This window comes from Ekhidna sp. (assembly GCF_040220215.1).
Lineage (GTDB): Bacteria > Bacteroidota > Bacteroidia > Cytophagales > Cyclobacteriaceae > Ekhidna.
Window position 1 is genome coordinate 1 of the sequence record NZ_JAVJTR010000005.1, and the last position, 115,343, is coordinate 115,343.

The window sequence follows — 115,343 nt, forward strand, 5'->3', positions numbered from 1 at the left end:
CTTTAGATTCACCCCGTTGAATTATTTCAAGATTAGGATATAGTTTAATATCCTAAAATCATGTTTAACTAAAGGATACTGATAGGGGAACTTTAACTAACAGGCCAGGTCTTTAAACCTAACTAGTGATTCAATCCCCTAACAGATTATTTGGACAAACTTCAGGTAGAAATTAGGAACAGTCAGCCAGTTGGCTGATCAAATCCATTAGTAAGGTTTTGAAGCACATCCAAATGCTATCCTTCTTAACTACTCTGCCACGGTTGGTGTTGTCACCAACTGGCTTACAATCCATCTCGCCTCATCTATAACGAGGATGCCCAAACCGCAATCCTCTCAAATCCGAACCATCCTTTTCATTTTGAGAAAAAGAAACTAAGTAAAAACCTTATTCAAGAGCGCCAAATGCACTTTCTCTGTATTGGCATGTCGGTTGCTCTCATAGCATCGAATCAAAAAAAAACAAAATCAACATGAAAAAGATACTAGCAATCGCATTAATCCCGATGACACTACTTTGGTCATGCTCGGATGATGATGGGCCTGCTCAAGATCCGCAACCTAATATGCCTCCAGAGTCCAGTATGGCACCAAACTTTGAGAACTTTGAAGAAGATGGAGGCAGACTTGCAGCAGTAAACAACTGGGCCTACGCTGCAACAAGCGTTGGAGTATACTCAGCCATTTTATATTCTAACCTGGTTGTGCCTGTAACAGCATTTAAAATAGGCTTGAATCAGGATGCAACTTACAATACGGAAACAGAGCTTTGGATTTGGGAGTATGATATCAATGTGGCCGGCAAAGGCTCATACAATGTACGACTAACAGCTGACGTTGATGGTTCAGATGTAGATTGGACAGGATACATTTCTTTGGCCGGATCATTCGAAGATTTTGTATGGTTTGAAGGTAAATCAAACCTGCACGCAGATGCCGGATCATGGACACTTTATGAAAGCCCTGAAAGTCCTTCAGCATGGTTATCTGTTACATGGAGCGATGTTGAAGCGACAGGTGTGGCCACCTCAACTTTCAATGTGGAAAAAGAAGGAAACTTCTTTGAGAGCAGCATCACCTATACTGCAAATACAAATGCCGACTTCAATAGAAGCGTGACTATTGTAGACACAAATGCTTCCAATACCATTGAAGTAGATTGGAACAAACCAACAGGTGAAGGACGGGTAAAAAGCGAAGCTCACTTTGAAGACACTGCTTATCACTGCTGGGACGAAACATACAATGATACTGACTGCCCTTCATGATAGGATCAGTTAGCTATGGGCGAGAACCCTCCTATTCGGAGGGTTTTTCTATTTTTTAGTTAGCTCTATAGCTTGAACTCATTAAGTTAGACTTATGATTATCAAATAAATATCTGTTAATACCCCTGATTCTGTTCGATATTTACATTAGCATCAATCGCAGATTGCGGAATTGGAAGCAGTTGTTGGTAATCTTCTATATCAAGCATTTCTCTGGCTTTGTCAAAGCGCTTCATCACTTGAAATGCTCTTCCCTCATACCTGAAATCTTCTATCCAAACCTCAAATAAAATATCCAGAATTTCTTCACTTGTAGTTGTTGGCAAGCCTTCGTATCCATGTTTAGTGGCTAATTCATTATAAATGGCTTCAAAATCATTTATTTCATCAGCCTCATCACCAATAATCTCATCTGGATTTCTTTGCCTCAAATAGGTCTCTAAATAAATAAGTGTGGGTTCTGTTGCTCGAATAATCGGCACATAATCGCCTATGTTGAAAAAACTACTGAATTCTGCATCCCCGTCAGCTGCAAAACCCAAAATGTTTTCACGTCTCCATGCATTATCAAAAATTTCATCATAAGGACTCTCAATAAAAACATGATTTAACGCTATGTCTTCAAAATCGGCTTCTATATCAAAAGGATCTCTCAGCGTTAAACCGCTTATAGATGTCAGACCAAATCGCATTCTAAAAGCTTGAAGGAACACGTCTGTGAATGTCACATCAGAGCCATATTCGACATAGCCATCATCAAATTTCGGTAAACTGTTTGCCTGTCCCGAAATATCGTATATAAAAAGATCTGTATCCTCAATAGTTGCCAAGACAGCCACTCTCCAACTGAGTTCATCCGTTTTCCCAGGTCCGTAAAAAGGAATGTATCCGAAATAGTTCAATAAAATATGTCTAACATACGAGTCCACCACTTTCAATCTGCTTCCGTACAGTTCCATTAGGTTTTGATCTGAAATATTTGAAAGATTCAAATACATCAATGCGATATCATCCAATATTTGGAAACCATCATTCCAAAGCTTCTCCACTTTTGCGCTGGATGGAGAATATGAATGATCGTAAATATCAGACCAATCACCGCCCAACTGGTATTGATTTGTGAGCACGGCATCAAACAGATAAGTATATTGAATGAATTGCTTCAAGTCTATCAAAGCCTGATCATACTTCTCAATAATCTCACTCTCAGTTAGTTGTGGGGTAATTACTTCAATAAAGTCTTCCTTCTCACTGACACTAGTCCTACTCTCACCATCAGTGACAGCTAAAATAACAGTCTTGAAGCCGGTGGTTGAGTAAGTGACAATTGGATTTTGTTCCGTTGAGACTTCCGGATCTCCTCCGGGAAATTCCCACTCCCATGTAGCCGCTCCTTCAGTCACATCTGTGAATTGAACTGCCTCTCCAACTTCAACAACATTTTTATCCACTTCAAATTCGGCTACAAAGTCATCTATAACAATTGGGTCTGAATCCACCTCTATGTAATCCAATTTTTCCACTATATCAGTTTCAGTCCCATTAGAAACAGTAAGCGTAATTGATTTAAAACCTTCCTCTGAATATGTTACGATAGGATTCTGCTCTGTAGATGTTTCCGGGGTGCCTCCGGGAAACTCCCATTGCCATGTAGAAGGATTGCCTGTGGATTCATCGGTAAACTGAACCTGTTCCCCAATGTCTACAATCGTTTTGTCAGCTGAGAACCGAGCATCTAATTCGTTATTGGACTCATCCTCAAAAAAACAACCTGCAATAAATAGTGCAATAATGGTCAAAGTAAATAAATGATAATTTTTCATGACAGCTTGACTAGAATGTGAGAAAATGAATTACACAAAATCAATGACTGTAAAAGAAAAACATCAAAATCTGCTGGTCAATACCCAATATTGGGTATTGTTTTTTAGCGAAATAACCCTTATTGGGTATTGAGTTTAAATTAAGATTCGCTTATATAAGATTCATATCTCGCGACAATGTAAGTAACTCCGGGGTATTAGCGACATCAACCTTTCGAAGCATATTTTTTCGATGTGTATCCACTGTATGGCGGGAAATCTTAAGTGCTTCAGCAATATCACGAGAGTGAAAACCTCTAGCTAATAACCTTAAAACTTCTACTTCACGTGTCGAAAATATATCTTTAAATAACTCTACCTCCTGAAACTTAAGATCAAAATATTGAGAATTATCCCCCATTAGGCACCAACTTTTTGGGCTTGCCCTCATCCAGGTTACATCGGAATAAAATGAAACATTTCTAGTTATCTTATTATTAATAGCTCCACTGACAAACGATTTTCGACATACCGTATATTCTCGTCTATCCTTTCCTACAATCCGGAATATCAATTGACCATTGCAGCTTAGGACGTTATCCATTTGTGTATTAGCAAACTCCACTGCCTTAACCGCGTAATCGATAACAAAGGAAAGGTCTTGAGGGTGAATTAATTCGTAAATATCGTCCAGTGAACTGAATTCACTACAGCTAAAGCCTCCGATGCTTTGCTTGGAATTAATCTTAAAGAAATCTTTACCAGCTTCATAAGCTGGGCCAATATTCCTTCTATCAAAAAAGTTATGATGAATTTCGTCAGGTTGTGGAGTTTCAGAAAAAATTTGGTCGAGCTTACTACTAATCGGTTTCATAAATTAAAATCCTTAGCCATATTAATTACTATGCTGTACTTGTGGCTTCTGCTTTATTCAGCGTATTTTTTTTATGCATATCTCCAGTATGATGGAAGATTTTGAGGGCTTCCGTAATATCCCTGGAGTGAAAGTTTCGGGCAAGAAGTCTCAATATCACAATTTCCCGAGTTGTTAATATTTTGGAGAATTTTCCTGCTTTCGTGAATTTGAAATCAACAAATTCTGTACCCTCTCCATCCAGCTTCCACGAACCACTTTTCACACCGGACATCCAGGAAATATCTTTTAGGTATCCTTCATTTCGGGTTGCTTTACAACCGTTCACCCCATTTATAAAGCATTTTCTTAAAAAGGTTTTATAGTTTCCTCCTTTTGCTCTGATGCTAAAAACAATCTGTGATTTATATGTCAGTGGCTTTCCCATATTATTGTTGATAAATTCCAAACCTCGTACGGAGAAATTAACCACTTTATCTACATCATCAGGATGAATTAATGAATATATGTCATCTACTGAGCGAAAATCAGAAGCCGGGTATCCTGCCAGGATAGATTTATCCTGTGTCAAAAAAATGCCTTCTCCCACTTCATCTGATGGCCGATTGACTTCAGAGTCCCAAAAATTACGAATGGTCTCTTTTTTTGGTGCTTCAATCTGGAAGAGATATTCCGTATCGATCCGGCTTATATTTTTAGATTCATATCCCATGCTAATGATAATAACTCTGCGGTATTGGCCACTTTGGCCTTACGTATCATATTCCTTCGATGCGTATCTACAGTGTGCTTGGAAAGTTTAAGGCCTTGAGCAATATCTTTCGAATAAAATCCACGGGCCAACATTCTTAGGATTTCAATTTCACGTTTTGTAAAAATAAATTCCTGCCCAGTTTCACTTGAAGGGTGAAACCTAAAATGCTCTGCTCCTGGTCCTTTCAACTGCCAGGAGCCAACCTTCGGTTTCAGCCAGCTCACGTCACTTAGATAGGTATAATTAGATGCTACAGCATTATCTTTAATACCACTTATAACAGCATGCCTTAAGTAGTAGTACAATTTGCGATTCTTACCAATGACACGAAATACAATTTTTGTTTGAGACCGGCCCGGTTTCAGATTGCCACTATTAAAGTAATCAATAGATGCTTTGGAAAAACGGATGACCATTTCCCGATCTTCGGGATGGATCACCTCATACAGCTGCGAAATACACTTTATTTCTGAAGGTGCATATCCAAATAAATTTTGTTTGGTCAGACAAATAATGGACTTCTCCCTTATCTCATATTCAGGCTTTTTATCCAGAGACTGTGGGCTCAGGTAGCTATCGGTTGGCTCTTGCGAGAATCTTGAAATCAAATGTGAAATGTCCATTTTTTGATTTCGTGCGTTGATCTATCTCAATTTAATTAAATTTTAGCTAATACTAAACCAGTTTTCGCCTATGAAATTAGTCTGCCTACATGGAAATTCGTCATCATCAGCAGTTTTTAATGATCTGAGAGGTGCATTTGATGATGTTCACACTATTACATTTCCTGGTCATAGTGGGAATTTCTACAGTAATCCGGAGAGTGATTATAGCCTGAATGAACTTCGGGCATTTGCCATTCGACATATTCCACAAGACAAACCGTTTATCCTAATTGGAAACTCGTTGGGTGGTCATATTGCCCTTGAAGTTGCACCGTCACTTAAAAATTGTACTGGGCTTGTTTTGTTTGCTTCGCCTCCATTAAAAAGACCGTTGAATATTGAAGAAGCATTTATGCCTACGGAAGTATTAGGAACCTTCCTTGATGCACATCCCACGTTCGAATCAATAAAAAGTAGCATTGAATCACTTTGCGTAGATAATTCAATTGTTAAACTATTGGTCAATGATTTCAAAAAAACAGATCCGAAATTCAGAGAAGTGCTTGCAAAATCAATCGCTGATGGAGAACTAATGGACGAGGTGAAAATACTAGAGAAATTAACTATCCCTGTCTATGTAATACATGGAAAACAAGACCCCACCCCTAACATAGGTTACATCCGAAAGTTAAAAGGAATCAATAAAATATTCGAAATAGATAACTGCGGACATTATGCTTCACTCGATTCTCCTGAGAAATTTATTAAGATTATAAAAGAGGTTATCCAAGAAGTACATAATGATTAAATTGGCGGCTTATTTTAAATAAGCAACATGACCTATTTAATAGTAACCATTGGCTACATCCTCCTTTTAGCAGGAATCATCATCTACAAAAGCAGGGGTATAAAGAATGAAGAAGACTTTGTTGTAGCAGGCAGAAATGTTCCTGTCTATCTACTAGTTGGTACTCTGGTTACCACCTGGATAGGCTCAGGTAGTTTATTTGGTACTGCAGGCTTGACTTTTCAGGTTGGATTCTCAGAGCTTTGGTTTTCATTAGGTGCCTGGATCGGTATTTTGGCTGTTTACTTTATAGCGGCAAGAGTTCGTAGAATTTCGCAATACACACTTACCGATATTCTTGAAAAACGGTACTCTCCTCTTGCCCGCCTTTTAGGTACCATCACCATCATCGTTGCTTATCTCATTATTGCGGGGTATCAATTTAAAGGTGGAGGAAGGTTTCTATCCATTTTGACAGAAGGAGCTATTTCCGTTGAGCAAGGTACATTCATCACTTTTATCATTATAATAGCATTCACTGCCCTTGCTGGAATGGTGTCCATCGTTTCCATTGATATTTTCAACGGGATCATCATGATTACTGCCATTATCCTGGCCGTGCCATTTGCGATTAGTGGTTTTGGTGGTTGGGGTAATGTCATTGATACTATTAACGAAGTAAGTCCAAATCACCTTTCTATTACTGAAGGACATGAACCAATGTGGTATGTCGGGATTATGCTTCCTACATTAATCTTGCTTTTGAGTGAGAGCAGCGTATATCAAAAATTTTCTTCAGCGAAAGATGCAAAATCTGCAAAAAAGGCAGTGATGGGAATGTTTATTGGTGTTGTGGGAATTGAATTCCTGATGTGTCTTTTAGCTGTTGTAGGCTTTGCTATATATGCACACGACCCAAGGTTCTTTATGCCAGACGGAAGCGTGAATGCGCCCATGTCGGAAGAGATTATTTTACGGATTGGTTTCGAGAAACTTCCTGCTTTTGTAGGATCACTACTTTTTGCAGGCGGGGCTGCTATTATTTTATCTACAGGAAACACATTCCTAATGGTCACCTCAACTAATTTCTCTAGAGACATTCTTGAGAAATATTACATTAAAAACGCATCGGACAAAACAAAACTGATTATTCAGCGAAGTGCGATCGTCATACTTGGCTTCATTGCCTATTTGATCATGACACAGTTCGAAGAGATTTTGTCGATGGCATTTATTTCTTACACCATGATTGGTGCGGCATTGGCACCTCCATTGTTAGCAACCTTCTTCTGGAAGCGAGTGACAAAACAAGGAGGAATTGCATCGATTTTAGCCGGAATGCTATCCGTCATCCTCATTGAAGTCTTTACCCGATCCACGGCGGCAAATCCATTGGATCTTGGATGGTTTTCATTTATCTATGATTCAAAGATGATCGCTATTCCGGCATTAATAACTTCTATACTTGCTTTGGTGATTGTAAGCTTATTAACCAAGCCAACACCAAAAGAGGTGGTTGATCCTTTCTTTGAAAAAGAAGATTAACTGAACCCTATACCCTTGCGAAGGCTTTTGAAAAAACTGGAGACTTAGGCATTTAATAGGAACGAAGCTAGAGATTCCCTTGCCGGCTCGCACAGCGCATTCCATAATGCTTTCGTCTTAACCATTTTATTGCTTACTATGCCCTGACCTTTCTAAAACCGTATGCCCTTGTGAAGGCTATTGAAAAAGCTGGAGACTTGGACATCCCAATATTAGATCATGAGATTCCCAAGTTCGATTCGTACCTTATCGGCAAGGGAATATTGGCTAGCTAATTGAAAAGTATAAAAAAGAAATTGTCAATCCTTTTTTCGAGAAAGACTGACATCAAGTAACTTCGCGCAAACGTTTGAGTCCCGATCAGTTCGGGATTTTATTATTTATCAACACCCCATTAAAAAATGCAAGAATACGGCGTAAAATCCAGCAAAAGCGATCTTTCAAACTTAGGCATTAAGGTAAAAGAAGCACATTGGAATCTGAGCCAATCAGAACTTATTGAGGAAACACTGAAGCGCGGTGAAGGTGTACTTACCTCTACTGGTGCTTTGATGTGTGATACGGGTAAATTCACCGGACGGTCTCCAAAAGATCGATTCGTGGTAGAAGATGCAAACACCAAAGATTCCGTTTGGTGGGGCAATATCAACATTCCTTTTTCAGAAGATAACTTCGACAAGCTTTACAATAAGATGGTAAAGTTCATCGAGGATAAAAAAGTATATGTGCGAGAAGCGTATGCTGGCGCTGATAAGACTCACAGATTAAGAGTGCGTGTCATCAATACCATGGCATGGCACAACCTGTTTGCCTACAACATGTTCTTGCGCCCTGATGAATATAAGATCAAGGATTTCGATCCAAATTTCACTATTCTGTGTGTTCCTGAATTTCAGGCCGATCCTGAAACAGATGGTACACGTCAGTCAAATTTCGCCATTATCAATTTCACCAAGCGCATGATCCTAATTGGAGGAACCGCTTATTCAGGTGAGATGAAAAAAGGTATATTCTCTGTTCTAAACTACATGCTTCCCCACGAGCAAGGAGTACTGAGTATGCATTGCTCAGCTAACATGGGGATAGAGCAAAAAGATACAGCCATCTTCTTCGGACTCTCCGGAACAGGTAAAACAACCCTTTCTGCAGATCCTAATAGATTGTTAATTGGAGATGATGAGCACGGCTGGACTGAGAAAAACGTATTCAACTTTGAAGGTGGATGCTACGCTAAAGTGATTGATCTGACCGAGGAGAAAGAACCAGATATCTACAAGGCTATTCAGTATGGTGCAATCCTTGAAAACACTCGATTCAAAGAAGGATCGAGAGAGGTGGATTATGAAAACTCGTCTGTTACTGAAAACACACGAGCTTCCTACCCTATCCACCACATCAGAAATGCGATGGAGCCTTCTATTGGTGGCATTCCTAAAAATATTTTCTTCCTTACCTGTGACGCTTTTGGTGTAATCCCTCCTATTCAGCGATTGAACAAAGGCCAGGCGATGTATCACTTCATTTCCGGATATACATCTAAAGTTGCTGGGACGGAAGCTGGAGTAACTGAGCCGGAACCGGTATTCTCAGCATGTTTTGGAGCTCCATTCCTACCACTTCATCCTACCAAATATGCTGAAATGTTAGGTGCTAAAATGGACAAACATGAAGTAAACGTATGGCTGATAAACACCGGATGGACAGGCGGTCCTTATGGTGTGGGGAACAGAATCAGCCTGAAGTATACCCGAGCTATGATCACAGCAGCATTGAACGGTCAACTTGACAATGTTGGATATAGAACGCACTCTATTTTCGGTGCGGAGATTCCAACGACATGTCCGGGTGTACCAAATGCGATCCTGAGTCCGAGAGAAACATGGAAAAATGATCAGGGCTTCTATAAGAAAGCTAACGATCTGGCCTCTCGATTTGTAGAGAACTTCAAGAAGTTTGAGGAGTTTGCCAGTGATGATATCATGGCTGGTGCTCCAAAGCAAAACGAAAGCTATAAATAGTTAAAGCTTAAAATCTAAAAAACCCTGAGTCAGTAGCTCAGGGTTTTTTTATGCCTAAACTTTTATCTTCATACAACCTTTTGGACTTTATATCATCCTACCCATAGAAAACGCCAATAGCCTGTGACCGAAACACAAATAGTCTGGATTAAACAACTAAAGAAGGGAAACGAGTTGGCGGCTTTCAACCTATATAACAGTTATGCTAAAGCTATGTATAGTACACTCACAAGGATGACCAATGATAATGATGTAGCCAAAGATTTACTTCAGGAAGCATTTGTCAGGGCCTTTAGAAAAATTGGAGATTTGGAAGATCCAATGGCTTTTGCAGGGTGGCTTAAACGTATTGTGGTGAATATAGGTTTGGAGTACGTTCGAAAAAGGAAAATCTATTTTGAAGATATCCAGGATCAACAAGATCTTAAATCTGAAGAGTTAGATGAAAAGCTGGTTGATAATAAAACACTGCATAATGCGATAAAAGAGCTACCGGATGGATGCCGAACAGTATTATGCCTTCATCTACTGGAAGGTTATAAGCATAGAGAAATCGCTGAGCAGCTTGGAATTACTGAATCAACATCCAAGACTCAATTCAGGCATGCAAAGCAATTATTGAAAACTAAACTTCAACATCATTATGAATATTGAAGAGATTATAAAGAAAAAGAAAGATCAACTAGATATTGAATCACCACCCGCCGAATTGTGGGATGGTATAAAAAAACAGTGGAAGCCTGAGCAGAGATCAACCATGCAATGGTGGAAAGCTGCAGCAGTTCTGTTCATATCTACATCCATTGGATTGCTGATTCATAATATCACTTTACAAAATAAGGTAGAAGAACTTGCCACTCTTGGAGATATATCAGAAGAGTACAAGGCAATTGAAAAAAACTATCTCACAGAGATCAGCCACCTGGAGGCATCAATTCCTTTGAAGCAGGTGAAGTCACAACAAGACTTTGTTTGGATATTCGAAGAGTTAGAAACACTTGACCAAATCAATCTAATGTATCGGCAAGACATTGGTAAAATCAATAAAGCACAGCTTGTAGGAGTCTTGATGGACTATTATGAAAAGAAGATCAGACTGCTGAAAAAGCTGGAACTGGAAATAAAAAGGACTAATAAATTTAAAGAAAATGAAGAAACTAATACTAATAGCATTAGCCTGTAGTATAACATTATGGGTACAGGCCAAAAATGATGGAGAAACAAGGAGTACAAAGGTTACCTTGTCAATATCTTCATCCGACAGAATAGATATTCAGGCCAAATACACTGAACTCATAGTTGAAACATGGGATAAAAATTCAGTAGAAATAGAAGCTTCCGTGCGCTACGACGGAAAAATGACTGATAAAATCCAGGAGTTTTTGGATCAGTTCGAAGAGTTGGTTAAAAAAAATATCAACTACACTGGTAGTCAGGTTTCAATCAATTCAGATCTTGATTTTCCCAACCGAGGAATAAAAAAGTCCTTTTTTGGACTTGTAATGGAGATTAACCTGGGCGATTATGACGATGCTCAGCTTATATATAAAATCAAAGCCCCTGCTTCCAGCCCCTACACGATTAGAAATTCTTATGAAGATGTCAAACTCATTGGGAATTTCGGTGATGTTGATTTCACGCAATACTCAGGAGATTTAGTAGCTGGCAATATAAAAACAGCCAAAATGAACCTGAAATATGGATCGGCAACCATCGAAAGTATTGAAAATGCAACCATGGAAATCTACGAGCAAAAATTGAACTCACGAAACATAGGCAAATTGGAAATAAACACTAAATATTCAGATTTAGAATTAAATAATGTGAGAACAATGGAAGCTACTTCGTATGAATCTGATATTCAAATTGGAGCCATAGAAGAGCTAAATGGAAACTTTAAATATGGCGAAATTAATATTGATGAAAGGTTGGGTGATGCGAGGTTGACGCTATATGAAATGGACATAGAGGCTGAGAAAATCGGCACAATTAGACTGGAAAACAGCAAATACAGCAACTTCGATATTGATGAAGTAAAATCTATTGTTTTTGATCAATCGTATGAGGATGAAACTGAGATCGGGGTTCTTGGAACATTTAAAAGCCTCAACTCTAAGTATGGGAATCATTCGATAGGCTCTTTGACAGGAAGTGTGGATTTGAATGCTTATGAAGATGAATTGGAGATTAACAAATTAAACTCATCGGTCACACATATTTCAATTGATGGGAAGTACATTAATTCTCGAATCGAAATCAGAGATGTATCTTTTATTTTAAGAGCAGATGTAAAATACGGAAGTGTTGATTACGATGAAGCAAAAGTAAATGTGACTCGCTACATCAAGGACGATGATAAGTTAGAAGTTGAAGTTCAAGCCAAAAATGGTAAAGGAACCAAGCCAATCGAGATATCAGTCAAAGGATATGAAGTGGATATAGATTTGAATTAGTATCAAGCCACCACAATGGTGGCTTTATTTATCGAATTGAAATTAATTCTATTTCAAACACTAAAATTGCATTGGGAGGTATGGTTTGGGTACCTTCAGTTCCATAACAATACTTAGATGGTGAATAGATAATTATTTTGCCCCCCTCCTTCATTTCAGGGATCATTATTTGCCAAGCTTCAATCAAATTTGGTAAGGAAAACACCACACCTATTTCATTTGAGTCAAAAACATAATCATTTAACAACCTGCCAATGTACTTTACTTGTACATCATCCTGAGAGGTAGGGCTACTTCCACTTCCTTCTTCTTCTACGGCGTACCTAATTCCTGAAGGATGTACTTCCGCTTCAATATTCTTTTCAAGAAGATATTCATCAATAATACTTTCATCAACAACTAATTGATCTTCTTCGTTTTTAATAATTGACAGCAACTCTATTTCAAATATAAAATTTGAATTAGGTGGTACATTACCGGACTGCATGGATCCGAAACAGTAGACCGAGGGGGCATAAACAGTCATTTTACCCTTCTCCTTCATTTTTGGAATAGTGATTAGAAGAGCTTCTATTATGGGGTTTACCAGTTCCAGTGTAAACCCAATTGTATCCTGAATATGAACAGGGCCATCTAGAATAGTTCCTACGATTTTCAATGAAATAAAATCACCCACTTCAGGCATTTCTCCAACCCCATCTTCAGTATGGACAAAGTGAATTCCAGATTCATCCTTTTGAGTTGCGATATTATTATCATCCAAATAATCTTCAATGATCTTGACATCAATAGCAAGCTGCTCCTCAAATGATGGCATGGTTACATCATCTTTACCGCAACCAGATATGATTAATGAGCTTACTACAAATAGGAATAAAGTTGATTTTTTCATGTAGGAAATATTTTTATCCAAACAAAGCGCCAGCAATGGTAGCTGTCATCATAGTAGCGAGTGTGGCTGCAACAAGCGCTCTCAAGCCAAGTCTAGAAAGATCAGCTTGACGGCTAGGAGCCATCCCGCCAATACCTCCAATTTGAATTGCAATTGAGCTGAAATTTGCAAATCCACAAAGAGCATATGTAGAAATAATAATTGATTTCTCCGATAGCAATCCTGCAGACTTCATATCCGCCAAACTAAGGTATGCAACAAATTCATTTATCACCGTCTTCTGCCCTAATAAGGAACCTACTTTGATCGTTTCTGCCCAATCCACTCCCATGATGAATGCAAATACCCTGAAAACTTGTCCAAGAATATATTGAAGTGAGAAGCCTTCAAATGCCCCATTAGTCGTCCTGATTACAAATTCATTCAAGCCAAACAACTCACCTATTCCATCTACCAAAATCCAGTTCAATGCAAATATGACTGCTATAAAGGCCAAAAGCATTCCAGCAATATTCAATGCCAGTTTCACTCCATCCGAGGCTCCCCTTGCCAAAGCATCGACAAGATTTACCCCAATATTTTCTTTATTTACTTTAAGACTACCATCAATCTTTTCCGGTTGGTCTTCGGGTAGGAAAATTTTTGCCATCACAATTGCGGCTGGTGCATTCATAATAGATGCGCTCAACAGATAAGTAGCGAAAATCTCCTGCTGCGCTACGTCACCACCACCAAGAAACGAGACATAAGCTCCAAGCACACTTCCGGCTATTGTGGCCATGCCGCCAGTCATAAGACAATTCAGCTCAGAATTGGTCATCTTTCCTATAAAAGGACGCACTAAAAGTGGAGCTTCAGTTTGACCTAGAAAAATATTGCCGGCGGCAGATAAACTCTCGGCTCCAGACAACCGCATTGTTTTCGCCATGATCCAGGCAAAACCGTATACAATCTTTTGAAGTAACCCCAGGTAGTACAACCCGGCAGTTACAGCTGAGAAGAAAATTACAGTAGGCAATGCCTGAAAGACAAACAAAAAACCAAGGTTGTGATTGGCATCCTGAATCGCATCACTATTTTTAGCCAGGTCACCATATAGGAATTCTGCCCCCTTTAATCCGAAGTTGAGGAACTTTACAAATCCGGAACTCATTAAACTGAATAGCTGATTGACGAATTCTACATTGGCTATCATCAGCCCTATCACTACCTGAATCACAATGCCTATTCCAACCAGTCGAAAATCAACTCGTTTTCGGTTGCCGGAAAGCGCCCATGCTATAGCCACCAAGCCAATTAATCCGGCGATTCCTCTTATGTACTCCATGTTAGTTTCGCTTATTCAGCACATCTCTGATACGAGCTGCTTTTTCATAGTCCTCTTTGTCCAGCGCGTCATTTAATAGCTTTTCAAGCTCGCTGGATGAAAGGTCCTCAATGCTGGTTTTCTCAGCCTTTTTAACATCCTTCTGCACGATTTCTTCCTCATACTCATCTGTTAAAACAATGCCGGCTTCTGTCATGATATTTTCGTTTGTAAAAAAATCAACATCGAATCTTAAGCCTATTGCGATTGCATCTGAAGGACGAGAATCAATTTCAAAAATTTTTCCTTCATGTTCGCAAATGATTCGAGCGAAGAACACCCCCTCTTTTAGGTCTGAGATATAAACTTCTTTTACGGAGATATCAAAATTGTGGGAAAAGGCCTTAAAAAGATCATGAGTCATCGGACGGTTTGGGACAATCTTCTCAATCTCTATGGCGATTGCCTGGGCTTCAAACATGCCAATGATGATTGGCAGCCTCCTATTTCCTCCTGACTCTCCAAGAACAAGCGCAAAAGAGCCTGATTGGGACTGACTGGATGACAGTCCCAATATCTCTAATTTTATTTTATCATCGGCCATTAACCCTGTGCCTTCTTGATTGCTTCAATAAGTTTTGGAACTACATCAAAGGCATCTCCTACAACACCATAATCTGCAGCCTTGAAAAACGGAGCTTCCGAATCCTTATTAATGACAAGAATATATTTAGAAGAGTTCACCCCTGCTAAATGTTGAATTGCTCCTGAAATTCCAATAGCAATATACAATGAAGGACTAACTTTTATGCCTGTCTGACCCACGTGCTCGTGGTGAGGCCTCCAGTCCATATCAGAAACAGGTTTGCTACAACCTGTAGCAGCTCCTAATGCTTTAGCTAATTCCTCAATCATTCCCCAATTTTCGGGCCCCTTAAGCCCTCTTCCACCGGAAACAACTAAATCAGCTTCAGGTAATAGAATATCACCTTCTGCTTTCTCAACCTTAGTAGTTTTTACGGTGAAATCTGAATCATTGGTTGATGGCGAAAAATCCACTACTTCAGGTGAAGAACCATCTTCTTTAATAGCAATTGCATTCTTCTTGATAATGATGATCTTTTTGTCACCTTCAAGGTTCGTATTAGCAAAAGCTTTTCCTGTATAAATGCTCTTCTTAACTGAATAACCGTCTGAAGTATTAGGAAGATCAGTCACATTGGATGCTAAAGAAGCATCTACCTTAATAGAAACACGTGCCGAAACAGGATCACCTAATGAACTCTTAGCTAATACCAAAAGATCAGAACCTTCTTGGTTCATAGCTTCAGCAATAGCTGACGCATAAGCCATAATGTTTGGAGCAGAAAGTTTATCATCAGTCACACTCAATACCTTGCTGGCCCCAGCTTTACCGATTTCATCCATGTCATCGGTTTTACCAAAAACAATAGCGGTAACATCACCAGCTACAGCTTTAGCATAGCTAACAGCCTCTAACGATGATTTTTTTACTTTTCCTTCGTCTAATTCTACAAATGCTAATGCTGCCATGTTATATAACTTTTGCTTCGTTCTTCAATAGGTTAACTAATTCATCCATGTTGTCAGGATCTATCAACTTCACATCTCCTTTTGCAGGAGGTAATTCAAACTTGCTCACTTTGGTTTTAGGTGCATCTCCGGTTGGATCTTTAACCTCCAAAGGTTTGGTTCTCGCACTCATAATCCCTCGCATATTAGGAATTTTCCATTCAGCAATGGGTTCCTGACATCCTGCTACAAATGGAAGTGGTAGCTCCATATATTCTTTACCACCTTCAATCTCTCGTGAGATTTTCGCATTGCTTCCATTAATATCCAGTGTCATTACCGGAGATACCGATGGTATTCCCAAAAGCTCACCTACCATGCCGTGAACCTGACCCCCATTGAAATCAATGGATTCACGTCCCATAAGTATAAGATCATAGCCACCATCTTTTGCTACAGCAGCTATCTGCTTAGCTACAAAAAGGGCGTCTTCCGGAAAGGCATTAACTCGAATCGCATCATCAGCTCCAATAGCTAGTGCTTTTCGGATAGTTGGTTCCGTTTCCGCCTCTCCAACATTTAATACCGTGATACTTCCTCCGGATTGTTCTTTCAATTCAACTGCTCTTGCCAACGCATAATCATCATATGGTCCGATGATGAACTGAACCCCATTTTTATCAAACCTGGTGTCTCCATCCGTGAATGCAATGCGGGAAGTAGTATCCGGCACGTGCGTAATACAAACTAATATTTTCATTTATCCAATCGAGTGTTTTTTATTAGAAACAAGCGAGAAGCAAAACGGTTCAGCCCCTCCAATTTTCGAACCTCGAAGTTAGCAATTATGGTCAATTTGGGAAGCCTTATACAGTCCTTTTAGTAAAATATAGCTGATGGCAGTAATGACTCTTCTTACCAATTATCCCATAGAATTTTCAAGTAGCACTTTTTCCTATAATGGTTTCATGTTCCTGTAATATTTTTTTATATTTCTACTTAAGAACCAAATTTTAAATATTATGAGAAGATTAAACCAGTTGGGCATCCTCGCCCTAACTCTGGCAATGCTATGGTCCTGCCAGGAAAATGAAACACAAAGACCAGAATTGGAAGAAGTACCTAAAGAGGTATTGGAAAAAGTAGCTGCATTAGGCTTTAATGCTGATGAAGTGAAAATGTATAATGGCAACCTTTTTATTGAAGGTGATATTAAAATCTCACTTGATCAGCTTGAAAGAATGTCCCCTAGCGATGGGTTACCAGTGGAAGAACATTATCACACGGATAATCTGGTAACGGGGACTCCAAGAACGATCAATGTATTTGTAAACATGCCGCAGAAGTATAAGGATGCAACTGATATTGCGATTGACAGATACAATGATGAAAGCCTGAATCTTACTTTTAACAGGGTTTCCAGTTCAGGACAAGCCGATATTACTATCAAAGCTTCTCCGTGGTATTATTACTGGTTTGGAATTTTAGGATCAGCGGGATTCCCTGAGAATGGAGATCCATATGGAACCATCTTAATGACCAGAGGGTATTATGATAATGTATCTAACATCAATGGATTGGCAACCACAATCGCACATGAAATGGGTCACTGCATTGGTTTTAGACACACAGACTATATGGATCGAAGCTATAGTTGTGGAGGTGCACCAGACAATGAAGGTGATGGCGGTGTAGGTGCCAACCATATCCCGGGAACACCAACAGGACCAAGTGCCAATAGCTGGATGCTGGCATGCGGAAGCCCGGAAGGCGATCGACCTTTTACAAACGATGATAAAACAGCATTAGGATATGTTTATTGATCCCTGGATAATATGAAGCTGCTTCAGTAAATATGTCATAAACTTTTGTAGTAGTTTTTTTCTTTTAGTCGTCCCACCATTTGAAGTGGTGGGACGACTTTTTTTCTTCATTTAATTCCAGATTTTATTCTCAGAAAAACACTTGGATTCTCAAATTGGGAATGTTGCTCATTCTGTAAAAGTGTTTAAGACGCAATAATGAGTATTGGCATGGAGGTGGCATCTATTTATTAGTAAAAATGACAACTATGAAAAATCTACTGATAGCCACATTACTCATTGCCATTCCGTCCCTCTCTTATGCGCAATCATCGCAGGTGGTCAATGAAACCATTGCAATTATAGAAGACTTTCATTCAATCAATGTAAACTCCAGATACACTGTCTACCTAAAGCAATCCAATGAGACCAAAATAGAAGTCAGGGCATTGAAGGAAATTTTAGATATTTCTGAATTCAAGGTCGAAAATGGAGTTCTCAATATCAACATCAAAAGGGATAAAAAGAATAAAAGCGTTTGGGAACAAATCGATGATATTAAGATCGCTCCAAAACTGGATGTCTTCATTTCAATGAAAGAAGTGAATGCATTGAATGTGTACGGCAGTGGTAAAATCATTAGTGAAAACTCAATCTCCTCTAAAGACCTCACATTAACCCTTTCAGGATCAGGTAGTTTAGATGCCGATATCAAAGGTAAAAATCTATCTATTGACAATTCCGGAGGTGGATTAATCACGCTCAAAGGGTATGCGGACAATGCGAATTTCTCTCTTTCAGGATATGGAAAAATCGAAGCTTTCGAACTTGACCTTAAGTCTGCAGAAGCCAAACTCACAGGCACGGGAAACATGGAAGTAAATGTTACAAATACTCTGGATGCAAAAGTGTATGGTGCTGGTAAAATTCAATTCAAAGGAAACACGAAAGAGATCACTAAAAAGGAATATGGATTAGGTAAGGTGGAGCGTACGTATTGATTGAATCCTCTTCATATTAATACGTATCATAGTAGAGACCATCCGCCAGTTGGCGGATGGTTTTCTTGTTTTCTGACCATTCAGAATAAATGACGGGTAAATGACGGGTATATTGCAATCAGTTTTTTTGGCAAACAGTCTATGTTCGAGATAGAATTGCTGAAAAAATAAACTGAAAATGAAACAACCTGAACTTGGAAAACGACTGGCCGACCTGCGTCAACAAAAGAACTTAACGCAAGAAGAGCTGGTAGAAGCATGCAATGTAAGCGTAAGAACCATTCAGCGCATTGAATCTGGTGAAGTAACACCACGAACTTCTACAGTCAAGATATTACTCTCTGCCTTGGATGCAGATTTTGAAAGCTTTAAGAGCACCATTGAAGTAACCAGATCAGACGACTATCTGCAATCTACAGAATCATGGCTGCAAGCAGCCTGGATTTCCGGCATTGTCTATTTTGTTTTAGGATTTTTAGATGCAGTTCTTGAATATGAAAGATTTGAGAACCTCTATGAAGTTGATTCTATTGGTTTTTTTATAGCTTCTAAATTAGGATACTTTATATCTTATGCTCTTTTTGTGTGCGGACTGATCAAACTGGGGGATTATTTCTCAAACTACCTTTTGAAAATAGCCGGTTTCATTATGATTGGTCTTTTTGGCATCATTACCTTTTTCGACATTTTTAGCATTTTCTATCCTATCAGCGAGACCAATCTACTAACACTTGGGGCTGGTGAATCTATTTGTGTCGGCGCAGTAGGTATCGTCTTTGGGGTTGGTCTTATGAGGCTACAGGATGGAATGGGACAGCTAGCCAAAATGGCTGGTATCACCGAGATAATTGCAGGATTTTTCTTCGCAATAGTCATCCTTTTTTTACTAGGGTATCTGATGCTTATCCCTGCCACTATTATTGAAATTATCCTTCTCTTCAAAGGATTGGAATTCATCAAATCTGAACGGCTAAAAAACTAAGACCATGAAAAAAATCAGTTGTTTGCTCGGTCTTATTGGACTGGGCTGGATACTCTATTGCTTGTTTCAGCCTGTAGTCGATTGGAATTTTGGATGGGAGTCTATTCCCAAAAACACTTTTGAACAAAGGTTTGAAGGAATTGAAGATATCAATTATAAAGAGGCTATAACTTCTTCAAAAAGTATTATAGATAGCATTCAAAAGGTTAGTAATTCCCCATCCATATCAATTGCGGCAATAATTCACGGAAAAATGGTGTGGAGTTATGCTGTTGGTTTTCAGGATATTATCAATAATGTACCAGCCGATACCTCCACAAGCTATCGGATTGGGAGTGTCTCAAAGGCATTGACCTCTCTGGGACTAGGCAAGTTGATTCAGGAGCAGAAAATTCATCCGGATTCTTCCATCCAATTCTACACAGACCATTTTAATGAAAAGCCAAGAATCGCCATTCGCCAACTCGCTTCACATCAGTCGGGAATCAGAAACTATAGCACTTGTTTTTGTTTTCCGGTCTGGGAATATTATCGGAATAAGGAATTTGAAAGCGTGGAAGAAAGCCTGGTTGACTTTGAAAGTGATGAATTGTTATTCAGTCCCGATGAGGCATTTTCCTATAGTTCCTTCAACTATACCGCATTAAGTTATGCTATGGAGAAGGCCTCAAACATGGATTTCCTTAACCTTATGGAGGATGGCGTGTTTAAGCCCTTGGAAATGATCCACACCAGGCCAGATAAGCATGATGTACCTATACCTAATAAGGCTGTTCCGTATGATGTGGATGGGAATCTCTTTAAAAAAACGGTTGATGTAAATCTCAGCAACAAATGGGCCGGAGGTGGATTCCTCTCCACTCCTTCTGATCTGGTAAGGGCTGGGAATGCGCTACTGGATTCCGTGTACTTAAATTCTGAAACAACAGAATTGCTTACAACACCCCAACGACTGGTAAATGATTCCATTAATGAACAATACTATGCTTTGGGCTGGCGACATAATTACTCGGAAAGGTATTTTAATGGAGAGCGAAAAGTAGCGGTTATTCACCACGGAGGGATGGCTGTTGGAGGATTGGCGTTATTGGCAATTTATCCTGAGTATAATCTGGTAATTGCCATTACTGTGAATAAGACAGGAAAAGAGGGAAGGTTTGAGTTATTCGATTACCTGACACCAATTACAAATGCTTTTATCAAAAGACTGGAAGAAAAATCCTTCTAGCAGTACCTTCGCACCATGAGAGAAGCTGTTGATGTTTTAATTGTTGGAGCTGGTCCCATAGGTCTGGCATGCGGTATTGAATGCGAAAAAGCAAACCTCTCCTATGTCATTGTGGACAAAGGATGTTTGGTTAATTCGCTTTATAACTACCCCCGAAACATGACCTTCTTCTCTACCTCGGATCGATTGGAGATCGGCGATGTGCCTTTTATCTCTCATAATCCAAAACCCACGCGACAAGAAGCTCTGGAGTATTACCGAAGGGTGGCTTCTTCCTGGAAGTTAAAAACACGTCTTTATGAAAGAATAGAAGAAGTGAAAAAGGAAAATGAACTGTTTCAGGTTCACTCAAGCAGGCGTACATACTCAACTAAAAAACTGATTATAGCTACTGGATTTTATGACCTCCCTTACATGCTCAATGCTCCGGGAGAGGATTTGCCGAAAGTGAAACATTACTATGACGAACCACACCCCTATTATGATATGGATGTTGCAGTCGTTGGTGCAGCCAACTCTGCTGTGGATGTCGCATTGGAGGTATATCGGAAAGGTGCTAAAAGTGTGACCATGGTCATCCGGGAAGAAGAAATAAACCCACGAGTGAAATACTGGGTAAAACCTGATATTGACAATCGAATCACAGAAGGTTCAATTAAAGCATATTTTGAAAGTAACATTACCAGAATAGAGGAACACTCCATTGACATTCAAACGCCAAAAGAGCAGTCGACTATTCCAAATGATTTTGTGCTGGCGATGACCGGCTATCAGCCTGACTTTTCATTCCTGAAGCATGTAGGTGTTGAGATTGGTGATGATGAGTTCAAAACACCTGTTTACGATGAGCAGACCATGGAGACGAATGTTCCGGGCGTTTACCTGGCTGGTGTCATTTGCGGGGGCTTGAAAACCAATGCCTGGTTTATAGAAAACTCTAGGGAGCATGCTGAAATAATCATTAGACATATTGCGAACTAATGGATTACATAGGATTTATTGCTGCCTTCCTAACTACTGTTTCTTTTGCTCCCCAGGCGATCAAAACCATTCGAACCAAAAGAACCGAAAGTCTTTCATTAGGTATGTACCTGATTTTTACTTTAGGAGTTGCTTGTTGGCTAACCTATGGTATTCACATAGGTGATATTCCAATCATTTTAGCAAATTCGGTTACTTTGCTTCTGACCGGAACAATTCTAGTCCTGAAGCTTAAGCACGGCTAATCTCTCACTTTGCCTTGAAGTACACTGATATTCTGATTAATCGGATTTCCGTTCGTTCGTCTCAAGGTGATTATTTGCCCCACATGATTAATCGCATCGGCAATCGGTCCATTGATTAGGTTCCAGAAAGGAAACTCCACATTTGGGAAAACCATATTGTATCCGGTCAAATCTTCTCCATTTGCATTCTTCAGAATCTCACTAGCTTCCTTAATGTTCTCCAGCGTTCTTCTCCTTTTCTCTTGATAAGTAAGCCCATCGATCTCTACTCCCTCAAACGGCTTTTGATTTAAAGCATTTACCAGGATTTGCGTCAATGCTAGAATATGATCAATGGTCTCTTCCACATTTCTTGCGCCTTCGCTTGGTCGATAACTAAGATCACTTTCCGTCAACCCTGCTGTACCCCAATAATACCGGAAGCCCAGTCCATCCACTAGTCTGGATGCTACTGTACCCGCATTATATGTCTCCGGATATTCAGGGATTTGATAGTAGAAGTCTGTTGAGTCTGCTTGCTGAGAAAAGGTGGTACCAAGCATAAGGGTTGCCATAAACGTAAAGGTGATTTTTAGTTTCTGCATTGAATAAGATTTTAATTGAACGACTTCAAAAGTACTTTAGCATGATGAATTCTGATCGCATTGAATTATTAAAACAATTCATCAAAGATGAACCATCAAATCCATTCAATAAATATGCGTTGGCAATGGAGTATTACGCAGAGCAACCAACTAAATCACTTGAGCTGCTTCGATCACTAATCAACGACCACCCTGACTACCTTCCGACGTACTTCAAAGCAGCTCATCTGCTATGGGATGAGGAATTGTGGGATGAAGCGGATGTTACTTTTAAAGTTGGAATTGAATTAGCAGAAAGGCAAAACGATCAAAAGGCTGTTTCAGAATTGAAGTCAGCATATCAAAATTTTCAATTTGACAGAGATTAATTTTACACCATGAAAATGGCAAAAACACCGGAAGAGTATTTTTCGTGGAACGAAGAATACCGCCCTCTGCTTGAGAAGCTGAGAAGCCTGCTGCTTTCTACTGAACTGGAGGAGAAAATGAAATGGGGAATACCAACCTACTGCCTTCAAAACAAGAATATCGCTGGGATAGGTGCTTTTAAAAACTATGCAGGTCTTTGGTTTTTCAACGGATCTTTTCTTAAAGACGAAGCTAAAGTCCTGATCAATGCGCAGGAAGGTAAAACCAAAGGCATGAGACAGTGGCGGTTTCGATCTATCGAAGAAATTGACGAAAAGCTGGTACTTCAATACATAGCTGAAGCCATCCAGAATCAGAAAGATGGCAAAGAAATCAAACCGGAGAAAAAGGCATTGATTATTCCTGTAGAACTCAAAGAAGCACTCGCATCTGACAGCCAACTTGTTGAGGCTTTTGACTCCATGACGCTTTCATGCCGAAGAGAATATGCAGAACACATCTCCGAAGCAAAGCGGCCTGAGACGAAACAAAAAAGGCTTGAAAAAATCAAACCTATGATATTGAAGAATGTGGGGTTGAATGACAAATACAAATAATCAGGACAAATGAATCTCCATTTTATCTTTGATTCTCCCCTCCTCAACCAATACCATCGAATTAACCGGAACCTTTTCCCATCCCGGATCTTTACTTAACGGCTCTGAAGATATCACGACAGACTTTTCATGGTAGCCCGGATCCTGCATATAGCAAACTCCGTTTTCACACACATACTTCTTCCCAAGATTTAAATAAAGTGAATCGGCATAATCGGGTGAATCGGTGGTGAGCCTTACAGCTACTGCCAAATGACCATCCGTCAAAACCATGTTAATGTATGACTTTTCATCTTTTGCATATTCCTGAATGAGCGCTAGCACTTTCCGAATAGCCGCCATCATTGCGGAGGGTAGTCTGTCCCATGGTTCAAGGTGCTCTAGTCGAATCAATTCATCAATCAGGATTGCAAAGAAATGTTCCGAGTCTGTGGATCCTTTGATATGTTGAAAGGCTTCCTCCGATAGCTGATTAATTAAGGGTCGCTTGATATTCCTGAACCCACCAATATCGCCATTGTGCATGAATGCATAGTGCTTCCATTTGAATGGGTGACAATTGGATTCACTTACGTTAAAGCCCTGGGTGGCTGCCCGTACATGCGCCATTACGCATGTAGTTTCAATTACACGGCTTAATTCGTGCAGATTTTGATTGCTCCACGCCGGAGATACTGACTTGAAAAGTGCGGGTTCTTCCTCTTGATTTTTGCTGTACCACGCCAGCCCAAACCCATCACCATTTAGCGGTTCTTCCCGTTCCCTTGCCATCATGCTCTGATTGATAAGCGAATGCTTGGGCTCGGTGATCAGGGAACCTATCCTGATAGGCTTACCCTGATAAAATGTGAATCGACACATAGGTAAAATTTACACCTTATATGTGTGATTTGTATCATATGAGCAATCAAAATTTGGTGTACTTATAAAAGCAGCTAGAGTCTACCTTGACGCCAGCTGCTTTACAAATTTTAGGAAGACTTATTCTTCGTTAAATAAAAGACCTACTTCATCTTCTGAAAGTGCCTTATCATAAATTCGAATATCATCCAAATCACCAGTGAAATATTGATTGTTAAATGCTCTTCCAAAATTTAAGGGCGAATCAGCCATTATAGGATCCTCAATGTACCCTACAGTTGATTCGAGTGAACCATCAACATAAATTTTCAAAGTCTTAGCATCGTGATCTCGGATTCCAACTAAATGATGCCACACATTATCATCTACCTCAGTAGCGGATTGAACCACAGCACCACCTGTTGGTGGCTCGGGTTCATACCTGAAATCTGCCTTTTTGTTCTCATTTACATTATAATTCAAACTATAATTTTGCCGACCAACCTTTGCTGAACCAACAAATACGAGTCTCTGTGTGGCTATCGCCGAGTTTGACTTAAACCATAGACTGATGCTCACGGTGTTGGGTGATAATTCCGAGAAATTTGATACACTTATGTATTGATTGCCGTCGAAATGATAAGCGCTATTTGTTAGACCATTTCTATCAGATATTAAGGTTGCTGTTACAGTTTCGGGATCATAACCATTTTCACCAGTGTCATTGGCATTACCCGAAAACAGGTATTCAGCCAGCAAACCATCTCTTGGCGCCTCCATTACGTCTGAAATATTGATGGTGATGTTAGCTGTTTTTGATTCTTCTTCTACACTTACACTGACAATGGCTGTAATTGAAGTAGTGGATTCATAATCGAAAAGCGCAGCATTGCTCACAGTGATCTGACCACTGGAACTATTAATAGCCAGGGCTCCTACAGGGTTCATACTTAGCAACTCAAACTCCAGTGCTCCTCTAGTGGTAGTGGCTGAAACCGTGCCAATGAGATCCCCGGAGGTTGGGTTTTCTGACACGGTAGCAGTGAAATCACTAACCATGATCTCTACAGGTGCGGGTGAATCACTATCACCTCCACACGATGACAAAAAGACAAGGGATAATACAATGATTGAAAACTTTTTCATTTTGATATTGATTTTGAGTGAAACTAAGTTGAACTCCATTAAGCTTTTATAATGAATGATTAATCGTCCTAATCTTCTTATTATTTGCAGGATAAATAGAAGTCTTATCTATTCTATGGGTTAGAGCTACAAAAGTTCTGCTTTGTTCGATGCTCTGCCTGCTGTTGATCTGGTTCCTGTACCGAATTGGTAGACAATGGCACCATAAGTAAATCCTAGTGGATTACCTTCGAACGCTACCCTTCCTGAGTAAACAACAATACCACCTTCTTCTTCACTTGTTGGAACTAGTTTTACCGGATTGGTGAGTGGTGTTGGAGCCTCCTCCATAGGCTTGACAAATTCGACCTCTACTCCTTCCACCCAGCCGGATGGCTTCTTCAGTTTCACGATCATTTCCCACGTTTTGCCCTGATCGATGCTTACAATCTGGCTGCTCTCAAGGGTTTCCCGACTTTCTATTTCCACTTCTATCTGCTGGGCGGGAGCAAGTTGTGTTCCATTGCCATCCAGCATTCTGGCTGTAACAGTATAAAGCGCACCAAAAGGAAGTGCATTTCCTTCGAAAGTAAGTGGCGAGTATGAGAATTTATCATTTCCAATTTGATTCTCCTTGCGGAAGGTAGCATAAGCTACAGCAGGAACTGTGGATGGATTTCCTTCTTTTGGTTCATACATTAACTCCACTACAGCTACTTCATTGGTACTGTCACCATCTACGACTACAATTGTTCGAAAATTAGAATCATTATTGTTTTCTCTGATCCTAATCCTCCTGATCCTGCCCGTGAAATCAGCTTTTTGAATAAAGGCTTCTCCACTATAGGTTTCTCCAATTTGCCTTAGTTGTGAGTCCAGTACATTTATAGTGACTGGTACAGTTTCTCCGGGCATCAAAGCCTCAATTCCACCAATATCTACTACAAAACCACCTTTGGTCCTGCGTTTTATCAACCCTTTATAAGAATACCCACCAGCCAGCTGTATGGACACATTCTCCACTAAATTGGCCGGATCACCTTCAAGCAAAACTTCCAATTCCGAACTTGATCTTTCCCCTAACTGAATAATTGAACCTAAAATGGTTGGTTTTTGCAAAGCAGTACTTCCATCTTCGAATACAAAGACTTCAAATTTTACTGATTTAGTCTTGTTTCCCCTTCCATCAAAGTGATCAAGGGTAATATTTAGCACATTGCCTTCAAACGTATTTCCGGTATTGATTGGGACGACAGTTCTGTATTCAATTTTAATTTTCTCAAAATTGAAAGAAATGGATTCCTGACAACAGCTTATGCTTCCCTGCACATAATGGGTAGTATCGGCATTAGCATCCTTGATGACCATTCTATAGCCACCACGTGCAGTTTTGAAGCGAATTTTTGGATAATCTCCATCAGAGAGTGCTGCCGTTCCGGTAACCTCTGATTCAAAATCCGATTCTGATGCTACGTTGAGTTCATCAACGCTTTCATCCATGTTTTCGCATGAAAAGGCCAAAGCCAAAAGGGTGAAAACGACGAGTGCTTTTTTTATAAATGTATTCATGAGAGTGATATTATTATACCCTCGAACCTAGAAAACACTCGTATTTCATGCGGACATTAATAATTATTCGCTGATGCTTATTGATTATTTGTAATTCAAGAAAATTTAGAAAGCTGAGACATAAGCTCATCTTTTTTCCTGGTAGAGATGGGCACACGTTCATCGTTTTTCATATGGATAACCCCTCCTTCTGATTTATCGTACCGGTCGAAGAATCTCAAATTAATAAGGTGTGACTGATGGCACCTGAAAAAGCCTTGTTCTTGAAGAATTTCATGGTAGAGCTTCAGCGTTTTTGATACAAAAATTGTACGCTTATCGGTCAGAAAAAACCGGGTGTAATTGACGTCTGCCTCACAACGAATGATTTCATCTATTGAAATCAGGTAAGTATTCTTAGAATCTGTTAGTACTATTCTTTTCGGTAGAGACTCCTTTTGATTTTGCAGCAATGAACCAATTTTCAGCTGATATTCTTCTCCCGTCCCGTCTTTGGCTTTTTCAACCGCCCGAACAAGGTCATCGGGATCAACCGGTTTCAATATATAATCAATAGCACTGAACTTAAAAGCCTTGATGGCAAACTGATCGTGAGCTGTCACGAAAATGATCTTAAAATTCGGTTTACCAAGCATCGCCAGCAAATCAAATCCTGTTCCATCATTCATTTCAATATCCAGAAAAACCAAATCTGGTTTAGATTCTAACAACAGGCTCTTACCATCAGTAACACCTGAAGCCTCAGCTATCACCTCAACATCAGGGGCATAAATCGTAAGTAATGTTTTTAGGTTATTTCTGTTGGATGAATTGTCGTCTATCAGAATTGCTTTCATTGAATAGATTAGATAAAGTGATATGGAAGTTTTAGTCTCACCAAAGTTCCCATCACTTCATTGTTTTCCACTACTTCTTCCAGTTGGATTTGTATTTTATTTTTCAGGCTCTTATTAAAAACTGCTATTCTTTCCTGAATAATCTTTGAGGCTAATGATTTGTGTTCAGGAGTTTTTGTTGTTGCATTAATTCCTATTCCATTATCCCTTATAGTTATGTGGATTGAATCATCTTCTTTTCTGATGGAAACTCCTATTTCTCCTTTTCTTGTGGTTTTGGAAATCCCGTGTTCAATAGCGTTTTCCACAAATGGCTGTATGAACATGGGTGGTATACAAACACTTTCCTGATCAATGTTTTCATCGATGTTAATTTCATAAGTGAATGGCTTGATGGTATTCAATTGATGCACATCTAGATAATTTTCTAACATTATCACTTCCTCTGCAATTGGAATAAACTCTTGACGTGAGTTTTCAAGAATCTGCCTCATCAGCTTTGAAAACTTGGCCAGGTAAATTCCCGCATCTTTCGAGTTGTTTTTAAGCATATAATTTTGAATAGAGGCCAATGCATTGAAAATAAAATGGGGATTTAACTGAAACCGAAGAAACCGATGTTCTAATTCTGAATGTTGGTGTTTTGCCCTGATGGATCTTTGCTGAAAAAATAAATATAAGAGCGTTAGACCAAACACACTTCCTAACACCAGGATGAGCATTTGCGTATTCTTTTGCCTTATTTTCAATACTGAGATTGCTTTCTCCTGAGACAGTGATTCAATTTCACTATCCTTCAGAGCCGTTTCATATTTTGTTTCCAACTCGGCCAATTGATTTTGTTGATTTAATTCGGCTAGGCTATCTACAATGAATTTAAATCTTTCATGCGCTGTTAACGCTTCCTTATAATTCCCCGCTTTCTTACTAATCCGAAATCTCATTTCATTTGCAAACGAAGCAACGAATGGACTGTTAATCAATTGATTAGAAATAGCGGTTGCTTTTTCAAAGTCACGTAGAATTTCATAAGCCAAACCTTCGTTCAATAATGAATTATGAAACTGCTGAGTGAAGTTTGTATTCTCAAAAAACGTTCGAGCAAAAGTAGCAGCTTCCAATCCTTCCTTCACTTCTAACTCGCTTTTCAATACCTCCAAGTTTTTGGTCATCAAAGCGGCACTAAGATTGGTTGAAGACATGGCTTCTCCGAAAGGAAAATTCAACTCCCTCGATAGAGCAACAGATTTCCTTCCATACAAAATGGCACTATCAATATTAAACACTGGGGCATTTCTATCATTATAATAGCCCGTAATGTTTACCAAAATTCGAAGAACCATCTGTTGATCATTCGCCTCCTCACAGAGCTTCAAACCATTCATAAAATTGGCTAATGCATCCCTGTGATTTCCAATTCTTTTTTGAATGAAGGCAATATTTACCAGAGATTTTGCCTTACCAAGAGTATTTCCCGTTCTTTGGTCTATTTCATAGGATTTAAAATACCACGCTATCGCTTTTTCCGGCCGATTATTTTTTAGGTAATAGGTACCATAGGAGGTGTAGAAACTTGAAAGTGATTGGAGGTGCTGAGTGGACTCAATGAACTTAATATTATTTGTAAGTAACGTTAGTGCGGATTCATAGTCAGCTGATTCTATCAATGAAAGGGCATAATTGCTGATTATTATTGCGGATAAGCTATCAGGAACCGCTAACTCTCTCGACAGATCGTAAGCTCTCTCAGCATAGAATTTCATAGAATCCGCATTGGACTTTATGGCACTTCTAGAAGATTCCAAAAGTTCGAGCATTTGATGATATTTAGGCTCCTTAGGTTTTGTAGAACTAAGTTGCGTGAATCCAAAATGAACGAATATGAACAGAAAGGAAAAGAACTGGTAATACCTTCTCATAGGTTGCTTGTAAGACTGAAGAAAATTAGTTTCTTTTTAAAAACTAATCACAATCTTTCCAAAATGATCCGAAGCTTTGAATCGATCAAAGGCATTTAAATAATCATCCAGCTCAAAGATTTTATCCACTGTCGGTTTGATCCGGTACTTATTTATCCACTCCAGCATCTCAACAAATTCATCATCACTACCCATGGTGGATCCCATGATATGAGCTTGTGACCAGAAGAGCCGGAACACATCCACCTTCTCCGGGTGTCCGGTCGTGCTTCCATACATCACAATGCGTCCTGCTGGTTTTATGATTTTTAAATAGTTATTTAGCTGATTACCTCCGGCACTATCAATGATGGCATCAAATCCACCCACCTGTCCGGCTTCCTTAAACCACTTCTCATCTTTGTAGTTAAAGCCAGCCTTCACTCCCATTTTCTTCACCTTCTCAATCTTCTCTACACTTCCACTCGTCACATAAACTTCAGCACCTGAAGCAAAGGCAAAAGCAATAGCAAATTGGCTCACTCCACCGCCTGCACCCGTAACAAGTACTCTTTTTCCAGCATTTGCGCCTCCTTTTTTGATTGTAGCTCTAAAGGCAGTCAATCCGGCAAGCGGTAATGCAGCGGCTTCTTCATCTGTCAAATGGCTAGGCTTTTTCTGCAATCGGTGGGGCGGCACTTTTATATACTCTGCAAGTGTCCCATTGGTTGGCATCCCTAAAACGGAGTACTTTGAAGACTGCACTTCCGGGTTATCACCCCAATTTACATTTGGGTTGACAATAACACTTTTTCCTTTCCATTCAGCAGGGCCTTCTTCCACAACTCCACATCCATCTGATCCCAGCACTGTCCCAAACTGAATGCCCGGATACATCCCTTCCCTAATCCATTGGTCACGTCTATTAAGTGCTGCTGCCGAAATTTTAACTAAACATTCATCTCCTGAAATCTCAGGCTTATCAATATCTACCAATTGAATCGGTTCCGATTCTTGCGTAATCGTAATCGCTTTCATGAACACTTTTAATTAGAAATTTAGAATGGCGCATCATCCTCTTCCTGCTCATCACCGCCGTTTGCCTTGCTTGGCAAAGTAATGGTGAAATCAGAATTGGACGGGGATGATGGGAATGACCCAAAGCCACCGCCCTGATCTCCGTCCCAGTCGGTAAACTTGGTGAACTTGCCGATAAACTTCAGGTTGACCGTATCCAGTGATCCGTTTCTGTGCTTGGCAATGATCACCTCTCCAAGTCCTTTAAGTGGCATACCGGATTCGTCTGTATCCAGTCCATAATATTCCGGACGATACAAGAACATTACCATATCCGCATCCTGCTCGATTGATCCAGACTCCCTCAAATCAGAAAGCTGTGGTCGCTTATCTCCACCTCTGGTTTCCACTGCTCTGCTCAATTGAGATAGTGCAAGTACCGGTACGTTGAGTTCTTTGGCAATTCCTTTCAGGGCTCTAGAAATCGAAGCAATTTCCTGCTCCCTGTTTCCCATGCCCTTGCTGCTGTCACCACTCATCAACTGCAAGTAGTCAATGATAATCAGTTTTACACCATGTTGTGCGGCAAGTCTTCGACATTTAGCTCGAAGCTCCAGAATGCTCAAAGCAGGAGTATCATCAATGAAGATCGGAGCTTCGGAAAGTTTACGCGTCTTGTGAATCATCTGCTCCCACTCATAGTCAGCCAAATCTCCTTTCTTGATTTTTTCACTAGGAAGTTCGGCCTCTGCTGAGATCAATCGATTAACAAGCTGGACTGATGACATCTCAAGAGAGAAGATGGCAACTGGCGTATTAAAATCAATGGCTGCATTTCTTAGCGCAGAAACTACAAATGCCGTTTTACCCATACCCGGACGTGCAGCTATGATCACCAAATCTGAAGGTTGCCATCCGGAGGTGACCCTGTCCAGCGCAGAGAACCCACTCGGCACACCTGTAAGACCATCTTTCCTGTCTTTTCGAATCTGAATTTCATCAATGGCCTGATGCATCAATGAACTCATCTTGTCGTAGTTTTTTCTGATATGGGATTCAGACACATCAAACAATGACTGCTCTGCACGATCCAGTAATTTGAATACATCAATGGTGTCCTCATATGCGTCTTTTTGGATCTCTGATGATATCCTTATCAACTCACGCTTAATCGACTGCTCAGCAATGATCCTAGCATGGTACTCAATGTTGGCTGCTGAGTTTACCTTGGTGGTAAGCTCTGCAACGAAGTGCGCACCTCCAACCACTTCCAACTTGGCCACTTTGCGAAGCTGATGAGTTACCGTCTTTATATCGATTGGTTGGCTGTCGTTGAAGAGATCGACTATGGCTGCATAGATCTCTTGATGAGCGTCTTTATAAAAACTCTTGGAATGAAGAATGTCAATCACATTCGATAGTGCATCACGCTCAAGCATAAGTGCTCCAAGCACCGCTTCTTCAATCTCAACTGCCTGTGGTGGTAGCTTGCCTAAATGTTCTGATAATGTGGAGAGGCCAATACGACGGCTTTTGGTAGATGTAGTTAGTGATTGTTTAGCTCCTTCCATTAGGTTTCGTTTCTGTGTTAGATTGGCTCTACAAACTTAAGTTGTTAACGTTCATTGAGTCGGAAAAAGTCTCATATGTTTATCTTCAATATTCCCACAAGTTTTCCACACCAACCTATTAACTTCTAACTTCTAACTCACAGCTCCTAACTTCTTTCTACTATCTTTGATCGCTCACCTTTAAAAGCAACATTTTGTTCAAACTCAATCTAAAAAACCCGCTGGTAGTATTTGATTTAGAAACCACCGGAACAAATATTTCTCAGGATCGCATCGTGGAGATGGCGATGGTGAAAGTGATGCCAGATGGCACAGTGGAAGAAAAGTGTAGGAAGATCAACCCAACCATACCTATTCCACATGAGACCAGCCTGATACACGGCATTTATGACGAAGATGTAAAAGACGAGCCTACGTTTGCTCAAGTAGCCAAATCACTGGCGCAATACTTGGAAGGGTGCGATTTATCTGGGTTTAATGTACTTGGTTTTGATGTGCCAATGTTAGTAGAAGAGTTCTTAAGAGCTAATGTTGATTTCGATACGGAACAACGAAAGATCGTTGATGCACAGAAAATTTTTCATCTGATGGAAAAACGGAATCTCTCTGCGGCTTTAAAGTTCTATTGTGGCAAAGAACTTGAGAATGCCCATAGCGCTTTAGCAGATACCAAAGCCACTTATGAGGTATTGGTTGCTCAAATTGAGAAATACGAAGGTCAGGAAGCCTTTGACTCGCTGGGAAAAAAGTTAGCCACTATTGAGAATGACATGGGCATGCTCCACGACCTAACCACCTCTACAAGGGTTGATTTTGCAGGCAGGATGATTTATAAGGATGGGATGGAAGTTTTCAACTTTGGGAAACACCGGGGAAAACCTGTCATGGAGATTTTGCAGAAAGAGCCCAGTTTCTATGATTGGATGATGAAGGGGGATTTTCCATTGGATACGAAACGAAAACTGACGAAGATAAAACTAAGAGGTTTTAATCAATAGCCTGGATATAATAAGAAAGTGTTTGTAGGCGCATGAAGATTCACTAATTATTAGTCAATAAGTGGATTATCTCACTATATTAGAAAGTGAAATATAAATTCATCCCAAAAACTACTGAGTCAAAAAACCTCATTTATATGTTATATTTGACTTTTACCTAGCCTATGTCTACAAGCTTTAAAAAGAACGCTAGCCTACGCCTATTTCTTCTCATTGTCCTGGTCATAGCTGTTTATCTGCTATTGGTGGCTGCATTGGTATATGTAGAAAAAGACAGTGATCAATCTGCGTTAAATAATTATTCGAATGCTATTTGGTATTCATTGGTGACCCTGACAACCGTGGGCTATGGCGATATTTTCCCAGCCACCATTTGGGGTCGGTATATTTCGATGATTTTCATTCTTACTAGTATTGGTATTTTCGGTATTTTAATTGGACAACTTACTACGCTTATGACAACAATAAAAGAAAACAAGAAGCTGGGTTATTCCGGAACAAGCTTTAGTGGTCACGCTGTAATTATTGGATGGAATGAATTTGGATGGCATGTGGTAGACCAACTGGTAGGTGTGGGACGACAAGTTGCTGTTGTGACGAACAAGAAAGATGATGTTGATCTCATCAGGGAAAAATATAACTCCAAAAATGTATTTGTGCTCTTTTGTGATTACAATAATCATGAATTAATTAAACGATCGAATATTGAAGAAGCCGCGATCGTGTTTGTCAATATGATGGATGATACGGATAAGCTGGTGTATGTACTCAACCTGAAAAAGGTATTCCCTGAAACCGAATTTGTGGTGACGCTGGAAAATGGTGATCTAAAGAATACATTTCTGGCAGCAGGGGTAAGCAACACCATTTCCACACAGGAAATTTCCTCAAAATTATTGGCTTCATACATGTTTGAGCCGGATGTTGCTACCTACAGCGAATCAATACTTTCTTATGCAAAATCTGACAGTGATTATGACATTAAGCAGTTGCTTATTACACCAAATAATCCTTACAATGGCAAGGCATACCAGGATGTATTTTTTGACTTGAAGAAACGCTACAATTCAGTTCTGATTGGTATTACCAAAAGGGATAAGTTTGGTCATAAGAAGTTAATCAAAAATCCACTTGGTGATTTAAAAGTGCATACCGGTGATTATTTGATTATTATTCTAAACGGTAAAGCATTTAAGTTATTGAAGCGTGTATTCAATGTAGAAGAGGGAATGGTAAAGGACAGAAGGAAATGAAAAAACTATTACTGATAGGTTCAATTTTGGTTTTCGCTGCATGTGAAAACCGGGACATCAACGAGGGGGAAGAGTTTAGGCCCAGGGCAGTCAATGATAATTTTGATGACACTCACTTTACCAAAATAAAGGTAGATGGAGTAGAATATATCATGACTGAGCGTGATAACAATAACCCCCATGAAGGCTTTGGTTTTATGGCTTTTCGTGCCAACAAGCTAATGGAGAAGCAGGATACAATCATTTCCTACCTGAAAGCGTTGCAGTTTTTTCAAAACAAACTATATGCTAGGATGTATGGAATTTCTCAACAGGCTGGTCAGACAGAATTTGATTCTATATTTCTGGAGTTTTTGAAACTTGAAACCAGGGAATTAGAAGAGCTGGAAAGGGAGGATTTGGTAAACACCAATAATAAAAAAGAGGAATAACCCGTATTCCTCTTTTTGTTTTTTCTAAGAAAATATTTTACTAATTAACTGAAAAATTCTTTTAGCTGGCGAAGTGCATGAGCAAGCTGCTCGTCTATATCTGATCTCTCAATAATTTCCTTGCCTACTTTCTCAGCATCAATTAGCTCATCTTTGTCTTTAAAAACTTCGGATAAAATGTTGCAGTAGTCTATTAAAGAATATAAGACAGTGAAGGCTGGTGAAGGCTTGGCACTCTTAAATACAATAGCTTTCAGGTTATTTCTTATTTCCTGCTCAAATGCGTAGTTCGCATTGTCCATCCGGTCTGAAAGTGGAATCCAAAGCAATTTGGTTTCTTCCTTTTTTAGAATTCCACGTTGAGCAAGAAGCGAGTTCAAGTCTTCCTGGATATCCTTAAACTTTCCTGAAAGTGTTTTGATCTGATCCAATATAGACGGCCCTGTCAGAAGCTTTTTCAGAACATTGTCCAAAATGCCGTTTCCTGTACCGATGGTATCAACTACAGAAATATTACCACCATCCAGCTTTATTTTTTTCAAAAGGTACAGTTCAAGAATACAGGCAGAGATAACCCCTGGTACCACAGTCTTTTCAGCTGCAGCTAATATTCGTCCTTCTTCGTCATCTAAAGCGATCAGATAAAATCCCTCAGCGATACTTAGTTTCATAGTTGGTTATTTATGTAAAAATGCATTGTTTCTCAAAAAGCGAATTTCATAAATTTTACTTAAACGAGAACAGCCCAAAGATTATTTTTTCAATAATGACCCAATGGTCATCCCCTGAACCAATATTGAGAACACCACAACGCAATAGGTTGTGAAGAGAATGGTGTCTTTTACAGCATCAGGAAAAGCAATATCTGTTAGTGATAGAGCCAATGCAACTGAAATACCTCCACGTAATCCTCCCCATGTTAAAATTTGAATGGTTTTAGGTTCAAAGGTTCTAAATGGCCGCATGGCAGTTATTGGGATACTTACTCCCAGGAATCTTGCGAATAGTACTATCACAATACCGATACCTCCAATGGCTAGATTGCTCATGGTAAATGATTCAGCAATTACCAGCATTTCAAGACCAATAAGAATGAAGAGAATCGCATTCAGGGCTTCATCAAGTAAATGCCAGAATTTAAAGACGTACTCTCCGGTGGCATTGGCTAGTTTCTCATCCCTCCCTTGATTTCCAATGAATAGTCCCATTACCACCATAGCTAATGGAGCCGATACATGCAGCATATTAGACAGCCTTCCGCCCACCATCACCAAGGTGAGTGTAACAAGCACCTCCAACTCTACATGATCATTATCTATAAAGTTAAGTAGCTTAAAACCAACAAATCCAAAAACAGCGCCTAACAAAAGTCCTCCAAATACTTCTACACTAAACAGCATCGCTACACTTGCAGCTGTAATCTCTCCTGCTCCGTGACCGCCAGCTTCATGAATACCAGCTTGTGCTTTTGCAATTCCCAGAATAGTTAAGAAGATTACTACCCCTACTCCATCATTGAATAAGGATTCCCCAGCAATCTTGATTTCCAATTTTTTCGAAAGTCCATATTGTTTGGTTAGAGCCAAAACCGCAATTGGATCCGTTGGGGATATCAACGCCCCGAATAACAAGCAATAGATCAAGTCAATTTCATATCCTACCAGAGGGAAAATGTAATAAACTAAAAACCCTACAAGGAAGGTGGACATTAAAGTACCTATGGTAGCCAGGATGACAACCGGAACCCGTTCCTCTATTAGCTTATTTAAATTCGTAGATAGTGCCCCTGCAAATAACAGAAAGTTCAGCATCACATTCATAAGCACTTCTTCAAAGTCAAACTCGGCTATGATATGTTCTGCTCCTTCCGTTACCGAAGGAAAAAAGTAGCCTAAGATCAAAATGGATACGGACATAACCAGGGCTATGAACATTAATCCAATAGTAGATGGGAGCTTTAATACGGTAATGTTTATTAACGTAAAAGCGGCGGCCATAAAAATCAGGAGTGTGATTAGTTCTAATATACTCATTGGTTAAGTAGTAGAAGTTTCTTTTGGTTTAGATTAGTGATAGCAAAATAAATAAATTAGGAATACGAAAAAAATAGTGCTCCACGAGCGGAAAAATAGCTTTAAAAAAGCTCACTTCACTAATAAAAACCATGATTAAGTATTTTTCCTTATCATCACTCAAGAGAAATCCTTACACCAGCTTCCTTTTATTTATCCTGCTGAGCTCATGTGCAAGCGTAAAGCAACTGGCTGTCGAAACTGATGTAACACGGCTCCTGAATCAGTCAGAGGTGTTTTCCAATCAATTCACAGGCTTCAGTTTATACGATATCGAATCCGGTCAATTCATCGCAAGCCACAATTCAACTTTGAAATTTACACCGGCTTCCAACACAAAGCTTTTGACCATGTATGTGGCCTTAAAAAGCTTTTCAGATTCAATTCCTTCCCTTCTTTATAGTAAAAAAGATTCTAATCTTTATGTAAGACCCTTGGGTGATCCCTCTTTTCTGTATCATCCATTTGAAAATCAACGATCCTATGATTTCTTAAAAAAATCTGGCAATATATCGGTTTGCTGGCCTGAAACTGAACCCAGGCTTTTCGGTTCCGGCTGGGCATGGGACGATTACATCTACAACTTCCAGCCTCAACGTGCATGGTGGCCTGTGTATGGCAATACGGTTAGTATCAGAAAAGTAAATGATACCTTAACCATTACTCCTTCGTTTTTTGAGGATTATGTAGAGGTATTGAATCAGACTCGACCCGGTGAGCTTGTGGATCGAGAACTAAAATTCAATGTTTTTAAAGCTTATCTGGAAAGTGATACGTCTAATTTTGAACGAATCATTCCTTTCGAATACTCACAGGAATTGTTGCTTGAATTGCTTCGTGATACCTTAAAAGGTAAGGTGAATCTACATGAGGGATTGATGGTTTTTAGTGACACACTGTATTCACAACCAATTGATTCAATGCTGATACAAATGTTAAAACCAAGCGATAATTTCCTTGCTGAGCAGCTCCTGTTAATGGCAGCCGGGTGGCATGGGTTTGAGGAGGTAAAGCCATTTATAAAGCAAGTGAGAGATACCTGGTTGCTTAATCTGACCGACATGGTCTGGGTGGACGGATCGGGGTTGTCCCGGTATAACCTGATTGCCCCGGTTGACCAGGTGAGGTTGTTAAAAACATGCTATGATGAATTTGGTTGGGAAAGAATGACTATCCTCTTGCCAACAGGAGGAGAAGGGACACTGGAAGAACTTTATCTACCGAGCGAGGAAGAAACTCCATTTATCTACGCCAAAACAGGCACATTAAGCAATAACCATAACCTCAGTGGCTACTTGGTTACCAAATCAGGAAAGCGAATGATTTTCTCTTTTATGAATAATCACTACACCAGATCTACAGAAGAGGTGAAAAGGTCTATGGAACAGTTCTTAAATGAGGTTAGAAACTCTTACTGACTATATGCCACATCTAAATCTTCCAACTCCATTAATATTCCATCAAGGATCACGATCATATCATCCTTGTCTGCATAGTAATTGGATGTGACGCTGTTAATATCAGAGAAAATCTGTACTTCATACTCCTTCTTGTTCCCCTTCGCAAAATCTAGTGCATTTCGAAGGTTGGCAATGGCTAGTTCCAGCGCTTTCATAGCTTGTGGACGTTTTTCCTGCTCTATAAATGCTTTTGCATGTTCTATTTCATAATAAATCAATGCATTCAAAGCAATAACACTATTTATATTAAGACTGTCGGAATGGAAAAGACCTGAATCCATCATCGACTCCACTCGCTTTAAAGCATTTAAACCTGTAGTTAAATGCTTCTTGCTTGCTCCGGAAGCATTGTTTTTTAAATACTCGATGGAGCGAACAGCTTCTCGCATATGCAACAAACTACGGGAATGTACTTTATCAGTTAGATAAATATGGGCATTCTGTAACGCATAGCCCGGTATAGATGCATGCGAACTGATTGCTACGGGAGAACCCTCAGCTTTGATAAAGCCAACAATATGAAAGGCAATAATTGACCCTGCTAAAACGGCAAGGTAAACCGGTAATTTTCTAAATGACATATTACCTAACCTAACAATGAATTAGGTAAAAAGTGCATTTAAATCTAAAAATGCGTGTTTTTACGGATTGTACTCTCGTATTAAACCACCGGTCAGTCGCATCAAAGTCACCTTGGAATCAATCAAATTATAGATGGCCTGTAGCTCCAGAATAGCCGCTGACAGATAGTTGTTTTGAACGTCTCTGTAATCAAATGAATTGATCGAACCATTCTTGAACTTTTCCTCTGAGTTTTGAAGATTGACCTGAGCGGCCTCTCTCCTACGCTGATTTATAGCTAAAAGCTGTTTTCTCACCAGGTACTGATCATATGCTGTTGCCAGATCACGCTCCACATTTTTCTTAAGTTGATCAATCCTTATATTTCCAATGTCTTCCTGAACAATGGCGTTTCGAATCGCTCTGTTAATTCGATTGCCATCAAAAAGGGTGAAGCTTAGAGTGAAGTTAGCAAAGTAGTTTCCTGTTTTTGAAATCAAAGGTTCAGGTGGATTCTGATAGTTGGTGTTTGGGCCCTCGTACCTGGCATCTGTCAGATCGTTTACATTTCTGTTCCAGTTGTATCCACCATTCAGGGATAAAGTAGGATATCTTGCTGCCTGTTGTAAATCGGTATTTGTTTTCAAAATGGTCTGAGAAAGGTATATAGACTTTAAATCAACATTTTGATTAAATGCAGCTTGCGTCAGGTCACCATATTCATAGGTGAAATCTTCGATCATCAGCGAATCTGTTAGAACATACTTTTGATTGATGTTTTCCTGAACTAACAGTAGATTCAAATTTCGAAATGCATTATTCAAAGCCAATTGCTGATTTAGCACAGTAGCAGAATCTGTCAGGTAGTTGTTCTCTTCTAGCAACTTATCAGAAGTAACTGCACCTCCCAGGTCGTACTTCGCCTGAATGTAGTCGAACTTATCTGATGATAGATTTAATTGCTTTTGAAACTCCTCCAATCGCTGCTGCTCCATAACAGCTATATAATATCCAAGGATGATCGATTGAATGGTATTTGCCACCACTACATCCGCATTTTGTTCTGATTCAGCCTGCAGTTGCTCCAGCCTTCTTTTGCTTATTATAGCACGGTTACCTTGAAAGATATTCCATGTCACCGTTACTCCGGGCGTTACTCCGAAGTTCTGCTGATTATTCAACTCAAACCCTGGAAATAACTGACCTCCAAAGAACTGATTATCAGACTGCTGGTTTCGTACGGAGTTCTGACTCTGAACATTCAGATTTACTGTAGGAAGTCTACCAGCCTCACCCCAGCTATTGTTGTTTTCAGCCACCTGCACATTCTTCTCTTCTATTCGGATACCATAATTTCGTTCCAATCCTATTTGAATGGCATCTGAAAGTGAAAGTTGTTCTTGTGCTTGTACTTCAAGCGTTAAAAAAACTATTAGCAGTAATGATAAATATTTCATAATCCTTTAGACCCGAACATATTCAGGGTGATAATTTCAAAAAATTCAAATTCAAATAAATAGGTCATCCTTTGGTTTTTTTTGCACTTCAGCAATTAGACCAGAGGTAACAAAAGAAAAGCCGTCACTTCGAACACAGTGAGAAGTCCCCATAGAAATCCATGTAAAAATCTGGAGACCTCTCCATTTTGTCGAGGTGACGTGGTTGTATTTTTCTTTTGTTACCGGCAACTTGTTTCAGAATCTACGCTGATTCTTTATATTCTTCCATCCTACGCTCATCGATGAGCACCCGTTCCACATCCTCCCGTGTTGGTTTTTCTCCTGTCCATAGCCACTTCGCATACCTACGTAAATCATTTGCAATCAAAATAAACACAGGGAAGAAAAGCAGTATGATGATAGTACCGAATAGCACTCCATAAGCTACAGAGATGGCCATAGGTATAAGAAACTGTGCCTGAAAGCTGGTTTCCTTAATCAACGGGTAAAGACCCAACACGGTCGTTAGCGAAGTGAGCATAATAGGCCTGAACCTGGCTATACCGGCATTATATGCAGCCTGGTAAACCGATTGTCCATCATCTTTCACCAAAGAATTGAACTTGGATAGGAATACTACCGCATCATTGATAATTACACCCATGAGTGCAATCATACCCCATAAGCTAAGCATAGAAACTGGTTTTGGCGTAGCGCTTATCCAGGTTTCAATACCATGACCTAAGATTCCGGACATCCAGCCAAGTGGTACCATCAGAATGATGAGGATTGCCTGATATACGGAGCGGAAATTGATCATCAATATGAATAAGATCACAATAAAGGCTCCAAGGAAATAGGTACCCATCTCACCGGCTGACCTTGATCTTTCTTCTGCCTGTCCCCCATAATCAACCTTGACTGTTGGAAATTTCACCAACATCTTAGGTACAATATCATTTTCAACTTTTTCGAGGATCACATTAGCATCACCAAATGGATCTACCATATCAGCCTCCACAGTAACCGAACGTGAAGCTTCGTAATGCTTAATTCCTGAAACACCTCGATTGATTTCATAGTCAGCAAGCTGTGTGAGGGGATATTCACGATCTCCATCTTTTATTTTCACAGACTCCAGTTGATCAATACTCTTCCGATCTTCCTTTGGATAGCGAACCCAAACCCTGATCTCATCATTCCCTTTCATGAATCGTTGCACTTCTTCACCAAAGAATCCTTGTCGCAACTGCTGTGTAATGTCCGTGTTACTTAGGCCTAAAAAATACGCCTGTGAAAGTAGATCTAACTGCACTTCTCTATTTCCAATCGGAATGTCATCCGTTACATCTTTAAGTGCCGGTAGTTGATCTAATTCTGATATCAAATAATCTTTAGCTTCTGCCAGCTCTTCGTAATTCTTGCCCAGAATCCTTACTGAAACTGGCTTACCCCATCGGCTTCTTCCTCCGATCGCAAACTTTTCAGCTTCAGGAACAGGACCAATCTCAGCTCTCAATTTGTCGATGATGTCGTATTGATTGAGGTCAAATTCATCTAACTCTTCATGGAATATATTCACAAAACCAGTGTGGGAACCTGACTCAAAAGACGAACTACCAATACTGGTAAACGTGTTTCTTACAATATCCTTTTCAGTACCAGTCTCCTCCTTCAATTTTTCATTTACCCGCCAGACAGCTTCATCAAATCGCTTTAAATATCCTTCTACTTTATCTTCTCGTTCACCGGGCTTGAATGCTATTTCCACATTTACACTGTTAAAGGCAATTGGTGGGAACAAGGTGGATGGGATAATCCCTCCACGCATCATACCTACTATAATCATTACAAAAGCGACCACAATCGAAACAGAGACTGCACGATATTTCATGGTGAATTTCAGCGCCTGTCCATAGACTTTGATCCTTAAATAATCGATGATACCATTCAGGAATGATCTGATTTTAAAGCTTCGGGTATCTTCCTTTTTAATTGATAGTACATTTTTACTGGAAAGGTGGGCCGGAAGGACAAAAAAGGCTTCTATCAGTGAGAAACCAAGACTAAAGATGACGACAATTGCCATGTCCTTCAGCATCTCAAAACCACCTGTGAGCAGCAATAGCGGCGTGAATGCTACCATAGTTGTTAATATCGAAGTAAATACGGCAGGAACTACCTCCAATGTGCCCTGTACTGCTGCTTTGATTGGATTGCCATGTTTTTCAAAGTGTGAATAAATATTCTCAGCAATTACAATTCCATCATCCACCAGAATACCGATCACCAAAATCATCCCGAATAATGAAATCATGTTGATTGTTAGACCTACGAATGTGCCTAAAATGAACATTCCAAGGAATGATGAAGGGATACCCCATGCTACCCAGAAAGAAAGCCTTAAACTAAGAAACAGTCCTAATGAAATCAGTACAAGCGTAAGTCCCATTAGACCATTTGAAGTCAGCATGTCCAATCGTTGATTCAACATCGACATAAAGTCCCAGGTCATGGTCAGCTGAACCGCACTGTTCTTTTCATTAAACTCCTCAACATAGTTATTGACAACTAAAGAAATCTGCTCCAAATCTTCTCGCTCAAGTCTCCTTACTTCTATGAAAACTGCTCTTTTTCCACTTAAGAATGATTTATTCGGTTGATCCGCAAACTTTTCCTCGATGGTAGCAATGTCTCTTAATAGTAAATTCTGGCCATTATTATTACTTCGGATAACAATATCCCCGATCTTGTCTGCATCAGTGTCCTTGGCCCTGGCCCTGATTAGAATTTCTTCTGTACTGGTCTTAACGGAACCGGCAGAAACGTCACGGTTATTAACCCTAACCGCATTTGCCACTTCTGTAAATGTGAGATTGTATCTTCTCAAAACATCTTCTGCCACCTCAATAGAAATCTCCAGCTGAGGAAAACCTGAAATACCAACCTGAGAAATGACTCCTGTTGCTAATAATTCATCCTCTACACCTTCCGCAAACTGCTTTAGGGTATTCAGGTCAACATCACCCGTTAGGGCAAGCCACTGAGCAGTGGTTCTTGACTTCTGCTTAACTATGATTGGTTTCTCAGCTCCGGCAGGGAAGGAACTGATTCCATCTACGGAGTTTTTCACATCCGTGTAAAGCTCATCAATGTCATACCCATCAATTTTCTGAACATTGATGCTCGCAAAGTTTTCTGAAGAAGTAGACGTCACCTGATAAATACCCACAACCCCTTTCAGAGCCTCTTCAATTTTCAATGTTACCCCCTCTTCCATCTCATCAGGAGATGCGCCCGGGTAGGAAACTGATACGGTAATATTCTTATCTTCCAGAGTCGGGAAAAATGATTTCTTGGTGTTTATCATACTTACCACACCACCAATAAGCGTGAGGGCTATCAGGATATTTGCAAGTATTGGATACTTGACGAAGTACTCAATTAAACTTTTGACGAAACTCATGACTTAATTCTTTAGTTAGTTGATGCCTGTTTCCCTGCCGTCCCAAGCTGTACTTCTTTGCTTTCTCCTGTCTCCAGATCAATATCTGTTACTTCCCTTTTAAAAGCTTTCATGTTATTATAAGCTCCCAATAGTGGCTCTACAACCAATTGTTCGCCTGGCTTCAGTCCATTGAAGATGGCATCTTCTTCCGAAAGGCGAATCACATTGATACTCTTCTTCTTCAGCAAACTGTCCTGTAGTACAAATACTTCATTTCCGTTATAAATCGCATTTCTTGGCATGATCATGCCATCTTTTACCGTCCGTGCAGGAATGGATGCCTGAAAGAACTGACCATCATAAATTTTCTGACCATTTGGAAAAATGGAAACAAAGACATCTACTGACTGAGTGTTTTGATTAACATAATCGCTGATACGGGTCACCTCTCCTTTCCAGTACTGTTGTGATTCTTTTGAAAAAATCTCCACCGGCGAACCAACCTGTATCCATGCAATATCTCGCGTTTCTACAGCGGCTTTCATTTCATAAATTCCGGAGCGTAGGATTTTTCCTATGCGAGTGCCGGGGTTGACAAAAGAGCCAGATTGAATGGCTACTTCCATAATGCTACCTGAGAAAGGTGCATGATACCGATGCTTTTCCAATCTTACTTCAGCACTCTTAATTGAATAGTAGGCAGAATAGATTCCTTTAGTCGCCAAGAAAGTTTTCTCCTTTGAGGTCTTTGTTTCGGGAAGTTCAGGAAAAGGGTTGTTAATATTCAACCCATCAAAATAAGCTTGCCAGCTGTCATAGTTGGTGCTGAAATCAATCTTAAGGTCAGGTAATATTCCAGCCAGATCACGAAGGAAATTGCTCTTTTGACTCTTCAGTGTCAGCGCTGCTTCTTCATCGTCAATTTTATAAATTAACTGTCCTTTATTAAAGGATTCGCCTTCTTTTAGCCGCACATTCCCTTGTGACATTCTACCAGATACTTCGGATATCAAATCCAGCACCTGTGCATTTTCAACCCGGCCAAAGGTGATCACATCTGTTTTTAGATCACTGTATTTTACAGCAGTCGTAGTAACGTACTTTTTAGCCTGAGGAGGCTTTCTTATTTGCGGTTCTTCCTTAAGGGTCGCCAGGTATTCATTTAAGCCATATGAACCAGCAACGATTACAACAGCTATTACAATAATTATTTGTCTCTTCTTCATTAGTTGTCCTTTTCGGAAAGGTTTCGAACTTTCTAATGCAAAATTGACTTACTTAGTTGCGTTTATCTGAAAATATTTGATGAGTGGGTCAATACGATCATAAACAGTAGAATAGCTAATCCAAAAAACCATGGAAAAAATCAATAAATCGGAAGAGGAATGGAAAAGAAAACTCAGCGAAGAACAGTATCACATTCTGAGGGAAAAAGGAACCGAAAGACCATGGACTGGTGCCCTGCTTGAAAATAAGGATAAGGGCATATATGAATGTGCTGCATGCGGAAATGCACTCTACTCTTCAGAAACAAAATATGATTCAGGTTCTGGCTGGCCGAGCTTCTATGATCCTATCTCGGCAAATGCAATAGATTTCGCAAAGGATAAATCTTTCGGTATGACCAGAACGGAAGTTAAGTGTGCAAAATGTGGAAGTCATCTGGGTCATATTTTTCCGGATGGTCCGGAACCCAGTGGTCAGCGATACTGCATGAACTCAGGCGCTTTGAATTTTAAAAAGAAAGATTAGGCTACTGTATTAAGTTTGGTGATACGCACAAAATTTTCATCTATCATCCATAGAAAATGAGGGGCAATGTTTACCACAACACCATTAAGCATAGACTTTACAAAAAATCCGGTCTTATTCTGCTCATTTTCATTTTCCAGGTAAGCGTTTACCAACTCACCTTTCATATTTCGAATGATCGGTACCTCACCGGTGACCTCCACACCTAAGAATTCAGAAAGAGCAGCGATAGACATATTGGCAATCAGATTTTCAATTTCCGCCATAAAATCATTTCGCATCATTTTGTGATGTGAAGACCTGGAATAGGTGATATCATCCGGAAGGTTCACCTGATTGATCAAATCCATTTCATGACTGTTGATCACGAAATAAAAAGCTCCATTTATTTCGCCTCTAAAAGCAACTTTCATTAGGTTCACTTTGAACCTTCCCAAGTCATCAAATTCATGTAAAGGCTTCAGGTATCCTTCTCCATATTGGATCAATTTAGGATTAACCCTAATCCTTAGCATCTGCTCCATGGATTTGGCAGCCTTTTTCAAAGATTCAGAAATCATCTCTTCAATGATTTCCTTATGTATTTCAGACAAACTCCCTCTACTCACGCTGATTCAACTGATTTTTTTACCAAAATTATCAAAAGATAAAATTAAAAATGCAGGAAAAGTTCCGCACCACCACCCACACGATTAAATAACCTCTAGTGTAGGTTACTGTTAATCTAGAAGATACGAAATCATTAACTTCAAACAAACTAAAACCTAAACGTATGAAGAAGATATTACTAGCTATTGTGGTTATGGCTTTCATTGCTTTTGAAGGTGAATCACAAAAAAGGAAGGGAAACTCATCTAACACACCAACATATAGTAAAGACCTATATGAAGGAATGCAGTGGCGAAATATTGGCCCATTCAGAGGAGGTCGATCTGCAGCTGTCACAGGTGTGCCTGGAAAAACTAATTTGTTTTACATGGGCACCACAGGTGGTGGTGTGTGGAGAACGAAAGATGGTGGTCAAACCTGGGAGAACATTTCAGATGGATATTTTGGTGGATCGATTGGAGCAGTGGCAGTAAGTGAGTGGGACAATAATGTGATCTATGTTGGGGGTGGGGAAAAGACCGTCAGAGGCAATGTATCATCCGGCTGGGGCATGTGGAAATCAGTAGATGCCGGTACCACCTGGCAGGAAGTTGGATTGAAGAATTCCAGACACATAGCGCGAGTCAGAATACACCCTAAAAATCCAGATTTAGTGTATGCAGCAGTCATGGGTGACCTTTACAAATCAAGTAGTGAGCGTGGGGTTTACAGGAGTAAAGATGGTGGTCAAAACTGGGAAAGAGTTCTGTTTTCCAATGCAGATGCTGGGGCGGTTGATCTGACTTTTGACCCCAACAACCCTCGTATTCTTTATGCATCAACCTGGAGAATCAGACGTACCCCATACAGCTTAGAAAGCGGTGGTGACGGATCAGGACTATGGAAAAGTACCGACGGAGGAGACACCTGGGCCAACATCTCTAAAAACGAAGGCTTACCAGGTGGAATCTGGGGTATTTCCGGAGTGTCTGTCTCACCTATGAATTCCAATAGAGTATGGGCAATCATTGAAAACAATGATGGTGGCGTTTACCGCTCTGATGATGCCGGTAAAACCTGGAGACTTGTAAACAAAGAGAGAAAACTAAGACAAAGAGCGTGGTACTATACCCGAATTTACGCAGATACTCAGGATGAAGATGGTGTATATGTTTTGAACGTACAATACCACAAATCAACTGATGGTGGAAAAACATACCAAACCTACAACGCACCTCACGGTGATCATCATGATTTATGGATAGCACCGGAAAACAATCAACGCATGATAATCGGTGATGATGGTGGTGCACAGGTATCTTTTGATGCCGGGGAGAATTGGTCTACCTATCATAATCAGCCAACTTCTCAATTTTATAGAGTCACGACGGATGATTCGTTCCCTTACAGAATCTACGGTGCACAACAGGATAACTCCACTGTGCGGATTGACCATCGATCCGGAGGCAGGTTTATAGACGAAGATGACTGGGAGTCGACAGCTGGTGGAGAAAGTGCACATATTGCTCCTGATCCAGATAACAATGAAATTGTATATGGAGGAAGCTATGATGGATTTTTAACCAGGGTAGATCATGAAAATGAGCAGATTCGAGCAGTAAACGTGTGGCCGGACAATCCGATGGGACATGGTGCTGAAGGATTCAAGTACAGATTCCAATGGAACTTCCCTATCTTCTTCTCACCTCATAATTCTGACAAGCTGTATACGGCTTCTAACCAACTTCATGTCACAACCAATGAAGGGCAGACCTGGGAAGTAATCAGCCCTGACCTTACCAGAAATGATCCAAGTAAACTAGGTCCATCAGGTGGGCCTATTACAAAAGATAACACAAGTGTAGAGTATTACTGTACCATTTTCGCGGCGGTAGAATCCTATCACGAAGAGGGTGTGATCTGGACCGGATCAGATGATGGATTGGTGCACGTGACCAGGGATGGTGGAGAAAATTGGACAAATGTGACTCCATCGGGTATGCCGGAATGGATGATGATTAATAGCGTTGAAATAGATCCCTTTAACAAAGGTGGATTGTACATCGCAGGTACGAAATACAAATCCGGAGATTTTGCCCCTTATTTGTATAAAACAGAGGATTACGGGCAAACCTGGAAGAAGATCACCAATGGGATTGCACCTGAACATTTCACTCGGGTAGTCAGGGCAGATCCAAACCAGAAAGGATTGCTGTATGCCGGAACCGAAGCAGGAATGTATATTTCCTTCAACGATGGAGCTAGTTGGCAGCCATTCCAGCTGAACCTACCTATTGTTCCGATTACAGATTTGGCAATCAAAGGCAACAATCTGATTGCTGCCACACAGGGAAGAAGTTTCTGGATCATTGATGACCTTACTCCTCTCTATCAACTAAACGAGGCAAACGGTAAATCTCATCATTTATACAAACCAATGGATAGCTATCGACTAGGTGGTGGAAATGGTAGAACATCCAAGACTGCCGGCACGAATCATCCGGGGGGCGTTTTGGTCAATTACTTTGTAAAGGACACTTTGAGTACCGATACTATATCCATTAGCTTTCATGAAGCAGACGGTGATTTAATCAAATCATTTTCCACTCATCCTGATAAAGATGCAAATGAGGAAAAGCTTGCAATTAAACCTGGATTCAACACCATGAACTGGAATATGGAATATCCCGGTGCAAAAACTTTTGACGGAATGATTTTATGGTGGGCCAGCACCGGTGGACCAACAGCAACACCTGGTGAATACAAAGTGAGAATGACAGTGAATGGTAATGAGTCTGTCCGAGATTTTAAGCTGCTGGCTGACCCGAGAAGCGAGTCAACGCAGGCAGATTATCAGGCACAATTTGATTTCCTTATTAAAGTCAGAGATAAACTTACAGAAACACATGAGGCGATCATCAACATCAGAAAAGCAAAAGCTCAAATCAGTGATGTAATGAAGAAGGCAGAAAATGACAGTATCTCAAAACTTGGAAAAGAGATAATCAAAGAGATGTCTGAGATTGAAAAGGCGCTTTACCAGACGAAGAATGAAAGTGGGCAGGATCCACTTAACTTCCCTATTCGTCTGAACAACAAGCTTGGACATTTAGGCTCTCTTATGGGCGTGGGTAATTATCGACCGACAGATTCAGCGTTGGAGTTTTATGATGAAGTGACAACCATGATTGATGAACAACTTGACATGCTGAATTCCATTTTTGAAAACCGAATAGTGGAGTTTAATAATGAAGTGAAAGAAGCTGAGGTTGATGCTGTTAAATTGGATGAGTAGAATCTAATAGCCTATAAAAGGTTGCTTCAAAAAAGCTTACTGTATAGGTGCCATTCTGAATTTATTTCAGAATCTATCCTGATTTTTAAGGTAGATCCTGAAACAAGTTCAGGATGACATTAAAGAGGTTTTGAAGCAATCTTTTATTATTCCATCTCACTTATCCACTCACGAATTAACTCCACTCCTTCTCTGTGAGTCATCTTCCTTCCTAATTCTGGCATCATCTCGCCTGGTTCCAATGATTCAATACGATGTACAAGAATGGATTGATCCGGATTGCCTGGAACAATGCTGTACTTTAATCCACCAGACCCCTTACCTGCTGCAATAGGTGGCTTATTTACACCCAGTCGATAAGGATCGGTTTGTGATGCTAGTAGATACAGTCCGGAGTTTTTAGCCGGACCTTCCCTCCTGTGGCAATGGGCACAATTGACCTCCAGCCATGCACGTGCCCGATCATCTAATGGTGCCTGTTTATTATCATAATTGGCCAGTTGAGGATATCCAACATTCTCGGGCACATCTAACCAACCTTTTTTAATCCAGTTTGAAAGTTGATTGTCTCTGTTTAACTGTCTCGCCGAAGGACCGATAGGCACAAGATCACCTCCTAAATCATGGCAGCTTTTACATTGAGGTTGTGATGGGATATAATAGTTAATTCGTTGTAGCTGGCCACTAACATCCGTCCATTCCACCGGAACTTTTTCTCCAAGAATTACACGCTTAGCATCCGTTTGCTCATTATCCCATTTATAGACAATTGCCTTCCATTCTTTCTCTTCATGAATTATCAACCTGGTTTCAATAATTCTTCGATCAGCTTCAGCTTTCCGGAAATCGCCTGGGTAATAAAAGTTCTTGATTAGAATAGTCCCTTTAGGAAAATTCAAAACCTCTTGCTCATGATATGTTATTATTTCACCCTCCGGCAGCTTGATGAACCGAGCTTTAAATGCATAGTCAGAAAATAACGCAGAATTGATTTTATAAGGAAAAGTACGCTCACCTTTAGGTTCAAGATTCTTAAGCGGCTCTTCAAACAGTTGCCATTCGCTGAGATACTTCGGATAGTTTGATATTTCCTTTACGCCCAAACTCACCTCTTCTATTTCGATTGGCTTCTTCTGTGGTGAAGAGCAGGAAATAAAAAACAAAAAGACTATGACAGTATAGTACTTCATTGAAATATCGGCTCTATAACTCCTACCTGACAGTCGTACATATTCCATTGGGTGGTGCGACCCTCGAAATCATTAGCAGCATCAATGTTGGCAAAGTTGAACTCACCATTATTTTGTAGGCACATCACAAATTCCTCTCCTTCCGGCATGATGCCATCCATTGCAAAATCCGGCAGATTGAAGGTGAAATATCTTAGGAAGAGTAGGCCGAAATCATTCTCAAAGGTTGGAAACCAATGTTTGTTCTTGAACTCGTTATCGTGGAAGTAGACATAGTTCGGATACGGATCATATGCCTCGTTGATCTTTGCATTGGCAGAATCAAGTTGCGAACCTTCCTCCGCTCCTAAAGCCTCCACCAATACATAGCTGGCAAGAGCAGTCCCGATCGTTCTGTTGTGATGAATGCGGTTATTAAATACCTCGATATTTCGTGTGGCCATCATCATAATTCCGGTACCCGGTGGAACAACAGCTACTACATTTCCCTCCGGCGCAAAATTTTCATGGTTGTTACTAATAACATTATTATCATACACACGAGTAGTATGCCCACTTTGAGTCAATCCAGGCATATCGAAAATCAGAATTCCACCGGTATTGTCATGCGCATTGTTGCCATATATCTCCACCCATCTACTGTTCTCACTTTCAATACCAGCAACATTGTGATAGACTTCATTGTTTCTAATGATCACACTGTCCGATTGTCCTACATAGATTCCGGCATCTGATGAACCAATAGCTATGCTATTCTCAACAATCACATTTTTACATAGCACCGGATAAAAGGCATAAGCGCCATTTTCTTGGCTCGGTTCGCCGGTCCATTCAGATTTCACATTTGTAAATCGAATGCCATATGTATCAGTGATCTTAATATTATCACCCAAAGCATCTTGTATGGTAAAATCCTGAAATATAAGGTTTTTGCAGTTTGCAGCACGGATACCTTCAGCTCCACTTTCCTGCATTTTAAAAGAAAGAATGGTTTTATCCATTCCGGCACCCTGAAAAATAACATCACTTACACCATCCAAAATAAGTGGATTTTTGAACATGAAATTTCCTTCCGGTATGGTGATGGTATCTCCATCCTGTGCCTGGATCATCCATGTTTGCAAGTCAGCTTCGATGGACTTCCACTGGATAGGCTCCTCAGCGGGTGAGCCGCATGCAAAAACGATTGCTAAAAAGAGAATAGGAATGTATTTCATACGCTGGATTTTGCGGAATAAATTTAATGGTTTTTGAGAGTACTTTTTAACTGACCTGCTGGCTTAAAATACTTGTTCTATTCTGGCGTCATGCCGAACCTGCCATTGTCGGCAGACAGGCTTGTTCCAGCATCTTCCTTCAAAGCATGAGACTTCCGAAGTTTTAAAAAACTTTGGAAGTCTGATTCAGCCCTCCGTTTTTGTAGAATTACATCATTGATTTGAATGAATCCATTTCCAATCAATACTTTTACTGTCGATTATGGAAAAAATTCAAATAGACATATTGCCCGGAGTTGGTCTTGGGAAACTGAAATTTGGTATGAATAGGGATGAGGTTAAATCAATTCTTGGTGAACCCGATCACCAGGAAATCACCCACTATAGCGAAGATGAATCTGACCAAAGTGACGCCTGGGAATACCACCCACTTCGACTCGACCTAAGCTTTGAGGAGGCAGAAGACTGGCGCCTGACCATTCTGTCAGTTTCTTCAGAGGATTATTTGTTTAAGGGATCATCATTAATTGGGCTGAGTCAGGATGAACTCATGGACGAACTGGAAATGCTGGGAGTAAAAGACCTGGAAATTGAAGATATGTCATCAGAAGACCACCCTGCTCAAACGATGATAGCATCTGAAAGTTTCGGTATGAATTTCTGGCTTCACAAAGACATCCTGGAGGAAATTCAATGGGGACCACTTTTTGCAGATGAGCAAACAATAAAGTGGCCTGAATAATCAATCTACGTAAAAAACGTATTCTGCTAAATACGAATTTCTCGCTCACCAGACGATATCAGTAGGCCTAGTTTTGAGTTTTCTAAAACTTTAAACCATACAAATGAAAACGTCTAGAATGAAAGAATTCCTCAAAGGAAATATTGCTTTGCTTGCTATTGTAGTTTTAATGTTTTCCTGTTCACAGGAAGGTGAAGGTGTCTCTCAGAGCAACTTTTCCATTAACAATGATAAAGCTCAGCTAAATGAAAGAATGACCAAAATGAACCAATCGGTTGTTGTAAACACTTCCGAAAATGGTAGAGGAAAAGCAGATTTTGAGCTGATCCTAAAGGGCGAACTAGCTCCACCGTCAATTGATGAAAACAAACTTCAAGCAACATCGATAACCAGAAAAGGTAAGCTATTGGCAGTAAGCTACAACTTCAAAGGTGAGACTTATGCCGGTGGAATTGACCTGCTAACCGATGACCTAGAAATTACTTCGCAAGTACTTTTTAATGATTCTGACATCAATGACTTAACTTTTTCAGGAAGCAGTCTGTTCTTCGTTGGGTCCACTTCTTCTATGTCCATCCCGGCATTCATCCAAAAAATCGGCTTCAACCAGGGAAATGGAACCTTTAAATCTGAAGAAAGCATACGTGAATCTTTAGGTAGCTATGCTGCAAACAGCGTATTGGAAATAGGATCGGATATCTATGCAACTTCTGGCAATCTTGCCTCACAAGGAGGAGGACTTTACCAACTAAGTTCATCCTTACAGAAGAAAGGCTATCAACCGGTAGAAGATGCGAAATGGGTTACATCAGATGGAAAATCTATGGTCTGTGTGGCAGGATCACCAAATAAAATATACGCGTTTGACAATGATGATCTGAAAGAGAAAGATAATTTCAGCCATGCCGGGAAGCCACTTGAAGAGGCAAAAATGACAGTGGATGTAGACAAGGACTTGGTGTTTATTGCCGGAGGTGAAAACGGAGTGCTTATTTATGATATGGATGGAAATCTGGAAGGACACATTACCTTCTCTGACAATTCTGTCACGAACGCAGTTTCTGCTGAAAAGGATCGTCTATTTATCAGCAACGGAGAAGGAGGAGTATATGTGGCTTCCTATAAAAAAGATATTGAAATCATAGGCAAACTTGAGCTTAATACTGCAGAATCTGTCAACCATATCCTAGTTCATGATGACTACCTGTATGTTGCTTCCGGTCTCGGTGGCGTCAAAATGATTGAGATTAAAGACTAGGTGTCTAAGAAAATTTTCAATAAGAATCAGAAAAAACATCATTCAGTTGTAGGAATTTAAGCGTACCAACGATATTTGCCCCGCACACTCAAACAGGTTTATGTATAATGTTGTTGTGATTGGTGGAGGTATCGTTGGACTTGCTTCCGCACTGAAAATCAAAGAAAAGAATCCTAACTACAAGGTTGCCATTGTAGAGAAAGAGCGTACCATCGCTCAGCATCAAACTGGTCACAACAGTGGCGTCATTCATTCGGGCCTCTATTATAAACCAGGAAGCTACAAAGCAAAAAACTGTGTAGATGGCTACAACATGCTGATTGACTTTTGTAAGGAGGAAGAAATTCCTTTTGAGCTTTGCGGCAAGGTCGTTGTGGCAACCAAAGAAACTCAACTGGATGCTTTAAACACACTCCATGAAAGAGGAATGGCCAATGGTTTGCTGGGAATCAAAAAACTAAGAGCGGAAGAACTAAAAGAATATGAGCCACACGTCGCTGGTGTCAGTGGGCTTTGGGTTCCTCAAACCGGGATCATTGATTATAAACTTGTAGCTGATAAATATGCCGAAAAATTCAAGCATTTTGGCGGTGAAATATTCTCCTCAAACAAGCTCGTGTCCTTCAGGCAAGAGCGCGGATTCATCCATGTTTATACAGAAAATGAACGCCTAACTACTCGTGTGGTCGTTAACTGTTCAGGGCTTTACACAGATAAAATAGCCAAACTTTCAGGTGCAAAGATTGACTACAAAATTGTGCCGTTCAGAGGTGAATATTATAAGATCAAACCAGACAAAGAATATCTGGTCAAAAACCTGATCTATCCCGTTCCGGATCCAAACTTTCCATTCCTAGGGGTTCATTTCACCCGACATATCGATGGAGGCATAGAGGCGGGACCGAATGCGGTTTTAGCTTTTGCACGGGAAGGCTACAAAAAGAGCCAGATCAATATGAAAGAACTGATGGGCACGCTATTCTACCCTGGATTCATGCGTGTAGCGTATAAATATTGGAAAACAGGTTTTGGCGAAATGTATCGTTCCTATTCTAAAGGGGCATTCACAAAAGCACTTCAAGAACTGATCCCGGAAATCCAAAAAAAAGATCTCGTGAAAGGTGGATCTGGTGTACGTGCACAAGCCTGCGATCGTAAAGGTGGATTGATTGATGACTTTCTGGTAGTCGAGCACGATAAGTTTATCAACGTTGGAAACGCACCCTCACCTGCTGCAACTTCTTCATTAGCCATTGGCGAGCGGGTAGCCCAGATGGCAATTGAGCGATTGAAATAGAAGTATGATCGTATCTTTATCAGATGCAATTCGACCTTCAAAAATCCATCCTTATTCTTGAGCGCACTCCAATTGTACTTAAAGAATTATTAAAAGACCTCCCCAACGACTGGATCACTCCCAATGAAGGTCCTGACACTTGGAGTCCATTTGATGTGGTTGGTCACTTAATTCATGGAGAAAAAACAGACTGGGTTCCTCGCACTAAAATCATTTTAGAGGATGGAGTTGATAAACCCTTTGAGCCATTCGACCGTTTTGCTCAATTTGAAAATAGCAAAGGGAAATCACTTAACGAGCTATTGGATCAATTCGACAATCTGCGAAAAGCCAACCTCAAAGAGCTTAAATCGCTGGATGTAGAAAACAATCTTAAGAAAAAAGGCAGACATCCTGAGTTGGGCGAGGTGACCTTGAGCAATTTACTCTCCTCATGGGTTGTGCATGATCTTGGTCATATCTCGCAAATCACCAGAGTGATGGCTAAACAGTACATAGACGAAGTGGGCATCTGGAAAAAATACCTGGGGATTTTGGAGAAATAAAGTATTGACGAACTCAGTTAGGGTCCAAAACGCTAACTGAGTTGCAGAGGAAGAATGGTTAATTATTCACAAAGTAAGTTACTATCAAAAAGTCACTCCCGAAGGAGTCTATCAACTAAAACAGTGAGCGTTTTGACGTAAAAATAGATTCCCTTCGTGGAATGGCTCAGCTTGTCGTTTTTTTGACTGAATTACATGCTAACTTCAAGAAAATAAAAGTCAGTTGAAAGACGTATTCACACATCCATTGAAACCGACTTCACTGTTTAATTCGTTAATCGGGTATGAAAAAGCTAATCGTCCTTATTGCAATGGTACTTTCCTTTGGTTCCTGCGCCCAGCAGAAACCGGAGAAGACAGCATCAAAAACATCATCCATTGAAAAAATAGAAAAATCTGAAGCTGAATGGAAGAAAGAATTGACAGAGATGGAGTATTACGTACTGCGGGAAAAAGGAACTGAGCGAGCGTTTACCAGCGAATTGAATGACAATAAAAAAGAAGGGATTTATTCATGTGCTGCTTGTCAGCTTCCCCTTTTTGAGTCCTCCACCAAATTCAAATCCGGTACCGGATGGCCATCATTTTATGAACCAATCAATGAAGTGAATGTGGCTGAAGAAGATGATCTGGCTTATGGTATGGTCAGAACCGAGGTACTCTGTGCTCGTTGTGATGGACACCTGGGGCATGTCTTTCCTGATGGCCCAAAACCCACAGGTCTGAGATATTGCATCAATGGGGCTGCATTGAAGTTTGAGGAGAAGGGTAAATAACCTCCTCAATAAATCGATCAGCGGCATATTCCATGTAGCTCCATTCACTATTGGGGATGGTGAAGCCTACGTGACCTCCCTTTTCCGGCATTTCCAGATAGATGTTCTGACTCTTTTCAGCTAGCTCCATTGGATAGCATTTATCTCCTAGCATAGGATCATTAAGTGCGTTTACAATCAGAAGCGGTATTTTGATATTTGGAAGAAATTGATCACTGGTGATTTTTGCATAGAAATCGTCGGCGCTGGAGTATTCCCGATGCACCTTCAAGGTAAACTTCTCATCCAGCTCACGAAAGGTTTTCACATCACCAATTCCATCCACATCCATCTCTACTATTTCTGATTTAGTAAGAATCTTTTCTTTGATTTTCTTAACAAATCGTTTCTCATACAGCTTGCTGGCTCCCTTTCGAAGCATCTCCGCACTATTCTGCACATTGCAAGGGACAGAAAATGAAATGGCTCCTTTTATTCTTGGATCAGGATTACGCTCCCCCAGATATTTCTGCTGCATTCCTCCGCCCATTGAGTATCCAATCAAAACCATCTCTTCATATCCTTCTGACAGTCCTCTTTCAATTACCGCTCCAATATCCTCCGTCGCTCCATGATGATACAATCGTGGTAATCGGTTCATTTCACCACTACAACTGCGATTGTTCCAGGCAAGAATATCCCAACCTTTATTCGAAAAGTACTGTGCCGGACGTTTGATGTAATGCCGATCGGCACTTCCCTCTAAACCATGACTAAGGACAATCAATCTATTATTTCCTCTCCTGACCCAATCCAGATCTAGAAAATCACCATCGGCTAACTCAAGGCGTTCACGCTCATATTCAACTCCCTTCACTTCATAAAATAATGAAGGAATGATGGTCTCAAAGTGACCGTTTAACAAATACCATGGCCTTCTGTGATAATTAGATTTTATAATAGGCATGAACGGCGCAATTTTTGCTTACAAATAGCATTAACTAAAAATCGAAATTAGTAACTGAATGAGACTTAATCTTACGATTACCTTTCTTCTTTTCATCACGTTCTCTTCTTATTCGCAAAATGCGCTAGTCGTAGATGATGCCACCGGAAAACCGGTAGTGGATGTATTCGTCTATCATGAAAACAAGGAAGATGTTTCCTACACGAATGAGAAAGGAATTGCTGACATTTCTTCCTTTCCAAGTGGACTTATTTTCTTTCAGCACCCTTCATTTCATCAGCAGTCTATCGCTTTTTTAGGCAATGACCTCCGGGTGTCATTAAAAGAGAAAATCATGTCCTTCAATGAAGTGGTCATATCTGCGAATAAGTGGGAACAGAATGAAGAAAGTGTGTCTCAGCAAATCATGACGGTAAACAAAAAGACCATTCAGTTCCAAAACCCTCAGACTTCAGCTGACCTATTGGCAAACTCAGGACAGGTGTTTGTACAGAAAAGTCAGTTGGGTGGTGGATCTCCAAAAATCCGAGGCTTTGCGGCAAATTCAGTGCTTCTTGTTGTCGATGGTGTAAGAATGAACAATGCCATCTTTCGAAGTGGAAACCTGCAAAACGTAATTAACATTGACCCTAATGCGCTGGAAAGTTCAGAGGTAATCTTTGGACCGGGTTCAGTAATCTATGGTAGTGATGCTCTAGGTGGTGTGATGGATTTTCATACCATCGAACCCAAATGGTCGAGCGATAATGTGGCCGACATTTCTATAAATGGCATGAGCAGATATAGTTCGGCAGCAAATGAACGGACTGGACACCTGGATGTATCCATAGCTCAAAAAAACTTTACTTTTTTCCACTCCTCCTCCTTTACAGCTTTTGATGACCTGAGAGCTGGAGGAAATCGTTCAGGAGGATACGATGAGGCATTCGAGCGTAATTTTTATGTACGGCGAATTAATGGTGAAGATCAGCTGGTTCAAAATAATGATGTTAACGTTCAGAAATTCTCCGGTTACGACCTATTCAATACCATCTCCAAAGCTAAGTATCGATTAAGCCCAAACACCGACATCAGCTATGGATTTTATTACAGCACCACGTCAGATATTCCCCGATATGACAACCTGACTCAAACACTTGGACCTGATACAGATTCACTTGCTGCCGCAGAATGGTACTATGGACCACAGGAATGGATGATGCAAAGCCTTAAATTAAACTTCTATCAAAGCAATGCTTTGTTTGATCAGGCAAGGGTCACTTTGGCCTATCAAAAATTCGATGAAAGCAGGAATGACCGAGGATTTGGAGATGATCGCATAAGGACCCGCACTGAAATCGTAGATATGTATTCCGCATCGTTGGATTTCGATAAAGAATTTAATCGATCAAATTTCTATTACGGCGTTGATTTCTACTACAATGACATTCAGTCTGAGGCTTTTAGAAGGAACATTGAAACTGGTGAGATAACCGAGACTAGCACCAGATATCCCGATGGAGGAAGTGATTACACTTCATTCGCGGTTTATGGTAGTTATGTGAATGAGCTTACGAACCAGGTGACTTTTAATAGTGGAATTAGGTTCAACACCATTTCACTGAACGGAGAAACAAGAGATGCACAGGCGCTAACGAGTGGTGCCTCTGAGATTGACCTACAAAACTCTGCATTAAACGGGTCCCTGGGATTGGCCATAAATCTGAACGAAATAAGCAAAATCAGCTATAATGTTTCAACAGGATTTCGGTCTCCTAATGTGGACGATGTAGGAAAAGTATTTGAAGTTGGTAGCAGACTTACTGTTCCTAATCCAGATCTAAAACCGGAATACTCTCTCAGCTACGAGTTAGCATATCAGCGAAAAACAAGCAGAATGCTTTTCAAAATGGTAGCGTTCCATAGTAGACTGTTCGATGCAATTGTTGATGGGCCATTCGCTTTAAATGGCAGTAATACAGCTAATCTGGATGGGGAAACATTAAATGTGTTTGCAAAAGTGAATACCCAGGATGCTGAAATTTATGGTGGAAGTCTCAATTTCACAGCAGAAATAGCAGACAATTGGGCTATCGCTAAAACCATAAGCTACACGGGTGGAAAAGACATCACTAATGATGAACCACTGAGACACACTACACCTATTTTCGGAAAGGCGACCCTCATGTTTCAGGAGAAAAAATTCAGATCTGAGTTTTATATTGAATACAATAGCGATCGGGACAGGGAAGATATTCCTTCGGCAGAAATTGATCAAAAACCCTACCTCTATACTGATTCCGGATCACCAGGATGGTATACGTTTAATTTAAAATCAAGCTACCAGGTAAGTGAAAGCGTAAATGTAAATGCCGGGCTTGAAAATATACTTGATAAGCATTATCGGCCGTACTCTTCAGGTATCAGCGCCCCGGGTAGGAATTTTATTGTAGCCGTGAGAGCAAGTATCTAGCAAAAAGAGCAGAATTACTTAAACAACCTTAAGCCAATTGTAAAGTCAACCCTGGTTAATGAAAAGTCGGCTGGTACAACCGTGCCGTTATTGTCAAACTCTGAAAGGCGTGCGATATTAACTTCCGCACCAAGTCCGACCCCAAAGTTTTCCACAAGTAAGAAATCGTAACTAAAGCCTAGCACAAACCCGAAAGTATCCCCTTCCTGATAAAAAGGGACTCCATCCCCTTTTCCATCAGTGCGATATCTTACAATTCCGCCTGCAATAAAGTAGTTGACAACCTGATCGTCATAGAAGAAGTTGCGATACGAAGCTGATAACCCAAGATAATTGAACCTGATTCGCTCATCCCTCAAATTGGTAAACCCAAATGCAGTACTGTAAGGGGGTTGAAAATCCTCATTGGCGTGTGTGTAAATGTGATTGTATTTTACACCTAAACCAATATTCTCAGATACGAAATAGTGAAATTCACTACCAAAATTCCACAAAGACTGCATTTGCTTTTTATATGAGCTGGGCAACCCTTGATAGCCTCCTAGTTGATACGTATATCCGGTATTCAAAGACAACCTAAAGGAGGCCGGCTCAAAGTCTTCTAAAATAAACCGATCTTCATCCCTTATGGGTCTGGTTTCAATAGCTTCTACTTCATCATCAGGATCAGATGGATTATCTTCAGGTTTTGCTTGATTGTGGTAAGCAATATGTGTAAGAGGAAGTCTGGATTGCATCAGAAGTATGCCACTCCGCTTATCAAAGACAGAAAAATGAATAAACTCATTTGTGATTCTCGTAATCCTACAGCTAATGGTATCTTGTTCTGTGGTTACAATAATGTCCTGAGATTTGGCACAATGAAAAGCCAGAGTAAATGCCAAAAAAAATAAAAGTTGTCTCATTTGCTATATTCTCAAAACAATATTAAGATCAAATAAACCTATTTCAGGCTAATTTAATCCTGACAAGGAGAAGAATATGCAGGATTTCTTCTACTACCTTTTATTAGGTCGTAAATCAAAGACTCGGGTTATATTGAACCCATAATGAACATCACCATCCCAGAAATTTTCCGTGGTTTCCCCAATAAATCCACGCTCGTTCATTTGAGTAGAATTCGTGAAGTGTAGCTGGAACACATGTCCACCGGTTTCAATGTCTACGCCCACCGCAAAAGCATTTTGAAACTGATCTGATTTATCTGAAAGCTGAGGGTAATATTCTGTAACAACAGCTATTCGATTCGACACTTTATACCTGGCTCCCAGTCCTACTGCCAACAGTATGTTATCATCCTGATTTGTAGCCACCAGATTTCTTTGAATGACTGTAGGTGCAACCTGAAAACTGAAATTACTATTGAATTTTCTTGCAATTAATACTTGAGCTGTATACGCATTTCTATCAGCTCCTTCCAGGCCAAAAGCGTCTACTGTCTTTCGCGCAATGCTGGTAAAAGCAGTAGCCGTAAAAGGGAAGTTATCAGACTGCCTTGCAAATCTATATTTCACAAAAGCATCAACTACTTTATCAAAAGAAGCCCGGCCGATTCCAATATTCAAATCATCGGTCAATCCATACTCCAGGCCTAATCGTATGGTAGAAAAATCAAGCCCGAAAAATTCATCATAGCCGGAATTCAGGGTACCGAAACGGTGACCAATGATAAACTCAAGTACACCATTTGACCTGGTTTCAATAGAGTGTCCATTAATAACCCTTGTGCTCTTAAATGTAGCAGAAACATAGCCTTCGCTATCCGCTTGTTCGGATTCCAACAACTCTAGTAATTCATCATCTTGAGCCGTGGCATTTAATGAAAAAATGATCAGGAACAGTAAACTAATTTTTCTCATATGGGTCATATTGAAATTTTGCTGTAACCTCTACTTCTTCAGCAATATTATAAAAGACAGCCTTTGGTATTTTTATTTCATAATCTGAAAGCAGGATAGGAAATACGGTATTGATAATGATTTGATTATTTTCAAAAATCAATTCGCCATCGATGGTGACCTCCTTCGTAACTCCATGAATTTCCATCGTTCCTTTGGCGTTCGCTTGAAAAGATCCATTTCCTCCATCCCAACCTTCAATCTTACCTTTGAATGTTGCGTTGGGATATTTTCCTGACTCAAGATAGCTTTCATTGAAGTGCTCCTGCATCAGTTTTTTCTTAAAGCTAAACGACTTTATAGGCACCACGATGACTATGGCCATTTTCTCAACATCAATGATGCTGGATGCTGACTCGTTATCTGCTTCTATATCCTCTAGGGGAGCATCGGAGAAAAACTTCACAAACGAGTCTGAGGTTTTAAATCGCTGCGAGAACCCTGACAGACATACCAGCATGAATATGAGCAGAATGATTTTTCTAATCATGTGACTATTTAGTTGTCTTTCGCACCATCATCCACCCAACAGGCTATCATAGCTACTTGCTCCTGAGTTAGTACCCCCGGAGATCTTGGCATAGAGCCATTCTGAGTTCTTGCTTTAATATTATCTGCCTTCGCCCTAACATCTTCTTTTTGTAACCAGTTTCTATCGGAACCATTATCTCCATTGTGACATCCCGAAAAGGTACACTGAGCTTGAAGTAGCGGCATAATATCATTACTCAGGCTTATGTTTGAACTTACATAGACCGATTTTGTACTGGAACAACCAGACCCATCAGTTACTGTTACCTCATGATTCCCGGCTGAAACAGAACTAAATAGATTGTTTGACTGAATCGGTCCATCATCAAGTGAATAAGAATATGAATTATCCCCACCGCTTGCTGTAACCTCTATGGAACCGGTATCATTTAGGCATTCTGAGTTTGTTGTTGTTAATGAAACTGAAATTCCACCATCTGCTTCCAATGTTGTGTTCAAAGTGGAAGAACAATCATCTGCATCTTTTATGGTTATAGTTAGACTCCCAGCAACTAAATCTCGAAATTCGGTCGACGTTTGGAAATTAGTTCCGTCGATGCTATAGGTATATGGCTCGGTTCCTCCAGACCCTATAACTACAATACTTCCTTTGGTTTCGCAGGTAGGAAGAACTGATGATTGAACTGAAACTGACAAATCTGATTGATTGCAATCAACACCCGGATCTTCACTATTATCTGAACATCCACTATAAATGAGGCACCCAACTAAAAGTGTCCAAAAAATTAAGTTTTTCATACTTCTTAGAGCTTGGTTCATTAATAAAGTTACAAATAAATGTAACAACATTAAAGGTATGTACCCTAGTTATTTGTTGCTCCATCATCAACCCAGCATGCGATCAAATCAATTTCACTATCCGTCAAAGACCTATTCCTGGGCATAGTCCCAGCTTGTGTCTCGGATTTAATTCTAATTGCATTTTTCACCACTTCCTCTTCAGAAATTAATCGGGGTGATTGAGAGCCGTTGTGACAACCTGAAATTGCACAATCTTTTCGAATAATTGGCATGATATCACCAGACAAACTGGTGTTAGTTCTAACCTGAATTGATTTTTTTACCTGACAGTTTTCTTCATCCTTTACTGTAACGTCATATTTACCGGACGCTAAGGCATTAAAAGAAGATGTCTTTGAAAATTTACCACCATCAAGTGAAAACATTAATTCACCAACTCCTCCGGTTGCTTCTGCGGTAATTGATCCGGTAGAGGATAGACACTCCGAATCTGAACTTGCAAGTGATAATGCAATCCCTGTCGGTTCTGATTCAAGTGTAAATGCAATTGAAGAGGTGCAGCCTGTATTATCTCTTACCAAAATGAGAAAGTTGCCGGCAAAAAGATTTTCAAATGTTGATGACTCTTGAAAATTATCCCCATCGACACTGAATTCGTATGGTGCCTCACCGCCTTCGGCCCTTACTTCAATAGACCCAGGAACATCACAATCAGATTTTAAAAAAGAAGTCACCTGAATGGCTAAATCTGATTTAGTACAATCAATGCCTAAGTCTTCTTCGCTATTGCCTGAGCAACTCTGCAGGAAAGACACAATCAAAAAGTGTAAAACGAAAATTATTCTTCGATGGATCATATTTTATTAATCAACGAAATTAATCATGGTTTGAGTTTTTGTGATCAAACTAAATGTATGCTGAATTATTGGATTTGACTACTTCCCATGTGTGATCAGAAAGTAGTCTTACCTCCGCCTCAAATACTTCATACGGAAAGCTTTTACCCCATTCATCCGGACTGACCATTGAAAGTAGATCCGTGCCATCCTTCTTTTTATACAAATAATAAACTTTACCGATAACTGGTTGAAACGGAACGTGCGCCTGATAGATTCGTTCTGAGACTTCTACCCTTTTCTTTAAATATTTTGCCTGTTCGATCAACGTTTGCATCTGCTCATACAATTGATGAAACTGCCTGTCCGTCTGATCATGCATAGCAGCAACTGCATTGCCTTTTATACGGCCTTTATCTTCTGGTTTAATGATGGCACTACCAGCATGATGCGCATACTCAATCAAACCAGGAAGGTCGGTGATCTTTTCCCGTTCCTTATCAAGGTCTATTTGGGAAATATCAACTTTATTCTTTTCCATTCTTAGTCTCTACTTTGCCTTTGTCCCATGGAGCTACAGTCCTCCTGCTTATATCCACAACAATAATTATCATGATTATGACGAAAATGATTGCTCCAATCAGGAAATATTTCTTAGACTTTGTCATACTTGCAATTTGAACCATCAAATTTGAACAATAGTTTAACCCTGATGAAGGGTTTATTCTAAAAACTGGTCTCATTAATTGAATTGATACTTAACTTCGATTTTTTTTCTGACCCAGTAAAAACCGAGTTAATAAATGATAGTAGAAGGCAAAATCGTAGAGAAGTACGACACACAAAGCATTAAAGACACTTTTAAAAAAAGGGAATTTGTACTTGAGTATGCTGAAAACCCTCAGTATCCGGAATTTGTAAAATTTGAATTAATACAAAGTAATTGTGACCAGCTCGATAGTCTTAATATAGGAGATGATGTCACAGTCAACTTCAACTTGAAAGGCAGAAAATGGACGGATCCTCAAGGGCAGGTTAAATACTTCAACAGCCTGCAAGCGTGGAGGGTAGATAAAAAATCAGGAGCTGCACAGGATTCGCCTCCTCCTCCATCACAGGAGTGGGCAAAGGAGGATTTCTCACAGGATGATGATCTTCCTTTCTAACGTTTCTTCTTGAAGGTAATCGGAATGTATTCGTCTGTAGGTAATCCGATGTGAGCCAGGTTCCAGTTCTGATCATATCCATTCACAAGTTGACGAATACATTCTACTCGATCTTCAGTTGGATATGGACAATCATCCCACCTGAAAATTTCCACACGATATTGATATTGTTTCTTGATACCATTGACTCTTACTTCTACTTCAATATCTTGCTCCTCGTTAAGCTGGGGTATTTCTATGCCTATAATTCCCATATGATGAATAGTTTTTATATTCATAGGGCAAATAATATACCTAAATCTGTAACCTACTATTTTTCAGTACGTTATCGACTATTCACATGAAATCAGAATTTCGAATTCGGACAATTATTCGTTCAAAATCAACCATATTATGCGCAATCAGCGCTTTCGCATGGATTGGCTATGGATGTTCATCTGATCCACAAAACCGACCCTCTCCACTTCGTTCTGATAGTGCCACGGTCCATGGAGTAAAAGCGTATGTTGAGTTTAGTAGTCCGGGAGTGAAAAATCGACAAATATTCGGTTATGGAGCTGATTTCCTTGTTCCGTATGGTGAAATGTGGCGAACGGGTGCCAATCATGCAACTTACGTTTCTTTCACGGATAAAATCCTTGTGGATTCAATGGAACTGGATAGTGGCACCTATTCCATATTCACTATTCCAACAGACACCCTTTGGACGTTTATTCTAAATCAAGAATGGGATCAATGGGGTTCTTATAGTTATAAAGACTCCCTCGATGTAATGCGACTTAACATCAAGCCAAGATATGCTGACCAATCGCAAGAAAGAATGCTTTTTTACTTTGCGGAAGACTCACTAAAATTCCGCTGGGATAAAGTGAGATGGGCTATCCCTCTCAATCCCCTTCGCGAAGAGCTTCGCTAACAACCCTAACTTTTAGACGGGACATACTGGTGATTATATCATCACACTCATGGAGCATGAATCGTTTCTTCATCACTTTAGGATCGAAGAAGCCAACGTACACATCTCCATTCTCTTCCCAAACCAGGATCCGCATTGGTAAATCCAGTGCCGTGGTTTGACGACAGGATACTAATTCTATCATTAGGTTAGGATCTTCAAAAAGAATCATCCTTGTTGGGGGTATTTTCACACCATACTCCAAAGCAACTTTGTCATGCGCTACAGTTTCAAAAAAAGCGAGCTTTTTGTTCTTTATTGTTTCAACTATCCTGTCTACTGTTTCCTCAACAGAGCGAGTACTTCTATACGTAGTTAGGTTTTGCCCAAATACATTTAAGGACACTAATGCAATAACGGCGGATATAAAAAACTTCATTGGTGGATTTAGTTTTATAATCTCGCTAAGATAATAATCCTTGGGTAAAGAAAGCTACCAAATCGTTTATTGACTTATCAGCCATATGGCATAGATTAGCATACGAAAAGGTTTAATTTTACTGAGCAAACGGATAAGCCGAACCTATGAACATATACGCCAAACTAACCATCCTTTGTCTTTCCCTTGTTTTATTTACTGCCGGTGTTTTATCTTTTTTTGCTGATCAAAAGGTAGAACAGACTTTCAAAGAAGAGATTGTAACCAGTATGACCCAACAGTCCAAAGGGATAAGCTCAGATATTGGACGTTTCATGTTTTCAAGGTTAAATGATATTAGGATCGCTTCTCGAAATCCATATTTTAGTACACTAAGTACTAATCCAGAAGCGCTTACTCAACACCTCCAGGATTTAGAAAATCTCAATGATCAATATTATTCGTTCTCCTTCTTTGATACCAACCGGGTTAGGATTGCAGATAGTAAAAGAATTTCTATTGGTCAGCAACATCCTAACTCCATTTACTGGACAAAATTTGGCCCTGATCAAGACATAGCTGTAGATGTCTCCAAGTCAGAAGCTGTGGGAAGAGTGGTTATGCATTTTGCTTCCAAGGTAAGAAACCTCACGGATGATACCGAGATTGGCGTATTGGTTGGTCGTATACTGGTAGATGAGCTTTTTAAAATAGTTGGCGAATACTCTCTGAGTTCAGATACATCAAGAAATCTCGACATTCATTTAATTGACAGTGAGGGCACGATACTTTACTCTAATACCAACCCTTCCAGTATTCTAAATGAGCAGTACTATCAATATGATTTAGTAGCTAGTCTAAATGAGCCTGGGGTGAATTTTCTGGAAACTCAAGATGCACTGTATTTTGTCACACGGGAAACCAACTACCTGACCTTCACTGGAAATGACTGGACTTTAATTCTCAGTATACCGAAAGAGAGGGCATACGCTCCGTTGAATCAAATTAGAAATCAAATACTGTGGGCAGTATTGCCGGTGCTAGCGCTCACAATTATAATGGCTTTAGTTGCTGCAAACATATTTGTAAAGCCAATTGTGAAATTGAGCTTGGCCGCAGAGGAGTTGAGCAAAGGAAACCTAGATATAGAATTGCCAACAGGATCTAATGATGAAATTGGTAAGCTAGCCAAGCAAATGGCGAGCACTTCCCAGAGTTTAATTGGGCAAATAGAAGAGCAAAGGCAAACTAACAAGCAGTTGATAGACCAGAAGACGCAGATTGAAATGCAAAAAAATCAGCTGGTCTCTGTTTCATCTCAGATCCGTGATAGCATTAGCTATGCCGAAAGAATTCAACGATCAACATTACCTCCTATTAGCACCTTGCAAGGTGTTTTCCCAGAATCATTTGTGATGTATAAACCCAAAGACATCATTGGAGGAGATTTTTATTGGTTTGAGCGTGTGCGAAGAGGTAACAACGAATTCATGATTGTCGCATGTGGAGACTGTACCGGTCATGGTGTGCCGGGGGCAATTATGTCTATTATGGGTAGTAATCAGCTGACCAATATCATCTATTACCAAAACTATATTGACCCTAAAAAGATCATCTCAAGACTAGATAAGGTAATAAAGTTTGAGCTTCAGAGAGAGACTGAAGAAGTGAATAGAGATGGAATGGAAATCGGCATTTGCGTTATCGATCTCGATACACTAAAAATGGAGTTTGCAGGTGCTGGCATACCACTACGCATCATGAAGCATGGTAGTGAAAAAATGACCATATATAAAACACCACGCCAGATGGTTGGTGGAATTGAAGGTGATGAACAGGAAGTACATGCACAACTCACCAAAGAGGTCATCCAATTAGATGTTAAGGATCGAGTTTTCTTATCATCTGACGGGTATCAGGATCAGTTTGGTGGAGAATACGATAAGAAATTTATGTCCAAGAATTTCAATAAGCTTATTGAGGAATCTTCTAATAAGCCAATAGCTGATCAACAGAAAGAGATCGAAAAAACCTTTATTGAATGGTCTAAAAACACCAGCCAAACTGATGATGTATGTGTGCTTGGATTTGAGATTAAGTAAATTTCAACGCTTTTATTCCCTAATGAGGAGCTAAGGATTCATCGTTTACGGTCATCTCATATAGTTCTGAAAGTGCGGCGTTTAATACATCCATCAACTCATCATCCATTTCTATGTCAGGGTTAAGGTCTTCCATTTCTTTTAGCGTATGACCTTTGGAACGGATAGCGTCAACTGATTTAAGACATATCCTTGTCCATGATTGTGGACTTATGTTGTGTGTGCACCAATTCTTAAAACTGCTTGCCTTTGTCGCCATCCTCGATAATTACAGTTTAAAGCCAATGATAGAAATGTCATCATTTAGACTAGCTCCCGCTTTCCATGTCTGCAGATTGCTCATCAGGAATTCCCTCTGATCATTCAATGGTTTATCCTGAATTGACTTGAGCATTTCTTCAAACTTCTCGTATGAAAATTTAACACCGTCTTCGTTCACCTGATTGTAGTACCCGTTCGAGTACATATAATATGTAGCGTCCGGTTCTATACCAATTTTATCCGCAATTGCATCTTCAAAATGATCCCCTTCGTCCCCTTTCAAAAGGGTTGACTTAGGGCCATTAAAAACGATCATATCCTGATTGATTCCGCTAAATTGTAATGTCTTTGCATTATGGTCAAATACTGCGACTGAAACTTTAAGATCACACTGAAGCTCATCAGATCCGGCCGCATCCAATTCGTACTTTAGCTCATTGATAATTTCACCTGAATGAAAGATTTTTCTGTCGTGGGTCAGGTAATTCAACACAGAGTCTGCGATCAGCGTCTTCAGTGACCCAACTATCCCTTTTCCATCAAATTCAATCAGCGAAACAACAGTATAATCTTCGGATCGGAAATTTAAGCGTGTCGTCCAAACAAACTCCTCACTAAAGAGGTACTTCGTTTCAAAAATCACAAAGTGATCCTTGAACTGACGGCTCAAATAACGATCATTCGGCAGCATTGATTGCTGTAGTAAACCGGCATATCTAATACTGTCAATGAGTCGCTTATTTATTTTATTTAGTTCCTCCGTTCTTTCTCGAACCCTGCTTTCCAACTCTACATTACTCACTTCAAGCTCTTTGATGTGCTCTTCACTTTCTGCAGCCTGCTGATAGGTATCTACTGCTCTTTCGAGCACCCCTTTCATTTCATCAAAATTCCACGGTTTGGTGATATACTTGAAAATGCCGCAGCGGTTGATTCCGTCTTTAATAGCTTCAATATCAGTAAATCCTGTTAGAATAATTTTTATGACATCAGGGTGATCAGGCAGGATTTTCTCCAGGAACTGTGTACCTGTCATTTCAGGCATCCGCTGATCTGTGACGATCACCTGAATATCCTCCTGATTGAGAATGTCAATTGCTTCTATCGGGTTCGTAGAAGTATAAACGTTGAAAAATTTCCTGAAATTGGCTTTAAATACCCTCAGGTTTGTAGCTTCATCATCTACATAAAGCAATGAAAACTTCTTTTTGTTTGTCGGTCGATCTATCTGCTGCTGGTCATGAATCTCTTCCATCCTTCACTTGGTCTAAATGTTGTTAATGATTAATTGCTCTCTGCTACCTCTTTATCCTCTTTCTTCTTGATTGTGGTTATTTTCTTAGGCAAGGTTATTACAAACTCAGTGCCTTTTCCAACCTCACTGGACAAATCAATCTTGCCACCATGTTTTTCAATGATACCATAGGTAATAGACATACCCAAACCTGTTCCGACACCTACTTCTTTGGTAGTAAAGAACGGCTCCCAAATTCTATTTTTAATTTCATCCGGGATACCAATACCATTATCCTTAATTCTAACAAACACTTCATTATCAGCTTCCTCGGTGTATATGGTAATCTCAGCATCTTTCTTATCATCCGGCATTGCCTGCACTGCATTGTTCAGGATATTCATGAATACCTGGTTTAGCTGCCCCGGATAACACTCTATATCATGCATGCTTTCATCATAATGCTTGGTAATCTCAATTTTACCTTTGGTTTTGTTTCTTAGAAGTGTAAGGGTGGCATCAATATTTTCATTGACATTTGCATTCTTAGCTTCCTCCTCATCCAATCTCGAGAATACCCTAAGTCCTTTCACAATTTCAATGGTTCTTTGAACACCATAATTGATATCATTGATCAGGTCATCCAGTTCATCTACGATCTCATCATATTCATGCTCTTCCTTCAGTTCCTTCACTCCTTGTAACACATCTTTAGGATCGTCACCATCATCCAAACGGGTATATTCTTCAGCAATCTCTCGCATGGCTTCAATAGACATTTTTAGGGATACCATGCCACTCGAGATGAAGTTAATCGGATTGTTAATCTCGTGGGCAATACCTGCAGTCAACTGACCTAATGATGCCATCTTCTCCGAGTGTACAAGCTGTGACTGAGCTCCTTTGAGGGAGTCGAGGGCATTGGACAATTCCTCTTTCGACTTCTGCTCATTTTCAAGCAATGATTGCAATTTCTTCTCTGCAAGGAACAGCTTCTCATTATCCTGCAATTGCTTATCCGCCAGCTCCCTAATCTCTACTTCAGAATCCTGTAATTTCTTATAAGCAAGGTTTAGTTCATCCTGAGCAGCAATCAAGCGCTCGTTAATTTTAATTTGCTCTTCAGAAGACTTTAGCAACTTAGACTCGGACTCTTCCAATCTAAGGTTTTTCTCCTCAAGCTCTTTCCTGGAGAGGTAGAGCTTTTTGTTGATGAGTTTTTGCTTCTGGAAGTTGATCTTAAGCTGCTGCTCTGATTTCTTCACTTTCATGAAAGCCTTATTCGCAGATAGGTAGTTATCACTTGCTAGTTTAACCAACGGCCTGAAAATGAAGAATCCTTGCACCAGGAATATCCCAACGAAAATAGAAAAACCAACATATTCTGCTAGACCTAAACTTGCTCCTCTATTCTGTGCATTGGATACAAAATAGTCGGTGATGGTATCCGTTGCATCATCATAACGTCTTACGGTATTTACCAGTGCCTCAATTGATCTACGAAGTGCCAGATAGTTTAAATCTGTTTGATTCTCGGTAAAGTTCACATCCAGAATATTGGATGTGTTGGTATTCATATCAAAGTATAAAAAATTGAGGTCTTTCTGCAATGCCAGATACTCGTCCGTCTGGGACGGTTGTGACAACCCTAAATCTGCATCTCCATTTATAAGGCTCTGATGACCTTTTTGCCATTCAGGGTAAACGCGGGAAAGTTCATTCTTAAAGAAAGTAAATTGCTGCGGTGTTTTTGCATACCCCATACCAAGCGCGGCTTTTACAATCTGCTGCCCCATGGTGGTCTGATTTGCGGAAACCTGAACGATTTTAGGATCCTGGTTGAATGAGTTGGTTATCTCTTTTTGGAGGACAAAGACGTAGTAAGCTACCGCCCCTATCAAAACCAATGCCGTCAGAATATAGACATTGGCATATAAATCCTTCTTTAACATACCTTACGCATAGTTGGTTAAACTCTTAACTAGTTAATCTCTATTGACAATAGAATTAAAAAAATCCTATTAGCAAGTCCCTCAAATCTATACTAAAAATACAATTATTGGAAATTTCACATTTTTATACAGATTTACCTCTAGGAACGGCTAGCAATAATACCTATCCCCTTTTCGGCATCCGCCACCTATACTAAAGTAATAAAGAAAAGCATAATTTGCCTTTTGATAAGGTTTTAATCTTATATGTCTAACACATAACATAATTTTACCACCAGAATAATTGAGGGTTGGAATGCTGGCGGCCTTAATCGATTGATTATCACCCCAAAGTTTTAGGTGGTTAAACATTTGGTTTAATTAGTCATAAGTTCTTACTTTTCCAGCCCAAAGAAAATTACCCCTATTTATGGATTATCTGAGGAGCTACAAAAACATTTATGACCAAAATATAATTCTGATGTTCAAAGGTGAATTGACCTTTGATCTGGTGACTGCCATGATAGGGACATTGGAGGAAAGATTGGAAGAGTTGGAGGAGAACCGAAAGGTCAAAAAGAAGTTTTATAACGTAGCGACAGAATGCATTCAAAACCTGTATTATCACCTGGATGAAATAAATGCTGATGATATGAAAGTCAGCAGCTATGATTCCAACTCTGCACTAATCATGATAGCTGCCAGAAAGAGGTTTTATAGCCTGCAGACAGGGAATTATATTCCTGCTGAAAGAACGAAAGAAATTCAGAAAAGACTTGATGACATTAATGCGGTGGACGCAGATGAACTCAGGGCTTTATATAAGAAAGTGCTTGCCGAGCAAGAATTTTCTGATAAAGGAACTGGTGGACTGGGATTTATAGATATTGCGCGAAAGACTGGTGGACAGAAGCTTAGATATAAATTTCAGCCTGTGACTGATAAAGTGAGCTATTTTACTTTTCAGATTAGATTACCAAGGATAGAAGGATAGAACCAAAAGACTAACTTACAAACCGTAGAGAGATTTATGGAAAAAGTATTCATTGAACCAACACGTACTACCCCTTTGATCAACTTTGATCCTGAAGAAGGGTTACTGGAGATGAAAGGAAGATCCAGCCCCGAAAACTCTATACAGTTTTATCAGAGGGTGCTAGACAACCTTGATGAATACGCAGTGAGTGGCGGACCAGAGATCACAGCAAATATTGCTTTTGAATATTTCAATACAAGCTCTTCAAAATGCCTTTTTGATGTTTTCAAGCGATTGAGTAAAATTGAAGATAGTGGTAAAAAAATCACAATCAACTGGTACTATGAGGAAGGTGATGACGATATGATGGAAGCTGGTGAAGATTACAGTGACCTACTGGATTTGAATTTTAACTTCTTTGAAATAGAGGAAGATGATTTGTGATTGCCGATAGATAGATGAACAAAAACCAGGAGCTTTACTATGATGAGATAGATAGTCTCAGGAAATTCCGAGCAAAGATTGAGACACATGCAATCTATAAAGAAGACCTGGACTCTTTTTCTGACGAATATGAAGAGCTGGTTGCTCAGGCAAAAGTTATTACCCGTGTTTCTGATCGTCTTCAGAAAAAACTGGATAATGCCAACTTTCAAATACGGGAACAAAATGAAGAAATCAAGGACAAGAACATTGAACTGGGTAAAACCATTGAGCAACTTGCAGTAGCAAAAGTTGGCCGGAAAGCTTCAGCTATAATGCTGGTAGTGGCATTCGTATTATTCATCCTGGAGCAGGTGTTTATTGAGCCCATAATTGAAGATAGTATTGATATCCCTTATGTAGGACTTGGAATCCTTGGATTGCTTTTCTTGCTGATAAAGTTCTTTGAAGGAGGCCTGGAGAAATATTTCCTTAATCAGGAAAAGAAGAAAATACTGGCAAAGGAACAAAAAGAGGAATCCGGATGGAGCTAAATCCCAAACAAAAGCGACTGGCAAGTCAGGTAACAAGCGGATTTAAGTTTCCCCTGTTTATGATTAAAAGCCTGCCAATGGGTTGGATCGCCGGACTTAGGGTTAGAGAACTCGATTCCGAAAAGTGCACCACCTCCGTACCATTTAAGTACCTAACAAAAAACCCATTCAAGTCTACCTATTTTGCGGTTCAGAGCATGGCAGCTGAGCTTTCGACAGCCACTCCATGTCTTTTAGCCATTACCGGCAAGAAGCCTTCCGTTGCATTTATCATCGTCGACTTAAAGGCTACCTTCTCAAAAAAAGCAACTGATCGTGTTTACTTTACCTGTGAAGATGGTATGAATGCTTTTAATGCAGTAGAAAAATGCATCGAGACAGGTGAAGCTGCAGAAGCCACCTTTAAGACGGTTGGCAAAATGAAAGACGGTACCATCGTATCCGAATTTGAATTCACCTGGTCATTCAAGCAACGAGGATCATAGATCTTTCAATAGCACATTGCTATCACTGCTCATCCACTTAGATTCTATTTTTTCCAATGCCTTTTCAATAGACTGGAAAGCTTTTGATTTTCGTGGATCAAAATCCTCCATCCCAGATGTCTCATACTTCTGTAAAACAGTATAAAGATCCATTTTATGGATATCAAAAGAAGGTTGATAGGCAATGTCCTCTGAATCGACACGTATCATTAAATCAGCCTTTTCAAGATCATAGCAAATATCCACGACATATTTTCGAGGAATATTAACCATTCCGGCTAAATCATCCATGGACATAGGCCCACTCCCTTTTTCGAACTTTTTAACCACGCGATATAGCAAAAGAAGTGTTAGTTTTTTTCGGTGGCTCAGACTTATTTTTAGTTTTTCTGAATTCATTTCCCACTGATCTATGTATTGAACTCCATAGCATATTTCCGCACCAAAAAGTACAATGAGCCAGCTAATCTGGAGCCAGATCAGAAATAATGGCAGGAAGGCAATACTACCATAAATGGCATCATAACGAGCGAAGGCAAACTGTAATGAAATGAATGCTTGTTGATTGAGTTGGTAAAGTGTACCCGCCACGATACCCGCGAAAAGCGCTGGCCAAAATTTTACCCGTGTGTTTGGGAAAATGAGATAGATTCCAAACAATAAGAACCAAAGGATGGTATATGGGAGTAGCTTTAAAAGAAATATAATTCCCGACCTTAGCTGGCCCAAAAATTCCATTTGATTAATTGCCACCTGAATGGTGTCTTTTACAAAAAGTGTTGCGCTACTCGCTACAATTAGCAAGACCGGACCCAATAAAATAACGGCTACATAATCAGATACTTTTCTCTCCCATCTCCTGCTTCGTTTGATCTCCCACATATCGTTGAAAGCAGCTTCAATATTCATAAGAAGACGAATCACCGTAAAAATCAAAAAGACTATAGAGATACCAGTGACAATTCCACCACTGGTACCACTGAGCATTTTTTCTGCATACGGAAGTACGTTTTCCAATACGGCCTCCTGTCCACTAAAATACTTGGCCAATTCTTTTTCCATCAACTCCCGGATTCCAAAAGCTTTGGCAATTGCCACTATCATAGCGATTACTGGGACCAAGGAAAGCATTGAAAAATAGGTGAGTGCAGATGCTTTTTCGGCACACTTGTCATTCACAAACTCCTTGATTGCGATGACCCAAACCCGAATGAATCCAAATAAGAAACGTTTTCGTTTTGGAAGAGATTTGAGTCGTACACGCCAAAGGTCCACTTCAATAAATTGTCTGACCTGATTGAGCTTTTTAGTCATTGAGTCGTGATTTTGGCGAAAAGATAAAAAGAAAAAGGGGCTAGCGCCCCTTTTTCACCTAATCACTGTAAAATCACCTATCATCCTATGACATGAAGATATACCTATAACACCTATAGATACATCTACCCTATCTAAGATCGCTTAAGTTCTAAAATTGTTATTTCGGGTAGTATTCCGATTCTCCCCGGATAGCCGATGAATCCATATCCTCTATTCACATAAAGTGATTGCTCTCCCTCTTGATAGAGGTCAGCCCATTGCTTGTACCTATATTGTACCGGACTCCATCGGAAATTACCTATCTCCACCCCGAATTGCATACCATGTGTATGTCCGGCAAGCATCAGATCAATATCCTGATATTCCTGTCTGATCTGAGCATCCCAGTGGCTTGGGTCGTGAGACAACAACAATTTGTATGGCTTTTCTTCCGTCCCGGCGATCGTTTTTGACATGTCACCATATTTTGAAAATCGTCCAGCACCCCAATTCTCGCATCCGAGGATAGCAATTTCTTCTCCATCCACTTTGATGGTTCGATTTTCATTTAGGAGCAAGTCATACCCCATATAGCGATGCATCTCATGGAGGTTTTTTATATCCTTCTGCTTAGCTGCCTCAGATGACCAACTGGTATAATCGCCGTAATCGTGATTCCCCATCACTGAGTAAACACCGAGTGGGGCAGTCACTCGCTTGAAAATATTCAGATATTCTTTTGCCTCTTCACTTCGATTATTCACCAGATCCCCTGTAAAAAAAGCAATATCCGGCTTTTGTGCATTGAGCAAATCAATTCCACCCTCCACAGCAGTTTTATTGAAAAAGCTGCCGGTATGGATATCAGAAATCTGCGCTACTCTTATCCCGTCGAATGCTTTGGGAAGGTTGGGTGAGTAAACGATCCGTTTCTTTACTCTGTAATCATGCGCTCCAGAGATGACGCCAAAGCTCATAGCTGCCACCGGTAATGCTCCAGCGATGATTGCTGATTTTTGCATGAAGTCAGACCGAGAGGTTGAATGCTTTTCTTCCACAAAAGGAAAAAGATTGACAATCCATGTGATCCCTCTGCGAATGTCTTCGAGCATTAAAAACACGGTAGCGAAGAGCTTTCCAATAAATAGGATGAAGAAAAAAGTGGTAATGTAGAGCCTGAGATCTGCAAATACCTTGGGGTCGATTTGACGATACAAAAGGACTCCTGCTAAGGATAGAATGCTTACCATCCAATAACTCACAAGAATCAATCTCCTCCAAATAGGAGACAAACCTTCCGCCAGCGATCGGACCGCAATGAAAACATAGACGTCCAGGACCAGATAGATTGAGATAAGAAAAACAACAAAGTATATACGACTCATAATTATAAAAAATCCCCCGCCTATTGGCGGGGGACTGTACTATTAACTTAAACCTAACCGACGATTAATTCTTGCAAAGAAGAGATACATAACCGGCACGATAACTAACGTAAGAAATGTCGCGAAGGTTAACCCAAAAATAATGGTCCAAGACATGGGTCCCCAGAAAGCTACATTGTCCCCTCCAAGGAAGAAATCAGCATCGTAAGTACTCAAAAACTTAATAAAGTCAATGTTGATTCCTACTGCTAATGGGATCAATCCAAGGATTGTGGTAACTGCAGTTAGAATAACCGGCCTCAGCCTTGTTACCCCAGCACTAATGATAGCCTCTTTGATATTTTCCATTGATAGCTTGTCTTCGCCAGTTTCAGCTCTAAGTCTATTTCTACTTAACTCTATAAAGTCAATCAAAACGATCGCATTATTTACCACAATACCTGCCAGGGATATAATACCAATCATCGTCATGATCACAACGAAGTTCATCTGGAATATGACCAGACCAAGGAATACCCCGATGGTACTGAATACCACTGACATCATGATAATGAATGGAGTGGTTACTTTGTTGAATTGAGATACGATAATCAAGAAAATAGTGAATACTGCAATCATCAATGCTGTACTAAGGAACGCAAACTCTTCCGCTTGCTTTTCCTGTTCGCCACCAAACTTAAATTCATAACCTGTTGGCATATTAAAGTCCGCAAGCAATTCCTTTATTTCATTGTTGATTTGGGTTGGATTGTATCCGGATTCCACATTGGAACTGATGACCACTTGTCTCCTCAAATCATTTCGTTTGATTGACCCATAGGTGGAAGAAAGCTCCGCTGAAGCGACCGAAGAAATAGGTACGCTCTTCATTTGACCTGAAGTCTGATCCCGGAAAACAACACTTTTGTTCATCAAAGCATCGAGATCATATCGATATTTGTCCATCAAACGTAGCTGAATCTCGTAATCATCCTCTCCTTCTTTGTATTTGGATATTTCCTTACCAAAGAGCGCTGTTCTGACTTCCATTGCAATGGACGAAGTAGAAAGGCCAAATCGTCTGGCTTTCTCACGATCAATATTGACTACCAACTCCGGTTTGCCTGTTTGCAGATCAGTCTTCAACTTCTCGATCCCCTGAATACCTGACTCATTAATCATGTTCTTCATGTCCTCGGTGATCTTTATAAGCGTAGAAAATTCCTTCCCAGACACTTCTATACTAATTGGTTTGCCAACCGGAGGTCCATCAGAGTTTTGATCTACGGTAACAGCCACTCCCGGATAATCACCAACCGCTCCTCTGATTTCACTCAGAATCTCTTTGGTGTCAACGCCATTTCTATTCTTGTACTCTTTAAAATTGACAGTAATACGAGCCTTGTTTGGCGTATCCTGCTCTCCAAATGCCGATGGATCATTGGGGTCTGACGTACCAGAACCAACATTAGCGATAACAGATTCCACAATATCCTCATATGGCTTCACCAACTCGATGACCTTCTTCTCTATATTCTGAGTGAAGTCATTCGTTGTTTCTATATCCGTTCCTACCGGAAATTCAATAAAGACATTTACATATAAAGGATCCGTCTTTGGAAAATATTCCAGGTTTGGCTTTGAAGGTGACATTAGCACCGCGCCAAAAATTCCAATCGATACAACCATCAATACCGCTGTTCCCCAGAAGAAAATGTAAGGTTTCCAGCCTTGCAATGCATAACCAAGAATCTTCCTGTATCCTCCTTCCAATCGGGGTAAGAAGTTTTGAAATCTCCTGGAAAGTGGAGTCAGCACATAAATATTCAAGAATGTAATGACTCCTGCAATGATCAGAAGGTTACTTAACACTGTGATAGATGCCAGTGCCAATAAAATGCCTAAACCAATTGCAACTGATGCAAAAATCAATACACGTTTCTTTCTGATCTCACCGGTATCTACCTTCATAAAAGACTTGATCAATACCGGGTTGATTACCAGCGCCACAAATAGCGAAGAACCCAGCGTAATCATGAGAGTAATAGGAAGATACTTCATAAACTCTCCCATAATACCCGGCCAGAATGCCAATGGCAGGAATGCCGCGAGCGTTGTTGCTGTAGAAGCGATGATAGGTAAAGCAACCTCTCCTACTCCATTCTTAGTAGCAACAAACGCAGACAGTCCTTCCTCTCTAAGACGGTAAACATTCTCCACCACCACGATTCCATTATCCACAAGCATACCTAATGCCATGATCAGTGAGAACAATACCATCATATTGATGGTGATGCCCAGCATCCCTAAAATCATGAACGATATGAACATCGAAAGAGGAATAGCGATCCCTACGAAAAGTGCATTTCTTGGGCCCAGGAAGAATAGCAACACCAGCACAACAAGGATAACCCCGGAAATGATGTTGTTTTCCAAACTGTCAACCATATCCCTGGTTTGCTGAGATTGGTCATTTGTTTTGGTCACAACCAAATCATCCGGAAATATGTTTGCTTTAGCTTCAGCTAAAATCGCATTGATTTTTTCTGTGGCAATAAGCAGATTTTCACCACTTCGCTTGATCACATCAACCATTACTACCGGCTGAGTGTACAAACGGGCGTAGCTCTTCTTCTCGATGTAATCGAAGGAAACCTCGGCTATATCTTTCAGATAAACAATGTTTCCATTTTCCGCTTTTACAACGACATCCAGAATATCCTTCGGCTCTTCAAACTCCCCTACTACCCTGATCGTCCTTCTGATATCACCTTCTTTATAGGTTCCTCCGGAAAGCGTAATATTCTCACTTGCTACTGCCTGTTCTATATCACCAAAGTTTACCTCACGTGCTTCCATTTGATACGGATCCACACTGATTCGAACCTCTCGCTCATCAATCCCTCTAATCTCAACTTTGGATATTTCCGACAACTTCTCAATTTCCTCCTCCAGGTATTCCGCATAATCATTCAACTGTTTCATGCTGTAATTACCGGATAGATTGATGTTTAAAATCGGGAACTCCGAAAAGTTCATATCGAACACATTCGGATCCTGTTCCAAATCAGAAGGTAGTTCTGGTTTGGCACGATCTACTGCATCCTTCACTTTGGTTAATGCATCCTCTACATCAGTTTCGGGAGTAAACTCCACGATGATGGTAGAATAATCCTGAACAGAGGTTGATTTAATCACGTCTGCCTCTGAAATTGAATTGAGTTCGTTTTCGATTGGGCGAGTGATCAAATTCTCCATATCCAATGGAGAGTTTCCGGGATATGGTGTTCCTACATAAACGACAGGCTGCCGAATCTCTGGAAAGCTTTCCTTAGGCAAACTGGTGTATGAATACAGACCCGCCATGATTACAATGGCAGTCAATACATATACGGTTGTTCTATTGCGCAGTGAGAGTGTGGTTAACCCAAACTCCTTCTCTGTTTTAATATCTTTAAATTCTTCTGACATAGTTTATTGAATTAAAGAGATTACTTACTCACGATTGAAACTTCCACACCATCAGAAAGGTCTCTATATCCTTTGGTGACCACTTTTTCGCCTGCTTTCAATCCATTTTTGACTTCAGTTTTCAGGTTGTGGGATGAACCAATCTTAATCTTTCTTCTTTTTGCTGTTGGCTCTCCATTGTTCTCTTCGATGACATACACATAGTTTCCACCATTGTCTCCCTGAATGACTTCAGTTGGAATGATCAATGCCTGATCATTTTTATAGTCTACCAATCTCAGCACTACCACTTGATTAGGTTGTGCTGGGAAATTAAGTTTTGGAAGATTGACCTCTAGCTCAAAAGTTCGGTTGTCCGATTTAATGGTCTGACCTACTGACTTAATTTTTGACTTTACCCTTTTATCCTGGGATGGAAAGTATATCTCAACCTCCTGATTTGGCGAGAACTTACCTAAATATGACTCAGATACGTCTGCCAAAATGTAGATATCATCCGGATTTACAAGACGAACAAGTGGAAGGCCCGGCTGAGCAACTTCTCCGAGACGAGCAGGAATGTTGTCTATGATTCCACCAAATGGAGCCTTTACGATCATCATGCTTAGCTGGGCATTTAGAACACCTAGCTGGCTTTCAAGTGATTCCTTATTTGCTTTAGCCTGAAGGTATTGCACTTCCGTTCCAATGTTCTTCTCCCATAGCCTCTCTTGTCTGGAAAAAACCTCGTTGGCAAGATCAAGCTGCGTCTTCACTTGCTTAATGTTGTTTCTTACCACATCAGAATCAAGGGTAACCAAGGTTTGACCTTTCGAGACTTTTTGTCCTTCTCTCACATGTATTCCTTCAATTTTTCCCATCGCCTCAGCTGATAGCAACACGTTTTTCTTGGAAGCAACAGCGCCTCTGATTTCAACTGTATGGGTAAAGGTTTTTTTAGATAATGTTTCAACAGAAACTAAAACAGATGAATTCTTTTCCTTGAAATTCGGATCCTCGGCTTTAATTTCTTCTTCTAGCTTGGCGATTTCTGCATTTAGCTCAATCGCCTGACTCTGTAATTCCTTGAGCTTATTCTTCTTAGCTGGAAGTCCTTGCTCCCCTGATGCACTGCCACACGCTACGGCAATAGCAGATAGAATAGTTAGTGTGATTATGTATTTGATCTTACGCATGATCTTAGTTTTTATAAAGTGTTCCTAGTGCTTTTTTTAGTTCGATCTGTGATGTTATGGCCTGGTATAAGGCATTTAGATAGTTGGTTTGAGCTTCTTTCAAGGAAGCATCCGCATTGATTACTTCCAGGTTCGACCCAACCCCTTCCTGATATTTGATTTTCGAGATATCATATACCTCTTGAGCCAGCTCCATATTTTGCTTTTGTACCTCCAGCATTTCTATTTGGCTTGACAGGCTTATCTGTGATTGCTCTATTTCCAAGTCAATGTTCTTTTTCACGAAAGACATTTGATTTTCAATCTGCTTCACCTGAAGCTTATTTTGCTGGATTTTGTTGCTTTTCAGAAATCCATCAAAAATTGGAATCGAGGCTGTCACACCCAATACACCATTGTCCAGCCACCTTCTTGATTCAAAAACCTGACTTCCGGTGGGGGCTGCAGTGTTCCATCCATAGCCCAGTCTTGCATAAATTTTTGGCAGGTACTGTACCCTGTTGTTTTTCATATCCAGATAAGCGAGGCTTCTGTTAGTCTGAAGCTGAGAGAATTCAATTCGCTGACCATAATCAAAGGTTTCAGATGGAATGGCAGGAGTATTAATCTCTACCTCTTCAAGGTTTTGAGTAAGTTCTATGGGTTGATTAAGGTCCATACCCATTTGAAACTTCAAAAGTTTTCTGCTAATGTCTTTTAGCTGTCTGGACTTACTCAATTCAACCCTGAGGTTGTTGTAATTAACCCGGATTCGATCCACATCTACTTTTTCTGCAAAACCGGCATTATACATTTCCTGAGTTTCATCAAGAAGGGTATCCAACCTCCCCATATTCCGTTCCAGCAATTCAAGCTGCTCTTCAGCAATCAAGGTATTGTAATACGCTTTGCTAACTGCTTCAACAATATCAATTTGAGATTTTATATGCTCTTTGGTTGATAGCTCTTTGTAAGTTCGAGCTGCCTGAAGTCCTACAAAATACGAACCATCAAAGATTAGTTGATCAACTGACAGCCCAATGTTTCCGTCGTACTTCTGAACAAATGAGACTTCTTGCTCTGTTCCCTCTGGTACGCTTGGATCAAATGTGCTTATATCAATTAAACTCTTCTGCGGTTCAAAATTATAATTCAAACCTCCATTTACATTAGCCTGTGGTAAGCCCATAGATATGGTTTTCCTTACCTCAGCTTCAGCAATCTCTTTGTCGAGTTGCTTGATCTTCAACTGCTCGTTATTACCCAATGCGTAGTTGATACAATCTTCCAGGGAAAGACTAGTTCTTTCCTGTGCTTGCACTCCAACAGAAGTGCCAATAATTATAAGTAGTAATAGTGTTAATCTCATATAGATTAGTGTGTCTGATTAGTAGATTCTTGTTTTAAGTATTCCTGATATTTAGTTCTTCCTTTGTCAGTTAGCAGTCCATGAATGAAGTGATCCAGGATTTGCAATTGTACGGTCGGTATATCAAAGCCTTCCTGTACGAATGATCGGGTGTTCAATGCCATTTGTACATTTTCTACTCGAAGAATGGAAAGAATTTTTGCGTTAATTTCTTTTCGGAAGAACCCCTCTCTCTGACCTCTTTCGATGTTGTCCATGATGTGCCCACGAATAGTTGATTGCTTGAATTCAAGGTATTTGTCCCAGGCTGCTCCATGGTACTTCTGCATATCGTATAGCAGCGATGGGTTCATTCTAAATACATGCTTTCTCAAACATTGAGAAACAAGCAACACCTCATGAATGGCGTCTTTAGACTCCTCAAAAATTCCTTTAAACTCTTCTGTTTCTTTTTTGAAATGATCAACCGCTACTTCCAGCACCAATCCATCCTTGTTATCGAAGTATTGGTACAATGTCTTCTTAGACATGGAAGCCGCTCTGGCCACATCGTCCATCGTCACACTTCTAATGCCATATTGGATAAACAGCTCCTCCGCACTCTCAAGTATTTTCTCTTTTGCTTCCAAATTTCTTTCTATCGATTCATTAATAAACTGATAACACAATGGAAACTTTGATTGTTCTAAAAGTTTCCGCCGTGCAAATCAACGAGAATGAGTAGAAATAGTTCATCTTTTTAAAAGATTTTTTCAGATACTGAAATTCACTGGTATTTTACCTTCCCATATGACGAAAGTTGAATTAGTCAATGGACAATTGTATTATTCTATATATCCGGGAGGAGAAAGAATATTATTGGCCTTTCATGGATTTAGACAGGATAATAAAATATTCGATAGCTGGTCAAAAATTTTGCAACCAGAATACACCATTTATGCTTTTGACATCTTTTATCATGGTAAAAGCACAAGAAACTACGGGAGCCTTTCTAAAAAAGAGTGGGCAGAATACCTGAAAACATTTCTTTATAAAGAAGGAATAAAAGAATTTACCATTGTCGGGTTTAGTCTGGGTGGGCGATTTGCCATCTCATCAGCGCTTTCATTTCCGAAGCAAACACAAGAGTTGATCCTTATTGCTCCCGATGGTGTATTCCTAACCATTTGGTTTAAACTGGCAACAAATCCATCCATCCGCTGGCTCTTTAAGTATTTCATGCTCCATCCTGCAAAACTTGAGCAACTGCTTCGCTTTAATGATAAGTATAAGGTTGTAAGCAGTTACCTCAGAGATTTTGTTCAAAAAGAGTTGGGAAATCCTGAAAACCGCAAACGCGTTTACATTTCATGGAATCACTTCAAGACTTTAGGTTACAGCAAAAGACAATTAGCAAAGGGCTTTAAGTCAGCCCAATTCAAACGAAGAATTATACTTGGTCAGAAGGATCTAATTATCAAACCGGCAAAGATTTTGCCTATCATAAAAACCATGGGTGAATTTGAAGTAGATATTCTTCCGATGAAGCATCATCAACTTGTTAAGCCTGAAGTTGCTAAATTGATATTGAAAAATACAGTTTTGAATAGAAAACTCAATTAATCCTCTCCTCGGAGGGGCTGGGGCGGTCCGCCGCAGCGGTGGGTTTTCATATTGTTTTCTGCCTAAAATCTATCTATTCAAAAATGATATTTTTTAGCTTACCCACCTCTTCTCCTCCCAAGAGGAGATTATGGGAATCATTTTTGAAATATTGATTTACGAATCGCAGCTCATTTTAAATAAACCACCAAATGAAAAAATTACTTCTGCTTACTGCAACCATCCTCCCTCTATTGATTACAGCACAACAACCAACGAAGGAACAAATCAAGCAAGTTGCGGATGCTAAAAAAGAGGTGAAACGAATGAAGGGTGAACCTTTTCCTGCATTCGAATTGACCACTCTTGATGGGGAAACATACACCAAAGACCAGCTAAAAGGCAAAATATTCCTGGTTAACTTTTGGTTTACCCGCTGTGGACCATGCATCAAGGAAATGCCTGAAATGAATGAAATGGTTGAGGAATTTAAAAATGAAGGTATTGTATTCCTGGCTCCTACTTTTGATGATGAACAGCAAGTGCGCAAGTTTCTTGAAAAGCGTGAGTTTATCTATGAGTCCATTCCGGATGTCAAAGACTTTTGTGTGGAAATGAATGTCCGATCTTATCCTACCCACTTTGTGGTGAACCGAGAAGGCATCATTGACAAGGTGGTTATCGGCTATTCAGTAATGACTGTTGGTACATTGAAAAAAAGCATTCGGAAATTGTTGAAATCCGAGTGAGACAAAGCTTACAAAAAGATTAATTTTGCGGACTTCAAAACGAGGTTCCTTCCATGATTCAATTCTTCCAAAATTCTGAAGACGCTGTAATTGCCGTAGGTGTTTCAGACAAACTCTCATCTGATCAAATTAACAAGCTGACCTGGTTGTTTTCAGGTGCCAAAGCAGTAAGCGCAGATAACATATCAGGCAAATTCATTGGCCCCAGGAAAGAGATGATTTCGCCCTGGAGTACCAATGCTTCAGATATCGCCCATAATGCAGGAATTGATACGATTTACAGAATTGAAACCTACATTTCAGAAACCTCAGCAGCAGCGTTCGACCCGATGCTCCAGCAGGTTTATGAAGGACTGGATCAATCGATTTTCACCTTGGATCGAGCGCCACAACCGATTGAGCACATCCATAATATCGCAGCTTACAATCAGCAGGAAGGACTGGCTTTGAGCCAGGAAGAAATTGAGTATCTGGAAGGAGTTGCAAAAGAAATCGGAAGGCCATTAACCGATTCAGAAGTTTTTGGATTTTCACAAATCAACTCGGAGCACTGCCGACATAAAATATTCAACGGAACCTTTATTATTGATGGCAAGGAACAGGAGTTCTCTCTTTTCCAATGGATCAAAAAGACCTCAAAAGAGCATCCGAACTACCTGGTTTCAGCCTACAAGGACAATGTGGCTTTTATTCAGGGCCCAAAGATTGAGCAGTTTGCACCAGCAACACAAGACAAACCGGACTGGTTCGACACCAAAGAGTTTGAATCGGTTATTTCACTGAAAGCAGAGACTCACAACTTCCCTACGACGGTGGAACCTTTCAATGGAGCAGCTACAGGTTCCGGTGGAGAAATCCGGGATCGGATGGCCGGAGGACAAGGCAGTATTCCTTTGGCTGGAACAGCGGTGTATATGACCTCCTATTCTCGAACAGAGGAAGGAAGAAACTGGGAAAAGCCCGCCAGAAAATGGTTGTATCAAACCCCTCAAGAGATTTTAACCAAAGCATCTAATGGTGCCAGTGATTACGGGAATAAGTTTGGTCAACCGCTCATCTGCGGAAGTGTATTGACTTTTGAGCATGAAGAGGGTGGAAAGAAATTTGGTTATGACAAAGTAATCATGCAAGCCGGAGGTGTAGGATATGGCAAGAAAAAAGATGCTCAAAAAAAGCACGTGAAAGCCGGAGAAAAGATTGTCGTGATGGGTGGCGACAACTACCGTATTGGTATGGGTGGAAGTGCGGTCTCTTCAGTGGATACAGGAGCTTTCAATCAAGCCCTGGAACTGAATGCCGTTCAGCGATCCAATCCGGAAATGCAAAAACGAGTAGCCAATGCTGTGCGAGCGATGGTGGAGTTGGAAGACAATACGATTACTTCTATTCATGATCACGGGGCAGGCGGACACTTAAACTGCCTTTCTGAACTGGTGGAAGAAACCGGTGGAACAATTAATCTGAAGAAGCTTCCTGTTGGTGACGAAACACTCTCAGCTAAGGAAGTGCTGGGAAACGAATCTCAGGAACGAATGGGATTGGTCATCAATGAACTAGATGCTGAATATCTGAAGAGAGTTTCAGAAAGAGAACGAGCGCCTTACTATGAGGTAGGCGAAGCTGGGGATAATAATGAGTTGAAGTTTGAGAACAATGGAGAGTCCTCTCCTTTTGATTTAAAGCTGCATCACTTGTTCGGTTCTTCACCAAAGACCATCCTTGAAGACAAAACGCAAAAATCGAATTTCGAAGAAGTAAGCTATTCCGAAAGCAAAATTGCCGAGTACTTGGAAGCGGTCCTGCAATTGGAGGCTGTTGCCTGTAAAGACTGGCTCACCAATAAAGTAGACCGATGTGTTACCGGCAGAGTGGCAACTCAACAAACGTGCGGAGAACTTCAATTGCCACTCAACAATGTCGCAGTAATGGCGCTTGACTTTAAGTCAAATAAAGGGATTGCGACTTCTATTGGACACTCACCTGTTCCAGGACTGATCAATGCAGGAGCAGGATCCAGATTATCAATTACAGAAGCACTAGCCAATCTCGTATGGGCTCCATTAACTCATGGATTGAAGGGAGTTTCCCTGAGTGCTAACTGGATGTGGCCTGCTAAGAATGAAGGAGAAAATGCTAGACTTTATGAAGGCGTAAGAGCTATCAGTGATTTTGCATGTGAGTTGGGCATCAATGTGCCAACCGGAAAAGATTCCATGTCTATGACGCAGAAATATCCGGACGGAGAGAAAGTGTTTGCTCCGGGTACTGTTATTATTAGCTCTGTTGGAGAGGTTTCTGATATCAACAAAACGGTGAGTCCGGTTATTGATTATTCTAAAAAAGATTCCAAAATCATTTACGTGGATTTCTCTGGATCAAATTTTGAGCTTGGAGGCTCTTCGTTTGCGCAGACGCAATCAAAATTGGGAGTAAAAACCCCAGAGGCTAAATCAGAGGTTGTGGCATTGGCTTTCAATACCGTACAGGAATTGACTAATCAAGGTCTTGTAATTGCCGGACATGATGTATCAGCGGGAGGATTGATCACTACTCTTCTTGAGATGAATTTTCCAAATACTAAAGGAGGGCTTGAAGTAGACTTAACTTCACTTGGTGAATCCGATGCTGTAAGAGTCCTGTTCTCTGAAAAACCAGGCCTTTTACTTCAGGTGGAAGAAGATGCAATCAAAATACTGGAGCAGTCTGGAGTGAAATGGAGCGAAATCGGAAAGCTGAAAGCTGAACGAAGTGTTTCGGTTACGAATGGGTCATTTACACAGGAATTTGATATTGAAAAATATCGAAGTGCATGGTTTAAACCTTCAGCGCTTTTAGACCTGAAGCAGACCAAACCTGAAGTTTCTAGAGAACGAACCAAGAATAGATTCAGTCAGCCCCTATCTTACTCACTTCCGAAACGATTTGACGGAAAAGCATCCAGCTACAATCTGGACTTCAACCGAAAAGGGAAGTCAGGAGTAAAAGCAGCAATCATTCGTGAGCAAGGCGTAAACAGTGATCGAGAAATGGCTTATGCGCTCTGGCTGGCTGGTTTCGATGTGAAGGATGTTCACATGACTGACCTGATCACCGGAAGAGAAGATTTGAGTGAAGTGAACATGATTGTGTTTGTTGGGGGCTTTTCCAACTCGGATGTATTGGGATCGGCCAAAGGTTGGGCGGGTTCTTTCTTATTCAATGAAAAAGCAAAAGCAGCGCTAGATGCTTTCTATGCCAGAGAAGATACATTGAGTTTGGGTGTTTGTAATGGATGTCAGTTAATGATGGAATTGGGACTGATCTACCCTGAAATGGGAGACAATCACCCGAAGATGCATCACAACAATTCCGAAAAATTTGAGTGTGGATTTGTAAGCGTTAATATTGAAGAAACAAACTCCATCATGCTTGAATCAATGGTTGGGTCGAAGCTAGGCATCTGGCTGGCTCATGGAGAAGGACGATTCTCCATTGAAAATGAGGGCGATTATAAAATACCAGTTAAGTACTCTTACTCTGATTTCCCTGGCAATACGAATGGGAGTTCATTTGATACAGCAGCTCTTTGTTCCGTAGATGGCAGACACCTGGCCATTATGCCACATTTAGAACGATCCTTATTTGCCTGGAACTGGCCATACAAGCAAGGATTGGAAGGTGCGGAAGTATCTCCATGGATGGAGCCTTTTGCGAATGCATTTAATTGGGTAAAAGAGAAAGTTTAGTCTTTTGTTTTAATAATTATTAAACTAATTTTGCCGTCCGTTAAAACGGAAGTGGTGGACACCACTTTAAAAAATATCCGGTATTGGCCTATGGTGTAACTGGCAACACGTCTGGTTTTGGTCCAGAAGAGTCTAGGTTCGAGCCCTAGTAGGCCAACTAGTTCCGCAGGGAACACGATTTCAAATCCCGCTAACGAAGGCGGGATTTATTTTAGGTAAAGATGTCATCAGTAAAGATTTTCTCCGGATCAGCGCACCCAGAATTAGCAAATGCTATTGCTAATAACTACGGCAAGCCGCTGGGACAGAGTGAAAAGCAAACTTTTAGTGATGGCGAGATGGGCGTCTATTTCACAGAATCCGTAAGAGGATCAGACGTTTTCATCATCCAACCTACTGTCCCTCCTGCTGACAATATCTGGGAACTCCTTTTAATGATTGATGCAGCTCGTAGAGCAAGTGCAAAATATGTTACTGTAGTTGTTCCCTATTTTGGATATGCACGTCAGGACAGAAAAGATAAGCCAAGAGTTTCTATTGCTGCGAAGCTCGCAGCAAATGTATTGACGTCTGCAGGAGCAGATCGAATTATGACATGTGATTTGCATGCAGGTCAGATTCAGGGTTTTTTTGATATCCCGGTGGATCACCTGGATGGCACTGCTATTTTCTACCCTTACCTCAAAAATCTAAAGCTTGATAATCTGATTATTGCTTCACCGGACGTAGGTGGCACTGCCCGAGCACGTTCATATGCGAAGCTGTTTGAGGTGGATATGGTCATCTGTGATAAGCACAGAAAGCGGGCCAATGAGATTGCATCCATGCAGGTAATCGGAGATGTGGAAGGAAAAGATGTGGTATTGGTAGATGATATGGTAGATACAGCCGGAACCATCAGTAAAGCCGCAACTATCATTAAAGAAAAGGGAGCAAATTCTGTTAGAGCAATTGCTACACATGGCGTACTCTCAGGAAATGCTTATAAAAACATTGAAGAATCCGCACTTGAGGAGTTAATCATCACCGATACCATTCCTCAAAAGCAGGACAGTTCAAAAATTAAAGTTTTGACCGTGGCAGAGCTTTTTGCGAAAGCAATCCGCAAAATTCACGATCATGAATCCATTAGTTCATTATTTATTAAATAAACATATTTTAAATCAAATTCAATTATGAAAACTGTTGAGATTATAGGGTATAAAAGAGCAAATCTCGGCAAGACAGAAGCGAAGCGCTTAAGAGAAGAAGGAATGGTACCGTGTGTAGTATACGGCGGTGACCACCAGATTCACTTCTACGCTCCAATGATCTTGTTTCGAGACCTGGTGTACACTGACGAAGCGCACTTTGCTTTATTAACAATTGAAGGAGAACCTGAACCATTTGAGGCTATTATCCAGGATGTTCAGTTTCACCCGGTGAGTGAAATCATCATGCACGCTGACTTCTTGCAGCTATTCAGAGGTACACCTATCAAAATGAACATCCCTGTTCACCCGGTAGGAATCGCGCCAGGAATCCAGCAAGGAGGTAAACTAATCAGAAAAGTGAAATACTTGCAAATCAAAGCACTTCCTAAGAACATGCCGGAATACATTGAAGTAGATGTATCTAAGCTTGGACTAGGTAAGTCTATAAAAGTAGGTGAGCTTGAGGTTGGAGAATACGAAATTTTGAACAGCCTTCTTGTAACGCTTGCAGGTATCGAGGTACCAAGAGCACTGAAAGGAAAAGAGGATGAAGCGGAAGATGAAGAACTGGAAGGTGAAGAAGTCGAAGCAACAGCTGAAGGTGGAGATGCTTCTGCAGAGTCTACTGAATCATAAACATTACAGATTATTATCTTTAATCCCTTCACCGACAGGTGGAGGGATTTTTTTTGTAAAAATGGATTTCAAAAGGGTAACATTATCAGATTATGCACTTTGCATGAAAATGATGAAGGATTTTTATACCATTGACAATTATCCTTTTTCAGAGTTAAAGGCAAGGAAGTGTTTTGAAGAAATCATCCGTAATGATCATTTAGGAAGATTCTGGCTTTTATACAGAAATCGCTTGCCCATAGGTTATATCATACTCACCTTTGGTTTCAGTTTTGAGTATGGTGGAAAAGATGCATTCATAGATGAATTTTATTTAATTCCTGGTGAACGAAGAAAAGGATTCGGAAGCATGACCCTGGAGAAACTTAAAGAAAAAGCAAAACAACTAGACATAAAAGCCATCCACCTCGAAGTGGAAAAAACTAATCAAGTAGGAAACAGACTTTACCGTCAGGTTGGTTTTGAAGGAAATAATCGCTCACTCCTAACTCAAAAAATTGACTAATGAAATACCTAATCGTAGGTCTTGGTAATATTGGACCCGAGTATGAATTAACTCGTCACAACATAGGCTTTCTTGTCTTGGATAGATGGGCTGATGAAGAAGGAGTGAAGTTTGAAGTGAATAAACTGGCTTACACTTCGGAGATTAAGCACAAAGGTCGGACGCTACATTTGATCAAGCCAACCACATACATGAATCTAAGTGGTAAAGCAGTAAACCATTACCTCCAGGAACACAAAATCCCAAAAGAAAATATGTTGGTCATCACCGATGACATAGCCCTGCCCTATGGAAAGATTCGTCTCAAACCCAAAGGATCAGCCGGTGGACACAACGGCTTAAAAAACATTGAGCAGTTGACAGGAGGTGCCAACTATCCCCGTTTGCGCTTTGGAGTAGGTGATGACTTTCATAAGGGACAACAGGTTGATTATGTCCTCAGCCCTTTTTCGAAACAGGAAATGGATGAGTTGGTTTTAAACATGGATCGAGCCATTGATGCGGTCAAATCATTTTGCACCATTGGGTTGGAACGGACGATGAATCATTTTAATTAGATTTCCAACCCTGTTAGGGGTTTGGAACCCTAACAGGGATATTAGTTATAGATGCAACCCACATTCGGTCTTCTTATTATTCAACCACCGGCCCTCCCGCTGATCACCTTTCTCAGTACAGTGTGTACAACCTACTGAGCCGTACCCCTGGTAGTAGAGTTTATTCTGGGGAAGCTGGTAAATGGTGTGATACAAACTCACCTCCTCGGGTGTCATATCAATAATTGGATGAAACTTCAACAGTTCATTTCTGGGCTCAAATATTCTCAGATGCTGACGGTTGGCATTCTGGAACCTTAGCAGTCCCGAAATCCATACATCCTTCCCTTTCTTCAACTGGTCAGTCGGGTCTACCTTATTGATAAAGCAGCATAAGTCATTTTGATATCTCCAGGTTTGATTGTCCTGCGTGAACTGATGCTTATTTTCCTGTGCACCAACCTCAATAATATTTAACGCAAGCTTCTGCTTGACCTCTTCTTTGTATTGCAGGGTCTCTTCAAACAAATAGCCAGTGTTCACTAAATAGACCGGATGGTTTGGTGCCACCTTGCTTATCATGTGAAGCAGTATGGCAGAGGTGGTACCAAACGAAGATGTCATCAAAATGCGATCATGTTCAAACTCTGAAAAGAGGCGCTCCATCCGATCAAGCGGACTTAAGGGATGGTAGCGCTCATTTAACCGAACCAAATTATCTTGTTTATTAGACTTCATTCCGATCAATCAATGATTTCGTAATGCCATTTAATGCTTTCACTTTGAAAGAGAAGTCTCCTTTCAGACGATCACGAATGATCTTTAAGTTCTGAAGAAGCAAATCCGTTTCATCAGGTAATGTTTCATTCAACACTTCCTTCAATCGTTTTGAAAAAGTCGGAGACTTTCCATTCGTACTGATTCCAATTTTTAAATCGCCTTTTTTGACGGTCGATCCTAAATAGAAATCACATAAGTGAGGAGTATCTGCCACATTCACCAAAAGGTGCTTCTTTCGTGCGATTGTCGTTATCCTTGAATGAAGTCCTTGATCATCGGTAGCCAGAATTACCATATCCTTTCCTTTTAAATCACTTTTTCTGAATGAGCGCTCTATTAATTTGATCTGTCTTGATAATCCTTGCCTTTGGCGTATTTCTCCGATAATCTTTTTTGACACAATGGTCACCTGAGCTTCGTGATTATTTCTCAGTAAGGCGTCCAGCTTTTCCAGCCCAACATTCCCACCACCCACAATGAGTGTTTCAATTTGATCCAGTTTTAAGAAAATCGGGAATAGAGAATTTCCTGTTGTCATGCTACCTCCTCTTTTTTAACAGTCTGACTATTGGTTCGGTCTGCATAGACTGCACCTTCTCCAAAAATTAAGAGGGCCGGGGATGCTGGCTTTTGATCTCGGGCTTTATCAACAATCGAATTCACCGTACCAGCAATCACCTGTGCCTCATCGAGCGAGCCATTGCTGATGATAGCAACAGGCAAATCTCCCCGACCCTCATTTAGATAGTGAGCAACCACCACATCCAGCTTTGACAAACCCATAAATATCAAAGCAGTAGATGCGTGTTTGGCGGCTTTCCTCACTTCACCACTCACCTTTCCATCTGCTGAGGTAGCTGTCAGAATTGAAAAACCCTGATTAACTCCTCGGCAAGTGAGTGGAATATTGTACAAACCAGGTAGCATGATGCTGCTAATCCCAATAACCACCTCAGTGGCAATACCATGTTCATGAGCAAATTGAAGTTCCTCATAGCCACGCCCAAAGACGAAAGGATCACCACCTTTGAGTCTTACAACATGACCTTTTTTGTGTGCCTTCTCTACAATCAGCTGATTGATACTTTGCTGGGGTACACTTACCTTTCCGCCTCTCTTCCCTACCGAAATATGCTCGGCACAAGGCGCATACCTCAATAGCTCCTCGGAAACAAGTGCATCATAAAGTACCACATCCGCTTGCTCCAGAGCTTTCACTCCTTTTACTGTAATGAGGTCCGGATCACCAGGGCCCGCACCTATCAATGTTAGTTTTTGATCTTTCATAGCTAGGCTTTGTAGTGGTTACTGATAACCAGTTTTTCTCTATCTGCTTCATTGACTGATCGGAAATCGCATACATGCTTAATGAATCCACTGGCCTCTACCAGATATGCTTTAGCAAAAGCGGCATTTGGAGTATATCGATTGATCTTGAGTACTTCCTGTGCAAAAGATTTTGCAATTGGGAATGCAGGTTCATCAGAAAAGTTCGACTCAAAATCATGAATAATACCTGCATGGGTATTGCACTGAATATCCTTACTCAAAAGCAGTGCTTTAGCACCAATCACAAATGCACTATAGCTGTGATAGATCGCATTGGCCCATTTGTTCTGTACAAAATCCTCATTTGCCCATTCAATGCGCTCCTTCGCATCGGCCAAGATGGTATCTATCAAATCTAAAACCACACCGGCGCACTCACCCACACCAACCTCCGGCACAAACTCCTCTGTAGTTCCCCAATCCTGGTATTCTTCATCTTTAATGAGTGAAAGGTCTGCCAGCGGCTTGAGCAGATCATAAAAATATTTCTTGCCCTCTCTTCTGAAATACTGATTGAAATACTCTGTTTCTTCTGCATTGGCCTCATAATCATCCAATAGTATTCTAATGACATCCGGAATTCTTTTCGTTGGAATTTTAATTACTTTTTCAGCGATATAGCCATGATGATCCGGTTCAATACCACCACCGATCACAACTTGCATAGCAGGAACTACTTTATCTCCATTTTTAATACTGCTGCCATGAAATCCGATATTAGCTATCATGTGTTGACCGCAGGAATTCATGCATCCGCTGATCTTGATTTTGATCTGAGACTCATCAATCAGATGCGGGTACTCCTGATGAATCACCTGCTCCAATTCGGTAGCCAATCGAGTACTGTTTGTCACACCTAAAGCGCAAGTATCTGTTCCCGGGCAGGAGGTGACATCTGCCAACGTATCAAATCCCGGATTTGCCAGGCCTACTTCATGAAGTGAAGCAAAAAGTGCCGGGAGGCTTTCCTTATTGACATACCTGAAAAGCAATCCCTGATTGATGGTGATTCGAATGTCTTTTGAAGCATACGACTCTGCAATCAATGCAATCTTTCTTGCTAATGAAGATGAAATATTACCCAGAGGAACTTTCAATTTGACAGCAAAGAATCCCTTCTGCCTTTGCTCAACGACATTGACTCTTCGCCATTTTTCAAAGTCATCCTTATGATGAATAGCATAGTTGGAATGGGGGCGTTTAAATGTAGTATAGACCTCTTCTTCAAATTGAATCGGATAAACCTGATCCGACAAAGACTTATACTCTTCATCCACCAACCTAAGAAAACCATCCAGACCCAATCCTTTCTTTGGATCAACCAAAAACTTTAACCGTGCTTTATGCCTTCTCTCTCGCTCACCATGTCGGTCAAAGACTCTGAGTGAAGCCTCAATAAAAGGAATAACTTTTTCCTCAGGTAAAAAGTCGTATGCTTCCTGACCAAAAAAAGTCTGAGCTCCCAGCCCTCCTCCTATCAAGACCTTAAATCCCCTAATGCCGCTTTTCACCTTAGGTATGAATCCAAAATCATGGATGTAGGCGAATGCATCATCTTTTTCACTTGATGAAAAGGCTATTTTAATCTTTCTTCCCATATCCTGGCAGATTGGGTTTCTGAGGAAATATTGGAATACCGCATCCGCATAGGGAGTTACATCAAAAGGCTCGTCAGAGTCAACTCCGGCTAAAGGTGAAGCTGTTACATTACGAACGGTATTCCCACATGCTTCTCTCAGCGTTACTCTTACACGTTCGAGACGTTCCCATATCTTCGGCGTATCATCCAATGGGATGTGATGCAGCTGGATGTTTTGACGAGTGGTTAAATGCAGATTCCCATTGGTATACTCCTCAGCAATATGGGAGATAACCCGCAGTTGATCCGGAGTGACCTTTCCATACGGAAGCTTAATACGAAGCATTTGAACCCCCTGTTGACGCTGGCCATAAACTCCTCTGGTTAATCTGAAAGCCTTGAACCGCTCCTCAGGAATATCCCCTGAATGAAAGTCCTTGATTTTATTCTGAAGCTCTTGAATGTCTTTTTGAGCTTCGTTTGATATGGTTATTGTAGATGACATAATTTCTGATGTTTTTAAATAAAAAAACCCTGATGACTCGGTGGCCACCAGGGTTTGCATTTGTTTTTTTTTATTTTACAAATACCTCTTTTTAGGTAGCCTTTGCATTATTTTCCAGCACATGTACATACACATGCAACAGATGCTTATCCATGTCAGATGTTTTATTCTCATGACGATATAAGATTTTCAATCCTTGGATTCACTTGCTTTTCTTTACTAGCCTGTAAAGCTTGCTCAATGTCCTTAAGAATGTCATTTACATTTTCCAGACCTACTGAAATTCGAACCAGGCCAGGAGCAATTCCTACACTTGCTCTTTCCTCCTCGGTAAGTTTGCTATGTGTGGTACTTGCCGGATGTGTTACGGTCGTTCGGGTATCTCCCAGGTTGGGAGTCAGGCTCAACATCGTTAGATTATCAAGGAATCTAACTCCTCTCTCTAACCCACCCTTCACAATAAAAGTCACAATTGCTCCCCCGTGCTTCATCTGCTTCTTTGCTAATTCACGCTGTGGGTGACTTTCCAAAAATGGATATTTCACCAATTCCAATTCTTCATGACCTTCGAGATAAGAGGCAATCTTGTAAGCATTTTCACAATGCCTTTCCATCCGAACTGCAAGGGTTTCCAAACTTTTGCTAAGCACCCATGCATTAAATGGAGACAGGCTTGGCCCTGTATGACGAGCAAAGAATCGGAGTTCTTCGATCAGCTCCTTCTTCCCGACAATTGCACCTCCAAGTGTCCTACCCTGTCCGTCGATGAATTTAGTTGCAGAATGAGTGACAATGTGCGCGCCCCATTCAATTGGGTTTTGGAGGTATGGCGTTGCGAAGCAATTATCTACATTCAAAATCAGATTGTGCTTTTCAGCCAGTTGCCCCAGATACTCCAGATCCACGATATCCAATCCCGGATTAGATGGGGTTTCCACAAAGATCATTTTAGTCTTCGGGGTAATCAGACTTTCCCATTTCTCAGGTCGATGCAGATTGAAATAGGAATGTTCAATGCCCCACTTTGGAAATACTTTGGTGAAAAGCTGATGAGTGGATCCAAACAAAGCCCTGGATGCCAACACATGATCCCCTTGTTGTAAAAGGCCTGCCATACTGGTAAACATCGCTGACATACCTGTTGCGGTAGCCAATCCATCTTCGGCTCCTTCCAGGTAACAGAGTTTCTGAATGAACTCATCGGTGTTGGGGTTGGAGTAACGGGAGTAAATGTTTCCCGAAATCTCATCATTAAATTTCGCTCTGGCCTCCTCCGCATTATCGAAGATAAATGAGCTCGTGAGATAGACCGGTGCAGAATGCTCTTTCTGAGAAGCATTCGACAATTGTGTGCGAATAGCTTGCGTTTCAAAATTCATTTGAACGGGATTTAAGAAATTAGTAAAGGGAAATTTAAGGACAGACCTCTTGGCTTAGAGATCAGAAATTAACGGCAGCAACAGCACATAAATCTAGTGTGCGTGTTGAGCAATTGGATGTCCTGAATGTGTTTGTGTGCGTTTTTCATAATTTATATTCACTTTAAAAGTTCAGGAATTAGCACCTTCCCGCCAAGTGGTCGGGAGGTTGCTAGCACATCAACGAGCCTGTCTCTCCGTGCTTCTTTATAAATTTTACCTCTTCATTTCTGAAAAGATGGGTCAAAGCTGAATCAAAGTTTTTGAACTTCCAAAAACTTTTTCAGAAAAAATATTCTCATCAGTTTGTAACCTAGGTCAAAAACCACGGTACAATTAGTATCAAAATGCAACTTTTCTTTATCTCAGTCATCCTTAATTAAACAGCCTGCCATGAAGCTCAAATATTACCTCAGAATTACCCTACGCAATTTTTTCCGTCACAGAGTATCTTCCCTTGTTAACCTTATTGGGCTAACAACCGGACTCTCTTGTGCCTTCTTCATCTACCTCTGGGTACAGGATGAATTAAGTGTGAATAAATTTCATGAAAAAGACAACAGGCTGTTCCGAGTCATGGAATTTCAGACTTATTCCAATGAAATGTTCGCAACCAATTCTACTCCAGGAATACTTGCTGAGAATCTGAAAATTGACTTCCCGGATATTAAATATGCCGCTACCACAACATGGATTGGTAAGTCATTGCTGTCGTATAATAACGATAAGTATTTCAAAGAAGAGGGCTTCCATGTGGGTGAAGATTATTTCAATATTTTCACCTATCCCCTTTTGGCAGGAAATCCTGCTGATGTTTTGAAAGACAAATCATCCATTTGTATTTCAAAAAACCTGGCAGAAAAATTCTTTGGTGACGTAGAAAGTGCCGTTGGTAAATCGCTTCGCTATGAAAACGATCGGGATTTTATCGTAACAGGCGTTTTCGAAAACATTCCTAAAAACTCCACTTACAGATTTGATTTTGTCTTGCCATTTGAAGACTTCAAAGATGATAATGAATGGGTGAAAAGCTGGGGCAACAATGGTCCGCATACCTATGTGATTTTAGAAGAAGGGGTTGAACAACAAGCGGTTACCGAAAAGATATCTGGTTATGTGAAAACTAAAAATGAGGACGGTGATAGCAATGTCGATTTGTTTTTGAAAAAGTATTCGGAGCAGTATCTCTACGGAAAGTACACCAATGGTGTTCAGGATGGGGGTCGGATTGAGTATGTAAGGCTTTTTTCCATCATCGCAATTTTCATACTGGTTATCGCCTGCATTAATTTCATGAATCTATCCACGGCCCGCGCTTCTAAACGAGCGCATGAAGTAGGCGTAAGAAAAGCCATCGGTGCAGATAGGCAAACGTTGATCAAACAATTCATCGGAGAATCTCTTTTGATTACTTTTTTCTCGATGGTACTGGCATACGTATTTGTGTTGCTTCTCTTGCCTCAATTCAACTTTATTACTGACAAAGCAATTTCTCTGGAACTGACTCCTCAGATCATCACTTTTTCCATTGCGACGGTGATCTTAACCGGATTCTTGGCAGGAAGTTATCCGGCATTGTATCTCACCCACTTCAATCCGGTGAAAGTGCTTAAAGGAGAAATTAAAAGCTCTGCAGGTGAGGTTTGGGCAAGAAAAGGATTGGTAATATTCCAGTTTACTATTACGATAATATTAATCGTAGGTGTCATTGTGATCCATAAGCAAACCAGCTATGCACTCACCAAAAACCTTGGATACGATCGTGATAATGTGGTCTTTTTCAGCCAGGAAGGAACAATTCAAGACAAACGAGATGCCTTTTTCACTGAGTTACGTAAAATTCCTGGAGTAGTATCTGCGGCTGGCACCAGTCACACACTTCTTCATCAAATGAACAATACCAGCGGGCTGGATTGGCGAACGAAACAACCGGAAGAACGAATCCTATTCGAGAACATTCGGGTAGATCATGAATTCCAAAAAACCATGGGAATGGAACTGGTTGCCGGACGATGGTTTGATAAGCAATTCGGCGCAGATAGCACTAAAATTGTAGTGAATGAAGCGGCAGTAAAAGTGATGGGTTTTACACCTGAGGAAGCTATTGGAGAGACCATTAAACTGTGGGATGAGCATGATCTGCAGATTGTTGGAGTGTTGAAAGATTTTCATTATCAATCCATCCATCGAGAGGTCGATCCGGCTTTCTTTTGGTTGGGGAATACCTGGAATACCGCTGTGCGTTTAGAGGCCGGTAAAGAAGTACTCGCCATGACCAAAGTGCAGGAACTATATGAAACGTTCTGTCCGGGATTCATTTTTGAGTATGAATTTTTGGATAAAAGCTATCAGGAATTATACGAATCAGAAACACGTATTGGGACACTATCCTCCTATTTTGCTGGGTTCGCCATCCTCATTTCATGTCTAGGTTTATTCGGACTAGCCACTTTCACAGCAGAGCGAAGACTTAAAGAAATAGGCATTAGAAAAGTATTGGGAGCGTCTGTTTCAAATATTGTTATGATGCTTTCGAAAGACTTTACCAGACTGGTAGGCATTTCAATCATTATTGCCATTCCGATCTCCTACTACTTTATGGATAAATGGCTGGAAAGTTTTGCCTATAAAATTGATTTAAGCTTCTGGATCTTTATGGGAACTGCCATTATCTCCCTGATGATTGCATGGCTGACGGTGAGCTCTCAAGCTTTGCGAGCTGCAAATATCAACCCGTCCAAGTGCCTGAAAGATGAGTGATTATTGATGGAGATGGTCGGAAAATCGCTTTATAACTTGCGTTGAAATCGATCCAATTCGACCATCTCCTACTTTTACACCATCCACTTCAATAATTGGCAACACTTCTTTCAATGTGCTGGTAATGAATATCTCATCTGCTGATTTGAAATCTGCAAGCGAAAGCTCCTGAACATGGATTTTTGTAATATCATTTGCGATTGATAATATGTTTTTTCGGGTGATTCCTGCCAGAATGTTACCCTTTGGAGTAATCATTTCTCCATCGCGCACTACAAACACATTACTTCGTGAAGCCTCGGAGATGAACCCATCCTTGTGATAAATTATATCTATTGCGTTTGCCTTCATTCGCTTGCGATGTAGGTAATTACTGGTGAGATAATTAATGCTTTTAATCTCCGGATATTCCCTCAGATATTCGTGCAGAATGATGGCCGCTGAATCCGGATTCTTATGATTGGAAAGATCTGAATTGGTGATGTAAAAGAAAGGTTTCAGTGTCTTTTCAGTCTCACTTCCATCTCCCAGTAGCATCAGTTTAAAAGCAGATTCCTTAAATCTATTTTTCCTTTGGAGTGCATCAACAGCCTCTCTGATTTCTTCTTTCTCAATAAGCCAGTCCAATCCCAGGAACTGCTGCGAACGATCAAAGCGATCCAGATGATCCTCCATGAAAACAGGTTTGCCTTGTCGACCTCTGAAAAGATCGAAGATTCCAAAACCACGTTGAACTCCAACATTGTGAATGGAAATGGAGGCTTTTGACTCATCTACTACCTCACCCTTGAAATAACAATAGGCCATGGATTTTTCAGTTGGAATTAAAACATTAATCTGTCAGAGTAGCGAGAAATATTATTTTTCTTCAATCCCTTAGTAAATATCTCTCCTTTCTGTCGAGATGGCAAGGCTGTATCGATTGAAATCAAGATTTTTAGCTTACTTCGTCTTTGTGAATGTCATCGTCATCGGAGGAGGTGCTGCTGGTTTCTTTACCGCCATCAATATTGCTGAGAAGCATCCGAACTATCGGGTTTCGATTCTTGAAAAATCAGGAAAGATTCTTCAGAAAGTGAAGGTCTCGGGAGGTGGACGATGTAACGTGACGAATGAACGATCGCTCCCATCCGAGTTGGTGAAATTCTATCCGCGAGGGAGCAAAAAACTTCATTCACTTTTCAAGACCTTTTCTACTGAAGATATGGTGCGTTGGCTTGAAGAGCATGGTGTGCAGACGAAGGCAGAAGCCGACAAACGTATGTTTCCGGTCACGGATAATTCTCAAACCATCATTGATTGTTTCGTTAAAGCAGCAGAAAAACATAAAATATCTCTCCATTTAAATGAAGGAGTAACCAAACTGGAACAAATCGAAAATCAATGGAAGATTACCACTTCCAAGCAAGAAATCTTTGCTTACAAAGTAGTAGTTGCCACCGGCTCCTCTCCTGCTACCTGGAAGGTCTTAGAAGAAACGGGGCTTGAAATGACAGACGTTGTTCCGTCCTTGTTTACCTTCAATATCAAAGATGAACGAATTCAAGACTTACAGGGAGTGTCCTTTGAAAAAGCCTCTGTTAAAGTAGTCGGAACAAAGCTCACCGAGCGAGGACCTTTGCTTATTACTCACTGGGGATTGAGTGGCCCGGCCATTCTAAAACTATCGGCATGGGGTGCCTATGAGCTGGCAAAGAAGAATTATCATTTTGAGGTTTTGGTCAATTTTACTGGAGACATGAAACCGGATGAGATTAGAAATCACATTACGAGCTACATGCAGTCCAACCCCAAACGAAAAGTGGTCAACTATCCGCTGTTTGATTTACCCAAGCGATTCTGGGAACGAATGACTCAGTATTGTGAAATAAGTGACCAAACCCCTTTTGGTGAACTTTCTAAAAAAATGATAAATAAGCTGGTGGAAGAGCTGGGACAGGGACGATACGAGGTGAATGGCAAGAGTACTTTTAAAGAGGAGTTTGTTACCGCTGGTGGCATCAAATTATCTGAGGTTGACTTAAACACGTTTGAATGCAAACGATTCCCCAACCTGTACCTAGCCGGTGAAGTACTGGACATTGATGCCCTCACCGGAGGTTTCAACTTTCAGGCCTGCTGGAGCGCCGGGTGGGTGATTTCGGAGAGTGTTTGAGCTCTCGTTTTTTCCTTTTTCGCTTTCAAATTACATCCTTTAAGTATGACTCCAACACCAGAACTATAGCAATAAAGAAACTGTGATTAAACCTACCAATCCACCATCCAATTCTAAAAATGGACAAACGATAACACCTGTTGTTAGGATCATAGCTCTTGAAAACGAGTTGTTGGGATTGTTTTTTCGCAATCCTATGATTAATAATATTACAAATTATTGATTGATATTATCAAAAAATAGGTGGTGTCCTTAGGACTCGCTTTAAATTCTAAAATTCCTTTCAATCTAGGCTTCAGCTAATTCAACCTCTTTCTCTGCAATCCATTTTTCAGCATCCAAAGCTCCCATACATCCGGTTCCTGCTGCAGTTACTGCTTGTCGGTACACTTTGTCCATGGCATCCCCTGTGGCAAACACACCCGGAACATTGGTTTTTGAAGTACCCGGAATGGCCTTGATGTATCCTTGCGCATCCATATCAATCCATCCTTTAAAGATGTCCGTATTTGGCTTATGGCCAATAGCAACAAAAAATCCTTGAGCCACAATAGTCCTTTCTTCTCCTGTTTGAGTATTCACAACTTTTACACCTTCTACTTCCTCATCACCTAGCACTTCTTTGGTTTCCGTGTTCCAAAGAATTTCAATATTTGGTGCATTCTTTACACGTTGCTGCATGATCTTAGAAGCTCGCATCTCATCCCTGCGAACAAGCATATAAACTTTATTTACAATCTTAGAAAGATAACTTGCCTCTTCAGCTGCAGTATCTCCAGCACCAACTATCACTACGTCTTGTCCTCTGAAAAAGAAACCATCACAAACTGCACAAGCAGAGACACCTTTACCATTCAATCGTTGCTCGCTTTCCAGCCCAAGCCATTTAGCAGAAGCTCCTGTTGAAATAATAACTGCCTCAGCCTCAATCTCTGTTTTTTCATCTACAGTAACCTTATGTGGCCATCCGCTGAAATCAACCGAAGTGATCATTCCACTTCTAACATCTGTTCCAAATCGCTCTGCTTGCTTCTGGAAATCAATCATCATTTGCGGTCCCATAACTCCATCAGGATATCCTGGATAGTTCTCCACATCATTGGTGATGGTTAGTTGGCCACCAGGCTGTCCTCCTTGATATAAAACAGGCTTTAAACCTGCTCTTGCAGCATAAACTGCAGCTGTAAAACCTGCTGGACCAGATCCTATAATCAATACTTTTACTTTCTCTGTTGGCATTTGTTTCTTAATAATCTTTTATAAAAAAATGGTGTCCTGATCAGAACACCATCTTATTAGCTTTTGTGCCCGACGGGCAATATAAAATTCTAAAGTGTCCTGAAGATTACTCTTCGGTCTTTTCTGCTGGTTCCGGCTTAGGAGGACGAGGAAGAAGAACCTTTCTCGAAAGCTTGAATTTACCAGTTCGCTTATCGATATCGATCAACTTCACTTTGATCTCCTCTCCTTCTTCCATTACATCAGCTACATTCTCCACACGCTCCCATTTGATTTCAGAAATGTGAAGAAGACCATCTTTTCCAGGTAGGAATTCAACAAACGCTCCGAAAGGCATGATCGACTTTACTTTACCATCATACACTTCACCAACTTCAGGTTGCTGAACGATTGCTTTAATTCTAGCTAATGCATTGTTTAATGAATCACCATCAACAGCAAAGATGCTCACTTTTCCGCCTTTCTCATCTTCTTCAATATTCACAGTCGCACCAGACTCTTTCTGAATTTCCTGAATGATTTTACCGCCAGGTCCGATCACCGCACCTATAAGTTCTCTGTCAATTCTCAACTGCACCATCCGTGGTGCATGGGATTTAAGCTCAGATCTTGGCTCAGTGATTGCTTTAGCCATTTCACCGAGAATGTGAAGCCTTCCTTTCTTCGCTTGAGCGAGTGCTTCTGATAGTACTTCGTATGAAAGTCCGTCTACTTTAATATCCATCTGGCAAGCTGTGATACCTTCAGTAGTTCCTGTTACTTTAAAGTCCATATCACCCAGGTGATCTTCATCACCAAGAATATCAGAAAGGATCGCATATTTACCAGTCTCACTATCAGAAATCATTCCCATAGCGATTCCTGAAACAGGTCTCTTTAATTTGATTCCAGCATCCATAAGGGCCATTGTTCCTGCACATACAGTCGCCATAGATGATGATCCATTAGATTCAAGGATATCAGAAACCACTCTTAAAGTATATGGATTTCCTTCATCTTCCGTAGGAATCATAGGCTTCAATGCTCTCATAGCAAGGTTACCATGTCCCACTTCCCTTCTTCCAGGACCTCTGTTTGGCCTTACTTCACCGGTGGAGAAACCAGGGAAGTTGTAGTGCAAAATGAATTTATTGTACCCGGAAATCATAGCTCCATCAATCATCTGCTCGTCAAGCTTGGTGCCAAGCGTTACAGAAGTCAATGATTGCGTTTCCCCTCTGGTGAATACTGCCGAGCCGTGAGCGGAAGGCAAGTAATCTACTTCTGACCAAATTGGTCTGATTTCATCAGGCTGTCTTCCGTCAATTCGTTCTTTAGAATCAAGCACGAAGTTTCGAACTGCTTCTTTTTCTATGTCGTGGAAGTATTTTCCAAGCAAGAAGTCATTCATTTCTTGCAATTGCTCTTCAGAGAACTGCTTAATGTATTCATCATAAACCGCCTTGAAAGCTTCTTTTCTTTCCGACTTATTAGGGTTTTTCTTCGCAGCTACATCATATAGTTTTTGATAAACAGCCTTGTGCATGGAGGCTTTCAGCTCCTCATCTTTCGGTTCGTGATCGTATTCACGCTTTTCTGTAGCCCCGGCTTCTTTAGCCAGCTCCACCTGCACTGCACATTGTACTTTAATTTCTTCATGAGCCTTTTTAATGCCCTCCAGCATTTCAGACTCGTCCACTTCTTTGGACTCACCTTCCACCATCATGATGTTGTCAGCTGTTCCGGCAACAATCAAATCAAGAGAAGCAATTGCCATCTCTTCCGGGGTTGGGTTCACTTTATATTCTCCATCTACCTTAGCAACTCGTACTTCAGAGATCGGTCCACCAAATGGGATATCTGAAACAGAGATGGCAGCAGATGCGGCAAGTGCTGCAAGAGCATCTGGCATTACTTCCGGATCTGCAGATATCAGCTGTATAAACACCTGGGTGTCTGCGTGATAATCCGACGGAAATAAAGGTCTTAGAGCTCGATCTACTAATCGGCAAATTAAAACTTCATAATCGGAGAGCCTTGACTCTCTTTTCAAAAAGCCACCCGGGATTTTTCCGGCAGCTGCAAATTTTTCTTGATAGTCTACTGAGAGTGGTAAGAAATCCACTCCTTCCTTGGCTTCTTTTGAAGAAACCACAGTTGCCAAGAGTTTGGCTTTTCCCATACTAACAACAACAGATCCATCTGCCTGCTTTGCAAGCTTTCCTGTTTCAATGGATACTTCCCTGCCGTCCGAAAGTTGGAAGGTTTTAGTAATTACGTTCATAATAAATTGATAAAAAGGACACGTTTTGTCCTTTGGTGTTTACAATCAAAAAAGGGAATCAGAAATTTGATTCCCCTTAATTTTTTATTTTCTGATGTTAAGCTTCGCGATGATGCTACGATATCTTTCGATATCGCTTTTGTGCAAGTAATCAAGAAGTCTTCTTCTCTTACCTACTAACTTCAAAAGACCTAATCTTGACGCATGGTCTTTTTTCTGAGTTTTCAAGTGGTCTGTCAGGTGGTTGATTCGGGTTGTGAATAACGCAATTTGAGACTCAGGAGACCCTGTGTCTTTAGCTGACTTTCCGTGCTCTTTAAAAATTTCTTCCTTTTTTTCTTTTGCTAGATACATTCTAAAATCGTCTACCTCTTTTTATTGAAGCGCAAATTTACGCTTTGTTCTTATTCCGAGCAAATCTACGCTTAAGCTTTTCTATTCCAATGCGATAGGCATCAATATCGAATAATCGAGCATCGACCCTGGCCTGCTTTAGGAAAAATAAACCGAACGGCAAAAGAATCGCATCGGCCATCCACGAAGCAATGTATGGATCCAACACACCTTCTTTGGCCTGCTTCTCTCCGATACTAGTAAAAATGTAATAAATGATAAAAAAGAAGATGGCTATTATGGTAGGGACACCCAACCCACCTTTCTTAATAATAGCACCTAGAGGTGCTCCGATCAAAAACATGATAATACAAGCCAATGCCTGAGCGTATTTCTTTTGCATCTCAATGGTGTACAGATTAGCGTCTTTTTGATATTGGTATAGTCGTGTTTTTACCGAGCTAAGACTTACTTTGACGTTCCGGGCTTTATTTAATGCATCAGAATATAATGCCTTCCTTGAACTAGACTTTCGGTCTAAAATACTATCAATAACGTTCATTTTTAACGAGGATATATCAGTAGAATCCAGATTTATCCTTCTCTGAGAAAGATCTATTTTTAGACGTATTGTAGTTGAATCAAACTTTGGTTTTGAAAATTTTTGACTTTGGAGAACTGATTCTTGCTGTGGTTCTTGTTTACCTAAATACGAGTCAAGTAATGTGACAGGAAAAAATGATGCTTTTATTGTTTGATCAAATACTTGAATACTGTCTTCATCAATATCCACATCATTGAGCCTTCCCTTATCTAAAATAATGGTTTTATTTTCTAAGTGATATTTGAAATATCGCTTAGATCCTTGAATCAAATATGTCTTCTGTTTTACAATAGCAGTTTTAAATGAATCAATATCATGGGCAAGTTCACTAATATTTTTCATCTGTCTGTTATTCTGAAAAAGCTCTTCTTTTCGACGTTTCAAATCGAATGAAGCCAGGCTGAACACCATCTCCATTTTATCATAATCCGTACGATAAAACCGATCTATTTCACTTTTGTTTTCAGCCTCTTCTGAATAATAATGCCCCCGATACAATTCAAGCTTTAGGTATCTATCATCCAAAATTGTATACATCAAGCTTGAATCAGCTAGAATGATTGTTTTATTGCCCCTACCCTCCGAGTGGTCATAAATGATTACGTCCAATAATGTTTTGCTATCGGATAGCTTCTCTTTTGCTTTAATACTATAATTGGGAATACCATTATAAAAAGCACCAGCCTTAATATCCAATGCTGGTTTGGTGTGTTTGATGTCGTAAAGTAAACTGTACGCCTTTAAGTTAGCAGCAGGAATGGTGTAGTTATTGAAGAAATATGCACCAATTGATAATACCACAATAAACAGGAAAATTGGTCTTAGAGTCCTAAGTAAAGAAATTCCTGAACTTTTAATTGCAGTCAGTTCGAACTGCTCCCCTAAATTCCCAAAAGTCATTAATGACGCCAGTAAAACCCCAAGTGGCAAGGCTACCTGAAGCATATTTAACGAGAAATAAAAAAGTAATTCAGCAAAAACAGTAAAACCTAAGTTTTTACCTACAAAATCATCAAAATACTTGAGCAAATACTGTATAAGTAAAATAAAGTTAGACACTGCAGTGGTAAGCAGAAAGGGTCCGATAAAGGACTTGAGCATTAATACATCCAACTTTTTCATGTGCAGGTAATGATTTCTTTGACACAGATGAACTCATCCAAATTTTTCGGGATTCATTTCAAAAGGCAGCAAAATTAGAGAATAGGATGTTAGCAAGAAAAGTACCAGAATACAGGTGGATGGTTAACCTCCTACAATTTCTTTCAAATCATGAATAAGTGTTTCCCACAATTCGTTTGCCTCCTCTTCATCCATGTCTGAATAATCTGTGATACGGACATAAACAGATTGAGTTAGTTCATTCATTTCAATCTTAAACTCAAAAAAGTTATTATCATCATCGTCATCATCATCAATAACGTCAAATCGGACGTGGTGATTGGTTCTGTTAGAAGTGAGCTTTGCTTTGCTTTCATCGCCATCCCAGATAAAAGTGTATACTTTATCCTCATTGTTGATGTTCACATCATCGGCAAACCACTGTGCCAAACCGGATGCAGTACTGAAATACGGGTAGAGCATCTTCTTTGATGCATTGAATTCAAACTCCCCTACATATTTGTGCTTAGCCATACGCTGTGAATTTTTTGATAAGGTAAAAAAAAAATCTATTCCAACAAGCCCATCTCAGAAAAGAAATCTTTTATAGATTTGCGTTCCTTTTTGAGGGACAGGCCTGGAAGGCTTACTCAAAATCTAAATGGCGTGGTAGCTCAGTTGGTTAGAGCGTCGGATTCATAACCCGGAGGTCGGGAGTTCAAATCTCCCCCACGCTACTCTTTATTGTCCTCTTGCTCTGTATAATGCACCACTTTGTTTATGCTTTATATTCTCCCAAATTCAATAAAATCTATATCGGGAGAACTTCAAACATCAAAGCAAGACTAATGAGTCATTTTTATACCGGCACAAGAGGCTTCACTGTAAAATACAGACCATGGAGACTTGCTTATCTAGAAAAGTGTCGTAATAAAAATGAAGCTTCTCGGCGAGAAAAACAATTGAAATCTGCTAAAGGAAGGCAATTTGTTTGGGAGAAGATCCAAATAAAATTTCATTAGAGCGTCGGATTCTTATCCGCCAGCTGGCGGACGGGAGTTCAAATCTCCCCCACGCTACTATTTTAATACTCCTTTCTAAATGCTTCCCTATCAACCTTTTGCAGGTGGTAAGAATCTACATCAGAAACAGCTCTTTCATTAATTTTTTCGAAAATGTGATTATCTTTCTATGATCTCAATTAATTGTTGTTATTTTCTGATTTCATTGGTGAGTATATGTTTTGCCTAGCTAAAAAAATTACCCTTTAAAATCGATTTTTTTATGACTGCCATCGCAGTAAGGTTTATTGGAAGAAGCTCCGCATCGACAAAATGCAGTCACACGATGTTTTGAAGTTTCTGAACCATCATGATGTTTCACTTTAATGTTCCCGTAAACCAAAAGCGGTCCACCTTTTGACACTTCTACAATTTGCTCATCTTCTATTACTTCTTCGCTTGGTGATTCATTCTTAAGTTTGTATGATAATGCGCCTGATGGACATCTATCAATTTGCTCCTTAATTACTTTGTCGTCAGCTCCATTCACATTCACCCAAGGACGCTGATTGGGGTTGAAAACATCAGAAAGACCCTTGAAACATATCTCAGAATGAATACACTTCTCTGGTTTCCATATGACTGAGAGTTCTTCGCTTTCGTATTCTTTTACTTTTTCTGCCATACTTACAATTTAGCTTTTTCAGATAACAAATGATGATAATCCGACCTGTTATCTTGAATAAAAGATCTTACAAAAGGACATAATGGTACGATATGACAATCATTATTTTCAATAATTTCCAATGACTCTCTCACCAACTTATGGCCAACTCCCTGTCCCTCGAATTTCTTTGGAACCTCTGTGTGAACCATGTACACATCTCCTGATTTCCCCACTTTGTAATCGATGAAAGCGACTGCATCATCTACGCTCAGCTCGAATCTGTTTGCTTCTCGGTTATCTTTTGTTTTAAGACTTGCCAAATCCATTGATCATCTTTTTTAGATAGTCAGGTAAAGTTTTATCTTTTGGTAATTGGTGATCCATTTCAGGTGAGCCGTATTTTCTATGAATAGGAATGATCCCACACCAGGCTGAATTTTCTTCCATTTTCACATTCACATCACCTACCCGCATCTTCGCTGCAGCATTATCAAGTGAGAGTCTCGCAATCTTTGTAATCTTCACCTGTTCAGGTGATGGCTCACCCACATCTGCTATTCTTCCCGGCACATACCGATCAGTGAATAGATTGAAAAACTTCAGTTTTTCCGAAGGATTGGTGATTTCCTCAACTTTCGAAAAGCCAATTACCGAACGATAATTAAATGAATGATCGAACGCTGTGGGAGCTAATACCAACGCATCAAGGTGTGTTATGGAAAAGCTTACATCCTGATCAATTATATGCTCAATGAAATGACTTTTTGAAGAAGCATGGATGTAGATATCATTGTCCACACGTGCAAAACCGGTAGGTATTTGATGGGGAATGTCATCACGCAAAAAAGCGATGGTACAAAAAAGACCTTCATCAATGATTTGATATAAGGTCTCTTTGTCATCGGTACCTCTACTTGGATACCGGGATGGTTTAGTTCCTACCATATTTTTAGGTCAATAGGATGAGCAAAAGTAAAATGATAATTATTGCACCAACAGAAATTGATACTTTGGTATCAAGACCAGCTTGTTTCAACTCTTTTTTGATGTCCTTTACCTCGACCTTTAGTGCGGCTTTTTCTACTTTATCCATATTTGAAAAATCCATCCCCCATATTTCCTGAACTCTGTTTTCTAATTGCTCAACCCTCTCCCGAGGATCTGTATTCTTTGTGTCGGGCTCACCAGCCGAAGCTGAAAGAGATGTTAATGAAATCAAACCGCTAAAAATCAGGTATTTAATCTTTTTCATAGTGTATCTATTAAATGATTGATTTGCATATAAATGTAGTTGAAATCATATAATTGGCGTATCAATTATGATTCAAAACATTTGGTTAAAACAGATATTGAATATTTCCTTAAAAAAAATTAACTACGGGAAGGAATTTTAAATATTGAATTTCTACATTTGCGTTCCGTTTTGGGAAACGGGACCGAAAAATGTCGGGAACGGGGTGTAGCACAGTCCGGTTAGTGTACCTGGTTTGGGACCAGGGGGTCGCAGGTTCGAATCCTGCCACCCCGACAAAAAAAGCTGATCAAAATGGTCAGCTTTTTCTATTTTTGGGGCTTCTGCATGGGAAGTTAGCTCAGTTGGTTTAGAGCACCGCCTTGACAGGGCGGGGGTCGCTGGTTCGAATCCAGTACTTCCCACTTTTCACATTGGTACTTTAATCTTGGTCAGCGGGGGTCGCTGGCCGGAACGCCGGTCCGATCGAATCCAGTACTTCCCACATTAGCCAGGCATAGTCTGGCTTTATACTTTAGGAATTGGATGAGAACCAGATGGTTCGAATCCGCCAAATGGCGGATCACGAAGGGGTGTGCGGCATACCAAGCGCGTATGAGATAAATGAGCGCAGCGAATTCACGAAGGTCGAGCGGCATGGTAGTGTGTATGAGTAATCCCTACCTGCGGCAGGCAGTACTTCCCACCATTTATACTTTAGGGATTCGGTTCATGAGGAACTGTGGATATTGACTATGAGAATGTGTGAATGCTTCGTATTCACAAGAGGTTTAGGCGGCATATCAAGCGAGTATGAGTACTTCAGCACTTCACTTAACAGATTGGCATTAAACCTTATTATTCGTTGATCATTGTATAAACTAAAAATCTATGCAGAAGCTCTACCGTCTGCTTTGCGATTTTCAATTATAGTTTGATATTCGCTTAAACCATATTTAATGGTCTCCAGTAGTTCTTCACCAGACCATGGTTTAAGTATAACCTTACGAAGATTAGCTAACTCATAAGCTCTTTCTATGTCCTCATCCTGCGCCATTCCGGTTAGCATCACTTTCACGATATCGGGATATTTACTGTGAACTTGGGTTAAAAACTGATCTCCTCGCATGCCCGGCATAATCTGATCCGATATGATCAAATGAGGGTGCATCATTTCATCACTTCTCATTTCATCAATAATCTCAAGCGCCTCTTCGCCGCTTTCTGCAAGCACAACATGGCACCTTCCTTCAAAAAAGTTTTGAATTTGAATCTTCAAACATTCAAGTATTATCTTTTCATCATCTACACAAAGTATCGTTGGTAGACTTTTAACGGTCTCATTCGATTTCATATTCTTAACAATTGTATTTCCCATCTTTTTAGCTGTTTTCTTTAATTCGAAAGTTTAATTCCTTCTTTTATTGAATCAATCAGTTCATCTTTCGACCATGGTTTATGGATAATTTTATATAAACCGGCTTTCTTAAAAGCATTGTCCATTGCTGTTTGATCCGCCTGACCTGTGAGCATGATTTTTACTATCCCGGGATATTTAACATGCACATTTGCAAGAAATTCATCCCCCTTTATATTTGGCATCAGCCAATCGGAAACAATAATTAAAAGGCGAATCCCATTACCAAACAGTTCATCAATAATCTCATATCCTTCTTCTGCACTTTCAGCGAGCTCTATTTTAAAACTCGAATTGAATTCTTCATTTATTTGGGACTTCAGACTATCCAGGATGATTTTTTCATCATCTATACATAAAATCGCTCTATCGTATTGGTCACTCATTATTAATTATTTTTAGGTAATTTGACAAAGAATTTGCTTCCGCTTTCATTGGTTTCAAACCATACATGTCCCTTATGCTTCTCAATAATTTTCTTAACTATATCCAGTCCTAATCCACTACCCTCTCCAGCAGGCTTTGTGGTGAAGAATGCATTGAAAATCTTTTTTTGAATCTTTTCAGGTATTCCCGGGCCCGAATCTTTTATGGCTATATATACCTCATCTGCCGAATCTTCCAGATCTATAATCAGTTCCCCTGAATATTCCATAGCCTGCATGGCATTATGAATCAAATTAGTCCAGACCTGAATTAACTTATCGGGCTGACATTTTATCATAACCTTTTTATCAGGTAAGTTTTTTGTCACGTTGATCCCACGTTTCAGTTGATTATGATAAAGAACCAGAACTGTTTCAATATTTTGACATATGTCTACTTCTTCCTCAATGTCACTTTCATCAAATCGGGCGTATGATTTAAGTGCAAAAACAGTCTTACTTACTTTCTGAACCGCCAACTCAATGTTTTTTGCTGAATTTGCTTCATTGTTAAGATGATATGCCAGATCCAACATTGGCTCGCTATCATCGTGCAAAATCAAATTTTTAAAAGGGTCTAAGTCGGTCCTAATATTCATATCGACTAATCGATCGGCTAGAACTTCGCTATTTTCAACCTTCCAGGATTTCAACGTTTGGGTGAGCTCTTTCCTAAGCACCCGTTCTTCACGAGTAGATAAAATTTCTTTCTGACTGGCCCCTTCACTGAGAAGACCATGCAACATTCTCGCTTCATTGGCACCAATAACTGACTGTAACTTGGTTAGTAATTCCAGGGACTTCCAAAATGAATTTTGTAAAGATCCGATAGAAGCATTTATTGCACCTAATGGAGTATTAATCTCGTGGGCTACACCAGCGGAAAGCTGACCAAGTGAGGCTAGTTTTTCACTTTCTATAAGCTGACTTTGAGTAGCTTTTAAATGATCAATTGTGTCACTCAGTTCCTTGGTTCTATCGTTGACCTTCTCCTCCAGGTATTTATTGTTGGCAGTTAATATCCTTTCACTCTGCTTGAGCGCGTTGATGTCCTGAAAAAGGCCTTTCATTGCAACTACTTCATTGCCTTCAAATACCGCCTGTCCGATGGCTCTTACCCAAATTTCTTTGTTAGTCGCAGTTATCAATTTGCATTCCAGGTCATAGCTCCTACCCGAGGATATTGCTTCATTTACTGCATCTGAAATGATTTCCCGATATTCAGGGTGGTAGAACATGATGGCTTCATCTACTTCGATTTTTGTACCAATTTCTACCTCATGTATATCATAAACTACGTCACTCCATTTAAGTTCTCCACTTTCGATAAAGTATTCCCAGGTTCCAATTTGTGCCAGATGTGATAACTCAAAAATAGTTTCAGACTGAGTCCGTGCCTGCTCTTTTACACTGTTCAGATCTTCTTTAAGTTTTTCGGTCTCAGTTAGTACTTCTGTAAACTGAATAATGCCGCCGATGGATCCATCAATATCATACCATGGCAATAGCTCTAATCTGCAAATTTCAGTCTTTCCATTTATAACAATATTTTCCTTTTCTCTACGAATGGTATTCCCGTTCAATACCTGCTCATAATAAGCTATTCGGTCTGGCATATTGTGCAACTCAGGAAATAGATCAAAATGTGATTTTCCAATAATATTTTCCCCTTCCAGATTGTAGTCCCTATGCCAATTGTTATTGACCATAAGGTAATTCATTTCCTTATCGAACATTGCAATAGCACCCGGACTGTTCTTTAGGAATAAATCAAACAGGTCCTGAAGCTTTCTTCGCTCGTCGATCTCTTCCTGCATTTCTGTTGGACTTTTGAACTTCAGTGCTTTTGGTATTACAAAGCCCAGAACCACTGAGGTACCAATGGATACTACTCCGGTCATTAATTTCACAAATCCACTCAATCGGTACATTGGATTCCAAAATAGAATCACATCAATCAAATGAGTGAAACCGCACAGGAGTATAAAAGTGCCAAATAAGCCAATCAGCCATCTCAACCTACCTAGTCGGACATTTCGGACATAGAATAAGAGCATTATTGGAATGGAGAAGTAAGCCAGAAATATGGTCAGATCAGAAAAGATATAAAGCCAGCCTTCGTTCTCAGCCCAATCTCCACATGTCCAGCGTGCAGGCCATCTTGAGCTATCAAATAGGTTAGAAAAGTATTCGTTAAATCCTATGGAAGAATTGGTTGATTGAGAATGGGTTGAACAGGTTGTAAATGATGATGTTATTGGGATGATATCACTTACAGTTTCTT

The 115,343-nt window shown here is 40.2% G+C and carries 107 protein-coding genes, 4 tRNA genes and 1 riboswitch (1 of these 112 running past the window's edge); of the genes, 48 read left to right on the top strand and 63 right to left on the bottom strand.

Features of this window, described 5'->3' with window-relative positions; all coding sequences use genetic code 11:
* The first annotated feature begins 473 nt into the window (after nt 1–473).
* Nucleotides 474–1,268: a hypothetical protein gene (locus RIC88_RS00485; RefSeq protein WP_350215433.1), complete on the top strand. Its 795-nt coding sequence runs from the start codon at nt 474–476 to the stop codon at nt 1,266–1,268.
* Between the two features lie 116 nt (nt 1,269–1,384).
* On the opposite strand, the gene RIC88_RS00490 is transcribed toward RIC88_RS00485, so the two are convergent.
* From RIC88_RS00490 to RIC88_RS00505, 4 genes are all read right to left on the bottom strand, one after another.
* Complete coding sequence (locus RIC88_RS00490) at nt 1,385–3,091, bottom strand: PKD domain-containing protein (protein ID WP_350215435.1); 1,707 nt, start codon at nt 3,089–3,091, stop codon at nt 1,385–1,387.
* A gap of 151 nt (nt 3,092–3,242) precedes the next feature.
* Nucleotides 3,243–3,944, bottom strand: a complete 702-nt coding sequence (locus tag RIC88_RS00495) for a response regulator transcription factor (protein ID WP_350215437.1) — start codon at nt 3,942–3,944, stop codon at nt 3,243–3,245.
* Between the two features lie 28 nt (nt 3,945–3,972).
* Complete coding sequence (locus tag RIC88_RS00500) at nt 3,973–4,656, bottom strand: LuxR C-terminal-related transcriptional regulator (RefSeq protein WP_350215439.1); 684 nt, start codon at nt 4,654–4,656, stop codon at nt 3,973–3,975.
* Nucleotides 4,632–5,321: a LuxR C-terminal-related transcriptional regulator gene (locus RIC88_RS00505; RefSeq protein ID WP_350215441.1), complete on the bottom strand. Its 690-nt coding sequence runs from the start codon at nt 5,319–5,321 to the stop codon at nt 4,632–4,634. The genes RIC88_RS00500 and RIC88_RS00505 overlap by 25 nt, the downstream gene beginning before the upstream one ends.
* A gap of 70 nt (nt 5,322–5,391) precedes the next feature.
* Here RIC88_RS00505 and RIC88_RS00510 point away from each other — a divergent pair, with 70 nt between their 5' ends.
* The 6 genes from RIC88_RS00510 (at nt 5,392) to RIC88_RS00535 (ending at nt 12,106) form a co-directional block, all read left to right on the top strand.
* Nucleotides 5,392–6,111, top strand: coding sequence for an alpha/beta fold hydrolase (locus RIC88_RS00510; protein WP_350215443.1), 720 nt, complete (start codon nt 5,392–5,394; stop codon nt 6,109–6,111).
* A 27-nt stretch (nt 6,112–6,138) separates the two neighbouring features.
* Nucleotides 6,139–7,635 carry a sodium:solute symporter family protein gene (locus RIC88_RS00515; RefSeq protein WP_350215445.1) on the top strand — a complete coding sequence of 499 codons (1,497 nt, stop codon included), beginning with the start codon at nt 6,139–6,141 and terminating at the stop codon, nt 7,633–7,635.
* Between the two features lie 401 nt (nt 7,636–8,036).
* The gene (gene pckA, locus RIC88_RS00520) at nt 8,037–9,653 is read left to right on the top strand and encodes a phosphoenolpyruvate carboxykinase (ATP) (protein WP_350215447.1); all 1,617 of its coding nucleotides are present in this window, start codon (nt 8,037–8,039) and stop codon (nt 9,651–9,653) included.
* A 123-nt stretch (nt 9,654–9,776) separates the two neighbouring features.
* Entirely contained in the window at nt 9,777–10,307 is a 531-nt protein-coding gene (locus tag RIC88_RS00525) for an RNA polymerase sigma factor (RefSeq protein ID WP_350215449.1), read from the top strand.
* Nucleotides 10,297–10,836 carry a hypothetical protein gene (locus RIC88_RS00530; RefSeq protein ID WP_350215451.1) on the top strand — a complete coding sequence of 180 codons (540 nt, stop codon included), beginning with the start codon at nt 10,297–10,299 and terminating at the stop codon, nt 10,834–10,836. Before RIC88_RS00525 ends, RIC88_RS00530 begins: the two co-directional genes overlap by 11 nt.
* The gene (locus RIC88_RS00535) at nt 10,802–12,106 is read left to right on the top strand and encodes a hypothetical protein (RefSeq protein ID WP_350215453.1); all 1,305 of its coding nucleotides are present in this window, start codon (nt 10,802–10,804) and stop codon (nt 12,104–12,106) included. The genes RIC88_RS00530 and RIC88_RS00535 overlap by 35 nt, the downstream gene beginning before the upstream one ends.
* Before the next feature lie 28 nt (nt 12,107–12,134).
* Here RIC88_RS00535 and RIC88_RS00540 read toward each other — a convergent pair whose 3' ends face one another.
* From RIC88_RS00540 to RIC88_RS00560, 5 genes are read right to left on the bottom strand one after another with little or no spacing between them, the layout of a single operon-like run.
* On the bottom strand, nt 12,135–12,998 hold the full coding sequence (locus RIC88_RS00540) for an FKBP-type peptidyl-prolyl cis-trans isomerase (RefSeq protein WP_350215455.1): 864 nt from the start codon (nt 12,996–12,998) through the stop codon (nt 12,135–12,137).
* Nucleotides 12,999–13,011: 13 nt separating this feature from the next.
* Nucleotides 13,012–14,325: a NupC/NupG family nucleoside CNT transporter gene (locus RIC88_RS00545; protein ID WP_350215457.1), complete on the bottom strand. Its 1,314-nt coding sequence runs from the start codon at nt 14,323–14,325 to the stop codon at nt 13,012–13,014.
* 1 nt (nt 14,326) lies between these two features.
* On the bottom strand, nt 14,327–14,908 hold the full coding sequence (locus RIC88_RS00550; RefSeq protein ID WP_350215458.1) for a bifunctional nuclease family protein: 582 nt from the start codon (nt 14,906–14,908) through the stop codon (nt 14,327–14,329).
* A complete protein-coding gene (locus tag RIC88_RS00555; RefSeq protein ID WP_350215460.1) occupies nt 14,908–15,858 on the bottom strand; it encodes an electron transfer flavoprotein subunit alpha/FixB family protein in 951 nt (316 codons plus the stop codon). Before RIC88_RS00555 ends, RIC88_RS00550 begins: the two co-directional genes overlap by 1 nt.
* A 1-nt stretch (nt 15,859) precedes the next feature.
* Nucleotides 15,860–16,597, bottom strand: a complete 738-nt coding sequence (locus RIC88_RS00560; protein ID WP_350215462.1) for an electron transfer flavoprotein subunit beta/FixA family protein — start codon at nt 16,595–16,597, stop codon at nt 15,860–15,862.
* Nucleotides 16,598–16,859: 262 nt separating this feature from the next.
* On the opposite strand from RIC88_RS00560, the gene RIC88_RS00565 reads away from it, so the two are divergent.
* The 6 genes from RIC88_RS00565 (at nt 16,860) to RIC88_RS00590 (ending at nt 22,076) form a co-directional block, all read left to right on the top strand.
* On the top strand, nt 16,860–17,660 hold the full coding sequence (locus RIC88_RS00565) for a M57 family metalloprotease (protein WP_350215464.1): 801 nt from the start codon (nt 16,860–16,862) through the stop codon (nt 17,658–17,660).
* A gap of 248 nt (nt 17,661–17,908) precedes the next feature.
* The gene (locus tag RIC88_RS00570) at nt 17,909–18,640 is read left to right on the top strand and encodes a head GIN domain-containing protein (RefSeq protein ID WP_350215466.1); all 732 of its coding nucleotides are present in this window, start codon (nt 17,909–17,911) and stop codon (nt 18,638–18,640) included.
* Nucleotides 18,641–18,818: 178 nt separating this feature from the next.
* Complete coding sequence (locus tag RIC88_RS00575) at nt 18,819–19,622, top strand: helix-turn-helix domain-containing protein (protein ID WP_350215468.1); 804 nt, start codon at nt 18,819–18,821, stop codon at nt 19,620–19,622.
* 4 nt (nt 19,623–19,626) lie between these two features.
* On the top strand, nt 19,627–20,850 hold the full coding sequence (locus tag RIC88_RS00580) for a serine hydrolase domain-containing protein (protein ID WP_350215470.1): 1,224 nt from the start codon (nt 19,627–19,629) through the stop codon (nt 20,848–20,850).
* A 15-nt stretch (nt 20,851–20,865) separates the two neighbouring features.
* Nucleotides 20,866–21,831 (top strand): YpdA family putative bacillithiol disulfide reductase, encoded by a 966-nt coding sequence (locus RIC88_RS00585; RefSeq protein WP_350215472.1) that lies wholly within the window; start codon nt 20,866–20,868, stop codon nt 21,829–21,831.
* Nucleotides 21,831–22,076: a SemiSWEET transporter gene (locus RIC88_RS00590; RefSeq protein ID WP_350215474.1), complete on the top strand. Its 246-nt coding sequence runs from the start codon at nt 21,831–21,833 to the stop codon at nt 22,074–22,076. Before RIC88_RS00585 ends, RIC88_RS00590 begins: the two co-directional genes overlap by 1 nt.
* Here RIC88_RS00590 and RIC88_RS00595 read toward each other — a convergent pair.
* Nucleotides 22,073–22,660: a DinB family protein gene (locus tag RIC88_RS00595; protein WP_350215476.1), complete on the bottom strand. Its 588-nt coding sequence runs from the start codon at nt 22,658–22,660 to the stop codon at nt 22,073–22,075. The two genes, RIC88_RS00590 and RIC88_RS00595, sit on opposite strands and share 4 nt — an antisense overlap.
* Here RIC88_RS00595 and RIC88_RS00600 point away from each other — a divergent pair.
* Together RIC88_RS00600 and RIC88_RS00605 are read left to right on the top strand one after the other, a co-directional pair.
* A complete protein-coding gene (locus RIC88_RS00600) occupies nt 22,660–23,028 on the top strand; it encodes a tetratricopeptide repeat protein (RefSeq protein ID WP_350215478.1) in 369 nt (122 codons plus the stop codon). The two genes, RIC88_RS00595 and RIC88_RS00600, sit on opposite strands and share 1 nt — an antisense overlap.
* Before the next feature lie 15 nt (nt 23,029–23,043).
* Nucleotides 23,044–23,625 (top strand): YdeI/OmpD-associated family protein, encoded by a 582-nt coding sequence (locus RIC88_RS00605; RefSeq protein ID WP_350215480.1) that lies wholly within the window; start codon nt 23,044–23,046, stop codon nt 23,623–23,625.
* Here RIC88_RS00605 and RIC88_RS00610 read toward each other — a convergent pair whose 3' ends face one another.
* The 7 genes from RIC88_RS00610 to dnaB form a co-directional block, all read right to left on the bottom strand.
* Nucleotides 23,626–24,486, bottom strand: a complete 861-nt coding sequence (locus tag RIC88_RS00610) for a class II glutamine amidotransferase (protein WP_350215482.1) — start codon at nt 24,484–24,486, stop codon at nt 23,626–23,628.
* A gap of 120 nt (nt 24,487–24,606) precedes the next feature.
* Complete coding sequence (locus tag RIC88_RS00615; RefSeq protein WP_350215484.1) at nt 24,607–25,611, bottom strand: LamG-like jellyroll fold domain-containing protein; 1,005 nt, start codon at nt 25,609–25,611, stop codon at nt 24,607–24,609.
* Between the two features lie 126 nt (nt 25,612–25,737).
* On the bottom strand, nt 25,738–27,159 hold the full coding sequence (locus RIC88_RS00620; RefSeq protein WP_350215486.1) for a hypothetical protein: 1,422 nt from the start codon (nt 27,157–27,159) through the stop codon (nt 25,738–25,740).
* 95 nt (nt 27,160–27,254) lie between these two features.
* Complete coding sequence (locus tag RIC88_RS00625; RefSeq protein ID WP_350215487.1) at nt 27,255–27,995, bottom strand: LytR/AlgR family response regulator transcription factor; 741 nt, start codon at nt 27,993–27,995, stop codon at nt 27,255–27,257.
* Between the two features lie 8 nt (nt 27,996–28,003).
* Nucleotides 28,004–29,812: a histidine kinase gene (locus RIC88_RS00630; protein ID WP_350215488.1), complete on the bottom strand. Its 1,809-nt coding sequence runs from the start codon at nt 29,810–29,812 to the stop codon at nt 28,004–28,006.
* A gap of 138 nt (nt 29,813–29,950) precedes the next feature.
* A complete protein-coding gene (locus tag RIC88_RS00635) occupies nt 29,951–30,931 on the bottom strand; it encodes a quinone oxidoreductase family protein (RefSeq protein ID WP_350215489.1) in 981 nt (326 codons plus the stop codon).
* A gap of 20 nt (nt 30,932–30,951) precedes the next feature.
* A complete protein-coding gene (gene dnaB / locus RIC88_RS00640) occupies nt 30,952–32,481 on the bottom strand; it encodes a replicative DNA helicase (protein ID WP_350215490.1) in 1,530 nt (509 codons plus the stop codon).
* 194 nt (nt 32,482–32,675) lie between these two features.
* Between dnaB and RIC88_RS00645 the strand changes: the two genes are divergently transcribed.
* The 3 genes from RIC88_RS00645 to RIC88_RS00655 all read left to right on the top strand — a co-directional run bounded on the left by RIC88_RS00645 (nt 32,676) and on the right by RIC88_RS00655 (nt 35,163).
* Nucleotides 32,676–33,479 (top strand): exonuclease domain-containing protein, encoded by an 804-nt coding sequence (locus RIC88_RS00645; RefSeq protein ID WP_350215491.1) that lies wholly within the window; start codon nt 32,676–32,678, stop codon nt 33,477–33,479.
* A 164-nt stretch (nt 33,480–33,643) separates the two neighbouring features.
* On the top strand, nt 33,644–34,732 hold the full coding sequence (locus RIC88_RS00650) for a potassium channel family protein (RefSeq protein WP_350215492.1): 1,089 nt from the start codon (nt 33,644–33,646) through the stop codon (nt 34,730–34,732).
* On the top strand, nt 34,729–35,163 hold the full coding sequence (locus RIC88_RS00655; protein WP_350215493.1) for a hypothetical protein: 435 nt from the start codon (nt 34,729–34,731) through the stop codon (nt 35,161–35,163). Before RIC88_RS00650 ends, RIC88_RS00655 begins: the two co-directional genes overlap by 4 nt.
* 44 nt (nt 35,164–35,207) lie before the next feature.
* On the opposite strand, the gene RIC88_RS00660 is transcribed toward RIC88_RS00655, so the two are convergent.
* Together RIC88_RS00660 and RIC88_RS00665 are read right to left on the bottom strand one after the other, a co-directional pair.
* Complete coding sequence (locus tag RIC88_RS00660; RefSeq protein ID WP_350215494.1) at nt 35,208–35,834, bottom strand: GOLPH3/VPS74 family protein; 627 nt, start codon at nt 35,832–35,834, stop codon at nt 35,208–35,210.
* Nucleotides 35,835–35,915: 81 nt separating this feature from the next.
* Nucleotides 35,916–37,196, bottom strand: a complete 1,281-nt coding sequence (locus RIC88_RS00665; RefSeq protein ID WP_350215495.1) for a cation:proton antiporter — start codon at nt 37,194–37,196, stop codon at nt 35,916–35,918.
* A gap of 131 nt (nt 37,197–37,327) precedes the next feature.
* Between RIC88_RS00665 and RIC88_RS00670 the strand changes: the two genes are divergently transcribed.
* Complete coding sequence (locus tag RIC88_RS00670; protein WP_350215496.1) at nt 37,328–38,653, top strand: D-alanyl-D-alanine carboxypeptidase; 1,326 nt, start codon at nt 37,328–37,330, stop codon at nt 38,651–38,653.
* Here RIC88_RS00670 and RIC88_RS00675 read toward each other — a convergent pair.
* From RIC88_RS00675 to RIC88_RS00690, 4 genes are all read right to left on the bottom strand, one after another.
* Nucleotides 38,647–39,276 carry a hypothetical protein gene (locus RIC88_RS00675; protein WP_350215497.1) on the bottom strand — a complete coding sequence of 210 codons (630 nt, stop codon included), beginning with the start codon at nt 39,274–39,276 and terminating at the stop codon, nt 38,647–38,649. The two genes, RIC88_RS00670 and RIC88_RS00675, sit on opposite strands and share 7 nt — an antisense overlap.
* A gap of 60 nt (nt 39,277–39,336) precedes the next feature.
* Entirely contained in the window at nt 39,337–40,713 is a 1,377-nt protein-coding gene (locus tag RIC88_RS00680; RefSeq protein ID WP_350215498.1) for a TolC family protein, read from the bottom strand.
* A 244-nt stretch (nt 40,714–40,957) separates the two neighbouring features.
* Complete coding sequence (locus RIC88_RS00685; protein WP_350215499.1) at nt 40,958–44,161, bottom strand: efflux RND transporter permease subunit; 3,204 nt, start codon at nt 44,159–44,161, stop codon at nt 40,958–40,960.
* A gap of 11 nt (nt 44,162–44,172) precedes the next feature.
* Nucleotides 44,173–45,369, bottom strand: coding sequence for an efflux RND transporter periplasmic adaptor subunit (locus RIC88_RS00690; protein WP_350215500.1), 1,197 nt, complete (start codon nt 45,367–45,369; stop codon nt 44,173–44,175).
* Between the two features lie 130 nt (nt 45,370–45,499).
* Between RIC88_RS00690 and msrB (RIC88_RS00695) the strand changes: the two genes are divergently transcribed.
* Nucleotides 45,500–45,895: a peptide-methionine (R)-S-oxide reductase MsrB gene (msrB, locus tag RIC88_RS00695; protein WP_350215501.1), complete on the top strand. Its 396-nt coding sequence runs from the start codon at nt 45,500–45,502 to the stop codon at nt 45,893–45,895.
* Here the strand turns inward: msrB (RIC88_RS00695) and RIC88_RS00700 are convergent.
* The gene (locus RIC88_RS00700) at nt 45,892–46,503 is read right to left on the bottom strand and encodes a hypothetical protein (RefSeq protein ID WP_350215502.1); all 612 of its coding nucleotides are present in this window, start codon (nt 46,501–46,503) and stop codon (nt 45,892–45,894) included. The two genes, msrB (RIC88_RS00695) and RIC88_RS00700, sit on opposite strands and share 4 nt — an antisense overlap.
* Before the next feature lie 164 nt (nt 46,504–46,667).
* On the opposite strand from RIC88_RS00700, the gene RIC88_RS00705 reads away from it, so the two are divergent.
* On the top strand, nt 46,668–49,778 hold the full coding sequence (locus tag RIC88_RS00705; protein ID WP_350215503.1) for a WD40/YVTN/BNR-like repeat-containing protein: 3,111 nt from the start codon (nt 46,668–46,670) through the stop codon (nt 49,776–49,778).
* A 146-nt stretch (nt 49,779–49,924) separates the two neighbouring features.
* Here RIC88_RS00705 and RIC88_RS00710 read toward each other — a convergent pair whose 3' ends face one another.
* Together RIC88_RS00710 and RIC88_RS00715 are read right to left on the bottom strand one after the other, a co-directional pair.
* A complete protein-coding gene (locus RIC88_RS00710; RefSeq protein ID WP_350215504.1) occupies nt 49,925–50,968 on the bottom strand; it encodes an SO2930 family diheme c-type cytochrome in 1,044 nt (347 codons plus the stop codon).
* Nucleotides 50,965–52,185 carry a parallel beta-helix domain-containing protein gene (locus RIC88_RS00715; protein WP_350215505.1) on the bottom strand — a complete coding sequence of 407 codons (1,221 nt, stop codon included), beginning with the start codon at nt 52,183–52,185 and terminating at the stop codon, nt 50,965–50,967. The genes RIC88_RS00710 and RIC88_RS00715 overlap by 4 nt, the downstream gene beginning before the upstream one ends.
* A 262-nt stretch (nt 52,186–52,447) precedes the next feature.
* Between RIC88_RS00715 and RIC88_RS00720 the strand changes: the two genes are divergently transcribed.
* From RIC88_RS00720 to msrB (RIC88_RS00740), 5 genes are all read left to right on the top strand, one after another.
* Nucleotides 52,448–52,927 carry a hypothetical protein gene (locus RIC88_RS00720; RefSeq protein ID WP_350215506.1) on the top strand — a complete coding sequence of 160 codons (480 nt, stop codon included), beginning with the start codon at nt 52,448–52,450 and terminating at the stop codon, nt 52,925–52,927.
* A gap of 103 nt (nt 52,928–53,030) precedes the next feature.
* The gene (locus RIC88_RS00725; RefSeq protein ID WP_350215507.1) at nt 53,031–54,185 is read left to right on the top strand and encodes a hypothetical protein; all 1,155 of its coding nucleotides are present in this window, start codon (nt 53,031–53,033) and stop codon (nt 54,183–54,185) included.
* A 100-nt stretch (nt 54,186–54,285) separates the two neighbouring features.
* On the top strand, nt 54,286–55,482 hold the full coding sequence (gene lhgD / locus RIC88_RS00730; RefSeq protein WP_350215508.1) for an L-2-hydroxyglutarate dehydrogenase: 1,197 nt from the start codon (nt 54,286–54,288) through the stop codon (nt 55,480–55,482).
* 23 nt (nt 55,483–55,505) lie between these two features.
* On the top strand, nt 55,506–56,027 hold the full coding sequence (locus RIC88_RS00735) for a DinB family protein (protein WP_350215509.1): 522 nt from the start codon (nt 55,506–55,508) through the stop codon (nt 56,025–56,027).
* A 284-nt stretch (nt 56,028–56,311) separates the two neighbouring features.
* Nucleotides 56,312–56,803, top strand: a complete 492-nt coding sequence (gene msrB / locus RIC88_RS00740) for a peptide-methionine (R)-S-oxide reductase MsrB (RefSeq protein ID WP_350215510.1) — start codon at nt 56,312–56,314, stop codon at nt 56,801–56,803.
* On the opposite strand, the gene RIC88_RS00745 is transcribed toward msrB (RIC88_RS00740), so the two are convergent.
* Nucleotides 56,763–57,749, bottom strand: a complete 987-nt coding sequence (locus RIC88_RS00745) for a YheT family hydrolase (RefSeq protein ID WP_350215511.1) — start codon at nt 57,747–57,749, stop codon at nt 56,763–56,765. The genes msrB (RIC88_RS00740) and RIC88_RS00745 overlap by 41 nt on opposite strands.
* A gap of 58 nt (nt 57,750–57,807) precedes the next feature.
* Between RIC88_RS00745 and RIC88_RS00750 the strand changes: the two genes are divergently transcribed.
* Nucleotides 57,808–60,201 (top strand): TonB-dependent receptor, encoded by a 2,394-nt coding sequence (locus tag RIC88_RS00750; RefSeq protein WP_350215512.1) that lies wholly within the window; start codon nt 57,808–57,810, stop codon nt 60,199–60,201.
* A gap of 14 nt (nt 60,202–60,215) precedes the next feature.
* On the opposite strand, the gene RIC88_RS00755 is transcribed toward RIC88_RS00750, so the two are convergent.
* The 7 genes from RIC88_RS00755 to RIC88_RS00785 all read right to left on the bottom strand — a co-directional run bounded on the left by RIC88_RS00755 (nt 60,216) and on the right by RIC88_RS00785 (nt 64,896).
* Nucleotides 60,216–61,106 (bottom strand): hypothetical protein, encoded by an 891-nt coding sequence (locus RIC88_RS00755; protein WP_350215513.1) that lies wholly within the window; start codon nt 61,104–61,106, stop codon nt 60,216–60,218.
* A gap of 93 nt (nt 61,107–61,199) precedes the next feature.
* Nucleotides 61,200–62,060: a DUF5777 family beta-barrel protein gene (locus RIC88_RS00760; RefSeq protein ID WP_350215514.1), complete on the bottom strand. Its 861-nt coding sequence runs from the start codon at nt 62,058–62,060 to the stop codon at nt 61,200–61,202.
* Nucleotides 62,047–62,589 (bottom strand): YceI family protein, encoded by a 543-nt coding sequence (locus RIC88_RS00765; protein ID WP_350215515.1) that lies wholly within the window; start codon nt 62,587–62,589, stop codon nt 62,047–62,049. Before RIC88_RS00765 ends, RIC88_RS00760 begins: the two co-directional genes overlap by 14 nt.
* 8 nt (nt 62,590–62,597) lie before the next feature.
* The gene (locus RIC88_RS00770; RefSeq protein ID WP_350215516.1) at nt 62,598–63,389 is read right to left on the bottom strand and encodes a SprB repeat-containing protein; all 792 of its coding nucleotides are present in this window, start codon (nt 63,387–63,389) and stop codon (nt 62,598–62,600) included.
* 65 nt (nt 63,390–63,454) lie between these two features.
* A complete protein-coding gene (locus tag RIC88_RS00775; protein WP_350215517.1) occupies nt 63,455–64,207 on the bottom strand; it encodes a hypothetical protein in 753 nt (250 codons plus the stop codon).
* 91 nt (nt 64,208–64,298) lie between these two features.
* Nucleotides 64,299–64,769 (bottom strand): DUF2452 domain-containing protein, encoded by a 471-nt coding sequence (locus RIC88_RS00780; protein ID WP_350215518.1) that lies wholly within the window; start codon nt 64,767–64,769, stop codon nt 64,299–64,301.
* Entirely contained in the window at nt 64,756–64,896 is a 141-nt protein-coding gene (locus tag RIC88_RS00785) for a hypothetical protein (protein WP_350215519.1), read from the bottom strand. Before RIC88_RS00785 ends, RIC88_RS00780 begins: the two co-directional genes overlap by 14 nt.
* A 135-nt stretch (nt 64,897–65,031) precedes the next feature.
* Between RIC88_RS00785 and RIC88_RS00790 the strand changes: the two genes are divergently transcribed.
* Nucleotides 65,032–65,394 carry a DUF3127 domain-containing protein gene (locus RIC88_RS00790; protein ID WP_350215520.1) on the top strand — a complete coding sequence of 121 codons (363 nt, stop codon included), beginning with the start codon at nt 65,032–65,034 and terminating at the stop codon, nt 65,392–65,394.
* Here the strand turns inward: RIC88_RS00790 and RIC88_RS00795 are convergent.
* Nucleotides 65,391–65,672, bottom strand: a complete 282-nt coding sequence (locus RIC88_RS00795; RefSeq protein ID WP_350215521.1) for a hypothetical protein — start codon at nt 65,670–65,672, stop codon at nt 65,391–65,393. The two genes, RIC88_RS00790 and RIC88_RS00795, sit on opposite strands and share 4 nt — an antisense overlap.
* A gap of 62 nt (nt 65,673–65,734) precedes the next feature.
* On the opposite strand from RIC88_RS00795, the gene RIC88_RS00800 reads away from it, so the two are divergent.
* Nucleotides 65,735–66,310 carry a DUF2911 domain-containing protein gene (locus RIC88_RS00800; RefSeq protein WP_350215522.1) on the top strand — a complete coding sequence of 192 codons (576 nt, stop codon included), beginning with the start codon at nt 65,735–65,737 and terminating at the stop codon, nt 66,308–66,310.
* Here RIC88_RS00800 and RIC88_RS00805 read toward each other — a convergent pair.
* Nucleotides 66,282–66,728 (bottom strand): DUF302 domain-containing protein, encoded by a 447-nt coding sequence (locus RIC88_RS00805; protein WP_350215523.1) that lies wholly within the window; start codon nt 66,726–66,728, stop codon nt 66,282–66,284. The genes RIC88_RS00800 and RIC88_RS00805 overlap by 29 nt on opposite strands.
* Nucleotides 66,729–66,874: 146 nt before the next feature.
* Between RIC88_RS00805 and RIC88_RS00810 the strand changes: the two genes are divergently transcribed.
* The gene (locus RIC88_RS00810; RefSeq protein ID WP_350215524.1) at nt 66,875–68,809 is read left to right on the top strand and encodes a SpoIIE family protein phosphatase; all 1,935 of its coding nucleotides are present in this window, start codon (nt 66,875–66,877) and stop codon (nt 68,807–68,809) included.
* 19 nt (nt 68,810–68,828) lie between these two features.
* On the opposite strand, the gene RIC88_RS00815 is transcribed toward RIC88_RS00810, so the two are convergent.
* From RIC88_RS00815 to RIC88_RS00825, 3 genes are read right to left on the bottom strand one after another with little or no spacing between them, the layout of a single operon-like run.
* Nucleotides 68,829–69,068 (bottom strand): hypothetical protein, encoded by a 240-nt coding sequence (locus tag RIC88_RS00815; RefSeq protein WP_350215525.1) that lies wholly within the window; start codon nt 69,066–69,068, stop codon nt 68,829–68,831.
* A gap of 9 nt (nt 69,069–69,077) precedes the next feature.
* The gene (locus tag RIC88_RS00820) at nt 69,078–70,325 is read right to left on the bottom strand and encodes a response regulator (protein WP_350215526.1); all 1,248 of its coding nucleotides are present in this window, start codon (nt 70,323–70,325) and stop codon (nt 69,078–69,080) included.
* 29 nt (nt 70,326–70,354) lie between these two features.
* Nucleotides 70,355–72,256, bottom strand: a complete 1,902-nt coding sequence (locus tag RIC88_RS00825; RefSeq protein WP_350215527.1) for a sensor histidine kinase — start codon at nt 72,254–72,256, stop codon at nt 70,355–70,357.
* Nucleotides 72,257–72,665: 409 nt separating this feature from the next.
* Between RIC88_RS00825 and RIC88_RS00830 the strand changes: the two genes are divergently transcribed.
* From RIC88_RS00830 to RIC88_RS00845, 4 genes are read left to right on the top strand one after another with little or no spacing between them, the layout of a single operon-like run.
* Nucleotides 72,666–73,229, top strand: a complete 564-nt coding sequence (locus RIC88_RS00830; protein ID WP_350215528.1) for a SiaB family protein kinase — start codon at nt 72,666–72,668, stop codon at nt 73,227–73,229.
* A 36-nt stretch (nt 73,230–73,265) separates the two neighbouring features.
* Nucleotides 73,266–73,655, top strand: coding sequence for a DUF1987 domain-containing protein (locus tag RIC88_RS00835; protein ID WP_350215529.1), 390 nt, complete (start codon nt 73,266–73,268; stop codon nt 73,653–73,655).
* A gap of 14 nt (nt 73,656–73,669) precedes the next feature.
* The gene (locus tag RIC88_RS00840; RefSeq protein WP_350215530.1) at nt 73,670–74,188 is read left to right on the top strand and encodes a hypothetical protein; all 519 of its coding nucleotides are present in this window, start codon (nt 73,670–73,672) and stop codon (nt 74,186–74,188) included.
* Entirely contained in the window at nt 74,179–74,673 is a 495-nt protein-coding gene (locus RIC88_RS00845) for a hypothetical protein (protein WP_350215531.1), read from the top strand. Before RIC88_RS00840 ends, RIC88_RS00845 begins: the two co-directional genes overlap by 10 nt.
* On the opposite strand, the gene RIC88_RS00850 is transcribed toward RIC88_RS00845, so the two are convergent.
* The 6 genes from RIC88_RS00850 to RIC88_RS00875 form a co-directional block, all read right to left on the bottom strand.
* The gene (locus RIC88_RS00850) at nt 74,668–75,987 is read right to left on the bottom strand and encodes a YihY/virulence factor BrkB family protein (RefSeq protein WP_350215532.1); all 1,320 of its coding nucleotides are present in this window, start codon (nt 75,985–75,987) and stop codon (nt 74,668–74,670) included. The two genes, RIC88_RS00845 and RIC88_RS00850, sit on opposite strands and share 6 nt — an antisense overlap.
* Nucleotides 75,988–76,121: 134 nt before the next feature.
* Nucleotides 76,122–77,354, bottom strand: coding sequence for a metallophosphoesterase (locus RIC88_RS00855; protein WP_350215533.1), 1,233 nt, complete (start codon nt 77,352–77,354; stop codon nt 76,122–76,124).
* Nucleotides 77,355–77,396: 42 nt separating this feature from the next.
* A complete protein-coding gene (locus tag RIC88_RS00860; RefSeq protein WP_350215534.1) occupies nt 77,397–80,804 on the bottom strand; it encodes an efflux RND transporter permease subunit in 3,408 nt (1,135 codons plus the stop codon).
* A gap of 20 nt (nt 80,805–80,824) precedes the next feature.
* Nucleotides 80,825–81,979, bottom strand: a complete 1,155-nt coding sequence (locus tag RIC88_RS00865) for an efflux RND transporter periplasmic adaptor subunit (protein WP_350215535.1) — start codon at nt 81,977–81,979, stop codon at nt 80,825–80,827.
* A 4-nt stretch (nt 81,980–81,983) separates the two neighbouring features.
* Entirely contained in the window at nt 81,984–83,327 is a 1,344-nt protein-coding gene (locus RIC88_RS00870; RefSeq protein WP_350215536.1) for a TolC family protein, read from the bottom strand.
* 5 nt (nt 83,328–83,332) lie between these two features.
* Nucleotides 83,333–83,956 carry a TetR/AcrR family transcriptional regulator gene (locus RIC88_RS00875; protein WP_350215537.1) on the bottom strand — a complete coding sequence of 208 codons (624 nt, stop codon included), beginning with the start codon at nt 83,954–83,956 and terminating at the stop codon, nt 83,333–83,335.
* Between the two features lie 160 nt (nt 83,957–84,116).
* On the opposite strand from RIC88_RS00875, the gene RIC88_RS00880 reads away from it, so the two are divergent.
* The 8 genes from RIC88_RS00880 (at nt 84,117) to pth (ending at nt 92,273) form a co-directional block, all read left to right on the top strand.
* The gene (locus tag RIC88_RS00880; RefSeq protein ID WP_350215538.1) at nt 84,117–84,929 is read left to right on the top strand and encodes an alpha/beta hydrolase; all 813 of its coding nucleotides are present in this window, start codon (nt 84,117–84,119) and stop codon (nt 84,927–84,929) included.
* Between the two features lie 191 nt (nt 84,930–85,120).
* Complete coding sequence (locus RIC88_RS00885) at nt 85,121–85,657, top strand: TlpA family protein disulfide reductase (RefSeq protein ID WP_350215539.1); 537 nt, start codon at nt 85,121–85,123, stop codon at nt 85,655–85,657.
* Between the two features lie 53 nt (nt 85,658–85,710).
* The gene (gene purL, locus RIC88_RS00890; RefSeq protein ID WP_350215540.1) at nt 85,711–89,382 is read left to right on the top strand and encodes a phosphoribosylformylglycinamidine synthase; all 3,672 of its coding nucleotides are present in this window, start codon (nt 85,711–85,713) and stop codon (nt 89,380–89,382) included.
* Nucleotides 89,383–89,466: 84 nt separating this feature from the next.
* A tRNA-Gln gene (locus tag RIC88_RS00895) sits at nt 89,467–89,539 on the top strand.
* 64 nt (nt 89,540–89,603) lie between these two features.
* A complete protein-coding gene (locus tag RIC88_RS00900; RefSeq protein ID WP_350215541.1) occupies nt 89,604–90,533 on the top strand; it encodes a ribose-phosphate pyrophosphokinase in 930 nt (309 codons plus the stop codon).
* Nucleotides 90,534–90,557: 24 nt separating this feature from the next.
* Nucleotides 90,558–91,211, top strand: coding sequence for a 50S ribosomal protein L25/general stress protein Ctc (locus RIC88_RS00905; RefSeq protein WP_350215542.1), 654 nt, complete (start codon nt 90,558–90,560; stop codon nt 91,209–91,211).
* Between the two features lie 61 nt (nt 91,212–91,272).
* Nucleotides 91,273–91,716, top strand: coding sequence for a GNAT family N-acetyltransferase (locus RIC88_RS00910; RefSeq protein WP_350215543.1), 444 nt, complete (start codon nt 91,273–91,275; stop codon nt 91,714–91,716).
* Nucleotides 91,716–92,273 carry an aminoacyl-tRNA hydrolase gene (gene pth, locus RIC88_RS00915; protein ID WP_350215544.1) on the top strand — a complete coding sequence of 186 codons (558 nt, stop codon included), beginning with the start codon at nt 91,716–91,718 and terminating at the stop codon, nt 92,271–92,273. Before RIC88_RS00910 ends, pth begins: the two co-directional genes overlap by 1 nt.
* A gap of 45 nt (nt 92,274–92,318) precedes the next feature.
* Here pth and RIC88_RS00920 read toward each other — a convergent pair whose 3' ends face one another.
* The 5 genes from RIC88_RS00920 to RIC88_RS00940 all read right to left on the bottom strand — a co-directional run bounded on the left by RIC88_RS00920 (nt 92,319) and on the right by RIC88_RS00940 (nt 97,824).
* The gene (locus RIC88_RS00920; RefSeq protein ID WP_350215545.1) at nt 92,319–92,990 is read right to left on the bottom strand and encodes a phosphoadenylyl-sulfate reductase; all 672 of its coding nucleotides are present in this window, start codon (nt 92,988–92,990) and stop codon (nt 92,319–92,321) included.
* Nucleotides 92,980–93,570, bottom strand: a complete 591-nt coding sequence (locus RIC88_RS00925) for a precorrin-2 dehydrogenase/sirohydrochlorin ferrochelatase family protein (protein WP_350215546.1) — start codon at nt 93,568–93,570, stop codon at nt 92,980–92,982. Before RIC88_RS00925 ends, RIC88_RS00920 begins: the two co-directional genes overlap by 11 nt.
* Entirely contained in the window at nt 93,567–94,319 is a 753-nt protein-coding gene (cobA, locus tag RIC88_RS00930) for a uroporphyrinogen-III C-methyltransferase (protein WP_350215547.1), read from the bottom strand. Before cobA ends, RIC88_RS00925 begins: the two co-directional genes overlap by 4 nt.
* Before the next feature lie 2 nt (nt 94,320–94,321).
* Nucleotides 94,322–96,445, bottom strand: a complete 2,124-nt coding sequence (locus tag RIC88_RS00935) for a ferredoxin-like domain-containing protein (protein ID WP_350215548.1) — start codon at nt 96,443–96,445, stop codon at nt 94,322–94,324.
* A gap of 170 nt (nt 96,446–96,615) precedes the next feature.
* Entirely contained in the window at nt 96,616–97,824 is a 1,209-nt protein-coding gene (locus RIC88_RS00940) for a trans-sulfuration enzyme family protein (protein ID WP_350215549.1), read from the bottom strand.
* Nucleotides 97,825–97,973: 149 nt separating this feature from the next.
* Nucleotides 97,974–98,079, bottom strand: a riboswitch (SAM riboswitch).
* Nucleotides 98,080–98,256: 177 nt separating this feature from the next.
* Here RIC88_RS00940 and RIC88_RS00945 point away from each other — a divergent pair.
* Nucleotides 98,257–100,623: an ABC transporter permease gene (locus RIC88_RS00945; RefSeq protein WP_350215550.1), complete on the top strand. Its 2,367-nt coding sequence runs from the start codon at nt 98,257–98,259 to the stop codon at nt 100,621–100,623.
* Here RIC88_RS00945 and RIC88_RS00950 read toward each other — a convergent pair whose 3' ends face one another.
* Nucleotides 100,624–101,430 (bottom strand): aminotransferase class IV, encoded by an 807-nt coding sequence (locus RIC88_RS00950; protein ID WP_350215551.1) that lies wholly within the window; start codon nt 101,428–101,430, stop codon nt 100,624–100,626. It lies immediately after the preceding gene.
* 97 nt (nt 101,431–101,527) lie between these two features.
* Between RIC88_RS00950 and RIC88_RS00955 the strand changes: the two genes are divergently transcribed.
* Entirely contained in the window at nt 101,528–102,778 is a 1,251-nt protein-coding gene (locus tag RIC88_RS00955; RefSeq protein ID WP_350215552.1) for a BaiN/RdsA family NAD(P)/FAD-dependent oxidoreductase, read from the top strand.
* Between the two features lie 288 nt (nt 102,779–103,066).
* Here RIC88_RS00955 and trxB read toward each other — a convergent pair whose 3' ends face one another.
* From trxB to RIC88_RS00980, 5 genes are all read right to left on the bottom strand, one after another.
* Nucleotides 103,067–104,017 carry a thioredoxin-disulfide reductase gene (trxB, locus tag RIC88_RS00960; RefSeq protein WP_350215553.1) on the bottom strand — a complete coding sequence of 317 codons (951 nt, stop codon included), beginning with the start codon at nt 104,015–104,017 and terminating at the stop codon, nt 103,067–103,069.
* Between the two features lie 106 nt (nt 104,018–104,123).
* Nucleotides 104,124–106,280, bottom strand: a complete 2,157-nt coding sequence (pnp, locus tag RIC88_RS00965; protein WP_350215554.1) for a polyribonucleotide nucleotidyltransferase — start codon at nt 106,278–106,280, stop codon at nt 104,124–104,126.
* Between the two features lie 84 nt (nt 106,281–106,364).
* Nucleotides 106,365–106,634: a 30S ribosomal protein S15 gene (gene rpsO, locus RIC88_RS00970; RefSeq protein WP_350215555.1), complete on the bottom strand. Its 270-nt coding sequence runs from the start codon at nt 106,632–106,634 to the stop codon at nt 106,365–106,367.
* Between the two features lie 37 nt (nt 106,635–106,671).
* Complete coding sequence (locus RIC88_RS00975) at nt 106,672–108,339, bottom strand: LptF/LptG family permease (protein ID WP_350215556.1); 1,668 nt, start codon at nt 108,337–108,339, stop codon at nt 106,672–106,674.
* A 123-nt stretch (nt 108,340–108,462) separates the two neighbouring features.
* Nucleotides 108,463–108,852: an START-like domain-containing protein gene (locus RIC88_RS00980; RefSeq protein ID WP_350215557.1), complete on the bottom strand. Its 390-nt coding sequence runs from the start codon at nt 108,850–108,852 to the stop codon at nt 108,463–108,465.
* A gap of 129 nt (nt 108,853–108,981) precedes the next feature.
* Here RIC88_RS00980 and RIC88_RS00985 point away from each other — a divergent pair.
* Together RIC88_RS00985 and RIC88_RS00990 are read left to right on the top strand one after the other, a co-directional pair.
* A tRNA-Met gene (locus tag RIC88_RS00985) sits at nt 108,982–109,055 on the top strand.
* 27 nt (nt 109,056–109,082) lie between these two features.
* Complete coding sequence (locus tag RIC88_RS00990) at nt 109,083–109,340, top strand: GIY-YIG nuclease family protein (protein WP_350215558.1); 258 nt, start codon at nt 109,083–109,085, stop codon at nt 109,338–109,340.
* A 238-nt stretch (nt 109,341–109,578) separates the two neighbouring features.
* Here the strand turns inward: RIC88_RS00990 and RIC88_RS00995 are convergent, their stop codons facing one another.
* The 4 genes from RIC88_RS00995 to RIC88_RS01010 are packed head-to-tail and all read right to left on the bottom strand — an operon-like array spanning nt 109,579 to nt 111,238.
* The gene (locus RIC88_RS00995; RefSeq protein ID WP_350215559.1) at nt 109,579–110,004 is read right to left on the bottom strand and encodes a (4Fe-4S)-binding protein; all 426 of its coding nucleotides are present in this window, start codon (nt 110,002–110,004) and stop codon (nt 109,579–109,581) included.
* A gap of 2 nt (nt 110,005–110,006) precedes the next feature.
* A complete protein-coding gene (locus tag RIC88_RS01000; RefSeq protein WP_350215560.1) occupies nt 110,007–110,312 on the bottom strand; it encodes a GNAT family N-acetyltransferase in 306 nt (101 codons plus the stop codon).
* The gene (locus RIC88_RS01005) at nt 110,293–110,931 is read right to left on the bottom strand and encodes a pyridoxamine 5'-phosphate oxidase family protein (protein ID WP_350215561.1); all 639 of its coding nucleotides are present in this window, start codon (nt 110,929–110,931) and stop codon (nt 110,293–110,295) included. Before RIC88_RS01005 ends, RIC88_RS01000 begins: the two co-directional genes overlap by 20 nt.
* Nucleotides 110,932–110,935: 4 nt before the next feature.
* Nucleotides 110,936–111,238 carry a hypothetical protein gene (locus RIC88_RS01010; RefSeq protein WP_350215562.1) on the bottom strand — a complete coding sequence of 101 codons (303 nt, stop codon included), beginning with the start codon at nt 111,236–111,238 and terminating at the stop codon, nt 110,936–110,938.
* 201 nt (nt 111,239–111,439) lie between these two features.
* Here RIC88_RS01010 and RIC88_RS01015 point away from each other — a divergent pair.
* Nucleotides 111,440–111,514, top strand: a tRNA-Pro gene (locus RIC88_RS01015).
* 53 nt (nt 111,515–111,567) lie between these two features.
* Nucleotides 111,568–111,642 (top strand) — tRNA-Val (locus RIC88_RS01020).
* Between the two features lie 464 nt (nt 111,643–112,106).
* On the opposite strand, the gene RIC88_RS01025 is transcribed toward RIC88_RS01020, so the two are convergent.
* The 3 genes in view from RIC88_RS01025 to RIC88_RS01035 are tightly spaced (at most 17 nt apart) and all read right to left on the bottom strand, a layout consistent with a single transcriptional unit that may run on beyond the window.
* Nucleotides 112,107–112,595, bottom strand: a complete 489-nt coding sequence (locus RIC88_RS01025; RefSeq protein ID WP_350215563.1) for a response regulator — start codon at nt 112,593–112,595, stop codon at nt 112,107–112,109.
* Between the two features lie 17 nt (nt 112,596–112,612).
* Nucleotides 112,613–113,020: a response regulator gene (locus RIC88_RS01030; RefSeq protein WP_350215564.1), complete on the bottom strand. Its 408-nt coding sequence runs from the start codon at nt 113,018–113,020 to the stop codon at nt 112,613–112,615.
* Nucleotides 113,021–113,022: 2 nt separating this feature from the next.
* On the bottom strand, nt 113,023–115,343 hold the 3' portion of the coding sequence (locus RIC88_RS01035) for an ATP-binding protein (RefSeq protein ID WP_350215565.1). 103 nt of this gene lie beyond the right edge of the window; only the last 2,321 of its 2,424 coding nucleotides appear in the window; its start codon lies beyond the right edge, outside the window; the stop codon is at nt 113,023–113,025.

Bases quoted from the DNA above. Each gene is read 5' to 3' on its own strand.
- RIC88_RS00485 (WP_350215433.1), top strand. From the start codon at position 474: ATGAAAAAGATACTAGCAATCGCATTAATCCCGATGACACTACTTTGG.
- RIC88_RS00490 (WP_350215435.1), bottom strand. From the start codon at position 3,091: ATGAAAAATTATCATTTATTTACTTTGACCATTATTGCACTATTTATT.
- RIC88_RS00495 (WP_350215437.1), bottom strand. From the start codon at position 3,944: ATGAAACCGATTAGTAGTAAGCTCGACCAAATTTTTTCTGAAACTCCA.
- RIC88_RS00500 (WP_350215439.1), bottom strand. From the start codon at position 4,656: ATGGGATATGAATCTAAAAATATAAGCCGGATCGATACGGAATATCTC.
- RIC88_RS00505 (WP_350215441.1), bottom strand. From the start codon at position 5,321: ATGGACATTTCACATTTGATTTCAAGATTCTCGCAAGAGCCAACCGAT.
- RIC88_RS00510 (WP_350215443.1), top strand. From the start codon at position 5,392: ATGAAATTAGTCTGCCTACATGGAAATTCGTCATCATCAGCAGTTTTT.
- RIC88_RS00515 (WP_350215445.1), top strand. From the start codon at position 6,139: ATGACCTATTTAATAGTAACCATTGGCTACATCCTCCTTTTAGCAGGA.
- pckA (WP_350215447.1), top strand. From the start codon at position 8,037: ATGCAAGAATACGGCGTAAAATCCAGCAAAAGCGATCTTTCAAACTTA.
- RIC88_RS00530 (WP_350215451.1), top strand. From the start codon at position 10,297: ATGAATATTGAAGAGATTATAAAGAAAAAGAAAGATCAACTAGATATT.
- RIC88_RS00535 (WP_350215453.1), top strand. From the start codon at position 10,802: ATGAAGAAACTAATACTAATAGCATTAGCCTGTAGTATAACATTATGG.
- RIC88_RS00540 (WP_350215455.1), bottom strand. From the start codon at position 12,998: ATGAAAAAATCAACTTTATTCCTATTTGTAGTAAGCTCATTAATCATA.
- RIC88_RS00545 (WP_350215457.1), bottom strand. From the start codon at position 14,325: ATGGAGTACATAAGAGGAATCGCCGGATTAATTGGCTTGGTGGCTATA.
- RIC88_RS00550 (WP_350215458.1), bottom strand. From the start codon at position 14,908: ATGGCCGATGATAAAATAAAATTAGAGATATTGGGACTGTCATCCAGT.
- RIC88_RS00555 (WP_350215460.1), bottom strand. From the start codon at position 15,858: ATGGCAGCATTAGCATTTGTAGAATTAGACGAAGGAAAAGTAAAAAAA.
- RIC88_RS00560 (WP_350215462.1), bottom strand. From the start codon at position 16,597: ATGAAAATATTAGTTTGTATTACGCACGTGCCGGATACTACTTCCCGC.
- RIC88_RS00565 (WP_350215464.1), top strand. From the start codon at position 16,860: ATGAGAAGATTAAACCAGTTGGGCATCCTCGCCCTAACTCTGGCAATG.
- RIC88_RS00570 (WP_350215466.1), top strand. From the start codon at position 17,909: ATGAAAAATCTACTGATAGCCACATTACTCATTGCCATTCCGTCCCTC.
- RIC88_RS00575 (WP_350215468.1), top strand. From the start codon at position 18,819: ATGAAACAACCTGAACTTGGAAAACGACTGGCCGACCTGCGTCAACAA.
- RIC88_RS00580 (WP_350215470.1), top strand. From the start codon at position 19,627: ATGAAAAAAATCAGTTGTTTGCTCGGTCTTATTGGACTGGGCTGGATA.
- RIC88_RS00585 (WP_350215472.1), top strand. From the start codon at position 20,866: ATGAGAGAAGCTGTTGATGTTTTAATTGTTGGAGCTGGTCCCATAGGT.
- RIC88_RS00590 (WP_350215474.1), top strand. From the start codon at position 21,831: ATGGATTACATAGGATTTATTGCTGCCTTCCTAACTACTGTTTCTTTT.
- RIC88_RS00595 (WP_350215476.1), bottom strand. From the start codon at position 22,660: ATGCAGAAACTAAAAATCACCTTTACGTTTATGGCAACCCTTATGCTT.
- RIC88_RS00605 (WP_350215480.1), top strand. From the start codon at position 23,044: ATGGCAAAAACACCGGAAGAGTATTTTTCGTGGAACGAAGAATACCGC.
- RIC88_RS00610 (WP_350215482.1), bottom strand. From the start codon at position 24,486: ATGTGTCGATTCACATTTTATCAGGGTAAGCCTATCAGGATAGGTTCC.
- RIC88_RS00615 (WP_350215484.1), bottom strand. From the start codon at position 25,611: ATGAAAAAGTTTTCAATCATTGTATTATCCCTTGTCTTTTTGTCATCG.
- RIC88_RS00620 (WP_350215486.1), bottom strand. From the start codon at position 27,159: ATGAATACATTTATAAAAAAAGCACTCGTCGTTTTCACCCTTTTGGCT.
- RIC88_RS00625 (WP_350215487.1), bottom strand. From the start codon at position 27,995: ATGAAAGCAATTCTGATAGACGACAATTCATCCAACAGAAATAACCTA.
- RIC88_RS00630 (WP_350215488.1), bottom strand. From the start codon at position 29,812: ATGCTCGAACTTTTGGAATCTTCTAGAAGTGCCATAAAGTCCAATGCG.
- RIC88_RS00635 (WP_350215489.1), bottom strand. From the start codon at position 30,931: ATGAAAGCGATTACGATTACGCAAGAATCGGAACCGATTCAATTGGTA.
- dnaB (WP_350215490.1), bottom strand. From the start codon at position 32,481: ATGGAAGGAGCTAAACAATCACTAACTACATCTACCAAAAGCCGTCGT.
- RIC88_RS00650 (WP_350215492.1), top strand. From the start codon at position 33,644: ATGTCTACAAGCTTTAAAAAGAACGCTAGCCTACGCCTATTTCTTCTC.
- RIC88_RS00655 (WP_350215493.1), top strand. From the start codon at position 34,729: ATGAAAAAACTATTACTGATAGGTTCAATTTTGGTTTTCGCTGCATGT.
- RIC88_RS00660 (WP_350215494.1), bottom strand. From the start codon at position 35,834: ATGAAACTAAGTATCGCTGAGGGATTTTATCTGATCGCTTTAGATGAC.
- RIC88_RS00665 (WP_350215495.1), bottom strand. From the start codon at position 37,196: ATGAGTATATTAGAACTAATCACACTCCTGATTTTTATGGCCGCCGCT.
- RIC88_RS00670 (WP_350215496.1), top strand. From the start codon at position 37,328: ATGATTAAGTATTTTTCCTTATCATCACTCAAGAGAAATCCTTACACC.
- RIC88_RS00675 (WP_350215497.1), bottom strand. From the start codon at position 39,276: ATGTCATTTAGAAAATTACCGGTTTACCTTGCCGTTTTAGCAGGGTCA.
- RIC88_RS00680 (WP_350215498.1), bottom strand. From the start codon at position 40,713: ATGAAATATTTATCATTACTGCTAATAGTTTTTTTAACGCTTGAAGTA.
- RIC88_RS00685 (WP_350215499.1), bottom strand. From the start codon at position 44,161: ATGAGTTTCGTCAAAAGTTTAATTGAGTACTTCGTCAAGTATCCAATA.
- RIC88_RS00690 (WP_350215500.1), bottom strand. From the start codon at position 45,369: ATGAAGAAGAGACAAATAATTATTGTAATAGCTGTTGTAATCGTTGCT.
- msrB (WP_350215501.1), top strand. From the start codon at position 45,500: ATGGAAAAAATCAATAAATCGGAAGAGGAATGGAAAAGAAAACTCAGC.
- RIC88_RS00705 (WP_350215503.1), top strand. From the start codon at position 46,668: ATGAAGAAGATATTACTAGCTATTGTGGTTATGGCTTTCATTGCTTTT.
- RIC88_RS00710 (WP_350215504.1), bottom strand. From the start codon at position 50,968: ATGAAGTACTATACTGTCATAGTCTTTTTGTTTTTTATTTCCTGCTCT.
- RIC88_RS00715 (WP_350215505.1), bottom strand. From the start codon at position 52,185: ATGAAATACATTCCTATTCTCTTTTTAGCAATCGTTTTTGCATGCGGC.
- RIC88_RS00720 (WP_350215506.1), top strand. From the start codon at position 52,448: ATGGAAAAAATTCAAATAGACATATTGCCCGGAGTTGGTCTTGGGAAA.
- RIC88_RS00725 (WP_350215507.1), top strand. From the start codon at position 53,031: ATGAAAACGTCTAGAATGAAAGAATTCCTCAAAGGAAATATTGCTTTG.
- lhgD (WP_350215508.1), top strand. From the start codon at position 54,286: ATGTATAATGTTGTTGTGATTGGTGGAGGTATCGTTGGACTTGCTTCC.
- RIC88_RS00735 (WP_350215509.1), top strand. From the start codon at position 55,506: ATGCAATTCGACCTTCAAAAATCCATCCTTATTCTTGAGCGCACTCCA.
- msrB (WP_350215510.1), top strand. From the start codon at position 56,312: ATGAAAAAGCTAATCGTCCTTATTGCAATGGTACTTTCCTTTGGTTCC.
- RIC88_RS00745 (WP_350215511.1), bottom strand. From the start codon at position 57,749: ATGCCTATTATAAAATCTAATTATCACAGAAGGCCATGGTATTTGTTA.
- RIC88_RS00750 (WP_350215512.1), top strand. From the start codon at position 57,808: ATGAGACTTAATCTTACGATTACCTTTCTTCTTTTCATCACGTTCTCT.
- RIC88_RS00755 (WP_350215513.1), bottom strand. From the start codon at position 61,106: ATGAGACAACTTTTATTTTTTTTGGCATTTACTCTGGCTTTTCATTGT.
- RIC88_RS00760 (WP_350215514.1), bottom strand. From the start codon at position 62,060: ATGAGAAAAATTAGTTTACTGTTCCTGATCATTTTTTCATTAAATGCC.
- RIC88_RS00765 (WP_350215515.1), bottom strand. From the start codon at position 62,589: ATGATTAGAAAAATCATTCTGCTCATATTCATGCTGGTATGTCTGTCA.
- RIC88_RS00770 (WP_350215516.1), bottom strand. From the start codon at position 63,389: ATGAAAAACTTAATTTTTTGGACACTTTTAGTTGGGTGCCTCATTTAT.
- RIC88_RS00780 (WP_350215518.1), bottom strand. From the start codon at position 64,769: ATGGAAAAGAATAAAGTTGATATTTCCCAAATAGACCTTGATAAGGAA.
- RIC88_RS00785 (WP_350215519.1), bottom strand. From the start codon at position 64,896: ATGACAAAGTCTAAGAAATATTTCCTGATTGGAGCAATCATTTTCGTC.
- RIC88_RS00790 (WP_350215520.1), top strand. From the start codon at position 65,032: ATGATAGTAGAAGGCAAAATCGTAGAGAAGTACGACACACAAAGCATT.
- RIC88_RS00795 (WP_350215521.1), bottom strand. From the start codon at position 65,672: ATGAATATAAAAACTATTCATCATATGGGAATTATAGGCATAGAAATA.
- RIC88_RS00800 (WP_350215522.1), top strand. From the start codon at position 65,735: ATGAAATCAGAATTTCGAATTCGGACAATTATTCGTTCAAAATCAACC.
- RIC88_RS00805 (WP_350215523.1), bottom strand. From the start codon at position 66,728: ATGAAGTTTTTTATATCCGCCGTTATTGCATTAGTGTCCTTAAATGTA.
- RIC88_RS00810 (WP_350215524.1), top strand. From the start codon at position 66,875: ATGAACATATACGCCAAACTAACCATCCTTTGTCTTTCCCTTGTTTTA.
- RIC88_RS00815 (WP_350215525.1), bottom strand. From the start codon at position 69,068: ATGGCGACAAAGGCAAGCAGTTTTAAGAATTGGTGCACACACAACATA.
- RIC88_RS00820 (WP_350215526.1), bottom strand. From the start codon at position 70,325: ATGGAAGAGATTCATGACCAGCAGCAGATAGATCGACCGACAAACAAA.
- RIC88_RS00825 (WP_350215527.1), bottom strand. From the start codon at position 72,256: ATGTTAAAGAAGGATTTATATGCCAATGTCTATATTCTGACGGCATTG.
- RIC88_RS00830 (WP_350215528.1), top strand. From the start codon at position 72,666: ATGGATTATCTGAGGAGCTACAAAAACATTTATGACCAAAATATAATT.
- RIC88_RS00835 (WP_350215529.1), top strand. From the start codon at position 73,266: ATGGAAAAAGTATTCATTGAACCAACACGTACTACCCCTTTGATCAAC.
- RIC88_RS00840 (WP_350215530.1), top strand. From the start codon at position 73,670: ATGAACAAAAACCAGGAGCTTTACTATGATGAGATAGATAGTCTCAGG.
- RIC88_RS00845 (WP_350215531.1), top strand. From the start codon at position 74,179: ATGGAGCTAAATCCCAAACAAAAGCGACTGGCAAGTCAGGTAACAAGC.
- RIC88_RS00850 (WP_350215532.1), bottom strand. From the start codon at position 75,987: ATGACTAAAAAGCTCAATCAGGTCAGACAATTTATTGAAGTGGACCTT.
- RIC88_RS00855 (WP_350215533.1), bottom strand. From the start codon at position 77,354: ATGAGTCGTATATACTTTGTTGTTTTTCTTATCTCAATCTATCTGGTC.
- RIC88_RS00860 (WP_350215534.1), bottom strand. From the start codon at position 80,804: ATGTCAGAAGAATTTAAAGATATTAAAACAGAGAAGGAGTTTGGGTTA.
- RIC88_RS00865 (WP_350215535.1), bottom strand. From the start codon at position 81,979: ATGCGTAAGATCAAATACATAATCACACTAACTATTCTATCTGCTATT.
- RIC88_RS00870 (WP_350215536.1), bottom strand. From the start codon at position 83,327: ATGAGATTAACACTATTACTACTTATAATTATTGGCACTTCTGTTGGA.
- RIC88_RS00880 (WP_350215538.1), top strand. From the start codon at position 84,117: ATGACGAAAGTTGAATTAGTCAATGGACAATTGTATTATTCTATATAT.
- RIC88_RS00885 (WP_350215539.1), top strand. From the start codon at position 85,121: ATGAAAAAATTACTTCTGCTTACTGCAACCATCCTCCCTCTATTGATT.
- purL (WP_350215540.1), top strand. From the start codon at position 85,711: ATGATTCAATTCTTCCAAAATTCTGAAGACGCTGTAATTGCCGTAGGT.
- RIC88_RS00900 (WP_350215541.1), top strand. From the start codon at position 89,604: ATGTCATCAGTAAAGATTTTCTCCGGATCAGCGCACCCAGAATTAGCA.
- RIC88_RS00905 (WP_350215542.1), top strand. From the start codon at position 90,558: ATGAAAACTGTTGAGATTATAGGGTATAAAAGAGCAAATCTCGGCAAG.
- RIC88_RS00910 (WP_350215543.1), top strand. From the start codon at position 91,273: ATGGATTTCAAAAGGGTAACATTATCAGATTATGCACTTTGCATGAAA.
- pth (WP_350215544.1), top strand. From the start codon at position 91,716: ATGAAATACCTAATCGTAGGTCTTGGTAATATTGGACCCGAGTATGAA.
- RIC88_RS00920 (WP_350215545.1), bottom strand. From the start codon at position 92,990: ATGAAGTCTAATAAACAAGATAATTTGGTTCGGTTAAATGAGCGCTAC.
- RIC88_RS00925 (WP_350215546.1), bottom strand. From the start codon at position 93,570: ATGACAACAGGAAATTCTCTATTCCCGATTTTCTTAAAACTGGATCAA.
- cobA (WP_350215547.1), bottom strand. From the start codon at position 94,319: ATGAAAGATCAAAAACTAACATTGATAGGTGCGGGCCCTGGTGATCCG.
- RIC88_RS00935 (WP_350215548.1), bottom strand. From the start codon at position 96,445: ATGTCATCTACAATAACCATATCAAACGAAGCTCAAAAAGACATTCAA.
- RIC88_RS00940 (WP_350215549.1), bottom strand. From the start codon at position 97,824: ATGAATTTTGAAACGCAAGCTATTCGCACACAATTGTCGAATGCTTCT.
- RIC88_RS00945 (WP_350215550.1), top strand. From the start codon at position 98,257: ATGAAGCTCAAATATTACCTCAGAATTACCCTACGCAATTTTTTCCGT.
- RIC88_RS00950 (WP_350215551.1), bottom strand. From the start codon at position 101,430: ATGGCCTATTGTTATTTCAAGGGTGAGGTAGTAGATGAGTCAAAAGCC.
- RIC88_RS00955 (WP_350215552.1), top strand. From the start codon at position 101,528: ATGGCAAGGCTGTATCGATTGAAATCAAGATTTTTAGCTTACTTCGTC.
- trxB (WP_350215553.1), bottom strand. From the start codon at position 104,017: ATGCCAACAGAGAAAGTAAAAGTATTGATTATAGGATCTGGTCCAGCA.
- pnp (WP_350215554.1), bottom strand. From the start codon at position 106,280: ATGAACGTAATTACTAAAACCTTCCAACTTTCGGACGGCAGGGAAGTA.
- rpsO (WP_350215555.1), bottom strand. From the start codon at position 106,634: ATGTATCTAGCAAAAGAAAAAAAGGAAGAAATTTTTAAAGAGCACGGA.
- RIC88_RS00975 (WP_350215556.1), bottom strand. From the start codon at position 108,339: ATGAAAAAGTTGGATGTATTAATGCTCAAGTCCTTTATCGGACCCTTT.
- RIC88_RS00980 (WP_350215557.1), bottom strand. From the start codon at position 108,852: ATGGCTAAGCACAAATATGTAGGGGAGTTTGAATTCAATGCATCAAAG.
- RIC88_RS00990 (WP_350215558.1), top strand. From the start codon at position 109,083: ATGCACCACTTTGTTTATGCTTTATATTCTCCCAAATTCAATAAAATC.
- RIC88_RS00995 (WP_350215559.1), bottom strand. From the start codon at position 110,004: ATGGCAGAAAAAGTAAAAGAATACGAAAGCGAAGAACTCTCAGTCATA.
- RIC88_RS01000 (WP_350215560.1), bottom strand. From the start codon at position 110,312: ATGGATTTGGCAAGTCTTAAAACAAAAGATAACCGAGAAGCAAACAGA.
- RIC88_RS01005 (WP_350215561.1), bottom strand. From the start codon at position 110,931: ATGGTAGGAACTAAACCATCCCGGTATCCAAGTAGAGGTACCGATGAC.
- RIC88_RS01010 (WP_350215562.1), bottom strand. From the start codon at position 111,238: ATGAAAAAGATTAAATACCTGATTTTTAGCGGTTTGATTTCATTAACA.
- RIC88_RS01025 (WP_350215563.1), bottom strand. From the start codon at position 112,595: ATGGGAAATACAATTGTTAAGAATATGAAATCGAATGAGACCGTTAAA.
- RIC88_RS01030 (WP_350215564.1), bottom strand. From the start codon at position 113,020: ATGAGTGACCAATACGATAGAGCGATTTTATGTATAGATGATGAAAAA.